Raw genomic sequence first — 115343 nt, 5'->3', positions numbered from 1 at the left:
GTCGGCGTACGGTTCGAGCAGTGGGAGGCCACCCAGCCGATCGCCCCCGGCGCCTCGCAGGACGAGGTCATCGCCGCCTATCGTGCCGACATCGACCGCCTGATGGCGGAGAATGGCTACCGCTCGGTCGATGTGATCAGCCTCAAGCCCGACCATCCGGACCGTGCCACCTTCCGGCAGAAGTTCCTGAACGAGCACACCCATAGCGAGGACGAAGTACGCTTCTTCGTGGCCGGCGCCGGGCAGTTCACCCTGCATATCGACGGCAGGGTCTACGAGGTGCTTTGCGAGAAGGGCGACCTGATCGGGGTGCCCGACGGCACGCCGCACTGGTTCGACATGAGCGAATCGCCCTATTTCGTGGCAATCCGCCTGTTCACCAACACCGAGGGCTGGGTCGCCGATTTCACCGGCACCGACATCGCCGAGCGGTTTCCCCGCATGACACCGCACGCCTCGGCCAAGCAGACCGGCCCGGCCTGACCGTTCCGCGGACGGGCCCGGTCGTTTATCCTGCGGAGTCTCCCCGGCCCACAGGCGTTCCCCGCATGTCCGATATCCGTGCCGTCCTCACCGACATCGAGGGCACCACCAGCTCGATCGACTTCGTCAAGGACGTGCTGTTTCCTTACGCCCGGCAGCACCTGCCCGCCTACGTGGAAACGCACACCGACGAGCCCGAGGTGCAGCACTGGCTGCACGAGGCCGCCAAGGAAGCCGGCATCGTCGAAGCCACGCGCGGCGAGATCATCGACCTGCTGATCCGCTGGATAGACGAAGATCGCAAATCCACGGCGTTGAAGGCCCTGCAGGGAATGATCTGGCGCGAAGGCTACGAGTCGGGCGTGTACACTTCGCACATGTACCCCGAGGTAGCGGCGCGGCTGCGTGCCTGGCATGCGCAGGGCCTGCAGCTCTACGTCTACTCGTCCGGCTCGGTGCCTGCGCAGAAGCTTCTGTTCGGTTTCACGGAATACGGTGACCTCACGCCGCTGTTCAGCGGTTATTTCGACACCCAGACCGGCCCCAAGCGCGAGACGGCCTCGTACCGCGACATCGCCGGGGCGATCGGCCTGCCGCCGGCACAGGTGCTGTTCCTGTCCGATATCCGCGAGGAACTGGACGCCGCCCGCGAGGCCGGCATGCGCACCATCCAGCTCGTGCGCCCGCCGACGACGCTGGTGGACGCCGGACATCCCGCTGTCGCCGATTTCGATGCCATTGCGCCTTGACCCGCGTCGCCGCACGGCGATCTACGCCCTGGCGGCCTTTGTCGCCGGCGCGCTGGGCACCGTAGGCATTCTGCAGCTCGGGCCGGCACGGCCCGTCACGCAGCCTGTGTCCGTGGCGGGACACGCCCTGCCCGCCGGTGGCTCGACAGCACAAACCGTCCGCGAGACGGGCACCCACCCTGCGGCCGCGTCCTCCACGACGGCCGTGACCGACCCCGCGGCGGAGCCGGACGCGGATGCCCCGACGCTCCTGGACGACAGCGCCTGGCCCGACGATGCACCCACGCCGGAGCAGGTCTTCGCCGCGCAACCGGCGCAGATGAAGACGTCGCTGTCGCGACTGGCACGCCGCACGCCCGGCAAGACCAACGTGTATGCCATCGCGTTTGCCGGCGACGGTTCGGAAAGCGTGTTCCGCAACGAGGCGGAATACCTCGATCGCCTGATGACCACGCGCTTCGGCAGCCCCGGCCACACCCTGGTGCTGGAGAATCACCCCGCCACGCTGTCGAGCCACCCGCTGGCTAGCTGGACCAACCTGGAGGCAGCGCTGGACGGCGTGGCCCGGGTGATGGACCCCAGGGAAGACGTGTTGTTGCTCTATGTCGCTACGCACGGCGGCAGCGACCACTCGCTGCTGGTCGACATGGACCCGATCCCCCTGGACCAGCTGGACGCCGACGGCCTGGCCGATATCTTCGCCAGCCATCCGTTCCGCTGGAAGGTGCTGGTCGTCAACGCCTGCTATTCCGGCGGCTTCGTGCCTAAGCTGCGCGGCCCCGGCACCCTGGTGATGACCTCGGCACGCGCCGACCGGACGTCGTTCGGCTGCGGCAGCGATTCGGACATCACGTATTTCGGACGCGCCTGGCTCGCCGACGGTCTCAATGCCACACCCGATTTCATCGACGCCTTCGGCAAGGCCAGGGCCGAGATCGCCGGCTGGGAGACCAGGGATTCGCTGGAGCCTTCGGAGCCGCAGATCGATATCGGCGAAGGTATCCGGGACAAACTCGGCGCATGGCGCAAGACGACGCCGGCCGGCCCGGTGGTTCCGTTCGCGCCTGCAAAATAAGGCGCGTGCCGGCAAACGCCGACACCAGGTCTGGGAACGCCGACGCCACGCCTTGGTAGGAGCGCGCGCTCGCGCGCGACATCTTTTGGGGCCGTGCCTGCAAGCTGGCGCGCAGAATCCATGGGTATCGCGAGAAGATGTCGTGCGCGAACGCGCGCTCCTACAGGTCGGTCACGTGCCCCCGGCGTGAGGGTCAGGGGCTCAGCGAAAACGCGTCGGCGTCCATCCAGGCGGGGAAGCGTTCGCGGTGTGCCTGCAGGGGTGCCGGGTCGAGCACGGTGGTGACCACCTGCTCCTGCGGGCCCAGTTCCAGCAGGGCTTCGCCGATCGGGTCGATGATGGCGCTGTCGCCCGCGTACGGGTGGTCGTTGCCGTCGATGCCGACACGGTTCACGCCGATCACGTAGGCAAGGTTCTCGATGGCGCGTGCGCGCAACAGCGTGCGCCATGGCTGCCGGCGCGGCGCGGGCCAGTTGGCGACGAACAGCGCCAGGTCGTAGTCCATGCCGCCCTCCGCCTCCACACGCCGGCCGTTGCGCAACCAGACGGGAAAGCGCAGGTCGTAGCAGACCTGCGGCAGGATGCGCCAACCCTTCAACGTGACGATCAGGCGCTGGTTGCCGCCGCCGTAGCGCGTGTGTTCGCCGGCCATGCGGAACAGGTGGCGCTTGTCGTAATACGCCAGCGAGCCATCCGGCGACGCCCAGATGAGCCGGTTATAGACGGTATCGCCCTCGCGGATCACCAGGCTGCCGGCGAGCGTGGCATTTACCTCGCCGGCCAGGTCACGCATCCAGGCGACGCTGGTGCCGTCCATCGTCTCCGCCTGGCCCAGCGCGTCGTTGGTGAAGCCGGACAGGAAGGTTTCCGGCAGCACGATCAAGTCGCTGGCGACGGCGGAGCGCACCAGGGCACCGTAATAGTCGCGGTTGGCCGCGGCGTCGTGCCAGCGCGTGGCGCCCTGGACAAGGCTGACGGTCAGAGTTTGCACAGCAGCTCCGCGGCGGCTTCCATCGTGGCATCGTTCTTGGCGAAGCACAGGCGGACCAGGCGGGTGCCCGGCGCCGTCTCGTAGAACGGACTGAGCGGGATGGCGGCCACGCCTCCCTCGCGCACCAGCCATTCGCTGAAGTCGATGTCGTCGACGTCGCGGATCGCGCTGTAGTCGACCAGCTGGAAATACCCACCCGGCACGTCGAGCAGGGTCAGCCGCGACGGCGCCAGCAGTTCGCGAAAGCGATTTCGCTTCGCCTCGTAGAAGGCCGGCAGTTCGAGGTAGTGCTCCGGGCTGGACTCCAGGAAGTCGGCAAACGCCCACTGCGCCGGATTGAACGTGCAGAAGGTGATGTACTGGTGCACCTTGCGGAATTCGGCCGTCAGCGCCTTGGGTGCGATGGCGTAACCGACCTTCCACCCCGTGCAGTGGAACGTCTTGCCGAACGAGGACACCACGATGCTGCGCGCGGCCAGTTCCGGATGGCGCAATACGCTCTGGTGCTCCGCTCCGTCGAAGACGATGTGTTCGTAGACCTCGTCGGACAGCACGACGATGCCGGTGTCACGCACGATCTCGGCCAGGTGGTCGAGATCGGCGCGGCTGAGCACCGCACCGGACGGGTTGTGCGGCGAATTGACGAGGATCATCCGGGTACGCGGCGTGATCGCCTCGCGCACGCGTTGCCAGTCGATGCCGAACGCGGGCAGCGTCAGCGGGATATGCACGGCGACGGCGCCCTGCAGCTCGACGGCGGGCTCGTAGCTGTCGTAGCAGGGGTCGAAGAGGATCACCTCGTCGCCCGCGCGTACCACGGCGGCGATGGCACAGAACAGGGCCTCGGTGGCGCCGGAGGTCACGGTGACCTCGGTATCCGGGCTGACCCGGTGACCGTAGAGGCGCTCGGTTTTTGCCGCGATCTGCTCGCGGAGTTTCGGGATGCCGATACCGGGCGCGTACTGGTTGCGGCCCTCGGCCATGGCACGGGTGACCGCGTCGCGCAGGGCCTGCGGCGGCTCGAAGTCCGGAAAACCCTGCCCCAGGTTCACCGCCTTGTGCTCCAGCGCCAGCTGGCTCATGACACTGAAGATCGTGGTGCCGACCTTGGGTAGCTTGGTTTCGAGCTGCATCGAACGCCCTTATTCGTTTGGACGGCCAAATGCCGCCGGTTGCTCCGATCCTACCATGCGGGCGATCTGCAATGCCCCCGCCAGGCCGGGATCGACGGCCACCTTCTCGCACTCGCGGCGGAAATCCGAGCGCGCCTTGGGCAGCCGCTCGGCCAGGAAGTCGACGAAGCTGCGGATCGCCGGCAGCAGGCCGCGGCGGCTGGGATAGACGAAGTGCAGGGTGCCCTGCGCCGTGGTGTATTCCGGAAGCACCCACTCCAGCTGGCCCGCGGCGATCATCGGCCCGCAGTATTCCTCCGGCAGCAGCGCCACGCCGCAACATTGCAAGGCCGCCGAGATCAGCACCGAGAAGTCGCCGCTGATCAGGCTCGGCCTGACCTCCACCGCGGCCTTCTTGCCCTGCGCGTCCAGCAGCTCCCAGATCTGGGCGCCCTCGTGCTCGAACATCGACAGCGCCGGCAACCTGGACAACGCTTCCAGCGTGGTGGGCCTGCCGTGGGTGTCGAGGAATTTCGGGCTGGCCACGAGCAGGCTGCGTGCGTAGCCGAAGCTGCGCAGCACCAGCGTGGCGTCGGTGTCGAGTTTTTCGCGCACGCGTATGGCCACGTCGAAACCCTCGCCGATGAGATCGACGCGGCGGTTGGTGGCCGTGATTCGCACCTGCACCTTGGGATGCTCGAGCAGGAACGCCGGCAGCATCGGCCCCAGCACGTTCTGGGCCAGCGAGATGGGACAGCTTACCCGCACCACGCCGCGCGGCTCGGTACGCAATTCTTCCACGGCATCCTGGGCCGCACGGGCTTCTTCCAGCACCGCCCGGCAGTGCTGGAAGAATCGCTCGCCGATCTCCGTGACTACGAAACGACGGGTAGTGCGCTGCAGGAGCCGCACGCCCAGGCGCTCCTCCAACTGCGCGATGCGCTTGCTCAGGCGCGACTTGGGGATGCCCAGCGCCCGCCCGGCCGCGGAAAACCCGCCGTGCTCCACCACCGAGGCGAAGAAATAGAGATCGTTCAGGTCTTGCAGCGCGCCTTCCATCGGTAGCCCGTCGTTTCTCGTTTAGAACAATGAGTCTACGACAAGCCGCCTAATCGGCGCAGCGTCCCCGGCGTATCGTCGTGGCCATGTCGCCACGGCGGCCCCTTCGAGGAACACCATGAAACTCCTGCATATCGATTCGAGCGCCCTGGGCGCCTATTCGGTCTCACGCGGCCTGACCGCCGCCGTGGTCGCGGAATTCGTCGCCAGCCACCCCCAGGTGGAAGTGACCTACCGCGATCTGCACGCCGACGCCCTGCCCCACTGGACGCCGCCGGCAGGCGAAGACGACCCCCAGGCTGCCGCCAACGCCGCGATACTGGAGGAATTCCTGGCGGCGGACATCGTCGTACTCGGCGCGCCCATGTACAACTTCGGCATCGCCAGCACGCTGAAAGCCTGGATCGACCGCATCAGCGTGGCTGGCAAGACGTTCCGCTATACGAGTGCCGGCCCCGAAGGCCTGGCAGGCGGCAAACGGATCATCATCGCATCGTCCCGCGGTGGCGTTTACGCCAATGGCGCACCGGCGGAGGCCATGGATTTCCAGGAACCCTACCTGCGCACCCTGCTCGGTTTTCTCGGCGTCACCGATATCGAGATCGTGCGCGCGGAGGGTATCGCCCTGGGCGACGAGCACCGTGCCCAGTCCATCGACGGGGCAATGGCCGGTATCGACAACGTCGTACGCAAGGCTGCCTGATACCCACGTGGCCCGGGCGGGCCGCGCTGCCCGGGCGTCTTTCCGTCAGGAGCCTTGCTTGCCCGGCTTTTCCTTGGGCATGTTCTGCGATTCGCCGGGGTGCCCTTCGCCGGGCACCTTGGATGGCGAACCAGACGGCTTGGGGTTGTCTTCGCGATAGCCCGGCGTGGGCTGTTTGGGATCGTTACTCACGGGATGGATCTCCTGATCGGTGATGCTGCTGGCACGCGGCATGCGTGCATTCGCATCCGGCGCCACCCATCTGGCTCTCCGAAGCCATGCGGCAGCTTTCGCTGCAAAAGTCCCTCGATACCGGCACCCGGCAATTACAGCCGTCGTGATCGCAGGTCTTCATGGCTTCGCTCATGGGGAACAACTCCGCGCCGCGTGGGTAGTCGCGTGGCCAGCCTGCGCGGGCCGGCGTCTATTTTTCGTCATCGGTCGGCGAAACCGCCAAGGCATCCCGCGCCGCCCATCCATGCGCTTGAACGAGCAGTCCGCTGAGGCTGCGCACGTCCTGCAGGTTGTGCTCGGCCACACGAACGAGGTTGGTGGACGCGCCGCCGCGCAGGTAGGTCAGCCAGGCGCGCGGCGCCTCCGAGCCAGGCAGGTCGTCTTCGCGCACGATGCTCAGCAGGCGACGTTCCGCCGTCTGCATCTTGCAGTTTTCCCAGTCGAGGCGGTAGCGCCGGCGCATGGGATGCAACAGGTCGACATGGCGCAGGCCGGCGAGTGGATTGGCCAGGCGCGCAAGGCGATACCGCGTGGCGAGCAACGGCGCGTCGTACGACTTGCCGTTATAGCTGACCAGCACCGTGTCCCGACCGATCCATGTGGCGAAGGTTTTCAGCATCGCCGTTTCCGCGGACAGGGCGGTGATGTACAGCTGGCGCACACGCAGGCGGTCCTCGTACCAATCCGCGGCGCCGATCATGAAAGCGCGGGTGCCGGTGCCTCCGGCCAGGCCCGTGGTCTCGGTATCGAAGTGCAGCAGGTGTTCCTTCGATGCGCCGTCCAGCCGGGCAAAAGCGAGGTCGTAGGTATCGGGCGGCTCGTACCCGCCGAAGCGTTGTTCGAGGTAACGCAGGCCCGGCGAGAGTTCGTCGCCGGGCACCTCGCGCGTGTAAGAGCGCAGTGGGGCTCGCGGCTGGGCGATGCGCTCGCGTACGCCGGCCATGCGGCGCAGGGCGGCAAGGTCGACGGACGGCCGGGACGCCGACGGCACGGCTTCCGTGGTCGATGTCGCGGAACGGACGCGCAGGGCATCGCTGCCCGGCGAATGCGTGGGCGGCACGCCGTCACGAATGCCCGCTTGCTGGCGGAGCGCCCGCAGGCGCGCGGCCAGGTCGCTCACGCGTCCGCCCCGAGCAGGCGCAGCACGCGCCCGGCCAGTGCCCGCGGCGTATGCTCCGCGCGCGCCTCGTCCGCAGCCAGCACCGGGCCGACGCAGGCAGGACAACCCGCCTTGCACTCGCAGCCCTCGATCGTGGCCAGCGCATGGCGAAGCAGTTCCGGCGCACGGCGGAACAGCGGCTCGCTCAGGCCCACGCCACCGGGGAAGTTGTCGTAGAGATACACCGTGGGCAGGAAACGCTCCAGGGCATCCGGCAGGGCGATGCCGCCGTCGGGGGCGTGGATCTGCCCACGCCCACCGGCGTCCACCTGGGCGGACCAGCCACCGTCGCCGGAGCCCACCGCCTTCTGCAGGTCGCGCGGCTCGGCCATCACGGCGACGATGGCGGAGGTGTGCAGTGCATAGGCCGCCCCGAGGAAACCATCCAGTGCGTGTTGTCGCGAGCGGAACGCCTCGTCCAGCACCGTCTGCGGCAATTGCCACCACACGGCGGTGGAATGCAGTTCCTGGTCGGGCAGGTTGACCGGGCCATAGCCGATGTTCTCGTGCGTGTAGTAGCGGATCTTCTTGTAGCCGGACACCTGGCGCACCACGTGCACCTCGCCGTGCCGCGCACTGCCCTGCCCCGCGTTCGTGCCGTCGAAGCACTCCAGTTCTTTCAGCTTGGTGTAGTCGATGGCGTCAGTGTAGTAATCGACCCGGGTGCGCGTGCAATAGGCCTTGCGTCCTTCCCAGTCGAGTTTTTCGACCTGGTAGGGCACCGACTGGATCATGTGGATGGCACCTTCGTAGAGGGTGAGCGCCGCCGCGGAATAATCCACCTCCGCAAGGATGGTCTGCCGGCCTTCCGTACGGTCGACCACGACGAAGTTGCCGTCGGCGACCGAGCGCAGGCTCACGGCGTTGGCCGGGTAACTGTCGGCAATCCACTCCCAGCGATCGCCCTCGCGATGCAGCACCTCCGACTCGGCCAGCACCTGCAGGAACGGCTCCGCGTCGTCCGGGCCGAAGGTGTCTCCGGTGAGGAACGGCAGCTCGAAGGCGGCGCAACGGATGTGGTCGAGGAGGATAAGCGGCTGGTCGGGCTGGATGCGCGCGTGCTCGGGGGTGGCTTCGGTGAGGAAGGACGGATGGCGCATCAGGTACTGGTCCAGTGGCGCACTGGTGGCCACCAGCACCCCCAGCGAAGGCTGCTGGCGTCGTCCCGCACGGCCGAAACGTTGCCACGTGGCCGCGATGGAACCGGGATAGCCGTTGAGCACCACCGCATCCAGGCTGCCGATGTCGACGCCCAGTTCCAGCGCCGAGGTGGACACGATGCCATCCACGTCGCCTGCCCGCATCGCGCGTTCCACCTCGCGCCGTTCCGTGGGCAGGTAACCGCCGCGATAGGCGCGGATGCGCGCCGGCTTCCGCGTGTCGTGGTCGAACACGTCCTTGAGGTACTTGGTGAGCACCTCGACCATCAGGCGCGACTGCGCGAACACCAGGGTTTTCATGCCGGCCTTGATCGCCACGCGGGCGATCAGGTTGGTCTGCGAGCGCGCGGATGCGCGCAGGCCGAGGTCGGGGTTGACCACCGGCGGATTCCACAGCAACACGTGCTTGTCGCCGCTGGGCGCACCGCTGGCGGCGATCGTGACGACGTCGTCCTCGATCAGCGCCTGGGCATGCTCGGTGGCGTTGCCGATGGTCGCCGAGCAAAGCACGAACTGGGGCGTGACGCCGTAGAACGCGCAGATCCGCTTCAGGCGACGGAGCACGTTGGCCAGGTGCGAGCCGAACACACCCCGGTAGGTGTGGATCTCGTCGATCACCACATAGCGGAGGTTTTCGAAGAACTGCGCCCACTTGGTGTGATGCGGCAGGATGGCCTGGTGCAGCATGTCGGGATTGCTGACCACCACATCGCCGTGCAGCCGGATGGCCTGGCGCGCATCGCCCGGGGTGTCGCCATCGAAGGTGAACGCCTTGACGCCAAGGTCGCCCGCGCGGTTGAGTTCGAGCAGTTCCGCCACCTGGTCCTGGGCCAGCGCCTTGGTCGGGAACAGGTAGAGCGCCTTCGCGCCAGCTTCCAGCACGGAAGACACCACGGGCAAGGTGTAGCAGAGCGTCTTGCCGGAGGCCGTGGGCGTGGCCACCAGCACATGCCGCCCCGCCCGGGCAGCGTCCCAGGCCTCCTGCTGGTGGCTGTAAAGCTGCTCGATGCCACGCGACGCCAGCGCCCGAGCTACGCCCTCGGGAAGGTCGGGTGGCAACGGCACCAGCGTACCCTCGCGGCCGAACACGGTGAACGCCGTGGCCACGCGATCGCCGTATTTGTCCGTCAGGCGGCTGGCCAGGGTCCGGCCGTCCAGGCTCTTGGCCAGTACGGCATCCGCTTCGTCGTGGCGGCGGGCTTGGAGGTAGGCGGCCATGGGCGCATCCGAAAAGGAGGGCCCCTTTTATCCCGCGTGGCTATCTCACATCCTGAGACTGGGCGTCACCGACTCAGTCGGGGACGCCGGCCTCCTTGGCCTCGCCCGTCTTTGCCGCCGACCAGTGGCCCGCTTCGTCCTCCACCTTGATATCGACCACGTGGCCGGATTGCGCGCGCAGCGTGGCCGTCAGGCTGACCGCGTGGCGCAGTGCCTCCTCACGCGTGGCGTACTGGCCCACGAGTTCGGCGTTGCGCCGCAAGATCCAGGGACTGCGGGTGGACGCGTTGAACGGAACGTACAGGGTGGTCTGCTGCAAGGTACTGGCTCCGCCTCAAGGGGCCGGTGGCCCATGGCGGCGAAGCTAGTCGGCGGGTCGTCGCGAGCGCGTTATGGCTGGGTCGGTGCGGCAGTCACGTCGGCGACGGCGAGGGACTCGTCAAGCCATAGCGCATGGCGAGCGCCCCGCTCCATGGCAGTGTCCACGGCCTGGCGCTCGTCCACGAACTCGTCCAGAAGGGTAATCATGACGAAGTCGCGCGGACCGGCATGCACGGCCAGTTCGACGATATAAGCCGACTTCCATACGCCCGACGGCGCACGAAGGGTGCGGACTTCCACGGAATACTTGCCCACGAGCCGTCGATGCACGAAACAATCCCCCTTGGGCCGATGTCGCGGCGACGCCTGATTCTTGCGCTACCGCGATGGCCTTGGCAAGGCCTCAGGCCTCAGGCCTTGGGCGGCGCCTGCGTCGTCAGGCCCAGGCCGCTGGCGGGGATGGCGAAGGCGCGCGATTCGCCCTGACCCACCGTGGCATCGACGTCCATACGGTCGGCGGAACACGCGCCATGGGGCATCACGCCGAGCTTGCGCGTGCCCGAGGGTACACGCAGCACCAGCTGCTCGCCGATCTCCATGTCCGCGACCATCTTGTCGTCGAGGTAGATGGCGCTCGAACAGCCCGCACCCCACAGGCCCTGGCTGCGCACGATGCTCAGCGTGGCGTCACCGTCCGAAGGGGCCTGGTTACCCAGCACCGTGCTGGACGGCACGTCGTGGATGCCGACATGGCGTTCGTTCTGGGTGGCACAACCGGCAAGCAGGACGGTACCGGCAAGGCCGGCAAGAACCAGATAGCGCATGGGATCAGCCTCGGTAAGGAATGTGAAGAGCATTGGCCGGGCACCGTGGACGACCGGTGAAAGGGCGCCCGCCGCTGACGAACCGTGCACACGATACACCGAACAATCGCGCCCCACTCCCGACGAGAACCTCCCCATGGCCAGCAGAGACTGGATCGACATCGACACCTTCGAAGCGGTGGACGATACGGAGCAGTTCGACCGGCCGGACATCCCCCGGGTCGAGGCCGTGCTTTCCGGAGCACCGGACCGTGACTGGCAGCAGTTCTTCCTGGTCAGGGCCCGTGCGCTGGAGCAGACCCATCCGGGCCTGCGCATGGAAATCCTGGCCGATCGCCTGGGTTTTCACACGCGGGCCGCGTCCGCCGAGGAAACCTGCCGGCTGGTCAACGAGGCCGTTCAAGGCACCAACGAGGATTTCGCGGCACAGAAGGCGGCTGAGGAGAAGCGCATCGCGGACCGCAATGAGGAAATTCGCGAGCTGATGGCCAGGATGAAGGCGATCAACGCGGCGTGGCCACCCGCCTCCACGTAAGATCGCTCTGCCAAAGCGGCGCGCGCAGCGATAGAATCGCGCCATGAACGACTTCGCCAGTCCCCCCGCCCTCGTCTACGATCGCGCCGCCATGGTCGCCGAGACGGTGGCGATGGTGCTGTCGGATGCGGGGTTCGACGCCCGTGGGGTCATGACATACCGGGAGGCCAAGGCGGCGTTCAACGCCATGGACGACCTCGCCCTGCTGGTCATCCATGCGGACACCCCCGGCGAACGGCGCGGCAGCGTGATCCTGCAGGCCACGTTGCGCGAGCGCCCCTCGACGGCCATCGTGGTCATTTCCAGTCGGCTTCCGCAGGATCTGGCGCCGTTCCCGCGCACCGCCGTGTTCCTGGAGAAACCGTTCGATCGGGCCCAGTTGCTGGAAGCCGTCGAGCGAGCGCGAAGCGCCCGCCCCGTCGCCTGATCGCTACTCTTCCATGCCGATGAGTTTTTCGATGTCGTCGATGGCGAACTGGCGCGCGGCGCGCTTGCGTTCGCGCCGCCCCATCGCCTGACAGGCCGCACCGAGCGGCTTGGCCCGACGCAACCGGCCATCGCGGCTGATGCGATAACCGTCGGGATCGTATTCCACCAGATATTCGGCCTGCAGCCCGCGTGTGCGCCGATAACGAACCGACTCCATGCACCCTCCCTTCGACGACCCGTGCGCCCTGTCGCGGCATGGTCGCGCCGATGCGTCGGGTGAAGTGCGACGGCAATCACGTTTCGGACCGAGGTGCCGCCCCCGCATATTCTCGGGGGGGGCACGGAAACGCCGGCAGGATGCCGTGCATGGCTTCAGTCGCGGTAGATGCCGTGACGGTTCGCGGACATCGTCCGCTCCTACGGGGTTGACGAAGGCGTGGGCGAAGGCATCGACGGCGGCGTAGACGGCGACAACGGCGTCGACGGTGCGGCGGCCGGTGTCGGGGCCGGTGCTGGCGAGACCGATGCCGGGGACGACGAATCGCCGAGGCAGGCGATGGCTTCGTCGCGGAAGCGGCTGTCGTAGTCGCCGCTCTTGGCCTTCTGGATTTCGTACATGACGACCTGGGCGCCGCTGCCGTTGGCGGTCACGTCGAGGCGCTCGTGCTTGCCGTCGGCGTTGGCGGTCACGCGGCCTTCGTCGTCCTTGGCGTTGCCCTTGGCGTCCTTGGCCAGTGCCTGCCACTTGGGCTCCACGCACTGCACGTAGGCCGTGACGCTCTTGCTCGTCTTGCTGCTGAGCTTGGGCAGGGTATCGGTCATGCCGCTGGTGGCGCAGCCGGCCAGGACGACACAGGCAGCGATCGCAAGAACGTATTTCATGCTCGATTCCACGGTAAGGGTCCGGGAATTCTAGCGCGAGCCGGGGCCGAGGATCAGATTCCGGCGCGGGTGGCGGTATTTGCTTCCGCCTTCGCCAGCTGTCCGCCCGTGCACTTGAGGTACTGCGACGATGCCAGCCAGCGGCGATCCGGGTAGTAGGAGAACACCATCTGGCCACCCTTCAGGGCGTCGATGAGCTTGTGCGCAACGGCGGTACGCACGGCGGGGCACCCCCAGCTGCGTCCGATGCGACCGGCCACCTTCGCCATCGCCTCGTTCACGTAGGCGGCGCCGTGGATCACGATCGCGCGGGCCAGGGCCTGGTCGTTCACGCCCTGCTCCAGGCCGGTCATCCGTAGGGAATACCCGTTCTTGCCCATGTAGGTATCCGACGTACGGAAGAGGCCGATGCTGGAAGCCAGACTTTCCGGCGCGTTGGAGAATCGGATGGCGTTGGCGTCCCCACTGTTCTTGCCGTGTGCTACCAGTTCCTGGAACAGCAGTTTGCGCTTCACCGTGTCGAACACCCACAGGCGCGGCTGCGACGACGGCCGGGAGTAATCGATCACCGCCAACCGGTCCGAGGGCACCCCACCCTGGGTCTGCGCGCATTCGGAGGCTTTCACGGCCAGGTCGATCACCCGCGGGTCAGCCGACGGCGCCAGCCGGGACAGCGCCTCACCCAGCGAGTCGGTCGCCCGGGCGGGCGTCACGAACAGACACAGGGCGCCAAGCAGGGGAACACAGGCGAGGTACGAGCGAAACGATCGAATCATGCGGCCAGCCGGATGGAGTGCGACGGGGCATGCTAACGCGCTGATCATTTATTGACCACAAAGTCGTCACATCTGTGCCATTCATATATGTGAAAGGCTTAGATGTTCTGCTAGCGAATTCAGGAAGCGATAGATAATGACTATGGAAGCAAGGCGCCATGCCCTCGCATGGGCGCTTCTCACCGCCACGATCGCTGCCGGGGCCAGTGCGCAGACGGCCCCGACCACGGCGGCGTCGGCTGCTTCACCGCCACCGATCGTCGCGCCCGATCCTGCTACCACGGCTTCCGTTCCTGCCCCGCCGGTACTGGACGATCCGCTCGCCCAGGCCATCTACGCGCGCCTGCAGCAGATGGCGCCCCTGCAGGGCGGCATGCTGCCGCGCCAGGACGCGGCCCTGGGCAAGGCCCTGACCGACTTCTACATGCAGCGTCGCTACACACCGGCCTGGTCCGACGATGCCAACGTCCACCAGCTGCTGGCAGGCCTGTCCTCCGTCGAGGCCGACGGCCTGCTGCCCGAGGATTACCACCTTGCCGAACTGAAGGCCCTGGCCGACGCACCCGACCGGGCCAACGCCTCGCCGCAGCAGAAGGCGGATTTCGAGATCGCCGCCACGGGCGCCTACATCACCGCACTGGTGCAGCTGGCCCGCGGCAAGGTCGATCCGGTCCGGCTCGACCCCACCTGGAACTTCGACGCCGCGGCGATCGATCCCCAGCAGGGCATGTCGATGCTGCAGACCGCCATCGACGAACGCAGCGTCGACCAGGCCTTCGCCATGGCCCGACCGCAGAATCCGCTCTACGCGAAACTCCGCGATGCACTCGCCCAGCTCCGCACCACGGCGGCGCAGGGTGGCTGGCCGATCGTCCCGGAGGGTCCGACGCTCAAGCCCGGCATGAAGGATGTCCGCGTGGAAACGCTGCGGGCCCGGATGGTTGCCGGTGGCTACCTCGACCCGACCCTCGCGCACGGGCACCATTTCGATAACCCGCTGGCCGACGCGGTCAAACGCTTCCAGGCCGACCAGTACCTCGACGCCGATGGCAGCGTGGGTGCCGGCACGCTGGCGGCGCTGAACGTCCCCGTCCAGGACCGGATCGGCCAGGTGCGGGCCAACCTCGAACGGGCGCGCTGGCTCCTGCATTCCCTGCAGGGCACGTTCGTGGTGGTCGACGTGGCGGGCTACAAGATCACCTTCTACCGCGACGGCAACCCGGTATGGAAATCGCGCGTACAGGTCGGCAAGCCCTACCGCAGTACCCCGATCTTCCGCTCGCAGATCACCTACGTCACTTTCAACCCGACCTGGACGGTGCCCCCCACCATCCTCAAGAACGACATGCTCCCCAAGGTCCGCAGCAATCCGGCCTACCTGGCGAACAACCGCATCCGCGTGCTCGACAGCGCCGGCAACACCGTGTCGCCCGCCAGCGTCGACTGGAAGAACCCCCGCGGCATCACGCTGCGCCAGGATGCCGGCCCGGGCAATTCGCTGGGCCAGGTGGTGATCCGCTTCCCCAATTCCTTCGCGGTCTACCTGCACGACACCCCGCACCAGGAGCTTTTCGCCAAGGCCAAGCGCGATACCAGTTCCGGCTGCATCCGCGTCGAGCACCCGCTGGAGCTGGTCGAACTGCTGTTCAACGATCCGGAGAAGTTCAGCCGGCAGGCCATCGACGAGCGCCTGGCCTCGAAGAAAACGCAGAACGTGACCCTGCCCACCGCGGTTCCGGTGCTGCTGGCCTACTGGACGGTGGACATCGCCGACGACGGCAAGCTGAGCTACAAGCCCGATGTCTACGACCGCGATGGTCCTTTGCTGGTCGCGCTGGACAAGCCGCAGCCGTTGCGCGTGCCCTGAGCGCAACGGTCCGGCGAGGCCGTTTGCCGCAGCGCAGCGTGGAGTGCCGGCCGTATACTGAGGCCATGAACGCTCCTCTCGCCGTCTCCGAATCGACCCTCCACGACCAGGTGCGCGACGAAGGTTTCGCCTTCGTGCAGGGCGATGCGATGCGCGGCCTGGTGTCGCACATCGCGCCCTTGACCGACTGGGACACCTTCGCTGCGAGCTGGAACGCACTGGAGCCCGACACCTACCTGGCCGCCACCGGCCGGTTCCGCCGTCGTCGCCATGCCGTGTTCACTGCCTCCCGGTTCGGCCATGTCGAGCCGCGTCCGCATCAGGCGCATTTCCAGACCCTGGCCTACAACACGTTGCAAGGCGACATCGCGCGGTGGTTCGCTCCGGTGCTGCCCGAGATCGCCGGCGGTGCCACGATGAGCGCGATCCTCGACTTCTGCCGCGATATCTTCGGCGGCCTCTCGCCCACCGTGGAAACCTGGCACGTCGAGGTTCACCAGTTCCGCATCGAGGCCACTGCCGGCGTGGCCGGCGAGCCCACGCCCGAGGGCAGCCACCGGGACGGTGTGGACTACGTGCTGGTGCTACTGGTCGATCGTGAAAACATCGCCAGCGGCACCACCACCATCCATACGCCGGACGGGCGCCCGCTGGGCGAATTCACCCTCACCCGTCCGCTCGATGCCGCCCTCATCCACGATCCCCGCGTCTTCCACGGCGTCACGCCCGTCACGCCGCTGGACGCCTCGAAAGCCTCCCATCGCGATGTGCTGGTCGTCACCTTCCGCGCCGCCTGATGACGGGGAAGCGAGGGGCCGGCGTGCGATAATGATTCGACCCACGATCAAAGCATGAGCATGAACTGGTCCGGAAAGTACGATTTCAAGCAATTCCAGGAGGAACTGGCGGCGCTGGAACGGCAATCGAAAAAGCCGTCGGCCGACACCCCTGCTGTCGTTACGCCGCCGCCGGCTCCCGAGCCTGCGGCGCCGCCCAAGCGCCGTGGGCGTCCGCCGAAGGTCGATCCACTGGCACCCGCACGCGCCGAGTTCGAGGCCCTGCGGTTGCGTTACACGCTCAGCGTGGCAGACGTGGTGGCCTGGTTTCCGCCCGAGGAAGGCATCGCCTACCTGCAGTCGCTGATCGCCAGCGCGGAGCCCAAACCGCGCAAGCCACGCAAGAAGGCATCGCCGGAATCCTGACCTGACGGCACCCCGGCTGCGTTCAGAACACGTGGCGCAGCAGCCAGAACAGGCCCGCGGCCAGTACGATCGACACCGGCAGGGTCAGCACCCAGGCCATCAGCATGCTGCGCACGGTCGACCATTGCAGGCCCGAACCGTTGGCGACCATCGAACCCGCCACACCCGACGACAGCACGTGGGTGGTACTCACCGGCAGGCCGAAGCGATCCGCCGCACCGATGGTGAGCATCGCGACCACCTCGGCCGACGCGCCCTGCGCATAGGTCAGGTGCTGTTTGCCGATGCGCTCGCCCACCGTGCGGACGATGCGTCGCCAGCCGACCATGGTGCCCAGGCCCAGCGCGATCGCCACGGCCACCTTCACCCATGTGGGGATGAACTTGGTGGCCTTGTCCAGCAGCGCGTGGTAGTTGCCGAGCACGGCGCTGTCGTCCGCCGTGAACGCCGGCTTCTTGTCCTTCTCCATGAGGCGCAGCGCTTCGGATGTGAGGTACATGTCGTTGCGCACGTTGTTGACCTCGTGCTGTGGCACGTCGGCCAGCGTCGGGCGATGAGCCACCTGCGCACCGATCGCGTCGGAAAGGCTGACCAGCGCCGCCATCGTCGCCGGCGTGGCCTGACGCGACTGGATGTAGCGCTCGATCTCGCCGCGCGGTGACGCCACCGGTGCCGCGCCGACCGCGTACCGGGCGAAGGTTTCGCTCGCGTGGTGGGCCACCGAGGCGAAGCTTTGCGTCTCGCCTTGGGTCACCGCCTTGTTCAGGGCATACGCGCCCGGCACCGTGCCGATCAGGATCAGCATGATCAGGCCCATGCCCTTCTGGCCATCGTTGGAGCCGTGCGCGAACGACACACCGGTGCAGGTAAGGATGAGCAGGCAGCGCACCCAGAACGGCGGTGGCTTGTCACCCTTGGGTTCGGCGTAGAGCTCCGGCGCCTTGACGAACGTCTTCAGCAGCATCAGCAGGGCGAAGGCCAGGCCGAAGCCGATCAACGGTGAAAACAGCAGCGCCTTGCCGACGCTGAGCGCCTGGCTCCAGTCGACGGCGGCATTGGCATTGCCCGCGTTCATCATCTGGTTCATGAGGCCGACGCCGATGATCGAGCCGATCAGTGTGTGCGAACTGGACGACGGCAGGCCGAGGTACCACGTGCCCAGGTTCCATACGATCGCTGCCAGCAACAGCGCAAACACCATCGCAAAACCGGTCGACGTACCCACGTTCAACACCAGGCCGATGGGCAGCAGTTGCAGCACCGCATACGCCACGGCGCCGCTGGAGACGAGCACGCCGACGAAGTTCCAGCTGCCGGACCACACCACGGCGAAACTGGCGGGCAGCGATCGCGTGTAGATCACGGTGGCTACCGCGTTGGCGGTGTCGTGGAAACCGTTGACGAACTCGAAGGCCAGGGCGATGGTCAGCGCCACGCCGAGCAGCACGTATTCGAACACGGGACTGGTGGGCGCCACATGCAGGTCATGGCCGAGCTGGACGCCGACATAGATCGCCGCGGCGACCAGTACCACGGCGAAGACGCCAAGGCTGATCAGGCGTGTCTGGCGCGACCCCGCAGCGTGTTCGGTCAGGACGGTGCTGTTCATGGCGCGCCTCCGGTCGTGGGCCCCCAGAGGTAGCAACGGCACATGACACAACCGTGTCAACACGGGCGGCAGCATGTGAAGGCCCCCGGCCGTGGTATGAATGCGCCCATGCAAACGCCCTCCCCGCTTGCCACGACCCTCGCCGACGCCGCGTCCCGCGAATGCCGCCGCGCGTTGCGTGCGCTGGGCGACACGCAGCACCGCCATCGCGGCATCCATGAGGCCCGCAAATCCCTGCGGCGACTGAAGAGCCTGCTGCGGCTGGGTACCACGACATTCGCCGATGCACTGCCGTCGCTGGAAAAGGCGATCGACCGTCTCGCCGTCGGATTGTCGCCCTTGCGCGACGCCCATGTGGCCGTGGAAACCGCGACGTCGTTGGCCGGCTCCCTGGCCGTCGATGTAGAGGCCTGTGCAGGAGCCGGTCCCGAATCCTGGGGCCGTGCCATCGACCTGCTGACGCTGCGCTGCGAAGGCCGCCTGACCGCCGCTTTGACCAAGGACCCTGGCTTCGAACGCCGCCGCAGCGAGGTCCGGATGTTGGCCCGCCAGGTGCATGCGCTTCCGTGGCAGGCGATGACCACGGAAGAGATCGACCACGCGCTGGCGCACTCCGAACGACGCGTGGCAAAGGCACGCAAGCGCATGCGTAAGTCCGCCTCGGTGGCCAACCTCCACCGTTGGCGCCGCCGGGCCCGCCGCCTGCGCATGCAACTCGAGCTGGTGCGCAAGGCACGCAAGGCTGCCGGCCTGCCGGCGCCCCATCACGCCGATCGGGAAAAGGCACTGGCGAAGGATATGTCCCTGCTGTCCGATGCCATTGGCGCTCGCCAGGACCTGCGCCTGCTTCGCGACATCCTGCGCACCCTCGTGGACGCGGATACCGCGCCCGCCCTGGTCGCCGCCACCACACGCGCCCTGAAGTTGCGCCGGATACCGGTCGGTACACCGACGCTCGTGGTCACACCACCAGCCTAAAGCGGTTTTTCGGCAAGTGACCGCGCGGCACGCGGGCGCACGCCCCACGTTCGATTGACCGTCGTTGTCATAATGAGCCAACTACCGACATGACAGCCCGTGCCGACGCTGGCGCGGCGCAGCACGAACGCCATACCTCCCCGCAACGATTGCACCGTAAAAATGCCGTGCATCGCGGCAACCCCCTCGGACCCACCCCGCGTCCACACGGCTGCGATTTGTCAAAAAGCGGATAGACAACGTTGTCATTCCGGACTAGACCGGAGTTGCCCAACCACGGTTGGGCCTGTCGCGCAGGGACGCGGTCGGGGGACGAAGGCTACGGCACGGTGCCGCGGGCTGGTGCGCCCCTTCCTTTGGCAACACCATCGATCTGGAGGCGCTCCATGTTCCTTACGTCATCACTCCTGCGTTCGCGCACGGCCCTGGGCGGCTGTACCGGCAGCCTCGGCCTCGCCATCGCATTTGCCCTTTCCCCCGTCGTTCCCTTGCAATCCGCGCATGCCGCCACCGCATGCGCCGCCGCCTGGCAGGCGGGTACGGTCTACAACGGCGGCAACACGGCCAGCGAAAACGGCTCGAACTACGTCGCCAACTGGTGGACCCAGGGCGACGATCCGGCCACCCACAGCGGCGCGGCGGGGTCCGGCCAGCCGTGGACCTCCCAGGGGTCATGCAGCGGTGGCGGCAGCACGCCACCGACCAACCCGCCGCCCACCGACCCGCCGCCGAGCAACCCACCCCCGGCCGCGGGCAGCCTGCTGTTCAGTCCCTACAAGGACATCACGATCAACCTCGACTGGAACACCAACATCATGTCGACGCTGGTCACCGGCACACGTATTCCCGTGGTCGGCAGCGGCAGCCTGGTGTCCACGCAGGTTCCCAACCTGGGGGCGATCACCCTTGCCTTCGCCACCGGCGAATGCGGCAGCGAGAACTGGGGCGGCGTGCCCGCCGCGGCGTTTGCCAGCGCGAACATCGCTCGCCTGAACAGCGCCGGGGTGAACTACGTCGTCTCCACCGGCGGACAGGCCGGCACGTTCACCTGCGGCAGCAGCGCGGGCATGGCCAAGTTCATCCAGACCTACCAGTCCTCGCACCTGGTCGGCATCGACTTCGACATCGAGGCGGGGCAGACCCCGGCGCAACTCAGTGCGCTGATCGCCAATGCCAAATACGCCGAGGGCCTGTACCCCAACCTGCGTTTCTCGTTCACGCTGGCTACGCTGGCCGCCTCCGACGGCAGCTACGGCGGCCTGAACAACACCGGCGATACCGTGGTCCGTGCCGTGCTGGCCTCGGGCCTGCAGCACTACACCATCAACCTCATGACCATGGATTACGGCGCCGCCGGCCCGGCCATCTGCGTGGTGAGCGGCGGCAGCTGCGACATGGGCCTTTCGGCCATCCAGGCGGCCAAGAACCTTCAGCACACCTACGGCATCCCGCTGACGAAGATCGAGCTGACACCCATGATCGGGGTCAACGACGTGTCCAGCGAGACCTTCACGCTGCAGGATATCGACGAAGTGACGGCCTACGCGGCGACCAACAAGCTGGCCGGCGTGCACTTCTGGTCGCTGGACCGCGATACCCCGTGCGCCAACGGCAACAACAGCGGCTACGCCTCGCCCACCTGCAACTCGGTGTCGGGCACCAGCGCGCTGCAATACACGCGGCGTTTCCTGAGTGACCTAGGCCGCTGAGGGACGGGGCCACCGCGCCGGGCGCATGACCGGCACGGTGGCCCAGGGCCAGGGACGGCCCTTTGCGGGGTCTCGCCACTGGCGGGTGGTACGCGGATCGATCATAATACGAGCGATTCGCATTTCCATTCGCCTTTGTCGTACGCCCTCGCTCCGGGATCTTCATGCTCGCCATCGCTTCTCAGGCGCCTCGCCGCCTTACCGTGTCCATTCGCGCCGCCCTCGTCGGCGCCCTCCTCCTCGCGGGGACCGCCCATGCGACGGACGAAGCAGCCACGGCCGACCAGACGCGCCACGCCGACAACGCGACCACCCTCTCCGGCGTGCAGGTCAAGGCCAATGTCGCCCCGCCCACCGCCGCCTATGCCGGTGGCCAGGTCGCCCAGGGTGGCCGTTTCGGCGTGCTCGGCAACCAGGACCTGATGAACGTCCCGTTCAACATGACCAGCTATACCGACACGCTGATCCGCAACCAGCAGGCCCGGTCGCTGGGCGATGTGGTCGCCAACGATCCATCCGTCCGCACCGGTTTCGGCTACGGCAACTTCTCGCAGACGTTCGTCATCCGAGGCTTCCAGGTGGCCAGCGACGACATCGGCTTCGATGGCCTGTACGGCATGCTGCCGCGTCAGTTGCTGGCCCCCGAGCTGGTCAACCGCGTCGAGGTGTTCAAGGGCGCCAGCGCCTTCCTCAACGGCATCAGCCCGGGCGGCTCGGCGGTTGGCGGCAACATCAACATCGCGCCCAAGCGGGCGGAAGCCACCCCGATCACCCGCATCGGCCTGGACTGGGGCAGCGACAGCCAGACCGGCGGCAGCGTGGACATCGGCCGCCGCTTCGGCAGCAACGACGCGTTCGGCCTGCGCGTGAACGCGGTGCACCGCGACGGCAACACTGCGATCGACGGCGAGCAACGCCGCGTCACCGCGCTGGGCGTCGCGTTCGATTTCCAGGGCGACAACCTGCGCATCACCACCGACCTGGGTTACCAGAAGCAGGTCATCACGGGTGGCCGCGCGGTGGTCTACACCAGCGGCCTTACCTATGTGCCGCGCGCGCCCTCGGCGAAGACCAACTACGCCCAGCCGTGGTCCAACTCGTCCCTGGAAGACACCTTCGGCGTGGTGCGTGCGGAATACGACTTCACGCCGTGGCTGACGGGTTACGTCGCCGCGGGCGCGCATCACGGCAACGAGTACGGCGACTACGTGAGCCCCACGCTGCTGGACGGCAGCGGGCGCGCCACGGAGACACGCTTCACCGTGCCTTACATCGCCGATACCGCCACGGGCGAGGCGGGCCTCAACGCCTCCTTCGACGGCGACGTCAGCCAGCGCGTCAACGTCAGCGTCTCAGCGTTGAACTTCCGCAAGAAGGCCGCCTACGCCGGCTCGCTCGACCCGATCCAGACCAACATCTACGCCCCGACCTACGTGCCCGTGCCGAACTTCGTCTACGACATCGGCCCCATCAGCGATCCAGGCATCACCGGGCGCACCATCCTGCGCAGCCTGGCCGTGTCCGATACGTTCGGCTTCATGGACGACCGCCTCCAGGTCACCCTCGGCGCGCGCCGCCAGAAGCTGGAAGTGATCGGCTACGCCTACGCCACCGAGGTGAAGAACTCGCAGTACAGCCAGTTCGCCAACAGCCCGGTCGTCGGCGTGAACTTCCGCCTGGCCGATCATTGGTCGGTGTATGCCAACCACATCGAGGCCCTGACCCAGGGTGGCCAGGCCCCGGACGAGTTCGCTGGTAAGAAGGTCACCAATGCAGGCCAGGTGTTCGCCCCGTACAAGTCCAAGCAGAACGAACTGGGCGTGAAGTGGGACGCCGGTGAATTCGGCAGCACGCTGGCCCTGTTCCAGATCAAGCAGCCCAATGCCTATGTGGAGCCGTCCACCAACACGTACGTGGTGAACGGCGAGCAGCGCAACCGCGGCGTCGAATGGAGCTTCTTCGGTGAACCGGTGGCGGGACTGCGCCTGCTGGGCGGCGCGAACTACATCCAGCCCGAACAGACCGACACGCAGGACGGCATCAACGAAGGCAAGGATTCCATCGGTACGCCGCGCTTCCAGGCCAACCTCGGCGCGGAGTGGGATATCCCCAACACGCCGGACGTGACGCTGAGCGCACGCGCCGTGCGCACCGGCAAGCAATACCTGGACAACGCCAACACGCTGACGCTACCGGCCTGGACCACCTACGACATCGGCGCACGGACCACCACGCACCTGGAGGGTGTGCCGGTCACCTTCCGGCTGACCGTGCAGAACGTGGCCAACAAGGGGTACTGGGCAACGTCCAACGGCGGCTATCTCACCCAGGGCGCGCCGCGCACGTTCCTGGTATCCGCGTCGTTCGACCTGTAACCGTTCCGGAGCACACCGCTTCTCCACCCTCGCGTACGATGCGACCATCGTCACAGATCGGCCGTCCGCCCGGGCCGCGTCGGCAGGATCGACATCCCGCCGACGCCCGCGCCGTTATGCTGCGGACCGAGCCACCGGGAGAGGGAAGATGCAGCAGGATCAGGACACGGCGACCAACTACACCATGGGCGACATCATCGTCGATGCCGTCACCATGAACGAAGCCGCGGTGTGCGGCGACCTCGACGAGAGTCGCCGTCGCGCACGCCGCATCGCCTTCCTCGCGGCACCCGAAGGCCTTACCGGCATCGCCGAGGCGGCGAACGTATTGCTCTGCCTGCTCGGGCCCGCGGGCACCGAGCCGCAGCCGGGGTTCGGTGCGGCGATGGTCGCGGTGTCCACGGAGATAGACCGCGCTTTCGGCGAAGGTTGAGTCGGGGCGACGTCCTTCCGCGCATAAACGTGCGGTCGTAATTATTTGAGTAATTTCTAGGAATGATTCGTAGGAAAAACGCCCGATTTGAGTGAAATGAAGGTCAAACAGGCCATTTCACGCGTTATTCGTGCGCAAGTGCCCATACCCATGCGGATTTTCCGACGCTGCCTGGCTTGACCCTTTTCAATTGTTACGCCAATGTTGCGTCAAGCCGCTCAGTGACGCGGTGCAACATTGCCATGCTGTCGATGCCGCACGTTCGGGGGAATGTGCGGCACCACATCGCAGTCATGGTGGTTTCGGCCATCGGCCGATTTTCCGGTCCGTCACGGACCCATCTGGGGAAGCTTCGTCCATGACTTCACGCTACATCACCTCGTCGCGCATGCTGCGCCACACCGCCCTGGCCATGGCGCTGGCCGTGGGTTTCGGCAGCACGGGCACGGTCTTCGCGCAGTCGACCACGGGGTCGATCTTCGGCCAGGCCACGCCGGGCAGCACCGTGCAGGCGGCCGGCAGTACCGGTGTCACCCGCGAGGTCACCGTGGGCCAGGATGGCCGCTACCGCATCGGCAGCCTGCCGCTGGGCAGCTACACGGTCAACGTGATGCAGGATGGCAAGGTCGTCGATTCCCGCAAGGATGTGGGCCTCACCGTCGGTGCCGGCTCGGAGGTGTCCTTCGCCGGTGCCGCCGCGGCCAGCAACGCCCAGGCCCTGGATTCGGTCACGGTATCGGCCAATGCGCTGCCGGCGATCGACGTCTCGTCGGTGGATTCGCGCACCGTCATCACCTCCGAGCAGCTGGCGCGCCTGCCGCTGGGCCGCAGTGCCGAAGCCATCGCGCTGCTGGCACCCGGGGTCGTCACGGGCTCGGGCGATTTCGGCCGCGTGGTTTCGTTCGGCGGTGCCGGCGTGTCGGAGAACGCTTATTACATCAACGGCTTCAGCACCTCCGACCCGCTGAAGAACCTGGGTGGCGTGTCGCTGCCGTACGGCGCGATCGACCAGCAGGAGGTCTATACCGGCGGCTACAGCGCCATGTACGGCCGCTCCGATGGCGGCGTCATCAGCCAGGTCGGCAAGCGCGGTACCAACGAGTGGCACTTCGGCGCGCAGGTGCTGTGGGAGCCGAAGTTCGCCCGCTCCACCCTCGGCAGCCAGTATTTTCCCGACGGCGCATTGCCCGAAGGCTACAGCTACACCGATCCGTCGCTGGCCGGTTCGATCTACCGCAACCGCCAGGGCAATACGCAGTGGACCCGAACCGTCAGCGGTTACGTCGGTGGTCCGCTGATCAAGGACAAGCTGTATCTCTTCGTGGCCGCGGAAACGGAGAAGACCGAGGGCACGTCCAGCAACACCGCGATCGCCAACCCGATCGCCAACAACCACTACACCTATAACCTGCCCAAGTACTACGCCAAGCTCGACTGGAACATCAACGACGCCAACATCCTCGAGCTGACCGGCATACGTTCCAATGACGAGCGCAGCGGTGCGTACTACAACTACGACTACGCCACGCGCAAGGCAGGGCCATTCACCGGCACCTACCCCAACAGCACCAAGGACGCGTCGAAGTACGCGATCGCCAAGTACACCAGCTACATCACCGACGACCTCACGTTCTCGGCGACCTACGGCAAGAGCCGCACCGACGACCTGGTGAACAACCCCGGCGATGACGGCATCACGCCATTCATCAATCGCCCCGACCTGCAGGATCCGGCGGCGAACGGCGGCACGCCGATCTCGAACAGCGCCACCACCACCACGAAGAACGCACCCGACGCGAACAGCAAGACGCACGGCCTGCGTGCGGACCTGGAATGGCAGGTCGGCGACCACCGGCTTACCGGCGGTATCGACAACATGAAGTTCAACGGCCACAACGAAGGCCAGACGACGACCGGCCCGGGTTACTACTATCGCTATCGCCAGACCAGTGCACCGGATCAGGCCATTTCGGAAAGCCTGGGCGTGGGCGCGCCGGGTGGCGACGGTTATTTCGTCGACAAGCAGATCTTCAGCACCATCACCAGCATGGCGGTCGACCAGAAAGCGTATTACCTGGAAGACAAATGGCAGGTCTCGGACCGGTTCCTCTTCACGTTCGGCCTGCGTAACGACAAGTTCAAGAACTACAACAACAACCACAAGGTGTACGTCGATAGCGGCAACCAGTGGGCGCCTCGCCTGGGTGCGTCGTGGGATGTCTTCGGCGACTCGTCGCTGAAGGTGTACGGCAACCTCGGCCGTTACTACCTGGCACTGCCCAACAGCGTGGCCATCCGCGGCGCGTCTTCGTCGACCTATACGGATGAGTACTTCACCTATACCGGTATCGATCCGGTCGGCAACCCGACGGGCCTCACCGCCCTGGGCCCCGGCCCGGTGTCGTCCGGCGGCGAATACGGCCAGGCCAACGATCCGAAGTCGATCACGGCGACCGACCTGAAGTCGCAGTACCAGGACGAGGCCATCCTCGGCTTCGACAAGACGCTGGGCGACCAGTGGGTGGGCGGCATGAAGCTGACCTATCGCAAGCTGCAGACCGCCATCGACGACGTGTGCGACACCGGCAGGATTGCCGACAAGCTTCAGACCGAGGGCGTGGACCCGGCCAGCGTGACGATCCCCGGCTGCGTCATCTTCAACCCGGGCGAGACCAACACCTTCAGCCTGGCCAATGCCGACGGCAACGGCCGCACGCGCGTGCGCATGTCCACCGACGACTGGGGCTTCACCTCCGGCGCCAAGCGCAAGTACTACGCGCTGGACATGTACATGGAGCACCCGTTCGACGGCAAGTGGGCGTTCCGCGCCGACTACACGTTCTCCCGGAGCTTCGGCAACACCGAAGGCCAGGTCAAGTCGGATATCGGCCAGGACGACATCTCCAAGACCCAGGACTGGGACTCCAGGGAGCTGATGATCCACAGCAACGGCCTGCTCGCCAACGATCGTACGCACCAGTTCAAGGCCTACGGTTCCTACCAGCTGACCCCGGAATGGATGTTCTCCGGCTCCATGCGGATCACCTCCGGCGCGCCACGCTCGTGCCTGGGCTATTTCGGCCCGGACAACGACGATCCGATCGGTTATGGCTCGGCCTACCACTCGTGCGCCGGCAAGTTGTTCGCCCCGGGCGACACGCGCCTGCCCTGGGTGAAGCAGCTGGACCTGGCGGTCGAGTACCGTCCGTCGTTCGCGGACCACAAGCTGGCCTTCGGCCTGTCGGTGTTCAACGTGACCAACGAGCGCAAGCCGCTGCTCGTGGACTCCACGTACGAGGACGACAAGTTCACCGTGTCCAACACGTACGGTGCCGGCATCTACTACCAGTCGCCCCGCTACGCGCGCCTCACGGCCACGTACGACTTCTGACGCCATACCACGCATAACAAGAAACCAAAGGCCATGGACGGCCGCCATTGCAGTCTCCCCTCGCCGCCGTGCCGAACGGTGGCGCTTTTTTGCGTCAGTCGCCCGCGTTGCTTCCCGGGGACAACAGCCGCATGAAGGACGCCTGCTGGTAGCGGCTCATGCGCAGCTTCTGCCCGGTGTCCATGGTGACCACGTGGTACCCGTTGAACCACGGCTGGATGGTGCTGACCCGGGCGACGTTGATGATGGCCGACCGATGGATGCGGGCGAACCGTCGTGGATCCAGGCGCTCGGCCAGGGTAGCCATCGTCTCGCGCATCTCGTACTCGCACGAGGCCAGGTGCAGCCGCACCGTGTTGCGTGAGGCCTTGATCCAGACGATGTCGTCGACATCGACCAGGGTGATGTGCTCGTCCACGCGGACCGGAAGACGCTGCAGGTAATCCTTGCGTTCGCGTAGCGCGTCCAGCACCTCCTGCATTTGAGGCACCACCGCAGCGCCCCCGCGCGCGTGCAAGCGGGCCTTCGCGCGACGCAGCGTCTCGGCAAAGCGGTCGCGACTGAACGGCTTCACCAGGTAATCGACGGCGTGCGCCTCGAACGCGCGCACGGCGTAGTGCTCGAACGCGGTGACGAAGACGGTGGCGGGCATGCGCGATGCACCGATGGTTCCCACCACGTCCATGCCCGTCATGCCCGGCATCTGGATGTCGAGGAACACCAGGTCCGGCGACTGCTCCCGGATGGCACGCGCGGCGGACAGGCCATCGCCGTACTCGCCGACGATCTCGATGTCGGCATCCTCGCGAAGCAACCTCACGATCGCATGCCGGGCCAGCGGCTCGTCGTCCACCACCAGGGTCGCGAGGCTCATGCGGGCATGATCTCCGGCATGTCGTCGGCGTCGTCCAGCTCGCGATAAGGCAGGTGGATGCGGCAGGCCACGCCTCGGGGCCAGATCATGTCCAGGCGCAGCCCGGCGTCGTCGCCGTACAACTCGCGCAGCCGAAGGGCGGTGTTGCGCAGGCCGATGCCGTGGCCGGATGGCGTCGCTTCCGGTCCGGCCCGCTCCAGGGTGCTGTTGTGGTTGCGCACCTCGATGACCAGGCTGTCGCCTTCGTGCCGGACATCGACCTCGACCCGGTCGTCGCCCACCTGCTCACCGATGCCGTAGCGGATCGCATTCTCGACGATGGGCTGCAGGATCAGGCTGGGCACCGCGCATTCCACCGTGTCGGGCTGCACGTAGATCCGCGTGGACAACCGGTCCTTGAAGCGCATCTGCTGGATGCCCAGATACAGGTCCAGCAGGACAAGTTCGCGCCGCAGCGTGATTTCCTGGCCGTCCTGGTCTTCGAGCAACGCCCGCAACAGGTCGCTCAGGCGGATCAGCATGTCCTCGGCGGACAGCGCATCCTCGCGCAACAGCGTGGCGATCGCGTGCAGCGTGTTGAACAGGAAATGCGGCTGCAGCTGCGATTTCAGCGCGTGCAGTCGCGACTGCGCCAGTTCGCTGGCGAGGCGGCTGGCCTCGATCTCGCGCCGGGTCTTTTCCTCATGCAGCTGCACGCTCTGCTGGATCGCCAGCAAGGCCCAGTAGGTGAACAACCCCGTGCCCATGTGCCGGGTGAACTGGTGCAGCTGCTCGCCCAGGCCGCTGGGCTCGAAGAAGGTGGACACCACTGCGCCGATCAGCATGGACAGGAAGGTGACGACGATGCTGGCCAGCGCATGGATGCCGACCCCGCGCATGCGAAACGCGGGATCGAAGCGGTAGCGCGCGGCAAGACGAAAGACCAGCGGCGCCAGCGCCGCCCAGCTGTACCACTGGATCAGCGACCAGCGCAGGTAGGTGACGGCATCGAACCCGTGGCTGTCCAGGTCGTCGTGGATGGAACGCTGCACCGCGAACACCACCGCAACCACGGTCCATACGCCCAGATAGCGGCCCAGGCCGATGTCGAGGGTTCCAAGCCGGACCTTCATGGCGATATCCACGGAAAAGAGAGCCCAGTCTTGGGCGCCTCGCGACGCGCGTCAACGCCGGTGTGCGCCGGCTACGATTCGTCCGCGCACCGCGACGATTCGTCCCGCGGCGCTACGCAAACGACCGCGCAAGCGCTCTGCTTCGGACCAACATCACGCCGGAGCTGCCCCATGTCGTCCATCCGTATCGCCCTTGTCTGCGTCATCGTCCTCGTCGCCCTGCCCGCGGCCGCCGTCGAATCGCCCGCCCGCGTCTCCGCGTCGCGCCTGTTCACCGTGATAAACGCCACCTTCGACACCGCGACCGCGCTGGGCGTCGCACCGGCCGGTAGCGGTGCCTTCGCCGAGCTGCCGCTGGATCCGCCCCTCCAGGGCGGACGCACCGACGCCACGGTGCGGCTACCCGCCGGCGACTGCCTGCGCGACTTCCGGGTGACCTTTCGCAACAGGGCCGCCTTGACGTTCCCCGGTATCGATGTATGCCGGGGCAGCGGCCTGCGCCTGGATTCAGGACGGCGTAGCTGACCGCGGCCCCTGGGCCACCACGACGGAAACGCCTGCCTGGGCCAGTGCCCGGCGCAGCGTATCCGGCGCGGCATCATCGACCACCACGCTCTGGGCCATGTCGATACCGCCGATGACATAGGGCGACGCCGCGCCGAGCTTTTCGGTGGACGCCAGCACGACCACGTCGGCGGCCCGGGCGGCAAGCGCACGCTTCATGTGCGCTTCCTCGAGGTCGCCCGTGCTGAACCCCTCGGTGGGATGCACGCCGGTGACGCCCATGAAATACGTATCCGCACGGATGCGCGACAGCGCCTCCACGGCGGCGGCCCCGACGGTGACCACGGAATGCTTGAACAGCCGTCCGCCGATCAGCACCACCTCGATGCGGGGGTGCGCAGCCAGTGCCACGGCGACGCTGGGACTATGCGTCACCACGGTGGCCTCCAGCGCGGGTGGAAGACAGCGCGCCATCTCGACGCAGGTCGTGCCGCCATCGAGGATCACCACCTGTCCAGGCAGGATCATGCTGGCGGCACGGGCGGCGATGGCCCGCTTCACGCCCATGTGGATGTCCTGCCGCTGCACGAAGTCGCCCATGGCTGCCGAGGCCGGCAGCGCGCCGCCATGCACGCGCTGGAGCAGCCCTTCCGCCGCCAGTTCGCGCAGGTCGCGACGCACCGTGTCCTCGGACACGCCGAAGGCGTCGCTCAGGGTCTTGGCAATCACCTGCCCGTCCCGCTGGAGGGCGGCGAGGATGGCCTGCTTGCGGTGGGTGGTCAGCATGGTTGCACGAACTTCATTGACATTGCACGAAACTGCACGTTACCGTGCAACCCCCTCGTTGTCGAGTCCCCAGGTGCCCCCATGCCCCCACTTGCCGACCGTGTACGCATCGTCGAAAGCCACGTGCTCTCGCACGACTGGTACCTGCTGAAGAAGACCGTGTTCGATTTCCGTCGCTCCGACGGCAGCTGGCAGCGCCAGCAACGCGAAACCTACGACCGCGGCAACGGCGCCGTGGTGCTGCTGTACAACGAGCGGATGCGCACCGTCGTGCTGACCCGGCAGTTCCGCTTCCCCGCGTTCGTCAACGGCTATGCGGACCTGCTGATCGAAGCACCCGCCGGGCTGCTCGACCATGCCACGCCGGAGGAACGCATCCGTCTGGAGGTGGAGGAAGAAACCGGCTATCGCATCCACGACGTGCGCAAGGTGTTCGAGGCGTTCATGAGCCCCGGGTCGGTGACCGAGAAACTGCACTTCTTCGTCGCCACGTACGAGGCATCGGCCAAGGTCGGCAGCGGCGGTGGCATCGCCGCCGAAGGTGAAGACATCGAGGTGATCGAAACGCCATTCGACGAGGCGTTGGCCATGGTCGCCCGCGGCACGATCGTGGATGCCAAGACGATCATGCTGTTGCAGCACGCCGCCCTGCATATCTTCGGCACCACGCCGCCCTAGGGCAACGCGAGCTCGGCCAGTTCGGCATCCGACCATTCGCCGCGCGCTTCCTTCGCCAGCACGCGATCGGCGCATCCGGTTTCGGCCAGGTCGAGCACGAACGGGTCCACCCGGCGGCCTTCGACGATCGAGTAGAAGACGCGGACCAGCGGCTGGGTGAGCGCTTCGCGCGAGCCATCCAGCACCACGGCCAGGCGTCCCGATTCCAGCCGTACCAGGGCGCCGGTCGGATAGACACCCACCGTGCGCACGAACGCGCGGAACAGGCGTGGGTCGAAATGGCCCTTCCAGCTCGCCATGCGCTGGACGGCATGCGCCGGGTCCCAGGCTTTCTTGTACGGCCGTTCCGATGTGATCGCGTCGTACACGTCGCAGATCGCGGTCATGCGTGCCAGCCGGGTGATCTGCTCGCCGACCAGCCCGTGCGGGTAGCCGGTGCCGTCGAACTTCTCATGATGGTGCAGGCACGCGTCCAGTGCCTCCGGATCCATGCCGCCGCGGCTCACCAGCAAGCGATGGCCCAGTTGCGGATGCCGGCGCACCTGCGAGGTTTCCGTCGCGCTGAGTTCGGCCGGCTTGTTCAGCACATCCAGCGGAACCTGCGACTTGCCGACGTCGTGCAACAAGCCCGCCATGCCCGCCGCGCGCACGCGCAGCGCATCCAGGTTCATGTGGCGGGCAAAGCTGAGCATCAACGCCGCCACGGCCACCGAATGCATATAGGTGTAATCGTCCGCCGTCTTCAGGCGCACCAGGCTGAGCAGGGCCGAGGGATGCGATTCGATCGAGCGCGACATGTCGTCGACCAGTTCGCGCGCCGCCGTGGGATCGATGCCGCCGCCGAGGCGCGCCTGCTGGAACATGCGTACCACCACACCCCGTGCGCGTTCGCACAGCGCCTGGGCGGTGAGGACAGGATCGGGTACGGCAGCCGCCGGGGGGCACCGCGGCTCCACGGCCATCGCGTCGTTGGTTGTCGACGACGCGGCGCTGTCGGCGACGTCCGCCCTGGCGACAGCGGGAAGTTCACCCAGCCCCTTGGCCGTATCGATCCAGACGGTGGCGACATCCAGCGAACGCAGCGTGGCCAGGTCGTCGGCGGTCTCCAGCAGGAACTTCGTGCGCCAGAACGGATGCGATACCCAGGACACGCCGACGTCGTGGACGAACATGCCAAGCCGGAGCTTCCCGGTCGGAATCTCTCTCAGCGACGACCCACGCGTCCCCATCGCCCTGCCCCCTCGACTGTGACCCCCGTCACATTTGCAGGCTATCGGCATCTCGCCGGGCGGCCTGAATAGGCCAAAAGTCATGGGTCGACACCCCGAACCGTTCGCAAGACCACGCGACTGTCATCTGGAATCCTTAGGATGGGCTCAGGTTCTTGCTGGCTGCGAGGCGTCCCATGTCCCACATGATGCTGTTGAGCGTCGCCGCCGCGGTCGGGGTCGTGATTGCCCTCGTCGCGACACGGGCACCGTTGGCCTCGCGCACGGCGACCTGGGCGGCGGCCGCGATCGGTCCGGCCCTTGCCTGGATGGCCTGGCGCCTGTTCGATGTCTTGCCGCCCCTGGGAGCCTCACCGGAAGCACGTGATCTCATCGAAAGCCTCGACCTGTGGCTGCTGGCAGCCGCGATCGTGCTCGGCCTGGCCGCGCTCGGCTGCGCGCTGCGCCTTGGACGCGTAGGGGTTGCACGCGCGACACGGCACGGTCCCGCGGGGTATCCCGCGCGCTGACACGCGGGGGCAAGAACCGGGCGCTACACTGCGCCTTTCCTGTCAAGGCAAGCACGTGAATCCCAACGAGCCGGCCGTCGCCGATGGCGAACTCACGGCATTGCGCCTGATCGACATCGCCTACAGCATCGATCTTGCCCACGCCGAGCGGCTATGGGCCGAACGCTCGGGCCAGGCCTTCAATCGCTCGCACCTCTCGACGCCGCCCAAGGCCGTGTCCTTCGGTGTCGCGCCGCTGTGGTTGGCGCTGGGCGAGATCGCCTTTCCGCTCGCCGACCGCGATGCCACCGCCCTGCTGTCCGTACGACTCTACGATTTCGGCGTGGCGGCGCTGTCGTTACGCATCGCGGTGAAGAACCAGCCGTGGGAGGTGTTCGCGCGCGACGTGGAATCACTCGACGCACGCGTCGGTGCCGGGGCCGACCCCGCCTTCTGGACCGACCTGCTCGCCCGCGTGCGCGACGTCATCCTGCCCTCGCTGGACCGGCCGGCCACCAGCGCCATCGACGAGGACTACCTCATCGCGACGGTGCATGCCTTCGACACGCCCCTGGATGCGGAGTCGCTGCGCAGCCGGATCGACCTGACCCAGGTACTTTCCGGCGAAAGCCGCCCCCTTTCACGGGCAGCGCGCAACGAACTGCTGTCGCGCAGTTTCTCGTATTACGCCGACGACCTGGTCGTGCTGAACTGGGATCGCGCCTTCATCTACGAACCGCGCCGCGACACCGACGTGGCCGACGTGATCGAGGTGGCCAATGCGCAGCTGGTGGAGCTGCGCTACTACGACACGTTGCTTGACGACGAGCTGCCGCTGATGTACGACCAGGTGGAAAACGCACGCACTGCGGCCTCGCTGCTCGCATCGCGCCGCTTCGCCTACCTCGCACGGCGCCTCTACACGCTGGTGGCGGAGGTGACCGAGCTGACCGAGCGCGTGGACAATGCCCTGCAAGTCACCGAGGACGTCTACCTGGCTCGCGTGTACAGCAGCGCACTGTCGCTGTTTCGCGTGCCGACGCTCAGTGCCTCGGTGGACCGCAAACTGGCGATCGTGCGCGATACCTACGCAGCGCTGTACGAAGAAGCGTCGAGCCGGCGCTCCGAACTGCTGGAAATCGCGATCGTCGTCCTCATCGTGGTCGAGATCGCGATTTCCCTGTTGCGACTCTAGCCCGCTGTGTGACGAACCTTTTCTTCAAGGGTCGATGCCGTGCTTCTCCCCTTCCAGGAAGTGGCCGAAGGCGGCAAGCGGGCGAATGCGATCGCAGACGATCTTGGTGATGGCCAGCATGGGCACGGCCAGGATGGCGCCCGGGACACCCCACATCCAGTCCCAGAACAGCAGCGCCACGATGACCAGCACCGGATTGAGGGTGAAGCGCCGGGCCAGCAGCATCGGGGTGACCGTCTCGCCTTCGATGATGTGGATGGCACCGTACAGGACCATCGGCATGAACGCCTTCCAGAGCGGATCGAGGCTGAGCATGCCCACCCCGAGGAAGGTCACCACGCCCACCAGCGGCCCGAGGATCGGGACGTAGTTGAGCAGGAAGGCAACCGCCCCCCACAGGGCGGCGTCAGGCAGTCCGAGCGCCCACATGGCCAGGCCCGTGGCCACGCCCACCGCCGCGTTCATGACCGTGATCGTCACCAGGTAGGACGACACATCGGACTCGACCTGCTGGGAGATGTCGATCACCTGACGCTTGTCCTTGAAGCGCGGCATCACTTCCACCAGCCGGCGCAGGAAGGTGTCGCCGGAATTGAGCAGGAAGAACAGCACCAGGAACGTGGTCAGGAACTCCGAAGCGAACGTCTGCACGCCGGAAAGGATGGTCGACTGGATATCCGACGAGCCCGTGGCGATGGGCGCCGCCTGTTTCTCGTCCGCCGCGCCGGCACCGGCGCTGGCCGGGGAGCCACCACCCACCATCCCCTTGGCGTGGTCGAGCATGCCCTTGAGGCTGTCGAGCGGGCCGCTGATCACCTGCACACGCTGCTGCAGGCGCGGCAGGCCTTCGGGCAGGCGCTTGGCCCAGTTGCTCGCCGGGCCGCTCAGCGCGCTGCCCAGACCGGCCAGGATGCCGAACAGCGCCAGGATCATCAGCAGCGACGCCAGCACCCGGGGCACCTTGATCCGCGCCAGCAACCGCATTACCGGCTGGAGCAGGAGCTTGAGGATGAAGGCGAGCACCACGGGAAGGATGACTTCCTTGGCGACGAAGGCGCCTGCCAGCACGGCGAGGATGAACAGACCACCGAGGAACACCGTCTTCGGATCGCTCGGCAAGGGCATCTCGGCGTCGTCGACGGCGGAGTCCAGCACTTTGGAAACCTCCGGCTCGACCGTCGGCTTCGTCTGTGGCGTGCTGCTGTTCATGGGTTCCCCTGAGACCTTGGTTGATTTCGGTGCGGAGTGAAGCACCTCGTGTGAGGGCGCCGTGTGAAAGCCGTCAAGGCGCTGCGGTGGCGTAGCGCCGGCAATGTTCCAGGTAGCCTCCTTCGTGCGCCTGTACCAGCTCGACCACGCTGCGCCACAGCCACGACGGCGCATCGATGTTCGCCGGCCGGTTGCGCGCGAGTTCGCCCAGCCAGGTGCGGCGTTGTTCGCGGGTGAGTTGCGCCGCGTGGGCACGACCGACCACGTTGCCGAGGTAACGCGCCACATTCATGGCCTGGTCGCCGTCCATGCGCTCGATATCGACCTTCAGGTCCTGCGGGCGCAGTTCGCGCACGAAGACCGACCTTCCCTGTACCCGGCCACCCAGCATGCGCTGGCCGAGATTGGGCGCGAGGTGCAGCGCTCCCTCCCTGACCCGCGACGCGTGGTCGCGTGGCATGACGGCATCGGTGCTGCGGGGCGCGGCCGCGCGCAGGGCTTCCTTCACGTCGACCAGGCACAGCTCGCCCTTGCCCTGCCCGACGCGAACCAGCAAGGCATAGCGCAGGCGCCCAAGCGAACTGCATCCCTTGACCCAGTACTTGGCATCGACCAGTTCGATCGCGGCATCGTCGGCACGATGCACGATCTGCGTCACCAGTGAGCGCATGCCCTCCGTGGAAACCAGCGCATGCAGTTCCTCGCGCTCCTCGGCCGTGACCGGCCAGAAGCGACGCCCCTCGGGAATGACGGGGTGGCTGCCCTCGATGCGCTCGCGCGCCAGATCCTTCCAGCGACGCTTGAGCGCCGTCTTCATCACCAGCTTGATCGCGTCCGGTCGTTCGACCACGCGGTAAACCTTGCGGCCGCTGCCCATCGCGCGTTCGTAGCCGTCGATCAACTGCTCCACCATGTGCGCCGTGACCACCCCCGGCAGGTCGGAGCCGCGCGCCGCGGTGGCGAGCGACACCGCCAGCCGGACGATGTCGTGCGCGGGATTGCCGATCACGGACTGGTCGAGGTCGCGGATCTGGATATCGATTCCGCCTTCCATGTCGGCCACGGGACCGATGTTGCTGACATGGCAGTCGCCACAGATCCACATGTCCGGCCCCTTGGGCAACGCGCGCCCGGACTTCTCCAGCCATTCGTAGAACTGCACCGTATTCCCACGGACGAACGCGTGCGCCGACTTCGCCATCTTCAGGTTGCGCAATGAGGCCAGCCGGGGAGCCCGCTCCTCCGGTGTGCGTGGAATCGTCTTCACCATGCTTGCCTCGTAAGTTCTTGCGCCCCATCGTGACGCGCATGCAGCCGCTCAGATTGACTATGCAACGGTGAAGCCTTCGAGACGGCTATACGGCTCGCATTGACCAGAGACTGCTGGGAATGCTTGCGGTCATTGGCGGGCGACGGCAAGGAGGCGTCGGGGGGTCACCCTCTGCGCTCGGGCAGCGGCCGCAAGCGGCCGAACTCGCTCAGAGGATGCCCCCCCGACACCTCCCTCACGACTGAGGTAACGGGTCGGGAAAACAACGCTCGCGACATCGCGCGCGGCCGATTCTCCAGGGCTCAGCGCCCTAGGTTGCCAACACTTTGCTCTCCACCCAGATGGCCTCTGGTGTCGCAGAGGCGGCGGGTGGTTACGCTCTGAGCGAGTTCGGCCACTTGTGGCCGCTGCCCGAGCGCAGAGTGTGACCACCCGGCGCCTCGTCGCCGCACCCTGCGAGTGACGGCAGCTCCGGCATCGACGTCGCAACAAGCCGCGACCATGCACGGATAGCCGCAAATATTCGCGGCTGTTTCATGCCCCAGGCTCCATGCTGCATCCATGGGCTATCTGGGTTGGATCATCTTCTTCGGCGGGTTGCTGGTCGCCACCTCGGCCAGTGCGGGATTTATCCGGCGAAGCCCGATCACCACGTTCGCCATCTATCTCGTCGCCGGTGCCGTCGTGGGCCCGGCCGTCCTCTCGCTCACCGCACTCGCCTTCGACGGTCGCAGCACCGGTTGGCTTCGTCCGGCGACCGAGATGGGCATGATCGTATCGTTGTTCATCACGGGGCTGAAACTGCGCCTGCCGTTCACCGATCCGGGCTGGCGCATGGCGGTGCGCCTGGCGCTGCCGGCCATGGTGCTCACCGTTGGCGGCGTATGCGTCGTAGGGCATGTGGTGTTCGGCTGGCCGTGGCCGCTGTCGCTTGCCCTCGCCGCCATCCTGTCACCCACCGATCCGGTGCTGGCCAGCCTGGTGTCGGTCGACGATGCACGCGACGACGATGCGCTGCGGGTGGGATTGTCCGGCGAGGCGGGCCTCAACGATGGCACGGCCCTGCCCTTCCTTGTCCTTGCGCTGGCCTGGATGACAGGAGAGGCAACAGGCGATCCGGGCTTCTGGCCGCACTGGTTCACCGTGGAACTGGGCTGGGACTGGGTCGGGGGTATCGGCATCGGTTTCCTGATCGGCTGGGGCCTGGGCCACATCGGCACCCGTTTTCGCCATGCGGCACAGGGCGTCGCGCCGAGCGACCTGCTCGCGCTGGGCACCATGGCCCTTGCCTACGGCGCAGCAGAGGCGCTGCATGGCTCTGGCTTCCTCGCCGCGTTCGCCGCGGGCGTGGGCTTGCGCCGCGTGGAGATGGATGTCACCCATGGCCATCCGCCGGTGGACGACAACGCCGAGGCACACGACGAAGACGGCATTCGCGCACCGGCGGAATTCCTGGTCAATCCCAACGAGCGCACGACGGCGGAAGCGGAGCATCCGGCGCAGGCGGTCGGCTGGGTCGTGTCCGATGCCATGTCCTTCGGCGAGACCATGGAACGGCTGATCGGCGCGGCGATGGTGTTCATGGTGGGCATCGGCGTGCTGCCGCTGTTCACCCTCGACGGGGTGTTGCTGGCGGCCGCCTTGTTCTTCGTGATCCGGCCGCTGGCCGTGTGGATCGCCACCATGCGTTCGGGTGCGCCATGGCAGCGTCGGTTGTTGTTCGGCTGGTTCGGCATCCGCGGGCTGGGTAGCCTGAACTATCTGGCGTACGCCCTCGTCCACGGCCTGGCGGGACCGCAGGCACGCACTGCGGCCGCCGCCGTCCTGACCGTCGTCGCGCTCAGCATCGTCGCGCATGGCGCCAGCACCACGCCGCTGATGAATTGGCGCAGCCGGGCACTCGCCCGGCACGAAGGTGAGAAAGGCGAAGCTAGAGGCTGACTTTGCCGCCGTAGCCCACCAGTTCCAGGTAGCCGCGCCCACCCTCGGTCTGCACGGCTCCCTCCCAGTACACCGGGCCGCCCGTGCGACGCGTATCCAGTTCCTGGTCGTCGAACAGGGGACGCAGCGTGAAGCGACGCGGTCCCGACGGCAGCGTCACCGTGATCTCGGTCTCGACCGGATACGCCGCGGCGGTGCGCGGCGAGCGCCAGCGACGACGCGGAGCAAACACGACATCCGCGGGACCGAGCACCGTCACCTTGCCGTCCGCGGCCCGCAGGCTGCCGCCGGCCCACACGGCGTGGCCCTGCGCATCGCGCACACGGAAGACGGTGAGGGCACTGCCGTCATCCATGTTCAGGCCCGCCCAGTCCCAGCCGACCGACCTCGGGTCCAGCAGGCTGGACGACCATTCGCGATCGAGCCACGCCTCACCGCGTACCGTTTCCTTGTCGCCGCCGCGCGAAAGACTGCCCGAAACCGCGAGGTGCGGCAGGCTGAAATACGCGCTGGCTTGACCGGTCGCCGGTCCCTTGCGGCTGTAGCCCGCATCGCCCTGCAACAGGGCCGGCTGGGTCGGCGTGAGCGTCAGGTCCAGCGCGAAAGTCTCGCCATGCACCTGCGTAGTGAATCGGCCGTCCGCCTCGCGATGCAGGCGCCAGTCGCCCAGCGTCAGGTCGGCGGCTTCCGTCGACGCGCCGGCCAGGCCGAATCCTTCGCGCGCCAGCCGCTGTGCGTCCAGGATATGGCCGGTGGCGGGATCGGACAGCGCCACGTGCCCGATGATCGCCTGACGGGGTGCAAAGCGGCTGGGGTTGCCATCGTCGAACGGCAAGCGGGAGCGGAAGAAGGTGACCTGGAAGCCAACCGGACCGCCGCGCGTCTGCAGCCATCCGGTGACGTACCACCATTCGGTCTTGTAACCCGGATGCGCCGCGTGGTCGCGCGGGAGCACCACGGTCGACACCGGCGAGACGGGCGTGTACGCCACACGATCGCCCGCCGGGCACGAGCCGACGGTCAAGCCCGCGCCGACAACCATCCACAGCGCCAGCCGGCGCGGCCATATCACCCGCATCACCAGTCCTCCCGCACGGCACGCACGGCATCGGTGGACAGCACGCGGCGTCCGACCAGCAACGCCGTGCCTCCCGTCGCGACGGCCAGTGCAACGACGACACCGCCGAGCAACGGCCACGGCAGCAGGGTATCCATCGTCCAGTGGAACGATTGCGGGTTCACCACGCGGATCAGCACCTGGCTCATGGCCAGGCCCAGTACGACACCGGCCACGCCGCCGACCAGTCCCAGCAGCGTGCCTTCGATCAGCAGCATGCGCGCGAGGTCGCCGCGCAGCGCCCCGACGTGACGCAACATGCCGAACTCGCGGATGCGCGACAGTACCTGCGCGCCGATGGTGGCCGCCACGCCGGCCAGGCCGACGCACACCGCGATGCCCTCGAGCAGGTAGGTAATGAGGAAACTGCGGTCGAACGCTTGCAGCGCCGTGCCGCGAATGTCCGCCGGTCGGCTGATGGTCGCCGCCGTGCCGCCTGCCTGCGCGACCACGCGCAATGCGTCCGCCACGGCATCGACAGGCGTACCCGGCATCACGCCGATGGATACGCCACTGCGCGAACGGTCGCCCGTCAGTCGCGTATACATGCGCTCATCGATGACGATGGCACCCTGCTGGCGGGCGTAGTCGCGCCACACACCGGCCACGGTTGCCCGCGGCGATCCCGGCAGCGGCAAGGTCAGCGTATCGCCGGGCAACCAGTGATAGATGCGCGAGGCGGGCTCGGACACCCAGACCGGCAGGCTGCCGGACGGAGGCGACCGCTGTGGGCCGATCAGCGCCAGGCGAGCGCCCGGCCCGTCGAGCGTCCTGACCACCAGCGTGACCGCGGGTCGCCGGGCATCGAACTGCAACGGCACCTCTTTAAGGGTGCCCAGCCAAGCGACGCCTGGCACGGCGCGCATGCGTGCCTGGGTCGCGGCATCGAAGCTGCCGCCCGCGCCCGTCCCCGCCACGACGTAGAGGTCGGCCTGCAGCACATCGCCCAGCCAGCGTTCCACGGAACCGCGGAAGCTGGTGACCATGACCGCCATCGCCACCGTGAGCGCGGTGGAGGCGAGCACGCCCGCCAGGGCGACCGATGCCTGCGACGGCGCACCCCACAAGCGTGCCGCCGCCAGCCGGAACGCCACGGAGCGTACGGGGAGGTGGCGTAGCGGTGCCACCAGCCAGCGCGACAACCAGGGCATCAGCATCACGCCGCCGGCCAGCAGCAGGGCCATCGCGATGTATCCGAACAACGCTATGCCGCCGACGGCGGGCAGCAACGAGGCACCGAGTGCCGCGGTCAGGAGCACAAGCGCCGGCAGCACCCGCGCGGGCATACATGGATCGACGGCATCGCCGGCGTTCTTGATCGCGATGCCCGGCGCGATGCGCGATGCCGCCAGTGCGGGCACCATGCTGCCCAGCACGGCCGCGCCGACGCCGAGCGCGCCAAAGACGAGCGCTGGCCAGGGCGCGAACACCAGCCGGGGCGCCTGGCCATGGAAGTATCCGCCGCCCAGGTCGCCGCCGAGCAGCGTCAGCGCCAGCTGGGCCAGGCCCAGACCCAGACCGATGCCTGCCGCCGCACCGAGCAGGCCCAGTGCCAGCGCCTCGCCCAGGATCTGGGCGAGCAGGCTACCCTTCGCCATGCCCAGTACCCGCAGCAGGGCCAGTTGCGACCGTCGGCGGGCCACCGAGAGGGATTGCGCGGAATAGACCAGGAAGCCGCCCGTGAGCAGGGCGATCAGCGCCAGCATGTCGAGGTTGACCCGATACGCCGCGGACAGGCCGTCGTTACGGGCGACATCGCTGGCGGTATCGGCGATCACCACATCGGCAGGAAGCACCGCGCGGATGGCCCGCCGCACGGAGGCGGCATCGGCCGATGCCGCCAGATGGACGTCCAGGCGCTGCAGCCTGCCCAGGGCGGCAAAACGCCACTGCGCCGCAGCGATATCCATGACCGCCCGTGGCTGCGCGCCATCGGGAAGGCTGCCGGCAAGGCGCACGCGGCGGCTGCGTCCATTGGCCGAAAGCGTCACGACATCGCCCGGCGCACGGCCGACGAGCTTCTGGGCGCCCTGGGAGAGGTAGATCGCGTCACCGGCAAGCAGGCCGCCCATGGCACCTGCATCGATCGGCCCGGCGCCCTGTCCGGCGGGTGCCGGGCGCAGCAGGTCGACGCCCTCCAGCAATACCGGCGTCGTGCCGTCGAGGGTGGCCGGCAACACCACCACGGGCGATACGTCGATGTCGGCCAGGCGCGCCACCCGCGGATAAAGCATCTCGTCGAAACCCAGCGGACTGGCCGAGCGCAGGGTGAGATCCGCCGCTCCGCTGACCGAATGCACGGCCTTGTCGAACTCGCCCAGCGCCGACGCGTTGATCAGGTGCACCGCGAAGCCGAGCGAGACGCCCAGCGCGATGGCCAGCACCGCGGATAACGCGCGTCCCGGATAGGCGCGCCACTCGCTGCCGAGCAGCCAGCGGCCAGCCAGGGGCAGCAGCCGGCGCTCAGCCACGCGGCACGAGACCCTGCTGCGACAGCACGAGCGTGCGATCCGCCGCGGCCGCCGCCACGGCGGAATGGGTCACCAGCAGCACCGCGGCGCCGGCCTCGCGCACGCGCTCGACGAACAACGCGAGCGTGCGCGCTGCGGTCTCGGGATCGAGGTTGCCCGTGGGTTCGTCGGCCAGGATCAGCCCGGGTCGGTGGACCAGGGCCCGCGCGACCGCCACGCGCTGCAATTCGCCACCCGACAGTTCCCGCGGATAGGCGCCACCGCGACCACCCAGGCCCACCGCCACGAGCATGGCTTCCGCGGCGAGCAGCGATTCGCCCGCTTCGCGTCCCTGCAGGGCCAGCGGCAACGCCACGTTGTGCGCCAGGTCCAGGTGCGGCAGCACATGGAACGCCTGGAACACGAAGCCGATGCTGTCGCGACGCAGCGCGGTGCGGCCATCGTCGTCCAGGCCGGCGATGTCGGTGCCGCCGATACGCACCTGCCCCGCATCGGGGGTATCCAGACCCGCGATGAGGTTCAGCAGGGTGGACTTGCCCGCACCGGATTCGCCGGTGACGGCGACGAATTCACCGGGGGCCAGCGCCAGATCGAGGCCATCGAACAGCGTGCGCCCTCCGGGTACCGTCTTGACCAGTCCATCGACCCTGAGCATCCGGTATGACCTGCGGAAAACCCCAGTGTATCAATGACGCGCTTCGCGCCGTGAATGCGTCCGCCCGGCATACAGCGCGCGGTCGGCCTCGGCGATCACGTCATCGACGGACGCGCCCGCCTCGCGCAGCGCGACGCCCATGCTCAGCGACACGCCTGTCCCGGCCTGCGCGCGGGCGACGTGGGCAAGTGCCTCGTCGACGCGCCGCGGATCGCGCAGGATCACGATGAACTCGTCCCCACCCATGCGCACCACCACGTCGCCCGGGACACAGGCGCCGCGCAGGATATCGGCGACGGCCAGCAGCAATTCGTCGCCACGCTGGTGGCCGTGCGTGTCGTTGACCTGCTTGAAGTGGTCGATATCCACGGCGACGCAGGCCCAGCGCATGTCGTCGGTCTGCTCGGCCTCGAACCCGGCCAGGTACCTCCGGTTCATCGCATGCGTCAGCGCGTCACGCGTGGACCAGTCCAGCAGGGTTTTCTCGTAGCTTTTCTGGGCCGTGACATCCTGGGCGTGGCCCAGCACGTAGGGATCTTCCGCGTCGGTATCCAGCACGTTCTGGTAGCGCCAGTAGCGTAGGGAGCCGTCCGGCGCCACCAGCTCGAACATCCCCGCGTCGATCCGCTGGGACCGTATGCGCTCGAGGTACAGGGCCAGGTAGGGCCGACGTTCCGGCCGCATGAAGTCGCCCAGGCTGCGGCCGAGGATGTCGCCTATGCCGTAACCGATCGACGCGGCGGCGGCGGGGTTGACCGCCAGCACGATGCCCTCGAGATCGTGCGTGCAGATCAGGCCCAGCGAATACTGGAACAGCTTGCGAAAACGGCGCTCGCTCGTTTCCAGCGCTTGCATGGCGCGGCGGCGGTCGGTGATGTCCTGCAGGGCGCCGGACAGCTTCACGGGCACATCGCCCTCCCGCTCCAGCGCACCCACGGCGCGAACCCAGATCGGTCGCCCACGGGCCGTCACCATGGGCAGTTCCATGTCCCATGGCAGGTTCTTCTCCACCGCGGCGCCGATCGCCTCGGCAAGGAGCTGTCGCGCCTCCGGCGCGTAATAGCTGACCGCCTCGTCCAGTGACGGCTGGTAACCCGCCGCCACCTCGTGGATGCGGCAGATCTGTTCCGACCAGCGCACCGTGCTGCTTTCCAGGTCGAGTTCCCAGCCACCCACGCCGGCTACCCGGCCCGTGCGATGCAGGAACGCCTCGCTGGCGCGCAGTTCCTTTTCCAGGTGGCGTGCGTGGGCGGACTCGCTTTCGGCGGCCTCGCGCTGGCGGACCAGTTCGGCGCGCTGGGCGATGGCCAGGCCGGCGGCATGCCCCAGGTGCTGCAGGATGCCCACCTGTTCCGCCGACAGGCTGCCGGGCTCGCTGGCCATGACGCACAGCGCACCCAGCACGGTACCGTCATCGAGGTCGATGGGAACGCCCGTGTAGGCACGGATGTTGGGTTGGCCGGTGACCAGGGGATTGGCGGCGAACCGCGGGTCTTCCCGTGTGTCGGCCACCTCGAACACCCGCCCGCTGTTGACCACGTGCTGGCAGAACGCGTATTCCCGCGGCGCCTCGGTCGCGCCGTCCAGGCCGACGTTGGCCTTGAACCATGTCCGCGAGGCATCGACCAGGCTGAGCAGGGAAATCGGTCGCCGGGCAACCAGCGCCGCGGCGCGCACCAGCGCGTCGAAAACAGGCTCGGACGGCGTGTCGAGTATCCGCAGGGCGTGCAGGGTGGCGAGGCGCTCGCTTTCCGTGATGCAGGGGTCACTCGGGGTCATGCGCGGTCACACTCCGCCAGGGACTCAGGTCCGGTAGGGCGCCCGCGACGGCAATAGCGCGTCACGGCGGGCGTCGTTCACGGCTGCGACGTAAGGAGGATGCCCTGGCCGGTCAGCGAGCGGACCAGATGAACCGAGGCATGACAGACAGCCACCGCGCCGCACGCGTCGTGCGACACCAGGGCGATCTCCAGGGCCTCGGCATGGACGGCCACGTCCGCGAGGCCGCGCCGGCGACTGGCGCGCTGCAGGCGATGGGCGCGGAAGGCCGCCTCGTGGATGTCGTCGCGATGCAGCGCGGCGAACAGTGCAGAGGCCTCGGTGGCGGCATCGTGACGGCCCCACCATGCGCCCTCGCTGATCCACGGCGCGGCGCGGCTTGCCAGCGACACGCCGCCCGGCAAGGCAAAGACTTCACCGAGACGGCGCTGGAGCGTCACCCGCCAGACCAGCCGTTCCACCAACTCACGCAGCACCACCATGTCGCCTCTCCCGATCCGAAGGCCGGCAAGGGGGCCGACAGGAGGTGTAAAGCAAGAGCCGTGCCGCACCAACCTCTCGTCAATTCAACATGTTAGATCGCCCAGTTCCCGATGCCGGGTCAATCCCTGGCCACTTTTGTCACTTTTTATCCACGGCAGGCACGTCGCACCGGTGATGAGCGGCGATCTGGCGGTACCACCGACATCGGAGCCCCGCCAGGAAGCCCGGGCTCAGCCCAGCGGAACGCAGCGAACCCGCCGGAAAGCGCCGGCCACGTTGACATTCGCAGGATAGTGCACGAGCATGGATTTTCATTCGGCCTTCCAGACGTCCATAAGCCAAGACGCTTCCGGGGAACACACCATCGTGATCACGCAGCAGCCCATCCACACGCCTTCCCCGATCGCCCTGCCGATCGTGGCGTGTCGCTGTTGTCGTAGCTGATGTTTCCCGCCGGCGCGCGTCGCCGGCGCGGCTCCCTTCCCCGTTCACCCGGCGGCCCGGCGCCTTCGCGTCGGCACGCGGCCGATCCTGAAAAACCAAGGAAACCGCCCAATGAAGCATGCCCTGCCCGTGCGCCTGTCGCTGTCCGTCGTGGTCGCGGCCCAAACCTTCGTTTCCGCCGCGCATGCCCAGGACGACGCCACGAAACTGCAGACCGTGGTGGTCACCGGCACACGCTCGGTCGATCGCAGCCAGAGCAGTTCGCTCTCGCCCATCGATGTGGTGTCGGCCCAGGACCTGCAATCCTTCGGCGATACGCAGCTGGGCGCGATCCTGTCCCGGCTTGCACCGTCGCTCAACTTTCCCCGCGCGCCGGGCAACGACGGTTCCGGCATCGTTCGTCCGGCCGCCCTGCGCGGCCTGTCGCCGGACCAGACGCTGGTGCTGGTGAACGGCAAGCGCTGGCACACCAGTGCCCTGCTCAACCTGCAGGGTGCGCTCGGGCGGGGTTCGGCCCCGGCCGACCTCAACGCGATTCCGGTCTCGGCGATCGACCATATCGAGATCCTGCGTGACGGTGCCTCCGCGCAATACGGCTCCGACGCCATCGCGGGGGTCATCAACGTGGTGCTCAAGGGCGCGGCGGGCGCGGGTACCAACACCGCCAGCATCACCGCGGGGCGCTACAGCGCGGGCGACGGCCGGCAGTGGCAGGGCGAGGCCAGCCTGGGCGTGCCACTGGGCGGTGACAAGGGCTGGGCACGCCTGAGCCTGGTCCAGGGCCATGCGGATGCGACCAACCGCGGCGGCCGCGACTATCGCGACCCGTCGTCACCGGTTTACGGCCAACGCACGCAGCGCATCGGCGAGCCCGATATCCGCAACCACCAGGCGCTTCTGAATGTGCAGTACGCGCTGTCGGCCGGCGTGGACGCCTACGCGTTCGCCAGCACCAGCAGCCGCGAAGGCACGTCCCCTGCCCTGTTCCGCACCTACGACAGCGCGCGCAACGTGCCGTCGATCTATCCTGACGGCTACCTGCCCCTGAACGACGTGCGCTCGATCGACAGCGCGCTCGTGGCCGGCGTGCGAGGCACCACCACCCACGGGTGGCGCTGGGACATCAGCGGCAACTACGGCCGCGACAGGGTCGGCATCGACCCGATCCACACGCTCAACGTCGATCTTGGCGACGCCAGTCCGACACGATTCAACGCGGGGCGGCTGATCGCGACGCAGAAAGCCTTCGATGTGGACGTGGCGCGCGACCTGGAGGTCGGCTGGCTGCGCAATCCGCTGACGCTGGCCTTCGGGCTGGAATACCTGCACCAGCAGTACACCATCGACGCGGGCGATCCGTCCTCGTACGTCGGCACCGGCGCGCAAGGCTTCCCGGGTTTCCAGCCAGGCGACGCCGGCAGCCACGCCCGCCACGATGTCGCGGGCTACCTGAGCCTGGAAAACCAGATCACCGATAAACTCAGCGGCTCGCTGGCCGTGCGTCACGAGCACTACAGCGACTTCGGCAACACGACGTCGGGCACGCTCTCGGCCCGCTACGACTTCACCGATGCCTTTGCGCTGCGCGGCACGGCCGCCACGGGATTCCGCGCACCGTCCTTGCCGCAGCAGTTCTACACCACCACCTCGACCAACGTCATCGGCGGCGTCCCGACGCAGATCCGCAACTTCGCGGTGAGCGACCCCGTCGCGCGTGCCCTGGGCGCCGAGCCGCTGAAGCCCGAGAAGTCGCACAACTACACGTTGGGCGCGGTCTATGCGCCGGGCGCATGGACACTATCGCTCGACCTGTACCAGATCACCATCGGCAACCGCGTCGTGCCATCCGAAAACCTGGTGGGCGATGCCGTGCGGGCTTACCTGGACAGTCAGGGCTTCGCCAATATCCAGGGCGGCAGCTATTTCACCAACGCGCTGAAGACGCGTACGCGCGGCGTCGACCTCAGCAGCGGCTACCGCCTCGACCTGGGCGACGCCGGCAAACTGCAGTTCACCGCGGCTTACAACCGCAACCACACATCGATCCTCTCGGTCGCGCCGAACCCGGCGTCACTGGCGCAGAACGGACTGGAACTGGTGCGCGTCGGGCACATCGCCCAGGGCTACATCACGCGTGGCGCGCCGCGTGACAAGATCGCGCTGGGCACCGATTACGGGCGGGGCCCATGGAACCTGCACGGCGCCCTGACCCGCTACGGCGAATTCACCGTGAACCAGGACCCGGTCGGCAACCCGGGTTTCGACCAGGTGTTTCCGGCACGCTGGCTGCTCGACCTGTCCGCCAGCTACGCGACCCATGGCTGGACATTCACGGCCGGCGTGGACAACCTCACCAACGTCTATCCGCAGAAATACAAGGCCGGCAGCGATGGCGCGGTCGGCGGCACGTGGCCGTACCCCGACTACTCGCCGTTCGGCTACAGCGGTCGCTACCTGTACACGCGGGTGGCCTATCGCTGGTGATCGGCCCGGGCCGCCACACGGGTCACGCCATCGAGCGCCTCCGCCAGCTCAGCCGCACCGACCGGCTTGACCAGGTGCCGGTCGAAACCGGCGCCCGTACTGGCCAGCTTGTCGGATGCCTGGCCCCAGCCGGTCTGCGCGATGATCGGCAGGTGGCCCAGATCGGCATCCTGGCGAAACGCCCGGCACAGGTCGTAGCCGCTCATCGCAGGCATGCCGACGTCCAGGAGCACCACATCCGGCCGGAACGTCCGCGCCGCCGCGACGGCCTCGCGCGGGTCGAGCACCACCTGGTGACGGTGTCCCATGTCGTTCAACAGCCAGCCGAGCGTCTGTGCGACATCGGCGTTGTCGTCGACCACCAGTACGCTCAGTGACTGGCCGTGCGCCTCATCAGGCGCGTGCGCCGAGGCCTCGTCGACCTGCTCCAGCGGCAACAACGGCAGGCGGACCGTGAAGCGACTGCCCTGGCCCTCGCCGCCACTGCTGACCGCGATGCTGCCCCGGTGCATGCCTACCAGCTGCCTGACCAGGGCCAGGCCGATCCCCAGCCCACCCTGCGACCGGGTGAGGTGCTCACCGACCTGGGTGAACAACTCGAAGATGTTGGCCTGCATGGACGCCGGTATGCCCATGCCGTTGTCGGACACCACGATGACCACCTCGTCGCCTTCGCGGAAGGCCTCGACGCCGAGCTGGCCCTCGGTCGGCGTGTACTTGGCGGCGTTGTTCACCAGGTTGCCGACGACCTGGACCAGGCGCGTCTTGTCGCCCTCCAGCCACATCGGCTGCGGCGATACGTCCACGCGCAGCGCGTGCCTGCCACCGTCGATGAACGGCTGGCTCGCTTCCAGGGCCGCCTGCACGATCTCGGCCACCGTGACCTTCTGCCGCTGCAAGGTGATCTTGCCCTGGCTGACCCGCGACACATCCAGCAGGTCGTCCACCAGTCGCACCAGGTGCACCAGCTGACGATCCATCACGCCGTGGATCTGCTCGACACGCTCGGGCGACGGGTGGCCGCGCAAGACATCCAGGCCCATGCGCAACGGGGTCAGCGGGTTGCGCAGTTCGTGCGCCAGGATGGCCAGGAACTGGTCCTTGTAGCGATCCGAGCGGGTCAGCGTTTCCGCGTAGGCTTCCAGGCGGTCGCGCTGGTCGGCGATCTGCTGCTTCTGGCGGTAAAGGTCGAAGAAGACGTTGGCCTTGCTGCGCAGGATGTCCCATTCGATGGGCTTCTGGATGAAGTCGACCGCGCCGGCTTCGTAGCCGCGGAATTTGCGCTGGTTGTCCGTCGTGCTGGCGGTGAGGAAGATGATCGGCACATGGCGCGTGCGCTCGTTGCCGCGCATCAGTTCGGCCAGCTCGAAGCCGTCCATGCCGGGCATCTGCACGTCCAGCAGCCCCAGGGCCACGTCGTGCACCAGCAACAGTTCCAGGGCTTCCTCGCCCGATCTCGCCTTCAGCAGCACCAGGTCGTCGCGTCGCAGCAGCGCCTCGAGCGACAGCAGGTTGTCGTCGAGGTCGTCCACCAGCAGGACATACACCGGGCTCAGGGTGGCATCGGCTTCTTTAAGCATCGTCTGACGTCTTCTGGTAGATCCTTTCACCCGGCACGAAATCCTGGAAGGCGGTGGCCTGGCTGGAGAAGCGGATGCTCTCCTTGGAACCCAGCCCGAGGAAGCCCTTGCGGATGAGAGAATCGTTGAACAGTTTCAGGGTACGGTCCTGCAGCGTGTTGTCGAAATAGATGAGCACGTTGCGACAGGAAATGAGGTGCATCTCGCCGAACACGGCATCGGTGACCAGGCTGTGGTCGGAGAACACCACCCGCTCGCGCAGGCGGCGGTCGAACGTGGCCTTGCCGTAACCGGTGGTGTAGTAGTCCGATAGCGAGGAGCGCCCGCCCGACTGCTGGTGGTTCTCGGTGAAACCACGGATACGGTCGAGGTTGTAGACGCCCGAGGCGGCCGCTTCCAGCGCGCTGGGGTTGATGTCGGTGGCGTAGAACAGCGTGCGCTGTTCGAGCCCTTCCTCGCGGAACAGGATGGCCAGCGAATACAGTTCCTCCCCGCTGCTGCACCCGGCCACCCATACCTTCAACGAGGGATAGGTACGCAGGTGCGGCACCACGTGCTCGCGCAGCGCGCGGAAATACGACGGGTCACGGAACATCTCGCTGACCTGCACGGTGAGATAGGCGATCACCTGCGGCACCACGGCCGGATCGTGCAGCAGGCCCTCGAGCAGTGCGGAGTAGGTGCGGTAGCCCAGCCGCTCACGCAGCTGCCTGAGGCGCCGCTTCACCGACGCCCGGGAATACCCGCGGAAGTCGTAGTGGAACCGCTGGTACATCGCCTCGAGCAGCAGCTCGATCTCGATGGCCTCGACGCGGTCGGCCTGGGCGGCGGGTGAGGTCATCGGGCCAGCCATACGCGCACCAGGGACAACAGTTTATCGACGTCCAGCGGCTTGGCCATGTAGTCGCTGGCACCGGCGGCCAGGCAGGTGTCCTGGTCGTCGGGCATGGCTTTCGCGGTCAGCGCGATGATCGGCAGCTTCCGCCAGCGGTGGTCCTCGCGGATGTGCCGCGTCGCCGTCAGCCCATCCATGACCGGCATCATCACGTCCATCAGCACCAGGTCGATCGGCTGGCCGTCGGGCCCGGCGGCACGCGCCAGCGCATCCAGGGCTTCCTGGCCGTTGCGGGCCACGGTGAGCGTGCACCCGCGCGGTTCCAGGATGTTGATGAGCGCATAGACGTTGCGCACATCGTCTTCCACCACCAGGATACGGCGGCCTTCCAGCAAGGCGTCGCGATGCTGGGCCTGCTCGATCATGCGCTGCTGTTCCGCCGGCAGGTCGGTCACCACCTGGTGCAGGAACAACGACACCTCGTCCAGCAGGCGTTCCGGCGACTTGGCACCCTTGATGATGATCGAGCGAGAGTAAACGCGCAGCCGCGATTCCTCCTCGCTCGTGAGGTCGCGCCCGGTATAGACGATCACGGGCGGGAACGCATGGATGCCTTCCGCGCTGAGGTTTTCCAGCAGCGTGAAACCCGATGCATCGGGCAGCGACAAATCCAGCACCATGCAGTCGAAGGTCTCATCCTTCAACAGGCTCAGGCACTGCGCCGCGGTGCCCGCTTCCACGGTCTCCACGTCCACCGAGGCCAGCAGGCTGCGGATGGCGTCGCGCTGCACGGCATCGTCCTCGACCACCAGCACGCGCCGGACATGCGTGGAGAGCCGCGCGTCGAGCTTGTCCAGCACCTCGACCAGTTCCGTTCGCTGCACCGGCTTGACCAGGTAGCCGATGGCGCCCATCGACAACGCCGCGTGGGAATGATCCTCGGCGGACACCACGTGGATGGGGATATGCCGTGTCCGCACGTCGCGCTTGAGGATATCCAGCACCGACAGGCCGGACTGGTCCGGCAGGCCGATGTCCAGCACGATGGCATGCGGCAGGAACTGCCGGGCCAGTGCCAGGGCTTCCTGTGCACTGGTGGCGACCAGGCAGCGGAAGCGCATTTCGCGGGTCAGGTCGAGCAGGATGCGGGCGAACGCCTCGTCATCCTCGATCACCAGGATGACGCGCCGCGCGTCGTCGTCGGCGTCGCGATCGTCGGGAATGCGCTGGGCGAGCGCCGGGGCGGCGGGCGGGAGCGACGTGGCGGGTGACGCGGTAGCCGAGGGCGTCCGGGCCGGCCGGCCGGCGTCGCCGGCGCCACCCATCGGCGACGCGTCGTCGGCGCTATCGCCGACCGGTGCCGTGGCCGGCAACGTGAGCGTGAAGGTGCTGCCCTTGCCGGCCTCGCTGTGCACGGCGATGCTGCCGCCCAGCAGACGTGCCAGCTCGAGCGAGATCGAAAGCCCCAGGCCGGTGCCGCCGTATTTGCGGCTGATGGTGCCGTCCGCCTGCTGGAACGCCTCGAAGACGCGCTGTTGCTGCTCGGCCGGGATACCGATGCCGGTGTCGCTCACCGCGAACACCACCTCGCCCTGCGCACCCGCGGCAACGTCGAGCTTCACGCCGCCCTGCTCAGTGAACTTGAACGCGTTCGACAGGAGGTTGCGCAGCACCTGCTCCACGCGCTGGCGGTCGCTGTTCAGCACGGCGGGACATGCCGGCGACACGGTGACCTCGAACGACAACGCACGCTGCTGGGCAACCGGCTGGAAGCCGGGCACCAGGCCCTTGACCATCGCGTCGATGGTGAACGGCTCCGGACGGATGGCGATGTGCCCGGCCTCGATCTTGGAGAGGTCGAGGATGTCGTTGATCAGCGTGAGCAGGTCGTTACCGGACGAATGGATGGTGCGCGCGAACTTGACCTGTTCCTCCGTGAGGTTGCCCCGCGGGTTGTCGGCGAGCAGCTTGGAGAGGATAAGCGCCGAATTGAGCGGCGTGCGCAGCTCGTGCGACATGTTGGCCAGGAAATCCGACTTGTAGCGGCTGGCGCGCAACACTTCCTCGGCCTTGGCCTCGACCTGGAGGTTGGCACGCGCCAGGTCGTCGCGCTGCACCTCCAGCTGGCTGGCCTGTTCCTCGAGATGGGCGTTGGTCTGCTCCAGTTCGGCCTGCTGCTGTTCCAGTTCGTGCTGGGACTGCTTCAGGGCCTGGCTCTGTTCTTCCAGTTCCTCGTTGGACGCGCGCAGCTCTTCACTCTGCTGCTGCAGGGAATCCGACTGGCGGCGCGTCTCCTCGAGGAGGCGGTTGAGCTCGGCACGGTAGGTGGCCGAGCGCAGTGCGACGCCGATGTCCGCGGCCATCTCGCCGAGCAGGGCCAGGGTATCCTCGTCCACGGGCCGGAAAAAACCGAGTTCCAGCACGCCGTTGACCTCGCCATCCACCACGCTGGGCAGCATCAGCAGCTGGCGCGGTTTCTCGCTGCCCAGCGCGGAGCCGACCGACAGGTAGCCATCGGGTACGTCGTCCACGGTGAGAAGACGGCGCTCGGCCACCGCCTGGCCAAGCAGGCCCTCCGGCGGCACGAAGCGCTTCACCGTATCGTTGCCCGGCGCCAGGCCGTACTCGCCGATGCGCTCGTAGAAGGCGCCGGCATCGACGAACATGGCACCCGCCTGCGCATGCAGGAAACGGGCGAGGAAGGCGAGGATATTGCCGCCCAGCTCCTGCGTGCCCTGGTCGCCCTGCATCGCCGCGGCCAGGCCGATCTGCCCTTCCTGCAGCCACTCGTTGCGCTGGCGCGATCGCGATGCGCTGCGGATCAGCACGCCAACCAACACCGTCAGCGCGACGCCCAGCAAGGCGCTGAGGATGCCGCCGGTGAGCGCACTGCTGTAGGCGGTGGCCATCTCCGCGACCCGCGCGTCGCGCTGGGCCAGCTCTTCGACCTGCATGGCGGCCAATTGGGATCGGATGGCATCCATGGCCGCCTTGCCGCGGTCGCTGTTGACCACGGCCACGGCAGCGTCCATGCCCTGCGTTCGGCGCAGGTCGATGGTTTCCTTCAATTCGGCCAGCTTGTCGTTGAAGCGGACGGTCAGCACCTTGAGGCGCGCCTGCTGCGCGGCGTTGTCCTTCACGTCCTCGCGCACGGCGTCCAGACGCGACGCGGCACTGGCCAGGGCCGCACGATAGGGCTCGAGGTAACGCTCGTTGCCGGTGAGCAGGAAGCCACGCTGGCCGGTCTCGGCATCCTGCGCCGTCGAGAGGACCTCGCTCAGCCCCGTCACGGTATGTTGCGAATGGATGACCTGCTGGTTGTTCTCGCGGATGCTGCGGACGTTCTGGTACGCCAGGCACCCGGTGATCACGAAAAACACGACGACCACGCCTAGCGCCAGCGACGTTCGCCGATCCATCTTCCGGGACCGCGCCGCGCCGGAAACCTTAGAAGTCATACCGCCCCTGTCCAGAACCGTGATGATAGCTGCCTAAGATATCATGACGAACCGCTGGGTCGAACCGATAAAGGCCGTGTTCCACACCGCGCGCACCGTGGCGCTCGCCCGTTTTTCACCGGGATTTCACGTCGGACGACACGCCTGCGCCGCGCGGCGACCGCCACGTGTCCCGCAGCATCAGCGCGTCGTCAACGTTTGAACACCGATCGTTCAACTCCACGCGTCGAGACTCGGGACTACCCTCCCCTGCGGACGACTTCATGAAAGCACTCACCTATCACGGCTCCAAGGACGTTCGCGTCGAGACAATGCCCGACCCGTCGATCATCGACGCCGACGACATCGTGCTGCGCGTCACGGCCACGGCCATTTGCGGCTCGGACCTGCACCTCTATCACGGCAAGATTCCGGAAACGCAGCACGGCGACATCTTCGGCCACGAATTCATGGGTATCGTGGAAGAGGCTGGCCCTGGAGTGACCAACGTCGCGAAAGGCGACCGCGTGGTCATCCCCTTCGTGATCGCCTGCGGCAAATGCTTCTTCTGCGACAACGATCAGTTCGCCGCCTGCGAGACGACCAATCCCGACCAGGGTGCCAGCCTGCGCAAACGCGCGAAGATGACGCCGCCGGCCGCCCTGTTCGGCTATTCCCACCTCTATGGTGGCGTGCCCGGCGGCCAGGCCGAGTTCGTGCGCGTGCCCAAGGCCAACGTCGGGCCGTTCAAGGTGCCGGGCAGCCTGTCCGACGAGCGCGTGCTGTTTCTTTCCGACATCCTGCCGACCGGTTACCAGGCGGTGCTCAACGCGAAGATCGAGCGGGGCTCCACCGTGGCCATCTTCGGTGCCGGCCCCGTCGGCCTCATGGCCGCCGCGTGCGCGAGGATGCTGGGCGCGGAACGTATCTACATGGTTGATTCCGAGCGCTATCGCCTGGATTTCGCCGTGACGGCATATGACGTGATCCCTGTGGACTTCAGTGAAGTGGATGCGTCCGAATTCATCCTCGAACAAACCGCAGGCCGCGGGGTCGATGCATCCATCGATGCCGTGGGCTTCGAAGCCAAGGGCAGCACCACGGAAACCGTGCTCAGTGCACTGAAGCTGGAAACCAGTTCGGGCGAAGTACTGCGCCAGTGCATCGGCGCCACGCGACGCGGTGGCGTGGTCAGCATTCCGGGTGTGTATGCCGGCTTCATCCATGCCTTCCTGATCGGCGATGCCTTCGACAAGGGTCTGACCCTGGCCATGGGCCAGACGCACGTGCAGAAATTCCTGCCCGAACTGCTCGAATTCGTCGAGGCTGGCAAGCTGGAGCCGGACATCATCATCTCGCACCGCATGAAGCTCGCGGACGCGGCGCGTGGCTACGAGATCTTCGACAAGAAGGAAGAGGACTGCCGCAAGGTCGTGCTCACACCCTGAGTGCACCCCTTCCCTGCCGCGTCGGACTCAGTCGTCGATGCGGTAGTGGATGGGCTTGAAGGCGAAGTTGTTGGACATGCCCGCAGAGCATGCGGTCAGGCCGATGACTAGGTCCATGCGTGCGAGGAACACCGTGGTGTCGCCGGCCTTGCTCAGCGGTGGCTCTACCGTCAGCGCGCCTGTTTCCCCGTTGACCGGCACGTTCATGAAGACGTTGAAGGCGGTGGGAATGCGGTCTGCCTTGACGCCGTAGGGAGCCAAGGCATCGCGCAGGTTGCCGAAGCAGCCCTTGTGCGGTTCCGTGTGTCCATAAAGCTTGCGAAACATCTCAGCGGAACATGGCGCCAGCAGGAAATCGTGCCGACCGACCTCGTCCGCCACGATCTCGAGCATTTCGCTGCTGCGATTGGAATAAAGGATATCCCCGGTCGACAGGTAGATCTTGCTGGCATAGTCCAGCGTCCGTCCTGACGAGATGGCTTCCTCGACGTCGTCGGCACTGAATGCAAGCAGGTCAGCAACCTGCTGGCCCATCGGGTCGATCACCGTCAGGCGCTGGCCGGCTTTCAACGTGAAGGCCACGCCGCTCTGTGGCGGAATCGTATGGATCGCCGCCCCCGTCATTGGCGCGTTCCCTTCGGCTTGAAGGGACACTCCCACGGCCCTTCGATGTGGCGACCGCTGTATTGCAGGGCCTCCGAACTGTGCCCATGAACGGCCAGCATCGGATTGGCGGAACCATTGAGAGCCACGTCGCGCTCGATGATGGCCTCGCGCAACCGGTCGTAACGACCCTGCTCGCGCAGGTATTCAAACTGCGCGTGCAGGTTGAACACCATGGCCGGGTGCGCCAGTCGCCGTGCGGCGCGGCTGGCGCCGGGATGCAGGCCGATCACGTAGAAGCTCTGTCCGCCCACGCTCATGCTGAACTGGTCCGAGCCCGGATCGGCGCTCACGGTCGGATCCCAAACGAACGACTGGCGGTCCACCTCATGGATGCCTTGCAGCCGCGCGAACAGGGCCGTCTCGAACGCGACCTCGTCCTGTGCGGGAGAGTCCGGAAAATGGATGACCAGGCTATGGAACACATGCTCGGGCTTGCGCCGTGCGGCGAAGGCCTGGATGGCTTCGGCGACGGCGGCATCGCTTCGGCCGCAGCGGATGTCGCCGGCCTCGACATGCGTGACCTGATCGCGCGCATGGGCCGTTTTGGCCGCCAGGCAGGGAAAGTTGGCACCCGCCAGGTGATCCGAAAAAGCAGCGACGATATCGTGACGTTCAGCCATGGGTGGGCCTCGGGGGAACAGACCGACACTATGGAAATGACCGTGTGAACTTGCGGGGCAGCGTTCGTGAACGCGCTGTCTTACGACGGGAAATGCGTGAGCGGAATCCGACCGACCTCGGGCCGCGCGAACAGGAAACCTTGCTGCAGACGCACACCCAGATCGGTCAGCGCAGCGGATTCCTCCGCCCTTTCGACACCTTCGGCGATGACCTGCACACCGATTTCATCACACAGTCGCAGCATGTGATGGATGGTCCGCTGCCGCACGCGATCGGTGTCCACGTGGCGAATCAGGCCGATATCAAGCTTGAGCAGATCGGGCTGGAAGTCGGCGAGCAGGTTCAGCCCGGCGTAGCCGGCACCGAAATCGTCGATAGCCGTCTTGAATCCGCGCTGCCGGTAGGTGGTAAGGATGGACAGCAGGTGCTGGTGATCGGTGATGGCCTCGTGCTCGGTCACCTCGAAAATAACGTCCGTCACGGGCCAGCCGACCCGCTGCGCGGCGGCGAGGGTCGCCCGCAGGCAGTGCTCGGGGTTGTACACGGCGTTGGGCAGGAAGTTGATCGAGACCATGGCCGGGATCCCGACGTCCACGGCACACTCGAGGGCCCGGATGCGGCACGCCTGGTCGAAGGCGTATCGGTTATCCGAGTCCACGGCCGCAAGCACCTGCGTCGCGGAGGAACCGTCCTCGCCGCGCACCAGGGCTTCGTAGGCGAACACGGTCCTGTCACGCACATCGACGATCGGCTGGAAGGCCATCGTGATCGCCTGCGCGAATCCGTGGCCGTCGCGGCAGGCACTGCAGCTGTTTTGTCGTGACATCCGCGCTCCCTTATCGTCCCACCGGTATCGGCAGGATGGGCACCGCCTGAAGTCATCGACCGCGGCGGCGCGGGGCAAGAGTAAGCGAAAGGCCTGCGAACGCCCCGTGACGCGCGCAGGCGCGTGACTTCAGAAGAACCGGTACGTGAAGGCCACATTCCAGCTGGCGCCGGGTGCGTAATAGAGGTTACTGAAGTCGTCCAGCACGAAATACTTACGGTTCAGCAGGTTGTCCGCGTTGAACTGCAGCGAGCTGCGTTCGTTGAAGGCATAGCGCGCCATGGCGCTCACCAGCGTCACCGACGACTGCGTCAGCCGCTGGGCACCGGACGGACCATCCACCTGGGCCTTCGACGGCCCCTGCCAGTTCACGCCGCCGCCCACGGTGACGCGATGCCACGGGTCGGGCAACGTGTAGGTGCTGAACAGCCTGACCAGCGTGCGGGGCAGTGAGGGACGCAACGCACCGCCATCGGGCGACTTCACGTTGAAGTGCGACCAGCCCAGGGTAGCGTTCCAGTCCGCCGAGAGCGCACCCGAGGCGTCGAACTCGTAGCCCCGCGAGGTGGTGCCGTCGACCGACCGGTACGCCTGGGTCAGGCCGTCGGCCAGGTAGACCCCCGGCAACGCGTCCGCCACGTGGTCCTGTTTCGTTTCGAAGACGACCAGCGAGGTGTTCAGGGCGCCGTCGAAATGCCGACCCTTGATACCGGCCTCGCGACTGGTGCCCAGAACCGGCTCCAGATAACTGCCGTCCTGCCGCCGGTTGTTCTGCGGATCGAAGATCTGCGTGTAGCTGACGAACGCCGAATAGATGGGGCTCAGGTCGTAGATGAGCCCCGCATACGGGATGGTCTTGCTGGCCTGCTCGCGATAGAGACCAGCGGTGCTGTCGTCGGTATCGTTCTTCCAACGGGCATAGCGGGCACCGATCACCAGTTTCAGCGGGTCGGCCAGCGAGAGGCGCGCCGCGGCATAGGCGCCGCTCTGCCGGGTGCGGGCGATCGAGACCCGCTCGCTGCTCGACGCGAAGTCCGGATAGGGATACTGCCCGTTCCAGTCGAAGTAGTTGCCTACGTCGGGCAGGTCGCCGTGCGGGTCATCGAAATAATCGGTGCGGTATTGCGAGCCGGTCAGCCCGACCACCCATTCGTGGTCACGGCCGAACGCGCTGAAGGGGCCGGACAGGTAGAGATCCAGGTTGTTCTGGCTGCCGCGCTGGAAGCTCTTGTAGGCATACGGGGTGATGCCCTCCCCCGTGGCACGGTTGGGCCAGCCGTAGACGTAGAACAGCGCCGAGTCGGCATCCGTCTGCCGGTGACTGGCCATGGCATGCAGCTGCCAGCCGTTGGCGAAGGCATGGGTAAGGTCGACGAACGCCGTCTGCGTGGTGTTGTTCCAGTGGCTCCAGTCGGCTGCCGGCGAGAAGCTGCGCGGCCAGGTGATGAAGCCGCCGGCATCGTCGAAGACGGGGTACGAGCCCCAGGTCACGCCTGTGGGCCGTGTCTTCTGCCAGTCGTAGCCGACGCTGAGCGTCGTGTCCTCGCCCAGGTCGGCATCGATGACCCCATAGGCCACGTTCTTCTGCTGATGGTAGCGGTCGAGGTAGCTGTCGCCTTCCTCGTGCGCCGCCACGAAACGCCCGCGTACGCTGCCACTATCGTTGAGCGGCGCCGAGGCATCCAGCGTTTCCCGCTGGGTGTGCCACTTGCCGTAGCTGAGCGTCACGTTGGCCTGCGCCGTGCGGCTGTCGGCATGCTTGCGCACGAAATTGATGTTGGCCGACGGACTGCCCGAGCCGCTGAGCAACCCGGTGGCGCCGCGGATCACTTCGATCCGTTCGTAGATCGACGTATCCAGCGAGGCATCGGCGGAGCCGATGTTGAGACTGGACGCCACCGGCACGCCGTCGTACGACATGTTCTCGATCTGGAAGCCGCGCGACCAGAACACGACGCGCTCGGAGTCGTACGCCGTGGAAGAGACGCCGGTGGTGTTGTCCAGCACGTCGCGCAGGTTGGTGAGGTTCTGGTCTGCGATCCGCTGCTCGGTGATCACGCTGATGGACTGGGGCGTGTCCTGCAGGGTGAGCGGGAGGCGAGTGGTGGAGGCGCTATGGCCGGCGGTATACGGCGATGCGGCCTGGCCCCTCACCTTCACGGTATCCAGGGTGGTGGCACCCGTAGCGGCGGGTGGCGTGTCCTGGGCGTGCAGTGCGGCGGACGATGCCGCGGCCAGGGCGATGCTGAGCAAGGATCGACGGAACGACCCTCCGTGACGATGAGACATGACGATAAACCCCCAGGCAGGAAAACACCGGGTACAGCCATCGGGCCGCCCGATCGTTGGGACGACTGGGGCTTGCCGTCAGCTGGCTCATCGTTTCACCGCGAACTTTAACGTAAATGGAATGAGGCGAACAAGGCGCGATATCGGCAATCCGACTGCAGGGTTCCGCCAGTCGGCCGTTACATCCGTATAGTCCCGGTCTACGTATATCTTTTCATGCCCATCCAAATCGCCCGCCATGCCCAGCTCGCCCGCATCCTGCAGTGGATGACCGATGGCGACATCGTCACGTGGGAGGCCCGCGTGGACTACCTCGGCAATCCCGTGACGGCGAAGCGACTGGAGATCATGGCGCAGGGCGGCGAGATTCCCGTCCTGGTGGCGCGCCATATCGAGGTCGTCCTCGGGCTGCCGCGCGAGTGGCTGGACGATACGCAGGCGGATGCGGGCTGGCTCGGTGAGGCACCGCGACGGCGATCGACCCATCACCGCGTCTTCGAGGAAGACCCCGACGCCGCCAGCGCCTGACGCAACTCACCCGCCCGCCGATGTCCGGCCGGGGCCGGATGAGCCGATCCAGCGTCGCCGACGGCTCTATTTCACGCCCGTCGTGATTGCGTCACCCGCTTGCTCCGCGCCCTAGACACCCGTGCGCCGACTCTGGCCGCTCAGCCAGCCAAGAGTAACGCCAGCATGTTCAGCCACAACAAGCGACTCCAGTACACCGTCCGGGTGAGCGAAGGAAACCCGGCGCTCGCCAACCTGCTTCTGGAACAGTTCGGCGGGCCGCAAGGCGAACTCGCCGCCGCCATGCGTTACTTCACCCAGGCACTGGCCGAGGAAGACGCAGGCCGCAAGGACATGCTGCTGGACATCGCCACGGAAGAATTGAGCCATCTGGAGGTGATCGGTTCGCTGGTCGCCATGCTCAATCGCGGCGCCAAGGGGCGTCTCGCGGAAGCGGTGGACGAAGAGGCCGTGTTGTTCCGATCGCTTCAGGGTGCCGGCAACGACAGCCACGTCACTCAGGTGTTGTTCGGCGGCGGCCCGGCCCTGATCAATTCGGCCGGGGTGCCGTTCAGTGGTGCCTACGTGGACAGCATCGGCGAGCCCACGGCGGACCTGCGTTCGAACATCGCGGCCGAAGCCCGCGCGAAGATCGTCTACGAGCGCCTCATCAACGTCACCGCGGATACCGGGGTGAAAGATGCGCTGACCTTCCTGATGACGCGCGAGATCGCCCACCAGAAGTCTTTCGAGAAGGCGCTGTACGCGATGGACAAGAGCTTCCCGCCGGGCAAGCTCCCGGGCGACCCGCGCTTCACCAATATGTACGTCAATACGTCGCAGGGCGAAGGCGAGATGGCTGGACCGTGGAACCGGGGCGAGCAGTGGGAAGTCATGGTGCCCTCCGATGACACGATTCCGGTCGATGGTGGCGACGGCAGCGCGTCGGTGCAGCTGACGGGCGAGGAAGAGGCCGCAGTGGGCTTGTTCGCCACGCGCGGCGCGTCCGACCCGTCACGCGATCCCGTGACCGGTGCGGACCTGGGTGTCCTCAAGCAGGAGCCGAAGGACGCGAAGGCCTGATCGACGCATGGTCGTACGGGAGCATCGCGCTCCCGTACGACATTCGCCTGCGCTTGACGCGCGGGCTGTTGGACTCGTCCTTTCGGTGCACCAGGGGCAAGGGATGCGTCACCTCGTTATCGTCTTCGGTGACCAGCTGAACATGGATTCGGCGGTCTTCGACGATTTCGACCCGGGCCAGGACCGGGTCTGGATGGCCGAGCGCCGGGGTGAATCCGAGCATGTGTGGTCGCACAAGGCACGCACCGTGCTTTTCCTGGCCGCCATGCGCCATTTCGCGGCCGGCGTGCGCGAACGTGGCTATCCGCTCGACTACACCGCGATCGACGCGCCGGGTCCCGACGCGTTGCTCGACCTGCTTGCCCAGGCGATCGCCTCGGCGCGCCCACAGCGCCTGCTGGCGGTGCGTCCCGGAGAGCACCGGCTTCGCGCCGGCCTGCGCGCGTTGGCCGATGCCCATGGCCTGCCCTACGTGGAGCGACCCGACCGGCACTTCCTCGTATCCGCAGACGACTTTTCCCGCTGGGCCAGGGGCAAGGCCCAGCTCCGGATGGAGCATTTCTACCGCTGGATGCGTCGGCGCCACGACATCCTGCTGGACGACGGCGAGCCACTCGGCGGCCAGTGGAACTACGACACGCAGAACCGGAAGAGCTTCGGACGGCAGGGGCCGGGTTGGCTGCCGGCACCGATGCCGTTCGCACCGGATGCCATCACGCGATCCGCCGTGGACGATGTGGAGGCGATGTTTCCCGATCATCCCGGCGAAACCGGCGCTTTCGACTGGCCGGTGACCCGGGACGATGCCCTGCAGGCGCTGACCGACTTCCTCGACCATCGGCTGGCCGCCTTCGGGCCGTGGCAGGATGCGATGTGGACGGGTGAGCCGTGGCTTTATCACGCGCGCCTGTCGACCAGCCTCAACCTGCGCCTGGTATCGCCGGCGGAGGTGATCGAGGCCGCCCTGTCACGCTACCGCCAGGGCCAGGCCGACCTGGCTTCCGTTGAAGGCTTCGTGCGACAAGTGCTCGGCTGGCGCGAATTCGTGCGCGGGGTGTACTGGCTGGCACCCGAGCGGCTGCTCGCCTCCAATGCGCTCGGCGCGCGGCAGGCGCTACCGGCGTTCTACTGGACCGGCCAGACCGATATGCGGTGCTTGCGCGAGGTGATTACGCAGACCCTGCGCACGGGCTACGCCCATCACATCCAGCGGCTGATGGTCACCGGCAACTTCGCCCTGCTGCTGGGGGTCGAACCGGCGCAGGTCCACGCCTGGTACCTGGCGATCTACGTGGATGCCGTGGAGTGGGTGGAGGCGCCGAACACGCTTGGCATGAGCCAGTTCGCCGACGGCGGGCGCATGGTCTCGAAGCCCTACGCGGCCTCCGGGCGATACATCGAGCGCATGAGCGACTACTGTGAGGGCTGCCGCTACCAGCCGGGCAAGGCCACGGGCGACGAGGCCTGCCCCTTCACCACGCTCTACTGGGATTTCCTCGACCGCCATCGGGACCGATTCCGGCACCACCCACGTGCCGCGCTGCAGTGGCGCTCCCTGGACCGCCTGAGCGAACCGCAGCTGGCGGCCATCCGGGAACGCGCCGGGCGGCTGAGGGAGAGTTGGAACGCTTAAAGGGATGCCGGCCCCTCAAGCAGACGACGACGCCGGCCGATAACTTCCCTGGAGGAAGTCCGGATGCCACTACCGCTCGTCTACGTGCATGGCTTCATCGGCCATCTCAGGTTCCCGCAACTGCTCACCGGCATGGACCCGGCGTGGGTGCTCAGTCCCGACCTGATCGGTTACGGAGCCTATGCAGGACAACGCCCGCCCTCGGTCGCCGAGCAGGTGACCCACCTGGACGGCTTGATCCGCCAGGCCTTCGGCGAGCAGCCGGTGGTGCTCGCCGGCCATTCGGGCGGTGCACCCCTGTGCATCCGTTTCGCGGAGCGTTGGCCCGACCGCGTGACCGGCCTGATCAGTGCCGAAGGCAATCTCGCCCCCAGCGATGCTTTCCTGTCCTCGCGCCTCGCCCCCATGGGTCCCGCACAGATCCAGGCATGGCTGGACCGCGCACAGGCCGACCCTGGCGTCTTCCTGGCTCCCGAACACCTGCGGGGCGATCCTGTGCATGTGGATCGTGTACGTGAATGGCTGAACCACCAGTCCGCCACCGCGGTCCACGCGATGGCCCGGGCGCTGCTGGTGGAAACCGTGCACCCCGGTTACGCCACGGCGGTATCGCGGGTCATGGCGCAGACGCCCACCTACCTGATCCAGGGCGAACTCTCGTCCAGCGCCCTCGGCGTGCCCACGCGGCTGGCCGCCATGGCAGTGGAAACCTACGTGATGCCCGGCGTCGGTCACCTGATGGTGCTGGAAGATCCGGAAGCCTTCGCCCGGATCGTCGCATCGATCGTCCGTGCCCTGGATACGCCGGTGGCCCGCGACTTCGCCATCGCGCGCGACTGACGCATTCGCGGCCCCTATCGCGTCCATAGCAACGAACGATTGGATCGCACGCGGGCAAGCGCGCAAGCTTTTACCCGAAGAACAGGGCGCCCCGCCCTGGCGCAGGACCTTGCATGAACACCTCCGTCTCCGCCCGCCCCGCTGCCCACGCGTTTCCGCTCGCATTGATCGTGCTCGCCCTCGGCGTCATGGCCACCGCGCCGCAGTGGCATCGCCTCGTCGCTTCGGAGCAAAGGTCTTCGGCGTATTCGGCGGATACCGCAGCCACCGCACCGGTCCGCGCTTCCGCAGCGGGTACGATGCTTCCCTATGGCGTCTTCCCCGGCACCGCCGTGACGTCTTCCGAGCACACCCTGCCCTACGGCACGCCCTGATCGGCGCACGGCGGCGATCAGGGTGACGTGCGCCGATCAAAGCATCGCCCACATCGTGGGCTCCTACATCCGAACGTATGTAGGAGCCCACGATGTGGGCGACCCAAGTACACAGGTGTAGGAGCCCACGATGTGGGCGACCCAGGTACACAGGTGTAGCAGCCCACGATGTGCGCGATCCATGTACACAGGTGTAGGAGCGCACGATGTGCGCGATCCAAGTACGCGATCCACGTACGCTCCCCCGCCAAATCCCAAGATTTCCCCGCAAAAAAAGAGCCCCGCAAACGCAGGGCTCCCGATACACATGTCACGAAACGCACATCACGATGCCGCCTGGTCCAGCAGGTGTCGCACGCTTTCCTTCGGATGCGGCTGCGACGCGATGTCGATACGCCGCGGCTTCATCGCCTCGGGCACTTCACGCTTCAGCTCGATGGAGAGCAGCCCGTCACGGAGCGTCGCGCCGGTGACATGCACGTGCTCCGCCAGTTCGAAGCGTCGCTGGAACGGACGTGTCGCGATGCCGCGGTGCAGGTATTCGCCCTCGGTTTCGGCCTGGCGTTCACCGCTGACCAGCAGCCAGTTCGCCTGGGTAGAAATCTCCAGTTCGTCCTCGCGAAAACCGGCGACGGCCATAGTGATACGGTACTGGTCGTCGGCGAGCTTCACCGAATCGAACGGCGGGTAGTTGTCGGCCGACTGGCCGCGCACGGTGGCCGCCTCCAGCAGGTCGAAGACGCGATCGAAGCCGACGCTCGAACGATGGAGCGGAGCCACATTAAGAAGAGTTCGCATAGCCATATCCTCGCAACATGGTAATGAGTTCTCGGCGCCACGCCCGGGATGGGCCGTGGCGAGGCTGGCCCCGAAGCGGCCAGCGGTCGTAATTTATGAACTTCCGAAAAAAGTTCAAGGGGCCCGATTCAGGAAACATTTAGCCGTCCATACCGGTCAGCTGACGCCCGTGTGCCCCTCCAGGACGATACGAATTTTCCTTGCCAGTTCCGCGCGCCCGTACGGCTTGTGGATGATGTCGAACTCCTTGCCGCCGGCGTCCTGGCGTTCGATCGAGGAATCGGCGTAGCCCGTCGTCAGCAGGATGCGCACGCGCGGCAACCGCTCCCTCACCTTCCGGGCCAGCATCACGCCGTTCATGCCGCCGGGCATGATGAGGTCCGTGAACAACAGGTCGAACTTTCGCCCCTCGTCCAGGTAGGCGAGTGCCTCCTGTGCGTGCGCCGCCACGTGAACGGCATAGCCGTTCTCCTCGAGGATATCGCGCGCCAGTTCGGCCACGTCCTCGCGGTCCTCGACGACGAGGATGCGTTCGTGACCACGGCGTTCCACCGTGGGGTCGATGCGTTTCTCGATCGGGTGATGGATATCCGCGCTGGCCGCCGGGAAGAACAGGCGCACCGTGGTACCCACGCCTTCTTCCGAATAGATGTGCACCCCGCCGCCGGACTGGCGTGCGAAGCCGTACACCATGGACAGGCCCAGGCCGGTGCCCCGGCCTTCTTCCTTGGTGGTGAAGAAGGGCTCCATGACCCGCTGGATCACCTCCGGCGGCATGCCGTTGCCGGTGTCCGTCACGGAAATCTCGACGTAGCCGCCTGGGCGCAGGTCTCTGAAGGAACGTTCGTCCGAGGGTCCGATGCTGACGTTCCGCGTTCCGATGGTGATGACCTGCCCGGTACGGCCGGCCATGGCGTCACGCGCGTTGATGACGATATTGAGCAGCGCCACCTCGCCCTGTGTGGGGTCGATGCGGCACAGGTGCAGGTCGTCGTCGAACTGGAGCCGGATGTCGGCGGCCTCGCCAAGCACGCGCAACATCATGTCGTGCATGCCCTCGATCAACGCGTTGGCGTTCACGGTACGTCCGTCCAGCCGTTGCTTGCGGGCGAACGAGAGCAACTGCTGGGTGAGCGTGGCGGCACGCTTCACGGCCTTCTGTGCCGAATCCACCTGACGCTGGATGCGCTCGACATCGGGCTCCGGGCGCGCGGCGGTCATGCCGATGCCTTCGAGGTAACCGGTGATGACCTGCAACAGGTTGTTAAAGTCGTGGGCGATGCCGCCGGTGAGCTGTCCCAGCGCTTCCATTTTCTGCGCCTGGCGCAGGGCATCTTCCGCATCGCGCCGCCGGCTGATATCCAGCTGTGACGCGAAGAAATAGATCAGCTTGCCCGCGCGGTCGTAGACAGGGGAAATGAACAGCGCATTCCAGAACGTCGCGCCGTCCTTGCGGTAGTTGAGGATCTCGGTGGCGATCTCGCGCCGCTCCTCAACCGCCTTGCGGATCTCGGCCACGGTGTCCATGTCCGTGTCCTTGCCCTGCAGGAAGCGGCAGTTCTGGCCTATGAGTTCGGCCGACGAATAGCCGGTCATGCGGATGAAGGCTTCGTTGGCGAAGACAATGGGATTGTCCGGCAGGCTGGGATTGGTCACGATCATCGGCATGCGGGTGGTCTGCACCGCGGCGAAAAAGATGTCGTGCTCGGGATGGTCCATTCCCGTGTAACCCAACGCCACGCGGTTACCGCTGCCTGCCGTGTCGGCAGGCCACTGGGGTTCGTCGCTCATTCGGATCTCGTACTTTGACCTGCCGGGCCTGCCAGGCAGCGTGCATGGATAAATGTCGATCGGATGCCGTGAAACGCGCAGACCCCGGGCGAAGCTACGGCATCTATCGTAGCGGGCCCGGGGTCGGGCGTGAATACCTGGTCAGGAGCGCGGCTTACTTGCCCGCGGGCAGCTGTTTCGCCATCTCCAGGTGATGCTGCAGCGTGGGCAGGGTCTTGGTTGCGAAGGCCTTCAGGTCGGGATCCTTGCCGCCTTTCGATTCCTTCGTGAACAGCATCACCGCCTTTTCGTGGTCGGCCACCATCTTTTTCTTGAAGGCCGCGTCGAATGCCGCACCTTGCTTCTTGGCGATCATGGTCGCGGCCTTTGCGTCCTGGGCCATCGGCGCCGTGGACACGGGGATGGACTTGCCGGCGGCGATGGTCTTGAGTTCATCGTTGGCCTTGGTGTGATCGTCCACCATCTGCTGGCCGAAGGCCTTCACGTCCTGCGACTGGCCCTGCTGCGCGCCCAGCTTGCCCAGCGACACTTCCGCAAGGCCCGCGGCGCTGGCGGCTTCGACGAACTTGGCGTCCGGCGCGTTGGTCATCGTCGCCGGATTAGGGGCCGCACGGTCGGCCTGGGCTTCATTGGTCTGTGCAAAAGCCATACCGGTGGTGCCAACGGCCAAGGCGAGGGCAAGGGCGAGGTAACGCGGGGCGAGACGGGTCATGGCGGTTCCAGCGGGATGAGGTACCCGGTGGTGTCTCACGCGTGTCATGAAAAGGCTGTGCAGGGATCGTCGTTGACGGCGGGGATTGGCGTCGGGGGGAACGGGGATCGCGCACATCGTGCGCCTACCCAGGGGTGATGGCCTGCAGGAGGGCTACGGCATCTTCAAGGCGTTGCGTTTGCGCGCTAGCGAGGGCGACTTCGGCGTTGCGCAGTGTCTGCTCTGCGGCAAGTAGCGTAAGCGTGCTGATGTCACCGGCGGCGGACTGCGCCTGCGCCACCTGGTAGCTCTGAGCCGCCGCGTCACGTGCGGTCAGCGCCAGCTGGTATCCCCGTTCGTCGGCCTCGCGCGCATGCAGGGCATCGGCGACGTTGGCGAAGGCATTGATCACCGTGCTGCGATACGTCGCGGCGGCCTGACGGTCGGTCGCTTCCGCGGCCCGCTGTTTGTGCCGCAGTGCCCCGCCGTCGAAGATCGGCGCGGCCAGGTCACCGGCGAGGTTCCAGAACGCCGTGCCTGGCCCGAACAGCCTGCCGAAGCTGGCCGCGGAGCTTCCGCCCCCGGCCGTGAGCGTCAGCGACGGCAACCGCATCGCCGTCGCCACGCCGACCTGGGCCCGCGCGGCATGCCACTGCGCTTCGGCCATGCGGATGTCCGGCCGGTCTTCCAGCCATGCCGAGGGCACGCTCGCAGGCAGGTCGGCGGGCATCCGGATCGATGCCAGCGTGGCGGGATCGGCATCCGGAGCCGCCGCGCCAAGGCCCTCGAGAACGGCATTGCGATCGCGCTGCTGGGCCAGCTGCTTCTCCAGCGCGGGACGCTGCGCCTGCACGGCGGCCAGGGCCGCGGTCTGCAACAGCACGTCGCCGCGCGATGCGTCACCCAGCGCGAGGCGTTTCTGCACGATCTCCAGGGAATGCTGCTGCGTCTGCACCGCGGCATCGACCGCGTGCAACTGCGCGGCCAGCCCGGCCTCCTGGATGAAGCCGACGGCCACGTTGGCAATCAGGGTCAGCCGCGTGGCCTGCCATTGGGCTTCCTGCGCATCGGCCTGCGAGACCAGCGCCTCGACGCTCCGGCGGTTGCCGCCGAAAAGGTCGGGCGTATAGGCCATCGTCAGGCTGGCGGTGTGCAGGCTGTACACGTAACTGCCGTCGGCAGGCACGCTGGAAAGAGCGCCGGAGGTCTTCTGCCGCGTGGGGTTCACCTCGGCACTCACGGCAGGGAAGAAGCTGCCGCGCTGCGCCTCGGCCGTTTCACGCGCCGCCATCAACGCCGCCTGCGCGGCCTGCACGTCGGGGTTGTTGCGCAGGGCGCGCGCCACGCGCGCATCCAGCTGCGCGTTGCCGAAACCGGACCACCAGTCGGCACGCAGGTCCCGTACCGGCGCGGCCGGGGCATCCGGCGACGGGTAGTCCCGAGCCAGGTCGGGGTGCCGGAAGTCGGGCCCGACGGCGCAGCCCGCAGCCAACAGCGGCCAGGCCAGGATCGCCATGCGGCGTACGTACGAATGCAAAGGCATCATGCGTCGTTCCTCCGGCGGGCGGCACGGCGCTCCGCGCGCGCTTCGATCAGGCAATACAGCGCAGGCAGCACGAACAGCGTCAGCAGCGTGGCGATGCCCAGCCCTCCCACCACCACCGTGGCCAGCCCACGCTGCACGTCGGTACCGATGCCCGTGGCCAGCGCGGCGGGCAGCATGCCGGCGGTGGCGACCGTCGCGGTCATCAGCACGGGTCGGAAACGTTGCGTCGCGCCGGCCATCACGGCATCGACGATACCCACGCCTTTCTCGCGCACCCGGTTGAAGTTGGACACCATGATGACCCCGTTCTGTACCGCCACGCCGAACAGCGCGATGAAGCCCACCGCCGTGGCGATGTTCAGCGTCTCCCCGCGCAGCACGATGGCCAGCATGCCGCCCAACGCGGCCAGCGGCACCACGCCGAGGACCAGCGCGGCCTGGCGCAGCTTGCCGAACTCGGCGAACAGGAAGATCGTCATCACCGCCACCACCATGCACAGCGCCAGCGCCAGGCGCGATTGCGCGCGTTGCTGGTTCTCGAACTGGCCGCCCCACTCCAGCCGGTAACGACTGCGGTCGAAATGCACATCGGACTGGATCTTCCGGTTGGCCTCGGCGAGGTAATCGGACAGGGCCCGCCCTTCGTTGTCCACGCGCACGATGAGGTTGCGCCGGCCCATCTCGTGCGCCACCGTGGCTTCGCCGGATTGCTCGCGGATATGCGTCACCATCGACAGCGGCACCTGCACGCCATCGGCGCTGCGCAGCGTCAACGTGCCCAGCCGGTCGCGGTCGGCGGCCACGTCGCGCGGCACCTTGGCGGTCATGTTGTAGACGCGGTCGTCCACGTACACCTGCGACACGGGCGCACCGCCCAGGCCGGTCTGGATGAGGGCATCGATGTCCGCCACGTTGATGCCGTAGCGCGCCGCCGCTTCGCGGTCCACCTCGATGGCGATCTGCGGCACGGGCGACTCCTGGAAGATGGACGCGTCCGCGGTGCCGTCGATGCCCTTGAGCACATCGACCACACCGTTGCCGATCCGTCGCAGTTCCTTGAAGTCGTCACCGTAGATGCGCAGCACCAGCGGGCTGTGCGCCCCGCCGATCTTGTCGTTCTCGCCGTCCACGATGGGCTGGCTGATACCGACGCTGATACCCGGCATGGCGCTCAGCCGTCGGTTCAGCCGGGCGACGAAGCTGGCCTTGGTCTCGCCGGCGGGCCAGGTGTCGTAAGGGGTCAGGCCCACGCCGGATTCGATGTGCGAGGGCGTCCACGGATCGGTGCCGTCGTCGTTGCGACCCAGCTGCGTGACCACGTACGACACTTCGGGGAAGGCACGCACGGCCGCCCGATAATCGGAGGCCATGGCGCTGGCCTTCTCCAGCGACAGGCCGGAGGGCAGCTGCACCTGTACCCACAGGGCCCCCTCGTCGAGATCCGGCAGGAATTCCCGCCCCACGTTGCTGCCCATGACGGCGACACACGCCAGGGTGACCAGCACGGCCACCGCCGCGATCCATGGCCTGACCAGCAACCGGCCGAGCGCACCCGCATAACGGTTCTGCAGCCACTCCAGCGGCTTGTTGTGGAACAGCTTGTGCGGCTTGCGAAACGCGAGGTACGCCAGGCCGGGAATCAGCACCAGCGTGGTCAGCAGCGCGCCGATCAGCGCGAAGCCCACCGTATAGGCCATCGGCGCGAACAGCTTGCCTTCCGCGTGCTCGAACGCCAGCAGCGGCAGGTAGGCGGTGATGATGATGAGCGTGGCGAAGAAGATCGGCCGGGCCACCTTGGCCGTCGCCTCGAGCACTTCCTCCGGCGACAGCGTGGTGGTCGGATGCGCCTCGCGACGTCGCAGGATCGTCTCGGTGACCACGATGGCGCCGTCGACGATCACGCCGAAATCGATCGCGCCGAGCGAGAACAGGTTCGCCGGCGTTTTCGTCAGGTGCATCAGGATGAACACCACCACCAGGGAAAACGGGATGGTGACGGCCGCGATCAGCGCGCTGCGCGGGCTGCCGAGAAACAGGATGAGCACCAGGCAGACCAGGCCGACGCCTTCCACTACCGTGTGCTGCACCTTGTGCACGGTGGCCTGGACCAGGTCGTCGCGATCGATGTAGGGCACGATCCGCACGTCTTCCGCGGCCAGCTTCCGGTTCAGTGCCGACACCGTCGCGTGGATGCCCTGCAGCACGCGCGAGGCGTTCTCGTGCAGCAGCATGTCGACGATGCCCTCGACCGCATCGGGGTTGCCGTCCTTGCCGAGGATGCCCTCGCGGGTCTGGTGGCCGTACGACAGCCGACCGACGTCGCGCAGCATCACGGGCACGCCGTGGTTGTGCGCGACCACGATGGCGCCCATGTCGTCCAGCGACCGGACCAGCCCGATGCCGCGCACCACGTAGGACTGCTCGCCGCGCGAGATACGCCCGCCGCCCGCGTTGGCATTGTTGGCGGCCATCGCGGCGATGACGTCGTTCATGCCGACGCCCAGTCGTTGCAGGGCGGCCGGGTCCACGGTGAGCTGGAACTCCTTGGTGAAGCCGCCGAAGTTGTCCACCTCGGCCACCCCGGGTACCTGCTTGAGGGCCGGGATCACCACCCAGCGTTGCAGCTCGGACAACTGCATCAGGTTCTTCGACGGCGATTCCAGCGTGTAGCGGTAGATCTCGCCGGCAGGTCCGGAGACGGCATCCAACCCGGCGGACACGCCGGACGGCAACGACACGTCGGCCAGCTTCTCGCGGATGCGCGAGCGTACCCAGTAGTCCTCGCTGCCTTCCTTGAAGGTCAGCGTGATCAGCGACAGGCCGAACGAGCTGCTCGACCGCATCGTGGCCAGGCCCGGCACACCGGCCAGCGCGCGTTCGATCGGCGTGGTGATCTGCTGCTCGATCTCCTCGGCGGCCAGGCCGGGCGCCTGCGTGGTGACCTGCGCGGTCACGTCGCTCAGCTCCGGGTAGGCCTCGATGGCGATCTGGGTGGCGGCGTAATAGCCGTAGCCCAGCGTGAGCAACATCACCGCGGCCACCACGCCCAGGCGATGGAAGCAGAACGTCATCAGGCGCGCGATCATTGCAGCAGCACTCCGCCACGCGTGACCACGGCATCGCCGGCCTTCAGGCCCTGCACGATCTCCACGTCGGCACCCACCTCGCGGCCGGCCTCCACCGTGTGTCGTTCGAAACACCAGGGCGCGCGTTCGAGGAAGACGCTCAGCCGGTCGTTGTCCATGACCAGTGCGCTTTGCGGCACCAGTACGTGGGGGCTATCGGGCGCGTCGAAGGTGGCCTGCCCGAACATGTTGGGACGCAGGCGATCCTCCTGTCCGGCCACGACGAAGTGCGCCTTCAGCCGGCGCGTGTCGCCGTCCAGTGCCGGATCGATCGCCTCCACGCGACCCTGCAGCACCACGCCCGGCAGGCCGATGAAGGTCAGTGCCGCCGTGCTGCCGCGATGGACCCAGCCGGCCTGGTCTTCGGGCACGTAGGCCGTTACCCAGGCATGGCCGGTGTCGCTGATCGTCAGCAGCGCCGTGGTCGCATCGGCGACCAGCGCACCCGGCGCGACGCCGAGTGCGGTGACGACGCCGGCCAGCGGCGCCCTGACCGCGACGCTGCCGTCTTTCGCTACGGCATCCGCCCCGCCGGCCAGGGCGGCCAGGCGTGCCCGTGCGCGGACTTCCTCGGCAGTCGCCTGGGCCGAGGCGCTGCGCGCGGCTTCCAGGTCGCGGGTGGACGCGCCACCGGCGTCGCTGACTTTCTGCGCACGATCCAGGGCCTCACGAGCCAGGGCCAGCGCGTCGACCGCCTTGCGTTCGTCCGCGCGGGCATCGGCGATGTCGACCGACGCCAGCGTGAGCAGCACCTGGCCTTTTTCGACACGATCGCCCAGGCCCACCCGGATCTGTGCGATCCGGCCGGTGCCGGGCGAGACGATGGCAACGGTGTGCACCGGATCGGCTTCCACCGTGGTCGGCCAGGTGACATGCGCGGCGGCGGCATCCACCCGCACCGGCGCGATGGTGAGGGCCCGACGCAACGGCGATCCGGCCCCGACCTTCAACACGCCGTGTTCCACGGTGAAAGCGGGCACCGGCGCGGCAGCCGACGGCGGGTGCGAACAACCGGCGAGAGCGCCGGCGAGGGCGACCAGGGCGAACGGGACGAGGGCAAGGCGAAGGGCAAGGGATGTCATGGCGCGATCTCGAGCGCACACGCAGACGTGCACCGCCCGATGCGGAGGCTCGGGCGTGCGACGCGATACGTGTCATGGAAAACGAAGGGCACCCGCGACAGCGGGCCACCCGTGGCATGGCCGTGCGGTCAGGCCGATGGTGGCGGTTGCATGCCCCTGCGTTTATAGCTCGTTGGATACATCGCGCCGCTCCAGGGATGGTCGCTGCACTGCAGCAGCGCGATTAACGCCGAGCCGTCTTTCGGTCGTCTTTCCGAAGGGCGTTTTTTACGAATTATTTTCGCGCGACAGTGACCAGCCCGGGAACGGATCGGGCAACGATCGCCAGGCGACGGTACCCAGGGCCATTTCCTCGTCGGTGAGCAGGCAGGCATCCAGTGCCTCGCGCACCGCCGCCTCAGGCAGGTCGACACCGATCATCACCAGTTCCTGCCGCCGGTCGCCGTAACGGGCGTCCCACAGCGCCAGCACCGCCCGGCGCTGGTCGTCGCCCGGCAGCTCGTCGGCATCCGGCGGGGCCACCCCGAGATCGCCTTCACCGAAGGGCGCGCGAAGGCCGGCGCGCACGCGATGACGACTGGCCCACCAATGACCGGCGGCGGCGACCTCGGTGGCGCCGCCGGCCACGGCCAGGCTGCCTACCCAGTCCATGCGCGAGGCCAGCCAGAAATAGCCCTTGGCGCGCAGCACGCCGCGGATGCCCTCGTCGAACAGCCGTTGCAGACGTGCCGGATGGAACGGCCGCGTGGCGCGATAGACGAAGCTGGTGATGCCATAGGCCTCGGTCTCGGGGGTGTGCGCGCCCATCAGCTCCTTGACCCAGCCCGGCGCCGTCTGTGCCTTGTCGTAATCGAACAGGCCGGTATCCAGCACCAGCGCGAGGTCCACCTCGCCGAACGCCGCCTCCACGATCCGCGCGTCACGGTTGAGCGCACGCAGCACGGCCCGCACCTGCCGCCGTGCCACGCTGTCCAGCCGATCGCACTTGTTCACCACGATGACGTCGGCGAATTCCACCTGCTCCGTGAGCAGGGTGACCAGCGAGCGATCGTCGTCGTCGCCGTTGGACTGGCCACGCGAGGCGATGGAATCGGTGGAACAGAAATCGGCGAGGAAGCTGGGGCCGTCGACCACCGTGACCATCGTATCCAGCCTCGCCAGGTCCGACAGCGAGAAACCGTCCTCGTCGCGCACGTGGAAGGTGGCTGCCACGGGCATGGGCTCGCCGATGCCCGTGGATTCGATCAGCAGGTAGTCGAAGCGTCCTTCGTCGGCCAGCCGGCGCACCTCCTGCATCAGGTCGTCGCGCAGCGTGCAGCAGATGCAGCCGTTGGAAAACTCGACCAGTTTTTCCTCGGTGCGACTGAGATCGGCACCGCCGTCGCGGATCAGCGACGCATCGATGTTCACCTCGCTCATGTCGTTGACGATCACCGCCACCCGTCGTCCGTCGCGGTTATGCAGCACGTGGTTCAACAACGTGGTCTTGCCCGCACCGAGGAAACCCGACAACACGGTGACGGGCAACCGGTTCGCGCGCGTGGCGGCGAAGGGCGCGCTCATGGCTGCAGGTCCACGTGGCTGGCGGTGCCCTGCAGGGTCTGCTGGTTGCTGCCCGAGCCACCGATGGTGTCGACCACGATCTTCTGCAGCCCCGGGAACGCCGCCGCCAGACGGACATCGACGTGATCCAGCCGCGCCGCGGTGTGGCAGGTGTAGTGATATGCCGCGTCGATATCGGCATGGCCGCCGGGCTCGGTCGCGCCGCCGAACCCGTGCGGCGACACCGTCGCGGACACGAGCGTGCAGCTGGCCGCCGCGGCGGGCACGAACCAGGTTCCCGCCTTCAGCGTGGCAAGGGCCTTGTCCAGCGCCGCGTGCTCCTGCGCCGAGCCCGGCGGGTGCTCGAAGCCGACGGCGTCATGGCCGGGCAGGCTCAACTGCACGTCGAGCGCGTCGGCTTCCATCGACACGCCGACGCTGGCCTGGCCATGCACATGGGGCCCCAGGTGACGTTCCTCGGCGCTGGCGGCGGCGGGCAGCAGCGCGAGCAGGAACGGAAAGACCATCATCGACATATTCATGGATTCGTCTCCGGGTGAGTATTGTTATAATATAACACTCGAAGCGAGCGATGGCGTCATGTTTCGTTGAATTTGAGCAGTCTTCCTGCATTCGCGATGACGATGAACGCGCCGAGGTTTTGCAGCATCGCGGCGGCGAGCGCGCCGTTGCCGGCCCATCCGCCGCCGAGCGCCATGCCGACCAGGGCCAGTGTCCAGGCCGCGCTGAGCCCCAGGTTGACCCGCAGCGTGCGACGGGTGCGACGCGCCAGGCGCACCGCCGTGGCGATACGCGAGAAGTCGTCGCCCGCCAGCACGATATCCGCCGAGGCCAGGGCGATGTCGCTGCCCTGCCCGCCCATCGCCATGCCGACCAGGCCCGCGCGTAACGCCAGGGCATCGTTGATGCCGTCGCCCACGACCAGCGGCTTGCCACCCGCGGCGACCACCGCCTGGACGAAGGCCAGCTTGTCCGGTGGCAACGCCCCGGCGACGACATCTCCCAGGCCCGCGATGGCGGCGACCCGGGCGGCTTCCGACGGACGATCGCCGGTGAGCAAGGCTTGCCGGCGGATGCCCAGCCCGCGCAGCGCGAGCAAGGTATCGGCCACACCCTCGCGCACTTCGTCGGCCAGGCAGACCCAGCCCAACAGACGACCCGCCTCGGCCACGGCGGCCACCGGCCCGTCATGATCCGGCGGCGCGGACACCGACACGCCATGCTGTCCGAGCAGGCTTTCGCGACCCAGGAACACGGGTCCCGAGGGGCCCTGCCCGCGCATGCCGAAGCCGGCTTCCTCCCGGATATCGTCGAGCGCGGCCGGCGTGCCCGGCCATTGCGCGATGGCACGCCCGACCGGATGGGTGCTGGCCGCGCCGAGCGCCATGGCGACCGACGCCAGCCTGGCGCGATCGTCCTCGCGCGATGGCGCCAGCCGGACCACACGCAGGCGGCCGGTGGTGACCGTGCCGGTCTTGTCCACCACCAGCGCATCGGCTTCGGCCAGGCGTTCGAACACGATGCTGCTCTTGACCAGGATGCCGTGGCGCGCGGCCACGCTCACCGCGGCCAGCGCGGTGGATGGCGCGGCCAACACCATGGCGGACGGGCACGCGGCCACCAGCAGCGCGAGCACGGCGCCCATGCTCTGCGTGGTGAACCAGAGGATCAGGGCGACGAGCAACACCAGCACGAGGTAGCGTCCCGCATAGCGCTCGAGCAGCCGGGTGATCGGCGGCTTGCTCCGCTCGGCATCCTGCATCAGCGCCACCACGCGACCGAGCGCGGATTGCGCGCCGACGCGCGACACGCGTACGTGCAGCAGGCCGTTGAGGCTGAGCGAACTGCCCAGCACGGTGTCGCCCACCGCCACTTCCACGGGCAGCGATTCGCCGGTGAGCGATGCGGTGTCCACGCTGGCCGTTCCCGTCACCACCACGCCATCGGCGGGTATGCGATCGCCAGGCCGCACCTCGATCAGGTCGCCGGCCACCAGCCGCTCGGCAGGCACCGTGTCCACCTGGCCTTCGCGCACCACGCGCGCCGTGCTGGCCGTGAGGGCGGTCAGGGCTTCCACCGCTTCGCGCGTGCCGAGCAACGAGCGGTCTTCCAGCATCTGCCCGACCAGCATGATGACCGGCAACAGCGTGGCGGTGACGAAGTTGGCGGACACCAGGCAGGCCAGGATCGCCAGCGCCACCAGCTGGTCGACCACGCCATGCAGGTCGGGCTGGTGCAGGCTGCGCAGGGCCGAGGCGAACGCGGGCCCCGCCACGAGCACGGCGGCGATGGCCTGGAGCAGGCCCACCTCGACCGTGCGCTCGGGAAACAGTGCGGCCAGCACGAACGAAAAGGCGATGAGGCCCGCGGCCAGCAACACCGCAACGATGCGCAGGCGCCAGCGGCGACGCTCGCTGCCGGTCAGCAGCATCGCGCCCGGCGAGGCGACAGTGGTGGTGGCGTTCATGGGCTCGCTCCGGAAATCAGGACATGCGTACGATCGCCCGCCGGTACCGTATCGACCCGGCCGACAATGTCGAAGATCGACCTGACCCGCTCGCGATAGATCTGATCGACCACGGTGCGCCGGTCCAGCGAGGGGTCGCGGCCCAGCGAGAGCACCACGGCCGAACGCTCCTCGGCCTTGTGCACCGTCTCCTGCGCGCGGGCATGCGCCTCGTCGAGGGCACGCGCGCGATTCTGCTCGGCCATCTGGCGCCGGTTCTCGGCAGTGGTCCGCGCATCGGCCAGCGAGCGCTCCACCTGCTGGCCGACGGTCAGCACACTGTCGAACGACTCCTTGGCCCCGGCGGGGATCGACGGCACCACGTCGATGCGCGCCACGCGGATGCCCATGCCGCCATGGGTATCGGCCGCGGCGGCCAGGCGCCGGTTGACCTCGCTCACCAGGTCGAGTGCGAAATGTTCGCGCTGCATGGCGAGTCGTGGCGTGCCCGCCGCCTCCGGCCGTGCCACCAGGATGCCGTCGAGGGAGCGGCTGGCGCACAGGTGTACGGCGGCGGCGATGAGCGCACGCCGCAGCAGGGGCTCGATATGGTCGCCCGCTGTCACGAAGGCCACCGGATCGTCGATCTGGTAGAACAGCATGGTGCGCAGGTGCACCAGCGCCCCGTCGCCGGTCATGAAGAACCACGTGTTGTCGCGCGCGTTCGGCGACGTGGCGGCACCCTGCCCCGGCACGTCCTGCATGCCTTCGTCCATGGGCGATCGCGTCTCGAGCACGTCGGGCGCGAACTGCACTTGGCGCCCCTGCGAAGGCAGCAGGATCACGGCATCGATCGGCGCGGGCCAGGTCAGCAGCAGGCCGGGGCCCGCCGTGCGGACCACCTGGCCGAAGCGCATGACCACCGCGCGGCTGTCCGCCGGCACGCGCTGCACGCCGTGCAGCAACCAGGCGCCCGCCAGCAGGGCGACCAGCGCGAACAGCAACCGGAACGACCAGGTCAGCGTGTCGGCAAGGACGGGTGCGCGCACGGCCCTCATGGCTTCTTCGCGCCCTGCCCGGCCGCCGGACCGTCCACCAGCATGCGGAACGGCGCGGCATCCGTGCGCAGGATGATCCGGGTGCCCGGCCCGACCGCGGCATCCATCGTGTCGAACGATCGCAGCATCGTGTAGAGCTTCGGATCGGTGGTGTACGCCTTCTGGTAGATCGCGGTGGACTGCGTCTGCGCGTCCGCCTCGATACCTGCCGCCTCGGCCTTGGCCCCGGCCACGGCGATGCGTGCGTCGCGCTCGGCTTCGGACACGATCTGCGCCGCCTGCCGCTGGCCCTCGGCGGAACGTTGCGCGGCCGCCGTGTCACGCTCGGATTTCATCCGGTCGATCGTCGCCTGCAAGGCTTCGCTGGAGAGTGTCAGGCGCTCGATACCCACCTGGCGGATGTCGACGCCGTAGACACGCCGGGCCTGCTCACCCACGCGCTCGCGCAGCCGCGCCTCGAACGCATCGATGCGGATGCGTCCTGGATCGGTGTTGACCATCTGGGCCAGGTCGAAGCTGCTGGCCGTCATTTCCAGCGACGACGCCATCAGGCTGCGCAACTGCGACGCGGCCACGTCCGGATCGTTCTGCACGGCACGCAGGAACAGCTGCACGTCGTCGGCGCGATGCGGCACCGACCAGACCACATAGGCCTGCACCAGGACACGCAGGCCGTCGCGCGTGCCCACGTCCTGCAGGCCGCTCGAGGTAGTGCGCAGCCGGAGATCCACCAGCGTGGTGGCCTCCACCGGCGCCGGCCATTTGAAGGCCGCGCCCGGTGCCAGCAGGACGCGGTCCGGACGGCCGAACCGGGTGACCACCACGCCCTCGCCCGGGCTGACGATGACGATGCACGCGCAGACCGCGGCCAGCAGCACGATGGCCGCCGCCACGGACCAGCGGACGGCACGGGCGCGTGGCGACGAGGTGGCCGATGCTTCGGTAATGCTCACAAGGTGTCCCCTGGTCCGGCCGCGACGGGTCGAAGGTCGAGCGTGGCCTTCTCGCTGTCGAGGCGGTGATCGATGATGGTGAGGTGGGCACGGTTGAGCGCGTCGCCCACGTGCGTCAGCCAGGATTCGAAAACGAACACGTCCGGCCCGGCATGCAGGCTTCTCGTGCTGGCCTGGAAGGTGGCGAAGGTGGCCTGCGCGCCGCCGATCTTCTCGCTGGCCTCGGCGCGGGCCTGGTTGACCGTTCGTGATGCGTCCTGGGCGGCACTGCCGCGCAGGGCGAACGCGCGTGCCTCGCTCTGGAAACGCATCGCGTCGCTGCGGATGCCCGCCGCCTGCACGTTGTGGTATGCCGAGGCGGCGCCGCTGGGCGGATGGATCGCCTCCACCACCACGTTGACCACCGCGATGCCCGCATGGAAAGCGGCCACGCGCCGTTGTAGGTCGTCGCGAAAGCGCTCGACGAAACCGGCGCGGTTTTCGCCCAGCAGTTCGTCCAGCGTGGACGACGAGAAATGGGTCACCAGCATGCGCCCTGCCTCCGCCCGGATGAGCGCGGCCGGATCGGTGGCGCCGTACACCGAGGCCATCGCGCCCTCGTCATCGTCGGCCACGCGAAACACCACGCGCAGGTCGACGTTGACCACCTGGAAGCCCTGCCGGTCACCGGAGCGGCTGGCGATGAGGTAGCTGGCCTCGCCCGGGTGCGAGCCATCCCACAGCCGGTCCGCCGTCGCGGCCGGAATCGCCTCCGCGCCCATGGCGCCCTCGGCATCGGCGGCACCCGCGCTGGCCAGTTCGGCCATGAGGCGACCGCCCGGCTTGCCGGAAAACACGATGGGCAACGGATGGATCACCCCGAACTCCACCGTGCGTGCGCGCCCCAGCGGCCATGGCAGGTGCACGTGCAGGCCCGGTCCGACGACGGCGACCGGCACGCCGAAGCGCTCGACGACCGCGCGCTGCGACACGCCCAGGACGGTCACGGCGCTGGACAGCCACGCCAGCAGCAGCACGAAGAGGCCGGTCGGCAGCGCGGCACGGGCAAGGAAAGCCAGTACCCAGCTGCGCGCGAGATCGATCCCGTAGGCATCGCGCAACCAGCGTGCCGCATGGCCCGGACGCGGCCACGCCATGCGCAGCACGGACGTCAGCCATGGCAGAGCCGGATTGCGCCGCGTGGACGTGGCACCCAGCGGCATGAACAGTTGCAGCGCCGCGCGCAGGATGGACTCGACCGCACAGGCGCCGATGACGCCACCGACGACGTAAAGCACGCCGTTGGCCCACAGGTAGCCCTGCGCGGCGAACAGGCTGGCGACGCCGCCCGCGGCCAGTGCCAGCAGCGGCGCGCGCAGCAGATCGCCGACGCCGGGCTCGTCGCCGGGCGACCAGGTTGCCGCCAGCCGTTGCAGGAACACGGCGGGAAGCGTGGCCACCAGCAGGACCACCGCGGTCCACAGCGGCGGCGACGTATCCATCCAGCCCGGCACGCGGATGAACCCGACGACGCCCGCGAGCACGACGAGGTTGCCGGCGGCCGCCACGATCCCCGGCAACCAGTCGCCGGTCCAGTCGATGGCGTCGAACCGTGCGCGAATCCGGCGTACGGCAAGGGTGGCCTGCGCGAGCCACGGCGACGACGGCAGCTTCGGGTAGGCCATGGCGCGGGCCGGGCCGACCCAGCGCTCCGGCCGCGCACGCACGCGTGCCACCAGGCCCTCGGCGAACCACCCCGTGGCCGCGGCCAGCAAGGACAGGCCGGCCAGGCGTAGCGCCAATGCGTCAGCCGACAGGGCGACCAGAGAGAGGATAAAGGCGAGCGTGCCGGCCACCGGCATGATCCAGGGGACCGGTGGCGACGGACGTCGGTCACCAGCGTGCGAATACGGGAGCATGGGCGACGCCTGGAAACGAAAAGGGCCGGACCCCGCGAGAGGTCCGGCCGAGACGTTATGTTATAACGTCTATCGCAATCAAGTCCCAGGCGTCGATTCCCCAGGAACTTGCGAACGCGCGATCAGGCATCGACGACCGGGGCGCTCCGACGACCGAAGATACCCGCGACGAACGACGCGATGGCACCCAGCACCAGCATCGCCAGGGTCATCCAGGCGGCACGGGAGACACCGCGCGCGGCGACGTCGGCCGCTTCACGGGCCTTCTGCTCGGCGGTGGCCTTCAGCGCGTCGTAGCGCGCCACCGCCTGACGATACGTGGAGATGTAGTTGTCGGCGATCTGCGCGGCCTCGTCGTGGGACTTGCCGGTACGTGCGGCGATGATGTTCACCAGCGCATCGCGGTCGGCGGCCTCGATCGCCGGCTTGCCCTCGCTGCGCAAGCGATCGAACCAGGCGGCCAGGTCGTCGGTAGCACCCTGCGGAGTCTGCGCGGCGTTGCCCGCGGCCTGTTTGCCCGCATCGGCCGTATCGGCGGCCTTGTCCTTGAGCGTCTCCGGATTCAGTTCCGGCTTGTCGGTCTGGCGAAGCGTGGTCTCCAGCTGACCTTGCAGGTCTTTCCAGTCCATATGGATGCCCTGCTTGTCGAGCTGGTCCTTCAGGCCATCGGCCACACCCGGCGCGGCGGCGGCGATGCCCGCGCCCGTCAGCGACAGCCCCTTGCCGACCACCGCACCCGCGGCACCCGCGGCGCTACCGGCCAGGCTGGCCAGCAGCCAGGTGGTGATCAACGAGGTCAGCGCCCAGGTCAGCAGACCATGCATGCCGCCGCCGACCGACGCCAGGCGACCGGCCACGAACGCGCCGACGATGACGGAAACCAGGGACGTGACGACTACCCAGATGCCGGCGCCGGTCGCCAGCCCGCTGACCGGATTGGCCTCGCGCAGCGGGTCGATCGTCGACGCACCGATGGCGGTGCCCAGCACGCCCAGCGCCAGATAGGTCACCAGTGAAAACACGCAGCCGGCGATTGCCGCACCCCAGGACATCCTGGGAACCAGCCTGTCACGCATGACCAGAGCCATGACCGTTACCTCGTTGTGGGGAAAGGTTGGCAAGTCTGAGGATGCCCTCGCTTTGACGCCTGATCCGGATGCATCATGCGGCCTAGTGCATTCGCCTGACGCTCCTGAGGAAACCTTCGATGTCGGTCGTTGAACCCAGCGAGGCACCGCCCGCCCCGCCCCGATCCACCAACCGTCGCCAGTTGCAGCAGATCATCACCGGGCTGACCGAGGGCGTGATCCTGGTCGAGCCCGACCAGTCCATCACCTGGGCGAACGAAGCCGCCCTCGCCATGCACGGCGCTGGCGACGTGGCCGACCTGGGCGCCACGGTCAGTGAGTACCGCGACCGTTACCGGCTGCGCTATCGCAACAATCACCGGCTGACCGAAGGCAACTACCCGATCGACCGGGTGATCGCCGGCGAGGTCTTCGACGACGTGGTCGTCGAAGTGGTGCTGGCCAGCGACGAGGAACGCCGATGGGTGCATCGCGTGCGCAGCCTGGTGCTGACGGACGCGGACGGCGCGCCGGACTGCCTCGCCCTGATCGTCGCCGATGCCAGCGACTGGGCCAGCGCCGAGCAACGCTTCGAGCGCACGTTCAACGCCAACCCGGCGCCCGCCGTGATCTGCCGGCTGGAGGACAAGCGCTACATCAAGGTCAACCAGGGCTTCCAGGAGATGACCGGCTACACGCGCGAGGACGTGATCGGCAAGACCGTCGCCGACGTGGACGTGCTGGAGTTGGCCGACCGGCGCGAACTGGGCCTGCAGCGCCTCAACGAGGGCGCCACCGTGCCGCAGATGCAGGCGCAGCTCAGCCTTCCCGACGGTTCGACCAAGTGCGTGGTGGTGGCGGGCCAGCCGATCGAGATCGGCGAGGAAGCCTGCATGCTGTTCACCTTCATGGACCTGGAACCTCGGCGGCGCGCCGAGGAAGCCCTGCGCCAGAGCGAGGAACGTTTCGCCAAGGCGTTCCGCATCGCGCCGGTGCCCACCCTGATCTGCAATGCCGACAACCTGCAGGTGGTGGAGATCAACGACGCGGTCACGCAGACCACCGGGTATGCCGCCGAGGACATCATGGGCCGGTCGCTCAAGGAGATCGGCCTGTTCGCCACGCACCAGGCCTATAACCAGTTCTGCCGGGCGCTGGAAGAAAGCGGCAGCCTGCTCAACGTCGAATACGCGGTGGAGCGCAAGGATGGCGACGCGCTCGATTGCCTGGTCTCGGCGGACACCGTGAGCATCCACGGCGTGCGCTGCTACCTGGTCTCGCTGATGGACATCACCGATCGCAAGCGCACCGAGATGGAGCTGGTGGCGGCCATCGAGGCCGTCATGCAGGACGCCTCGTGGTTCAGCCAGACGCTGCTGGAGAAACTCGCCAACGTGAAACGGGGCAACCGCCCGCTGCAGGCCGAAAGCCTGGGCATCGCCGAACTCACCGCACGCGAGCGCGACGTGCTGGGCCTTCTCGCCGAAGGCCGCGCGGACAAGGACATCGCGCTCGAGCTGGGCGTGTCGCACAACACCGTGCGCAACCACGTGGCGGCGCTGTATTCCAAGATCGACGTGCACAGCCGTGGCGAGGCCATCGTCTGGGCACGCGAGCGCGGCGTACACGGGCGAGACGCCAGGCGCGAGCCACGCAAGCGCTGACCCGTGCCGCCGATGCGAATGCACCAGGTCGCCTGATGCATCCGCACGTGGCCTGCACATCCGCTCCGGTAGACGATGGCCCTACACCCACAACGAGGCATCAGCGCATGGACAAGAACCGCGTCGAAGGCGGCATCAAGCAGGCCAAGGGCTCGATCAAGGAAGCGATCGGCAAGGTCACCGGCAACAAGCAGGCCGAAGTCGAAGGCGCCGCCGAGAAGAACGTCGGTAAGGTGCAGCGCAAGGCGGGCGAAGTGGCCGACAAGGTTCGTGACGCCACGAAGTAAGCACAATTGAGTTTAGCGGGCCGGGCGGTCACTATCCGGGGTATTCCCGTCAGGTTCCCTACGCGCCCGCCATGCCGCCCAAGAAAAGCACGCCGAAGAAGACCGCTCCAGCAAAGGCAAGACAGAAGATGCAGATGGCGGACATCGCCCGCCTGAGCGGCGTGTCCAAGTCCACCGTATCGCGCGCACTGGCCGGCAGCGCGCTCATCAGCGAGGAAACCCGGGAGCGCGTCCGCGAGGTCGCCTCCCGTTTCAAGTACACGATCAACCGGATGGCGGTGGAGTTGCGCTCCGGCACCAACCGCACCATCGCCGTCGTGGTGCCCTACGAGGACCACTGCCGGCAGACCTTCGCCGACCCCTTCTTCCACGCCATGATCGGCAGCCTGGCCGACGCGCTGACCGAGCGCGGGCTGGAAATGCTGCTCACGCGCGTGCCCGCCGACCACATCGATTCAATCGCCGCCATCGTCGACGGCGGCCGCGCCGCGGGCGTCATCCTCATCGGCCAGTGGCGCCAGCACGAGGCGCTGAACGAACTGGCCGCCCGGTCCGTACCGTTCGTGGTCTGGGGTGCCCACCTTCCCGGGCAGCAATACTGCAGCATCGGTGGCGACAACCGGCTGGGCGGCCGCCTGGCCGGCGAGCACCTGGTAGCGAAGGGCCGCACGCAGGCCATCTTCCTGGGCGACCGCGAGCTACCGGAAGTGGCCCTGCGCCTCAAGGGCTTCACCGAGGCCCTCAAGGCCGGCGGCGCATCCCTCGGCGCACGCCGGATCAAGGCGACGTCGTTCCTGCCGGACTCGGGGCGCGAGGTCATGCAGGCGGTGATGAAGGAAGGCCATGCCATCGATGCCATCTTCGCCAGCAGCGACCTCCTGGCCATGACGGCCGTGGGCGTCCTGCACGAGCACGGCATCTCTGTACCCGGCGACGTATCCGTCGTCGGCTACGACGACGTGGGCATCTCGGCGCACTTCAATCCGCCGCTGACCACGGTGCGACAGCCCATCCATGCCGGCGGCGTGGCGCTGGTCGATGCACTGACCCGGCTCATCGCCGGCGAAGCCGTGGCGGACGAGCCCATGCTGCCGACGGAACTGGTCGCGCGCGCCAGCAGTTGAAGCGGCCGCCGCGACCTCAGTAACCCTGGCCCGTCGCGGTCCTCGACTCGAGCGCCAACGTGGGCGCCCCACCGGCCGACGACACCACCACCCGGTTGCGCCCGCCCCGCTTGGCCGCGTACAGGGCGCTATCGGCCGTCATGACCATGTCGTTCCAGGCCTCGCCCGGCTGCGCCACGTGCAGCCCCACGCTGACCGTGCAGGCCAGGCTGTCGCGCGCGTTGAGCAGGATGGGTTCGCCCTCCACCGCCTGGCGCAGTCGCTCGGCGACCAGTCCCGCCGCCCACTCGTCGGCATCCAGCAGCAACACCATGAATTCCTCGCCACCCACGCGGCCCAGCCGGTGCGGTGGCGGCACATGCAAGCGCAGCCGTTCGGCGATCGCGACCAGGGCCTCGTCGCCGCCGACATGGCCCCAGCGATCGTTGATCCCCTTGAAATGGTCGACGTCGATCATCACCACGGCGATCCGCTGGCGCCGTCGGGCTGCATCCACGGCGGCGCGCTGGCCCAGCTCCCAGATCACACGGCGATTGGACAACCCGGTCAGCGCATCCTGGCTGGCATACCGGACCAGTTCGGCATCGAACTGCCGGGTCAGCATCCACAGGAAGCCCGGCGTGATGACCCAGGTCAGGAGCAGCCGGGTCAGCAGGCCGAAGTTCGCGGTGGGATCGACCCGGAAAGCCATGTCGGCATGGGCCAGCCACCACAGGCAGCGGGCCAGCAGCGCCAGCGCCCAGAGGAAATGGAACGCGGCGCCCACCCGGGCCGCGACGCGCCGGGATTCGTCACGGCATTGCCACAGCATGACGCCGGCCGTCACGGTGAGGATGCCCCGCAGCGTGGTGCCCGCCGGAATCATGAACTGGTAGTACTGGCCCACCACGCCCACGTAGATCACTTCCAGCAGCCCCATCAGCGAGACCAGGACGATCAGCGGCCAGATCCGGAACGGGCGATCGAGATACAGCCAGAACGAAACGAGCGAGAACGTCGTGCCCAGGTCGATCAGGAGGTTGCCCACCACGCTCGACCCGATCACGACGACACGGAACGCGGGCACGATCAACACGATGAAGCCGGCGGCTATACCGGCATGACTGGCCGCCATCCACAGCATGCCCTGGATGTAGCGACGCTTGCGCAGCGCGACGTGCAGGGCCGCGAACATGATGGCGGACAGCGTCGCGAACAACGCATTGATGATGAGCAAGGTGCCGGCATGCGCCTGCGCCGCGAGCCATTCCACTTAGATCACCAACCCTGACGAGTGACGGGCGTTCGCCCGGCGCGAAGTATAGAGCGAGCCCTTTTTACCAAGGCTACACCCCGTGTATCGGCCGCCGTACCCGTTTCTGGATGGTTTTCGTCATCAGGCGATGTAGAAGCGCCGCCGGAAGGCGTACATGTCGCTGAAGGTGCAGAACTCCGGTGCGCCCAGGTTCCATATCGGCACCTTGCGTGCCAGGTCGGCATGCCAGCGCCGGCGGGCCGCCTCGAACGCCTTGCGCTCGTCGGCGGTCAGGTCCGCCACCAGGTAGCCGAGCGATAGGTGAAAGGTAAAGCTGTCGTGGTCGGGCGCGCGGATGCCGGTGGCCTCCGACAACCGGTCGCGTAGCCGGCGCAGCTTCGCCTCCTCCGCCGCATCCACGGGCACCATCTCGATGCGCAGGCCCTCGGTGGGCCCGGCCCGCTGCGTGTCCACCCGCATCCGCAGCGGCAAGGCGCAGCCCAGGTCGAACAGCGCGAGCTTGCCGGCCAGCGCCGCGTCGCACTGCGCCATGGTGGCGTCCGTCGGCACGTCCCGGGGCCAGACCCCGGCCGTGCGGTGCTCGTCGTCCGCGCAGCCCAGCACGGTCATGTGGTAGCTCGACGGCGGTAGGACCGCCACCTTTTCCATGAAGGCCTGGGCAGGAAACTCGCGGTAGATATCCAGCAACGCGTCGAACGCGGCAAAGCCGGCATCCTGCTGCGGTACATGGCAGATGACGGTATTGCCGGCGAAGGCATGCACCTGGCGGTTGGCCAGGAACTTGTGACCTACCGTGCGCGGCGTGGCCCGCACCGGTGCCATCGGCGCCAGCAACGACAACCCGGCCAGAGCCGAGCCGCCGAGGGCTATCCAGTTCCGGCGCGTCGCATCCGGCAGGTCGTCCGCCGTGGCCGCCGGGGTGTCAGCCTGCATGGGCCGCGCCCTCCAGGCCATCGCGGTAGCGCAGCACGGCCTCGGGCTCGTCGGTCTGGATGATGCTGACGCCTTCGCGGAACAGGCGTCCCCACACGGCATCCGGATTCGCCAGGGCATCGGCATCGCCACCGTAGCCGGCCACGAAGCCCTGCCACAGCGTGTTGACGAACAACCGCACGTGCAGGCGGCGCGCGGCGGCCACCACGGGTGCGAGCTGCGCGGCCTGCATGCGCGGCAGCTCGAACGCCACCGGTCGAGCGCCGCCTTCGCCCTGCTTCGTCGCGATCGCGGCCAGGTCGGCATCGCCGTGGGCATTCATGAGGATGGGCATGAAGTTGACGTGGTCGAACGGCGACATCGCCGCCACCGGGCTGCTGTCCACGCCCACTTCCGTCTTCACCACCACCTGCCGCTCCATGCCCGCGCGGCGCACCGCGTCCACCGTCTCGACATAGACGGCCGCCTTCACGTCGAGGTTGAGCATGATGCGCCCCTTCGCCGCGGCCAGGATCTGCGCCAGCGACAACGGATGCAGGTCGGTCAGGGCCATGTCCGGCTGGCCCTCGTCGTCCTTCAGGCGCAGCTTCGAGAGGTCGGCCCAGGTCAGGTCGGCCACCTTGCCATGGCCATCCGTGGTCCGGTCCACCGTGTCGTCGTGGAACATCAGCAGGGTGCCGTCGGCCGCCTTGCGCACGTCCGTTTCCATCATGTCCGCACCGATGGCGATGCAGCGCTGCAACCCCGCCAGCGAGTTCTCGGGCGCATGGCCGGCAAACCCGTGCCCGGGCGCGGGGTTGTGGCAACCCCGGTGGGCCACGACGATAAGACCGCCGTCCGGGCGTGCCAGCCGCGCCTGGGTCGCCTGCATGGACGTGGGGGTGGCCTGCAGCGGCAGGGCCATCGCCAACAGGGCGATGCCCAGGGCCGGAAACATGGGATGCATGGGTGTCTTTCCTCGGGATCAGAGCTTGGGCGTGTAACGCACGCCGAACCAGTATGTCGTGGGAACCGAGTAGCTGTCTTTCAGCAGGTTCTCGCGGGGGCCGACGAAGCTGGTGATGCGGGTATGCGTCACGTTGCTCACCTGCGCCAGGACGCTCAGCGACGGGGTGATCGCATAGGTGGCCGACAGGTCGAGCTGCGAACGCGGCGCCCAGTACAGGTCCTGCCAGGCGATGTTGCTGACCACGGAGCGCAGCGCCTTGCCCTGCCGGTTGAAGGCCGCGCGCAGTTCCAGGCCGTCATGGGTGTAGAACACCGACGCGTTGGCCGTGTAGTTGGGCTGCCCGACCAGGCGGTCGATATGCCGGCTCTGCTGCGCGATGGTCGTCGTACCGGTGCTGTACGGCACCTCAAGGCCACCGTCCAGCATGGCGACGTTGCCGCTGACGCCGAACGACGACAGCCACGGCACGATCGGTTCGAGCGAGTTGAGCACACCGGACAGTTCCAGCCCGCGGATGTGCGCCTTCGACGCATTGGACGGCGTGCTGATGAACACGTTGTTGTACGTGGTGCCGTTGTACGAGAACGTGCCCAGGTTGGACAGCGTGAATATCTCATTCTGGATGCGCTTGTTGAACACCGCCGCCGACAGCATGCCGTCGTAGTCGCCCGGTAGCTGCCAGTCCAGCGCCAGGTCGAGGTTGGTCGACACGCGCGGCTTGATCTGGGGATTGCCGATGGTGACCGTGATGCCCTGGGCGTTCGGGTTGCCGACATCGCCCGTGTTGACGAAACCGATCGAGGTGCGCGCCGCGTACGCATCGTACGGCGGGCGACCGAGCGTGCGGCTGGCCGCTGCACGCAGGTCCAGGTTGTCGTTGATGTGGTAGGTCATGATCGCGGACGGCAGCAGGTAGCTGTATCGCGATTGGGTCGGCGCATCCACGTAGCCGTACAGGCCCGTGGTCGGGTCGAGCTGGCGCTGGCGACCCACCGTGGACTGGCGCGTGCCGTCGTAGTGCAGGCCGGCCAGGATATCCAGGTCGTCCGAGCGGTAGCCCACGTCACCGTAGGCCCCGAAGATCTTCTCCTGGTGCGAGAAGTTGTCCTGGTTGCTGAAGGACGACTGGTCGGTCGCGTTGAACGCGCTGAGCGGCACTGCACGCAACGCGACATTGGCCTTCTTCGGATCGATCGTGATCAGGTTGAGCCCGAGGTAACGCATGGGCGCGTTGGACGGTGCCAGGACATCGGCGATGTTCAGCGCGGGCGCCGTGGCGTTCGGCTGGAACTCGTCGCGGTACACGCTGTAGCCCGGCTTGTCCGTCGTATACGCCACGCCGGCGCCGAAACCGAACCCGCGATCGGATTCGTCGCGGTTGAAGGCATAGTCCAGCCGCCCGGTCAGGATCTTGTCCTCCGCGGTGCGCTTGTAGTCCGGACGCCAGTACAAAAGGCTGTAGTTGCCGTAGTTGTAGAACGACTGCGGCGACACCGGAAACCGCTGGTTGAACTGCGAGGTGTCGTAGGTGAAGCCATAGGCCGACGTCGGGTTGACGGTCACGCCGGGGCCGGTGGTGCCGGTGGGCACGGCGGCAGGACGCACGGCACCGGTGATGTACTTGTACATCTGGATCGGCTCGTCGTAGGTCGCATCCGACCACGACGCCTTCGCGCTCAGCACCTGGCGATCGTCCACATGCCAGTCCAGGCCGGTCTGGAACAGCTTGGTACGCGTGGTGGTCACCTGGTGGGAATAGCCCACCTCGACATCGCCCACCGGATAGGTGCCCGAGGTCGGGGTCTGGTTGTACACCATGTTGCGATTGCGTGGATCGATGAGCAGCTCGTTGCGCTGCATGTCGTCCTTGAACGAGTAGAAGCCCGCCGTGGCATAGCCCTGCACGTCGTCGCTGAACTTCGCCTCGAACTTGCCGGTAAGGCCGTAGCGGTCGCGCTTGTCGTCAACATACCAGTACTTGTCCTGCTGCGGCACCGCGTAGCCGTTGCCCAGGTTGGTTCCCGAGAGCAGATGACCGCCGTTGTCGTAGTAGCTCTCGTGGATCGTGTCGGTGGTCATGTGCGTTTCGGTGTAGCTGCTCAGCGTCTGGTAGTTGCCGGACAGCGTGAAGCCGTACTGGTGCTCGTCACCGAACGTGGTGCTCCCCGTGGCGTTGAAGCGGTAGCCCGGATCGCTCTGGTCGCTCGGGCGGCCGTTCTCGCTCGCATGTCCCGCCGAGGTCTCCATGGTGAAGAACGGCTTGCCGCCGTTTTCGAATGCACTGCGGGTCTTCAGGTTGATCGCGCCGCCGGTCGCGTTCGGGTCCAGCTCGGGGGTGAAGGTCTTCACCACCTGCAACTCGCTCACCATGGAGGACGGCAGGATATCCAGGCGCACGCCGCGCGTGATGGAGCCGAGGTTGCCGTTGGGCGTACCCGGCGACGCGATGGTCAGGCCGTCGATGGTCACGTTGTTGTAGGACGGACCCAGGCCGCGGATGACCGGGGTGGCCGCTTCGTCACGCGGGTGCTCGTTGTCCGTGGCTGGCAACACCGAGATGCCGGGCACGCGGCGCAGCGCCTCCACGATGGTGGCATCGGGCAGCGCACGCACGTCCGTGGCACTGACCACATCGGAAATGTTGGTGCTGGCGCGCTTGCTGTCGATGGCCGCATCGTTCGCACGACGGATACCGGTCACCACCATGCCGTCCAGCTTCTGCGCATCCCCGGCCTGGGCCTTGTCGTCGCCCGGTGCTACCGGGGTAGGCGGCACCGCAGCGGGCGGCACGGGTGCCGACTGCGCGGCGATGCCCTGGCACCAGGCAGCCACCAGGCAGGCCAGCACGGTCTTGCGGAGGATACGAGTGTCGTTCACGGAAAAGCCCCTGGATGAAATGTAATGCAACCGATTGCATCAAGATTATCGAGGGGATGTTGCGGAATTATTTCCGTACTCGTTGCGCCCGGGGGATGATTAGGCCCAGCGGATGTAGGAGCGCACGCACGTGCGCGACATGTTTTCGCGTCGATCTACAGGCTCACGCGCCAGGATGGGGGCATGGCCTCAACACATGTCGCGCACGTACGTGCGCTCCTACACGCCCCGCCGACCCATCATGCGCCGGCGGCCCGCTTCACCGGATCACGCACCAGAGCGTCAGCACCAGCGCCGGCAGCATCACCACGCTGCCGGTTTTCAGGAACTGCCAGAAGCCCACCGCCTCCCCTTCCCGCCGGATCGCCTGCAACCAGAGGATGGTGGCGAGGGAGCCGGTGATCGACAGGTTCGGGCCCAGGTCCACGCCCACCAGCGTGGCGTCCACGACCTGGCGTGCGGCGTCCGCCTGGGCCAGCGTGGCGCTGGCTAGCAGGCCCACCGGCAGGTTGTTGGCCAGGTTGCCGCCCAGCCCCGTGGCCGCGCCGGCGGCCCAGGCGGCGAGCGTGGCGCTGCGCGAGGCGAGGTCTTGCAGGCTGTGCGCCAGCAGGCCGACCACGCCGGTGGCGACCAGCACCTCGACCAGCACGAACAGGCCGGCCACCAGCGGCAGCACGCCCCACGACACGCCGGCTATCGTGGCGCGCGGGCTTTCCCGCTTCCGCCATGACACCGCTACCAGGGCCAGCACGCCCATGATCGCGGTCGGCAGGCCCAGGCTGCCGTCCCATGCCGATACGGCCATCAGCACGACGGCCGTGGCCGCGATGGCGACGAGCGTGAGCTTGCCGTGGCCCGACAGGCGCGGCACGTCCACCTGCGCCTCGCACGATCCGCGCAGCTTGTCGCGCTGGGTCAGGTACAGCGCGGCGAAGGTCACCGCGATGGAGACCAGCGAAGCCAGGCCGAACCGTGCCAGCCACGCGCCGAGCGACGGTACATGGCCCGCGTACAGTACGAGGTTGGCCGGGTTGGAAATCGGCAGCACGAAGCTGGCGGCGTTGGCGATGAACGCGCAGATGAACAGCAGCGGCAGCGGCTCCGCCTTCGCCCGCCGTGCGATGGCGAACACCGCCGGCGTCAGCACCACCGCCGTCGCGTCGTTGGACAGGAACGTGGTGGTGACGATGCCGGTGAGGTACACCAGCACGAACAGGCGCACGGGCGACCCGTGCGCGTGGTTGACCGCGACGGCGGCGATCCAGTCGAACAGGCCTTCGCGCCGACCCAGTTCGGACAGCAGCATCATGCCGGTCAGGAACAGGTAGACATCCATCCCCTTCATGACCGCCGAGCCGGCCGCGGCAGGCGAGAGGCAGCCGAAGACGACCACGGCCACCGCGCCGCCCACGGCCCAGATGGCTTCGGGCCACTTGAACGGACGGCCGACCACGCCGGCGGTCGCGATGCCGACGATCGCCCAGGCGAGCCACGGCGCGCTCATGCCGCACCCCCGGCGGGTACCGTCCGCGGATCGCTTTTTCCGCTACCTGGATGACCGCAGGCCTCGTGCAGCTGGTGGCGGTTGAGGAACCACAATGCGAGGGAACCGATCGAGATGGCACCCAGGACGAGGAACGCGCCGCGGTAGCCTATCGACTGGGCCATCATGCCGCCCAGCAACGGGCTGAGTGCCGCGCCCAGGCCCTGCATGGTCATGACCGCGCCCTGTGCGACGTTGACGCGACCGGTGCCCTGCATCAGGCGCGCGATGAGCGCCGGTACCGCGACGCTCTGCAGGCCGGCACCGATGCCGTCCAGCATCTGCACCGGGTATACGCCCCAGTGACCGATGAACAACGCGGCCACGAGGCCACGCACCGGCAACGCCAGGAAGGTGATGAGGATCACCCACCAGTAACCCGTGGTCCGGATCATCCGCATCGCCACCAGCGAAGCCACCACCATGACCAGCTGGGCGATGATGATGGTCAGCGCGGTGAAGGCGCTGGGATCGGCCTGCCCGCCCGCGACCACGGCCAGGCCGTAGAGGGGCAGCATCGCCGCGTTACCCAGATGGAACAACGCCAGTGCCGCGGCCAACAGCAGCAAGGGCCGGCAGGTCAGCAGGATGGAGAAGCCCGACGGCGCATGGTCGTGGTCGGTATCGGTCTCCAGGCCGCGCGCGGCACGGTGGTCGATCGCCTTGGCGGGGATCAGCAGCACCGCGCCGATGGACAGCGCGGCGAACACGCCGGCCACGACGAATACCCCGCCGAAGCCGAACTTCCAGCCGATGAAGCCGGACAAGGCCGCACCGATGACGTTACCCGCGTGATTGGCCACCTGGTTGCGGCCGAATTGCCGGTCGAAACCGCGCGCACGCGCCATGCCCAGAGTGATGCCGGCGATAGCGGGGCCGATCAACGCACCGGCGATCGCCGTAGCCACCTGCGAGACCGCCACCATCGTAAAGGAGTGCGTGAACCAGACGATGCTCGAGGCAAGCACGGTGCACAGGCTGGAGAGCACCACGGCCATGCGCTTGGCACGCGTGGCGTCGATGACCGCGCCCGCGGGTGCCGTCACCAGCAATCCTGCGACGCCGCCCATCGTCATGACGCTGCCGATCGCCCCGGTGGTCCAGCCCAGCGACTGCAGGAACACGCCGAGGAACGGGCCGATGCCGGCCTGCACATCGGCAATGAAGAAGTTCAGCGCCTCGAGGGGACGCTGACCGGGTATGCGCGCCGCGGGCGCGTTGGCTGCGGCGCTCACCAGTGCCGCCCGTGCTTGTTCGGGCCCAGCTGGCTACCCAGGATGCCGTGCGCGGGCCACGCCTCCACGGCATGGGCATCGCTGCCCGGGGCCGCGTCCTGCCGCTCGCGCCGGGCGGCTTCCGTCGGGGTCACGGCGAGGATGGCATCGTCACCCACGACGCCGTGCCGGTCGGTCGCCACCACGGTGACGGCGACCTGCGTATCGATCGCCGGCCCATGCACCCGCGCCTCCCACACGCAGGCCTCCCCGGCCACCGGCGACATCGCCACCGTCGGGCCGCCGGCCACGCTGGCCGTCACCGAACGGATGTCTTCGCCGAACACCTTGGCGCGCACGCGCACCACACCGGACGGATCGACGACCTGCGGCGAGGCCGGATCGGTCACCAGCCGGACATCCGCCGGCTGCGTGATCATCACGAACGGGCGTGGGTCACGCAGGCGACAGAAGCGCCAGCTCACCACGCCTTCGTCGACGTTCACCACCGTATACCCCGGCGTACCTTCGTCTTCCTCGATCTGCCCGGTGGACCGCGTGGCGCCATATAGCACGGTGCCGTCGTTGAGCAGTTCGTTGTAATGGGTGTGTCCGGTATCGACGAATGCCACGCCCGCCTCGGCGAACATGCGCCCCAGCGCCTCGCCCTCGTCGGCCAGGTCGCCTGGGTAGGCATGCATGAAGACCAGCGGCGCCACACCGGTGCTTCGTGCCTGCGTCAGTTCGTTCGCCAGCCAGGCCTGCTGGGCCTCGCCGAGCCGGAAATCGGGACCACCCGTGCCATGGGACACGACATCCAGGAACAGGCAGGCCCGCCCGTTCACGGTGACGCGACGGGGCAACGTCTCGCCACCCAGACCCTCGTAGAACGCCACCAGGTCGCCATCCTCGAAATCGTGGTCGCCCGGAATGGCGTGCAACGGCAACGGCATGCCTTCGAGCACCTCGCGGATGCGCGCGTATTGCTCGGCCGTGGCGTGGTTGGCGTTGTCGCCGGGCAGGAAGGCGAAGTCGACGCCGTGCCTCATCCGTACGTTGACATCGTCCACCACGGCGGAAAGGTGGGAGAGGCTCTCGTAACCGTCTTCGTCGGACGCATGCAGGTCGCCTACATGAATCCAGGTCAGCATTCGCATGAACTTGCTCCGTTGGGACGCGGTGGGGATCCGCTGCGGATTGCTCTGCAGCAAACGTGCCAAGCGCTGCGGCACGGATCTCGGGCTTGTGCGGCCCCGGCACCCCGGCCGTGGTGTCCCCCCGTGAGACAAACCGTTGTCCCCAAAGCGGACACCAGGACCTGCGATCGTCGCAGGCCTGGGACGGGGCGGGCAAAACGGTAAGAATTAAGTAACTTCCGGCGCCCGCTCCGCCGGCACAGGCTGCGGAAAGCAGCACATCGCTGGACGCCGTGCAGGTGACCGCAAATCGTTGTCGCTGCAGAAGGCCGTAGCCGAGAAACGCTCCCTGCCGGTGATCTCCGACGGCATCTCTTCCGACGAGATCGGTTCCATCGCAGCAGGTCAGCATCTACAAGTCGGTGACCCCGGATGTTCCTGCCGACGCCATCGGTGGCATCACCAACCTGCGCACCCGAAGTGCCTTCGACGTGCCCGGGCTGTTCGCCTCCACCCGTGCCAATCTTTCGCGTTGGGACAATCAGCGTGTCGTCGGCAGTTCGAAGCCCTCGGGCCAGGCAGAGGCCACTGTGACCGATCGCTTCGGTCCGGACAAGCACTTCGGTTTCGTGCTGTCGTCTAGCTACTTCCGGCGGGATTCGTCGGCTCGGCCACACTGACCTCGCCGACCACCGACAGCCTTGCGCGCGGTGCCGCCCAGGCGGATTACGACCACTACGACCAGGTCCGTCGCATCAAGTACGCGGAGCTGGCTGCGCGCGGTGGCATGCAACCATCGCGCATGCTTCCGGCGATGTTCATCGTCTCGGCGGGAACCTCCCTGTTTAGCCGTCTCGAAGTCTATTACGTTGCATCGTCCGACCACGTACACGTGCCTACCTGCTGCTGGCCATCGCGGCCGGCACGGTCATCGCGCAACCGGCGTGGGTCTGGGTATCCAGCGCACCACGCTGCCCGGCATGCTGCGTATCGCTGCCGGCGCCATGCTGGCGACCTTCCTGGTCTTCCGTGGGGTCGCCGACCAGGGCGGCGACGTACTGCTGCTGGCCGGCTTCGTTTACGGATCGGCGTGCGGCGGCGTGCTGCTGGGGTTGTGGCTGACCTTCAGCGCCAAGCTCGGCCTGGCGGCCTCCGCACTGGCCAGCGGCTGGGTGCTACATGGATCGGATTACCACGCCGCGAACAGTCACGGTGTCTTGCAGGCGATGGCCGGCGCTGTCATTGTCGGCGCCCTCGCCTGCCTGACCGTGAAGACACGCCGTTACGCCATTGCGATTTAGACGGCTGTTAGCGCAAGAAACGACGATTTTCCGCAATTTTCCAACGATCACATCGGATAGATCATGACTCGCCACCGTTCCAACGGTTTCCGTAGCGACGCCCCGCGATACTTGGCCTCCCTTACCGCCGTGTTGCTGGCCTGCGCCGCCGGCACCGCGCAGGCCCAGGCCGCGGCTACCTTCGTCCACCCGGGCGTCATGCACACCGCGAGCGACATCGCGCGGATCAAATCGCATCTTTCGCAGGAACCATGGGCCAGCGGCTATGCGGTGTTGCGCGACGACAAGCTTTCGTCGCCGACCTATCGTGCGCGGGGCGGCCATTGTCCACATGTGGTGCGGGACGTGCCGGCGAAGGCGATGTGCATGATCGAGTTCGACGACGATGCCAATGCGGCCTATCAGCAAGCGGTGATGTGGGTGCTCAGCGACGATCCGCGCTACGCCACCAACGCCATCAACATCCTGAACGCGTGGTCAGGCAACCTGGCCTCGATCGAAGGTGCCGATGCGCCGCTGGCGGCCGGCCTGGACGGTTTCAAGTTCGTCGCCGCCGCGGAACTGATTCGCCACAGCGACGCCCACTGGTCGGCCGCCGACGTCAAGGCGTCGGAAGACATGTTCCGCCGCGTTTTCTATCCGGTCATCGGCAACTTCGCCCCCTATGCCAACGGCAACTGGGATTCGAGCTGCATGAAGACCATGATGGCCATCGGTGTATATACCAACGACTGGCAGATGTTCAACCGCGCGCTGGACTATTACTACAACGGACCGTCCAACGGATCGCTGACGCATTACGTCATCGACACCAAGGGCGAGACCCAGGAGAGCGGGCGTGACCAGGCGCATACCCAGCTGGGCATCGGCAATCTCGCCGAGGTGGCCGAAGTGGCCTGGGCCCAGGGCTTCGACCTGTATGCCGCGCACGGGAACCGACTGCTCGCCGGCTTCGAATACGTCGCGTCGTACAACCTCTTCAACGAGGTGATCTTCACCCCGATGGTGGATACCACGGGCAAATACCGGCACGACAGTATCTCGAACATCGACCGGGGCGACCTGCGTCCCGTGTACGAAATGGTATCCAACCATTACCTCCACCGAAGCGACTTGGCCGCACCGTACACGCAGAAGGCCGCGCTCAAGCTTCGCCCGGAGGGACGCACGCCGAATGCCGACAACAACGGATTCGGCACCTTGATGTTCTCCCAGGATGTCACGCGAAAGATGGCGCCGAGAGGCACGGGCGACGTGCCGCAGGGCTTTGCCGCCTGCGCCTCGGAGGGCGCGGTCTGCCACGTCGCCGAGGGAACGGGTCTGGTAGCGTATGGGGCCCGGGGAATGTGGCACTACCGCGAGGTGGGCGTCGGGCAGGCCGTCGACTGCTCCGCCGCGTCCTTCGGTCCGGCTCCCGCGACTGCCGGCGCCACGTGCTCCGTGCAGCGCTGATCGACCCGCACCGTTACCGGAAGACCGCATGCGCATCGAGAACAAGGCGATAGGAATGGTACTGGCGGCGGTGCTGATCGACACGATCGGCTTCGGCATCGTCATCCCGGTGTTCCCTGCCCTGCTCACGAGCCTCGGCCACACGGATATCGAGCACGCGACGCGACTCGCCGGCTACATGCTTGTCGCCTACGCGGGAGCGCAGTTCATCGCCGGTCCCATACTGGGAAACCTGTCGGACCGGTTCGGACGGCGGACGGTACTGATCGCCTCGATGCTGAGCTTCGGTATCGACTATGCGGTGATGGCGCTGGCGCCGAGCATCGCATGGCTTTTCCTGGGGCGCGTGATCGCCGGCGCCGCAGGTGCGGTGTACGGTCCGGCAGGATCGGTGGTCGCGGACGTGATGCCGGCGGAAAAACGTGGCGGCGCCTTTGCGCTCATCGGCGCGATGTTCGGCCTGGGCTTCATCATCGGTCCGGCCATCGGAGGCTTGCTTTCGGTATGGGGGCCGCGCGCGCCCTTCTATGCCGCCGCGACGCTGGCACTGGTCAACGCGCTGGTCATGCTCGTGGCGATGCCGGAAACGCTGGCCCGCGAGCATCGCCGTCCCTTCCGCCTGCGCGACGCCCATGTCATCGGAGCGTTCCGGCCGCTCTTCCATGCGGGCCATGCGGCACCCCTGCTGGTGGCCGTTTTCCTCTGGCAACTGGCGCAGATGGTTTACCCGGCCACGTGGAGCTTCTGGGCGACGGCACGCTTCGGCTGGGATGCCACGGCCATCGGCTGGAGCCTGGCATTCGTCGGCCTGACGGCCACCATCGTGCAAGGCGGGTTGACCGGGCCGGCGATCGCACGCTTCGGCGAACGCAAGGCGGTGCTGATCGGCGTGGTTGCCGGCGGCCTGTCGTTCCTGGCGTTTTCCGTGGTCACGGCCAGCTGGCAGGTCTATGTACTGTTTTGCACCAGCGCTCTGTCCGGACTGGCCATGGCCGCGATGCAGGCCATGCTGTCGGGCATGGTCGATGCGACGCGGCAAGGGCAACTCCAGGGTGGCCTGGGCGCGATGGGCAGCGTGACGGAAATCATCGGCCCGCTGCTGCTGACACAGGTGCTCGCCTGGGGTATCGACCATCGGTTCCCGGGCGTGTCGTTCCTCATCGCCGGCGTGCTCGCGCTGGCCTGTGCCGTGATCGTGATGACGCGCGTGCGCGTTACTGCCATACCCCCGGAGCCCACGCATGACACCGCTTGATCGACGCCGCTTCATCACCACCGCGCTGCGGGCCCTGGCAGTCGCGCCACTGCTGCGTGTGGGTCCCGCCGTCGCGGACGACGCTTTCCGTCCGTTGCGCACCGTGGCCGCGGAGCACGGGCTGTCGTTCGGCTTCGCGGTGGACCCTGCCCCGCTCGCGAACGACCCGGCCTACCAGGACATCGTGGCGAAACAAGCCGGCATCGTGGTCCCGGAAAACGCGTTGAAATGGGCCCAGGTCCATCCGGCGCAGGACCGCTACGACTTTGCACCGGCCGACCGCATCGCCGCGTTCGCCGCCGCCCACCATCAAGGCATGCGCGGTCACACGTTGTGCTGGCATCGCGCCTTGCCCGACTGGGTCGAGCGCAGCGTCACGCCCGCCAACGCGGAAAGCGTGTTGACGCAACACATCGCCGCGGTGGTCGGTCGCTACCGGGGCAGGATCGTGTCGTGGGACGTCGTCAACGAGGCGATCCAGGTGGACGACAGCCAGCCCGGCGGTTTGCGCAACGCGTTCTGGTACCGGATGCTCGGCCCCGGCTACCTCGACGTGGCCTTCAGGGCCGCGCATCGCGCCGATCCGGACGCCGTACTCTGCTACAACGATTACGGCCTGGAAAGCGACTCCCCGTCGGGCATGCGCAAGCGCGCCGCCGTGCTCACCCTGCTGCGGGAAATGAAGCGACGCGGCGTGCCGGTGCATGCGCTGGGTATCCAGTCCCACCTGCGTGCCGCGGACGCCCAAAGCTTCGGCCCCGGCCTCGCCGCGTTCCTGCGGCAGGTGCGCGACCTCGGTCTTCGCGTCTACGTCACCGAACTGGACGTGGACGACAGCCACCTGACCGGCACCGTCACCGAACGCGATGCCATCGTCGCCGGTACCTACAAGCGCTACCTGGACCTGGTGCTCGGCACGGGCACCGTGTCAGCCGTGCTGACCTGGGGCGTGTGGGACACCGCACACCGTACCGGTGCCACGCCCGCCGCAGGTCCGGCCGCGCAACGGCCGCTGGTGTTCGGGCCGCAAGGACAGATCAAGCCGGCAAGCTGGGTCGTGGCGCATTGCCTGGCACGACGGACCGCTTAGCCGGAAAGGTAAACCCTTACCCCCACTGCGCCATCCCCAGCACGGGCGTGGACGGTGTGGCCATGTCGCGTGCTTCCATGGGCCCGGCCCGCCACGCGGCGCGGCCCGCGGTGATCGCATGGGCGAAGGCCCCGGCCATGCCGACGGGATCGCCGGCTTTGGCCACGGCCGTATTGAGCAGCACCGCGTCGTAACCCATCTCCATGGCGGCGGCCGCCTGCGACGGCAGCCCGATGCCGGCATCGACGATCAGGGGTACGCCGGGATAGTGGCTGCGCAGGGTGCGCAGGGCGTAGGGATGGCTGAGCCCGCGCCCGCTGCCGATCGGCGCCGCCCACGGCATCAGCACGCGGCATCCGGCATCGAGAAGACGCTCGGCCACGCCCAGGTCGTCGGTGGTGTACGGAAACACCTCGAAGCCTTCGGCCGCGAGGATGCGTGCCGCTTCCACCAGGCCGAAGACGTCGGGGCGCAGCGTATCGCTGTCGCCGATCACCTCCAGCTTGATCCACGGCGTGTCGAACAGCTCGCGTGCCATGCGCGCCGTGGTAACCGCCTCCTTCACCGAATGGCAGCCTGCCGTATTCGGCAGTACCCGGCAGCCGAGTTCGCGCACAAGCTGCCAGAACTGCTGACCGCTCTGCGCGCTGGCCGATTCGCGGCGAAGCGACACCGTGACGACCTCGCTGCCGGCGGCACGCACCGCCTCGGCCAGGCACGCGGGCGACGGGTATTGCGCCGTGCCCAGCAGCAGCCGCGAGTGCAGTTCGTGCCCGTAGAGCACAAGGGTATCCATGCTCAGCCTCCCTGCATCGGCGCAAGGACCTCGACGTGGTCCCCCGCGCGTAACAGCGTTGAGCCGCGCTGCGCCGCCGGCACGAACGTGCCGTTCAACGCCGTGGCGACGACCGCCTCGCGCAGGCCCATCCGCGCGAGCAGCGCAAGCAGGTCGGCGGCATCGTCCTGTGTTTCTCCATTGACCGTGATGCTCATGCCGCCTCCGCATAGTGATCGGCCAGGCCGTCCGCCATGTGTTCCGCATACCACGGCGACAGCAGGAAACCGTGCCGGTACAGGCCGTTGAAACGCAGCACCTGGCCGTCGCGCACCACCGCCGGCAGGTTGTCGGGAAACGCTGGCCGAAGGCCGACGCCGAGCTCGACGATCTCGGCGTCGGCCAGGGCCGGGTGCAAAAGGTAAGCGGCGTTGAGCAGTTCCATGGCCGAACGCGCGCTCACCGGGCCTGCGTGCTCGCTCTCGATCGAGGTGGCGCCGAGCATCAACAGCCCGTCCGCGCGGGGAATGACATAGACCGGCGTACGGGGATGCAACAAGCGAACGGGTCGATGCAGGCGGATATCCCTGCTGCGCAGCAGGATCATCTCGCCGCGGACGGCACGCAGGCTGGGCAGCGCGTCGCGCGCACCCAGCCCACGGCAGTCGATCACCGGCCGGTCGGCGAAGTCGTCGCAACGCACGTCAGCGTCCATTTCGAGGCGGCCACCGAGGCGGCGCAGGGCAAGAGCCAGTGCCTCCAAGGCGTGCCGCGGATCGAGATGGGCTTCATCGGCAAACCACAGGGCCTGTCCGAAGCGGCCGGCCAGGTCGGGTTCGAGCGCAGCAAGGGCGTCGGCATCCAGCGCCTCGTGGCGTTCGGTGCGCGCGGCGAAGCGCGCCAGGTCCGCACGATCGCGCGGCGCCACCACCACCAGCGAACCGCCGCGCGTCACGCCCGGCACATGCCGTGGCCACCAGTCCAGCGCCGCCATGCCACGCTCGCTCACGCGCGGCTCGCTGCCATCACGCTCGCAATACGGCGCCAGCATGCCACCTGCCATCCACGAGCAGGCGTGCGCACCCAACGTCGCCGATCGCTCGTACAGCACCACCCTCGCGCCACGTTCGGCCAGCGCCAGAGAGGCCGTCAGTCCGGCCACGCCCGCACCGATCACCGCGACCTCCCTGCCCTCAAGCGGCCGGGACATACAAGGCGCCCCCGCCGGCCAGGAATTCCTCCGACTTCTGTGCCATGCCCTCCATGGCTTCCGCTTCGCGACGCAGGTCCTGCGAGATCTTCATCGAGCAGAACTTCGGGCCACACATGGAGCAAAAATGCGCCACCTTGTGCGCGTCCTTGGGCAGCGTGGCATCGTGGTGAGCGCGCGCGGTGTCCGGGTCCAGCGCCAGGTTGAACTGGTCCTCCCAGCGGAAATCGAAGCGCGCGCGCGACAGCGCATCGTCGCGCAGCTTCGCGGCCGGATGGCCCTTGGCCAGGTCCGCGGCATGCGCGGCGATGCGGTAGGTGATGACACCCACCTTGACGTCGTCGCGATCGGGCAGCCCGAGGTGTTCCTTCGGCGTGACATAGCAGAGCATGGCGGTGCCGAACCAGCCGATCATCGCCGCGCCGATGCCGGAGGTGATGTGGTCGTAACCGGGTGCCACGTCCGTGGTCAACGGCCCCAGCGTGTAGAACGGTGCCTCGCCGCACAGCGCCAGCTGCTTGTCCATGTTCACCTTGATCTTGTGCATCGGTACATGGCCCGGCCCTTCGATCATCACCTGGCAGCCGTGGTCCCACGCGATGCGGGTCAGCTCGCCCAGCGTTTCCAGCTCGGCGAACTGCGCCGCGTCGTTAGCATCGGCGATGGACCCCGGACGCAGGCCGTCGCCCAGCGACAGCGACACGTCGTACTGCCGGCAGATGGCGCAGATCTCCTCGAATTTCTCGTAGAGGAAGCTCTCGCGATGGCCGGCCAGGCACCAGCGCGCCATGATCGAGCCACCGCGACTGACGATACCGGTGACACGCCGTGCCGCCAGCGGCACATGGGCCAGGCGCACACCCGCGTGGATGGTGAAGTAATCCACGCCCTGCTCCGCCTGCTCGATCAGCGTGTCGCGGAACACCTCCCAGGTGAGCTTCAGCGGATCGCCGCCGACCTTCTCCAGGGCCTGGTAGATCGGCACGGTACCGATGGGCACCGGCGCGTTGCGCATGATCCACGAACGGATGTTGTGGATGTTGCGGCCCGTGGAAAGATCCATGACGGTGTCGGCGCCCCAGCGGGTGGACCACACCAGCTTCTCGACTTCCTCGGCCACGCCGGAGCTGACCGCGGAATTGCCGATGTTGGCGTTGACCTTCACCAGGAAGTTGCGCCCGATGACCATCGGCTCGAGTTCCGGATGGTTGACGTTGGCGGGCAGGATCGCCCGCCCCCGCGCGATCTCGTCACGGACGAACTCGGGGGTGACGACGTCGGGAATCTCGGCACCGAAGCTCTCGCCGTCCGCGCGCCGTTCCGCGGCATCGCTCAAGGCCTGTTCCCGGCCGAGGTTTTCGCGGAAAGCCGCGTACACCATCTCTTCGGTGACGATGCCGGCTTTGGCGAATTCGTATTGCGTCACCAGGCGCCCGGGCAGGCCACGACGCAACGCAACCGGGGCGGGACAGGCTGGCACCACGGCGTCGGCGCTGAGGTTGCCGTTGTCTTCGGGCCGCACGTCGCGACCGTCGATGCGGACCAGGTCACGGGCCGCCAGCCAGGCTTCACGCACGGGCGGCAAGCCACGAGCGAGATCGATGCCCGCTTCGGCATCGGTGTAGGGGCCCGAGGCGTCGTACAGGTTGAGCGGCGCTTCGCGGGGGTCGCTCAGCGTGACCTGGCGAAAGGGAACGCGCAGGTGGGGATGACCGGGCGGGGAAAGATAGACCTTGCGCGAGCCCCGTATCGGGCCGGTGGTCACGGTCGCGGGCGCATCCGCGTTGACAGGCGTGTTCGAAAGCATGGATCTCTTCTCCTGGAGGATGGGAGACCCGGGGCGACGATAAACAGGGGTGCACGCCCCATGGCGTGCCTGGCATTCCCGTCCCTTCGCCGGCATGACCCGGATCAGGTTCGAAGGGTCCGGCCGCTGCCATCTCAGCCCTGCCATCGCAGGACACCCCTCGGAACGGGTCAGAGCCTACCCAGTTTCGATGGAAGGGAACAAGTGCTTGCCGCGGCGGCGTAAGCACCGCCGACCTGCAGGTAAATACGGCACGTCGTCACAAGAACCAGCCCTCCGCGGCGCGCGCGGCATGGTGCTTGCTCGTCGTTCCGGGCGGAATCACCGCCCGACCAAGGAAATGCCAATGCTTGCCCGTCTACTGCTGTCCCTTGCCGCCGCCGCGCTTTTCGCCACGTCCGCGCTGGCCCAGCAGGCCGTTCCCCAACAGGCGCGACCTTCCTCCTATCACCGCGCCGCACCGGGTGCCGCGTTGGTCGAGGACGGCTATTACACGAACCGGGACGGCATCCAGGTGCACCGCCCCACCCACACCACGAACGACCAGCCGCCCGCTGGTGCATCCGCACAATGCGGCGACGGCTCCTTCAGCTTCAGTCTGAACCGCCGCGGCACCTGCTCCCATCATGGCGGTGTGACGCGCTGGCTCTGATCGCGGCCTTGCAATCGGTTGCACCTAGCGGCACGATCGAGGGCTACGGCACGGGCCTCGCCTGAATCGACAGGCGCCCGGGGCCGACGGAGTAGCGATGAGCATGTTGTGCGACGCCGCGGAAGCCGGTGCGGATGCGTTTCACGAAGCGTTGGGCGGGACGCCCCGGCAAGGTCGGCAGGCAAGCGCGGAGGTGATTCGCCGTCTTTATCGGCTGCTGGAGGCACTCTACGGCCGTAGCGAAGGGTTCGCGGACCACTTCGCCGATTTTTGCGATCGCCTCGGCCACCTCGCCAACGCGCGCCCCGCGGCCCTGCGTGCCCGTGACGAACGACGCGCCGTGCGGCCCGACGGGTTCCTGGAGGAACGCCCCGTGGCCTATATGGCCTACGTGGACCGCTTCGCCGGGGATCTGAACGGCGTGCGCTCACGCATACCGCACCTGCAGAAGCTGGGCGTGACCTACCTGCACCTGCTTCCGTTCCTGCGCGGGCGCAATGGCGAGAACGATGGCGGCTTTGCCGTGCGCGCGTTCGACGAGATCGAACCGCGGCTGGGCACGATGGCCGACCTGGAAGCGCTGTGCACCGACCTGCATGCGGCGGACATCATGCTGTGCTCGGACCTTGTGTTGAACCATGTCGCGGACGACCATGCATGGGCACGCGCCGCCGCTGCGGGCGACGCGCAGTACCGGGACTATTTCCACATCCTGCCCGACCGGCAGGCATGCGACGCCTACGAGGTCGGGCTGGACCAGGTGTTCCCCGAAGCCGCGCCGGGCAACTTCACCCACGTGCCGGCCATGGGCGGTTGGGTCTGGACCACGTTCTATCCTTACCAGTGGGACCTCAACTACGCCCACTTCCCCGTGTTCGCCTCCATGGCGGAAACGATGCTGGGCCTGGCCAATCGCGGCATCGACGTGTTTCGCCTGGACTCCGCGCCGTTCCTGTGGAAACGCGCCGGCACCGCGTGCACCAACCAGCCGGAAGTGCACGTCATCCTGCAGGCGTTGCGCGCGGTGATCGAACTGGTGGCACCGGGCGTGCTGCTGAAGGCCGAGGCGGTGATGCCGCCGGCCGACGTGTCGCGCTACCTGGGCGACGCGCAGCATCCCGAATGTCATCTGGCCTACCACAGCGGCCTCATGGCCGCCTCGTGGACGGCGCTGGTGGAACAGCGCGCGGACATGGTGGAAACGGTCATGAAGGCCACCCCGCCACCGCCGCCCGGCACCGGCTGGATGACCTATGTGCGTTGCCACGACGACATCGTGTGGAGCGTGCTGAAGCAGGACGTGGCAGCCGGTGGCCGGCGCTTTCGCGAACGCATCGGTTTCGTCGCGGATTTCCTCGAAGGTTGCGTGCCGGGCAGCTATGCACGCGGCGTCGCGTTCCAGCGCGGACGTGAGCGCACCCTGCACGGCACCAACGGCATGACCGCCGCGCTCGTGGGCCTGCCCGGCAACGATCCCGCGGCGCAGCGCCTGGCCCTCGCCCGGTTCCAGCTGCTTTACGGGCTGGCCTGCTGGGCAGGCGCCGTCCCGATGATCTTCATGGGCGACGAACTGGCCCAGGGCAACAACGAGGATGCGCGCGATGTCGCCTCCATCATGGCGGACAGCCGATGGACCGGGCGTCCCCGTTTCGACGAAACCCGTCTGCGTGACATGGAGATCGGTGATGGCCTGCCGGCATCCAGCTTCGCCGCGATGCGCGCCCTCCTCGATGCACGCGCCGACACACGACTGGACCCACTGGCACCGGTCACGGTGATCGACAGCGGTCACCCCGCCGTTCTCGCCTTGCAGCGTGGCCCGGATGCCTGGGCGGTGTTCAACTTCAGCGCATCGCGTATCCCGCTGGACGATCTGCCGGTTCGGCTGAAGGCGCGCGACGAAGTGCTGCACGGCCAGCGAGGGGCGGGATTGATGCCTTACGGCATGCTATGGGTCGTAAGGGGTAGCTAGAGCCGGCGTCAGGGCATCGCGCCGGCCAGCGCATCCGTGGTCTGCCAGATGCCCGAATCGTCCTCCACCCGCATGCGCACCGGCACGTTGCGGCTGCGGTGCAGGGTCAGGGCGAGCGCCAGTGCGAATTGAACCGACTCGGCACGGCTGGCGAAGCCGCCTATGCGCTCGCGTTCCTGCAGCACTGCGTACGCTTCCGCTCCCGTGCCGCCCTGGGGCAGGTACAGGGTAATGGTGTTCCCTAAATCGCGCGCTTCCATCCTGGTCTACCTCGTCTTGGCTGTGCTGCCGACCGGAGTGGGCCACAACCCGCGTCAAGGGAAATGCTACGTGGGGTGCAGCGCGGGGATTACGATAGCCCGATCAGCCTCGACGCGAGACGGCCGGCATGCGACTTCCCACCTACTTCCTCTCCCACGGCGGCGGCCCCTGGCCCTGGCTCAAGGACGACCAACGCGGTGCCTACGACGCCCTGGAAGCCTCGCTGCTCGCCGTTCGCGGCGAACTGGGCGACGCGCCCCGCGCCATCCTGATGGTCTCCGGCCACTGGGAAGCCAGCCGGTTCCTGGTGTCTTCGGGCACCCAGCCGCCGATGATCTTCGACTACCACGGCTTTCCCGAGCATACCTACCGCATCCGCTACGACGCGCCGGGCGATCCGGTACTGGCCGAACGCGTGTATCGACTGCTGGCGGATGGCGGTGTGCCCTCGGGTCTCGATCCCCACCGTGGCTTCGACCACGGCACGTTTTCCCTGATGCACACGCTGTATCCGGAAGCGGCGCTGCCCGTGGTTCAATTGTCGCTACGGGCGGACTTCGACCCGGCGATGCATCTGCGCGTGGGCGAGCTGCTTGCCCCGCTGCGTGACGAGGGCGTGCTGATCGTCGGCAGTGGCCTCAGCTTCCATGACTTGCGCAACTTCATGAACGGCAGGGGCGGTACCGCGTCGGCCCTGTTCGACCGATGGTTGAACGATGTTCTGGTGGATGCGCCGCCCGCCATGCGACATGCACAACTGCTGCGCTGGGCGGATGCACCGGCGGCACGCGCGGCCCACCCACGCGAAGACCACCTGCTGCCGCTCATGGTCGCCCTCGGCGCCGCCGGCGACGATTCCGGCACACGCATCTATCACGAGCGCGACTTCATGGGTGCGATCACCGTGTCCAGTTTCCGCTTCGGCGAGCCGCCCCGGTAACTCTGCGGTCGCTTGGATGTCATATCGCTCTGGCTTACTATGCAAACGATTGCATAAGGGCTTTTGGCGCGATCCGGCATCCACGACCGACATCCGCCGCCACGCATCCTGCGGTGCTTCCGCATGGATACACCCGTGCCGGCGCATGCCCCACGGTCTTCGTTCTGCCTTTTAGGACACACACACATGAGTCGTTTCAGCAGATCGCTACGCCGCTCCACCCTTCCCCTCTGCGTCGCCCTCTCGGTCGCCGCACTGGTCGCCCCCATCACGGCCATGGCCGCCAACAACTGGAACCCCAGCCGCATCCTCGCAGCGTTCGAGAATCCCTACGTCGGCAACACCAAGGATGTCGGGGTCATTTCCCACCGCGGCATCGTCGACAACGGCTGCCCCGAAAACTCGTCGTGCTCCATCCTGAACACGTACAACCACAACGTCGAAGCCATCGAACTGGACGTGAAGGAAGACGCCGACGGTGCGCTCTGGTTGTTCCACGACCAGAATGCCGGCCGCATGCTCTTCCACCTGCCCAACTTCGACATCTTCCAGCCCGCGCAGAACCCGAAGGGCTGGGACCCGGACATCCGCACCCTGTCATCGCAGGAGCTGCTCGGCTCCTTCCTCCGTGACCGCAACTTCTCCAAGACCGGGTACCACCCGGTCACGGTGGCGCGCGCGTTGGCGACGGTGAAGACCGAGGCCAACCACATGCTGGTCGTGCTCGACATCAAGACCGTGACCGCGGTGAATCAGGCGGCCAACCTCGCCAAGCAGCTGGGCATGCAGAACCAGGTCGTGCTGAAGTTCAGCTCGTCGCTGTTCGCCAGCAATCCCAACGCCATGCTCGGCGCGACCAAGGGCGTCGCCTTCGCCCCCACGGTCTACGCGGGTGACGAAGACAACATCGCGACGCATTACAACGGGCTGTGCGGTGCGATCTCACCGGAATCGGCGCAGTGCCGCGTGAACGCATGGGTCAACGAGGCCAAGGGCATCGGTGCCTCCTGGGTCGAGATCGGCAACAAGCAGCCCGTCTCGGGTGACCCGACCTTCGGGCTACTGCGTGCCGAGGCTGGCCTGAAGCGGCCCGTGGGTGCGTTCTCGCCCGTCATCGAGTACCGCGTCAACATGCACGACGGGTACCACTTCGTCCGTAGCAACGGTACCTGCTGCGCGGCGCTGAACGACTACCTGAGCCGCACCCGCTACTTCGGCAACGAAACGCGGGACGACCGTCCCAACTTCACGGCGCAGGTGTTCGCCGGCGCCACCAACGTCATCACGGACGATCCGCTGAGCGTCATCCCGGCGGTTCACCGCGATACGTCGCGTTACCAGTAAGCGTTACCGGTGGCCGGGAACACGTGCTCCCGGCCACCCCCCACCGGATGCCCCCTCATGCGCTATTCGTTCATGGCCGCCGGACTGCTGTCCGCGCTGATCATCACCGGTCTTATCGTCTTCCATCACCCGTCGGCTGCCGTTGCCGCCGAAGCCGGCCCCGCGTCGAAGCAAAGCCCGCAAGCGACACAGACCCCGCCCGCCTGGGATGCCTCGCCAGCCCGGCCCGTGGCAGGCATCGCGGCCGATCGCCTGGGCGCCTGGACCGACGATCTCGCCGCGCGGGCCCGCCAGTTGCCCCCCGGCCTCGAAGCCGATGTGCTGCTTCGCCTCGCCGCCGCCTTGCCCGGTGGCGACACCGTGCGTATCGACCGCCTGCTCGACCGCGCGGGAATCGCCGCGGCCCATGCGCAGCGCCGCCTGCCCGGGCTGGCCACGCTGGCTTATGTGAACGACGAAACCGCGGACCCACTGCACCGCCCGTTCACGGCCGGCCTGGACACCACCCACCTGATGCTGCGCAACGCGCACCAGCGTGGACTGCAGGGCGCCGCACTCGCCGATGCGTGGCGCGCCCTGCCCCTTCCCGACGCCACCACCTGCACGGCCTACTACGCCGACGACCCACAACCCGCCTTCGAGGCAATCACGGCGGGCGCATCCCCGGGCGACCCGCTGCAGCAGGCATGGGATGCACGCCTCGCCGCCGCGCGGCGCGAAACGGAAGCCGCGGCCGCCCTGCACGTGCTGACCAAGGTGCCCGAAGCCGCCGTGCCGCGCATGGTGCCCGCCCTCGTCGCGCTGATGGATCGTGCCCGCAGCGACGATGCCTCGTTCTCCCTGACGTCGCTCAGCATGGCCGGTGACCTTCCCCTGGTCGTCGCCCGGCTCGACGCCACACCCGAGCTGCAGAAGCGGCTCAACGACGCGTACATCCGCTATGTCACCGATCACCTCGCATCGTCGCGTTGCGAATCCAGCACGAAGGGCGAGCACTGGCTGCTCGAGCAACGTTTCATGGCCGGCGTGGAAGGCACGCCGGATGCCGACACCGCGATTCCCGCACCGGATGCACACGATCGTGACGCCAGCGAACTGCGCAAGGCCGGATTTGTCGTGCGCCAGGCGCTCGTTTCCACGGACGGCACGCCGCCCATAAGCACCGCGGCGACGACGTCGGCCATCGTGGCGCTGCTGGATCGCAGCGAGGCGGCGCTAGCCCAGGCCGACGAACACGATGCCGAAGCGCGCATGCCGCGGACCGTGCTGCACGAACTGGCGCCGGCGTTGGAATCGATGCCTGCCGGTGCGTTACGCGACCGCGCCTTCGGGCTCGTACGAAAGGCCATCGTCAGCCCCGCCATCGAACAGGACGACGACCTGTGGTGGGGGGAGACCCTGGGCCTCCTGCGCGGCATGGGCGCGTGGCCCGACGGTGCCCAACGCCTCGCCAGTCTGGCACGCGATCCCGACCTGCGGCTGTCCGTCTACGCGCAACTGGGGGCGGCGGGGCTGCTCGCGCAGTGATCGCAAGAACCATGCCGACATCCGCAATTTCGTAAGGAGCGCGAAAGCGACGACGCCATATCGTGATCCCGCTCACGGAGAAGGCGTTACTTCTCCTCAACGGGAAGGTGTTACATGTCTGGCTTGCTGGGATGCTGGAAGTCGCTCGGGTCGTCCGCACAAGACGCCGACGGCATCCTTGCAAGGACGCATGCCGATGCGTCGACGACACGCGAACCCCAGGTCCTGTCCCGTTGCGGATCGCTGTCGCTGTCGTCGTTCTCGTCGTCTCGCCGGGCCGACGGGGGAACGCTGCGCTCCCCCAGTGGACGGTACCTGTTTACCCTTTCCGGCGATATCTACGGCCGGCGCGGGCACCCGGCCGACGGTGGCGTAGTGCCCTATCGCTGCCGCCTGAAGACCTTCGCCGAGGCACTGGATCGCCTTGGCATCGTCGATGCCGTGCGGGGCATGGACGCCGGCGGTGTCGGCTGCCTGTGGGATGAAGACGAACGCTGCCTGTGGCTGTTCCGCGATCGCGCCGGCGAGCGAAGCCTCTACTACAGGCCCGGCCTGGGGCATTTCACCGTGTCGTCCTGCCTGCGCTCCATCGCCGAATGCCCGGGCGACATGGCGACGATTTCACCGGATGCGGTATGCGCTTATCTGCGTTTCGGCTACGTTCCCGCGCCGTTGTCCATCTACCGTGACGTCTACAAACTCGAGCCGGGGACGCTGAAACGGTTCGAGCCGACCGGTGCGCCGGGGCATGCGTACCTGGCGCAGGTCGACGAGATCCCCTACTGGGATACGCGAGAGCACATCGCCCGCTCCGAGCAGGAAGGCCGGCAGCTCACCTTCGACGAAAGCGTCGGTGCCACGCACCGCGCCATCGACCAGTCCGTCGCGCGGCGGTCGTTCGGGGCAGGCACGTTCCTGTCCGGCGGCGTGGATTCCAGCATCGTCACCGCTGTCCTGCAATCGCACAGCGCCACGCCGGTGGACACCTTCACGGTGGGCTTCGACGATCCCGGCCACGACGAGAGCGCCTGGGCGGCCAAGGTGGTGGCCGCCCTGGGCGTGCGCAACACACATGCCACGCTGGCGGGGCACCAGGTACTGGACCTGCTGGGCAAGGTGCCCGCGGCGTTCTGCGAACCCTTTGCCGACTCCTCGCAGATTCCCTCCCTACTGGCCTGCCAGCTCGCGTCGTCCGACGTCGGCGCGGTCCTGACCGGCGACGGTGGCGACGAGCTGTTCTTCGGCCATTCGTCCTACAGCCGCGCCATGCGCAACGCGCGGATGGCGCAACGCATACCGGGTCCGCTACGGCGTGCCGCCGGGCGGTATACCTCGGCGCGCGGCGAACGCTCGCGGCTGGGTGGCGTGCCGGCGGTGATCGCGGAAGCGTCGCTGTCCACGCTGGAGCAGTGCTACATGCAGCGTGTGTCGAAATGGCGCCATCCCGAGCAGGTCGTGCGCAACAGCACGGAGCCCGGCACCGTGTTCACCGATCCCGTCCGGCAGTTCGCCGGCGGCAGCGACATGCAGCGGGTGATGTACCTCGACCTGAAGATGGACCTCGCCGAAGGGCTGATGACCAAGGTGGACCGCTGCGCGGCCGCCTACGGCATCGTCGCGCGCCACCCCTTCCTGGATGCGGACGTGATGCAGGCGGCATGGCGCATCCCGGCCCGGCACCTCTTCGCCGGCGGCGAACACAAGGCCGTGCTCAAGGCGGTGCTGGAAAACTACCTGCCGCGCGAACTGGTCTACCGCCCGAAGGTGGGCTTCGGCGCCCCGGTGTCGCGATGGCTGCGTGGCCCGCTGCGCGACTGGGCGGAACATCATCTCGATCCGGTGACGCTGGAAAGCCAGGGCATCTTCGATGCGGGAAAGGTCACCGCGCTGTGGCGCGACTTCCAGTCCGGCTGCAACAAATGGCACACCCACCTGTGGCCCATCCTGATGTTTCAGGCCTGGATGACGACCCGGCTCAGCTGAACAGGCGCACCGCCACGATGATCCCCAGGACCAGCAGGACCATGAGCACGCCGTAGATCGCCCAGAAGATGCCCTTGGGCGCGTCCTCGATCACGCCGGTCTGCTGCCAGCGGGCGATGCGCGACATCTGCCCCTGCAGGTACCAGGTGGTGAAGAAGAACAGGGTGACCCCGCCGATCTCCATGGGCAGGCCGCGCTCGGCGCCGAAGCGCTTCAGCGAGGCGGACATGGAGTAATAGCCCATGTAGATGAAGACGATGTCGACCACCTGCAGAAGGAACGCGATCGGCGAGCGGTCGCCGATGAAACCGGCGGCGAACCCGCATACGAGCGCGACGATGAAGTAGACGGTGACCTTGCTGCGCGGATCGATCTTCTTCACCCACACCGACTGCACGAACATCCACACCAGCGCGAAGATGCCCAGCGTGACGACGGTAAGCACCGCGACCCAGCCCCAGTGGAGGCTCGGTGCGATGGGGTCGGCGTTGCGGGGCGAGGCTGCCGCCACGGTAGTGGCGCGGGGCGTCAGGCCCGGCGGCGGCATCTCCAGCGAGGGCGGTTCGGCATAGGCGGCGTCAGGTGCGGGATGCTCGCTCAGGAAGGTGTCCAGCGGCAGCCACTCGCTCATGCCCTCGCGCCAGCACAGCGCGGCACTGTCGAGCGTGCCCTGCCGGTGCCAGCGCCGGACGGTGTCCATCGCGTACGGCCCGAAACGCTGGCCATTCAGGCCAAGCCAGATCTGTGCGTCTTCCAATGCGTTCCCCCTAGTCCGTGTGATGCGTCACACCGCGCCGACACTATACAGAGGCGTCCAGTGAAAAACGCCGCCTGTAGACCAGCGGACTGACCCCCATCCGGCGCCGGAAGTGATGGCGCAGCGTGATCGCGCTGCCGAAGCCGCTCCGGGCCGCAACGACCTCCACCGGCAACGTACTGCCTTCGAGCAGCACCCTGGCCCGCTCCACGCGGGCACGCACCAGCCAGTCGGCGGGCGAGACGCCGGTGAACTCGCGGAAGCGGCGCAGGAAGCTCCGTTCGCTCATGGCGACCGAGGCGGCCATGTCGCTCACCGTCGTAGGCCGGTCCAGTTGCGTCATCAGCCGGTCCAGCAGCGAGGGCAAGCGGTGGTCCGCCTCGCGCCGGACCACGGGCTGCGGAATGAACTGCGCCTGCCCGCCGTCCCGGTGGGGCGAGATGACGAGTCGCCGGGCCACCTCGTTGGCCCGGTCGGGACCGAAATCGCTGCGTACCACATGCAGCAGGAGGTCCAGCCCTGCCGCACTGCCGGCCGAGGTCAGGATCCTGCCCTCGTCGACGTAGAGTACGTCAGGCTTCACGTCGATCCGCGGATAGCGCCCGGCAAGCCGTTCCGCGTAGCGCCAGTGCGTCGTCGCCGACGTGTCGTCCAGCAGACCGGTGGCCGCGAGCACGAAGACCCCGGAACAGATCGAGACGAGCCTCGCGCCACGGGCGTGCGCACGCCTCAGCGCCCTGACCAGCGCAGGCGGTACCTCGACATCGATCCCCTGCCAGCCCGGCACCACGATGGTGTGGGCCCGTCGAAGCAATGCGAGGCCACCCTCGGCGGTGACCGTCAGCCCACCCAGCGCGCGCAGCGGACCGGGCGAGACCGCGCACGTGGCGAAGCGATACCAGTCGGGGCCACATTCGGGACGTGGCAACCCGAACACCTCGGCGACACAGCCGAACTCGAACGTGCACAGCCCGTCGTAGACCAGGGCCACGACGAGCGGGCCGGCAGGGGAGCTGGGAACGAGCGTCGTGGTCGAGGGGCTTGCCTGCTTTGGCGTGATCTGATCGATGGCTGGCATATCCGCCAATTGTGGCAACCCCGCCACGCGTAAACAATACGGCCACACCCAAGGAGCAGGCCATGTCCAACGCCGTCACCGCCCTACCCGCCGCCGCTTCCGCCGAGGCGCTTCGCCACTTTTCCGTCGAACTGACCTTCCAGACCGACTGCTGGGATGTCCACGAGGCGATCGCATCGGGCCAGCCGGGCTTCGTACTCGTCGACGCGCGCAGCCCCACGTTGTACGCCAGGAGCCACCTGCCCGGTGCCGTCAACATGCCCCACGGAAAAATCATCGCATCTCGCCTCGGCGCGTTTCCCGCGGACACGCTGTTCGTCACCTATTGCGCCGGACCGCACTGCAACGGGGCGACACGCGCCGCCATCCGCTTTGCCGGACTCGGCCGGCCGGTGAAGCTGCTCGCGGGCGGCGTGACGGGCTGGCTGGACGAAGGGTTCGCCCTGGTCACCGCCGAAATGGACCGGGCTCAATCGATCTAATCGGCTCATGACCGATTCATCTGCGGGGGTTTAAATTTACTCCCAAGGTTGCCGAGAGGCACCGGTCCCACGCATATCTGGCAGTTCCCCTGCTGCCTTTGCATCGATGGATGTCCCTGAGCCCGCGGTCCCCTCCGCGGGCTTTTTAATGGGCGCTCGCCATGACCGGGCCTGCTCGCCTTAAGTCGAAGCCGAAGCCGAAGCAATCGTGGCTCGGATGGCACGGCGACGAGGCGCTGGGTGGTCACACTCTGCGCTCGAGCAGCGGCCGCAAGCGGCCGAACTCGCTCAGAGCGTAACCACCCAGCACCTCTGCGACGACAGA

The 115343-nt window shown here is 67.4% G+C and carries 99 protein-coding genes and 1 riboswitch (1 of these 100 running past the window's edge); of the genes, 41 read left to right on the top strand and 58 right to left on the bottom strand.

The features are described 5' to 3' along the window. The 3 genes from ACVKN3_RS00495 to ACVKN3_RS00485 form a co-directional block, all read left to right on the top strand. Window positions 1-483, top strand: partial view of a 1,2-dihydroxy-3-keto-5-methylthiopentene dioxygenase gene (locus ACVKN3_RS00495; protein ID WP_285404689.1) — the 3' portion only. It extends 93 nt beyond the left edge of the window; the window shows 483 of its 576 coding nt (coding positions 94-576); the start codon falls outside the window, past its left edge; its stop codon occupies window positions 481-483. Window positions 484-548: 65 nt separating this feature from the next. Further along, on the top strand, window positions 549-1232 hold the full coding sequence (gene mtnC, locus ACVKN3_RS00490; protein WP_354513243.1) for an acireductone synthase: 684 nt from the start codon (window positions 549-551) through the stop codon (window positions 1230-1232). Next, the gene (locus ACVKN3_RS00485) at window positions 1216-2307 is read left to right on the top strand and encodes a C13 family peptidase (protein WP_354513245.1); all 1092 of its coding nucleotides are present in this window, start codon (window positions 1216-1218) and stop codon (window positions 2305-2307) included. Before mtnC ends, ACVKN3_RS00485 begins: the two co-directional genes overlap by 17 nt. Before the next feature lie 193 nt (window positions 2308-2500). On the opposite strand, the gene ACVKN3_RS00480 is transcribed toward ACVKN3_RS00485, so the two are convergent. The 3 genes from ACVKN3_RS00480 to ACVKN3_RS00470 are packed head-to-tail and all read right to left on the bottom strand — an operon-like array spanning window position 2501 to window position 5469. Continuing rightward, the gene (locus ACVKN3_RS00480; protein ID WP_354513247.1) at window positions 2501-3298 is read right to left on the bottom strand and encodes an amidohydrolase; all 798 of its coding nucleotides are present in this window, start codon (window positions 3296-3298) and stop codon (window positions 2501-2503) included. Next, on the bottom strand, window positions 3286-4431 hold the full coding sequence (locus ACVKN3_RS00475) for a pyridoxal phosphate-dependent aminotransferase (protein WP_354513249.1): 1146 nt from the start codon (window positions 4429-4431) through the stop codon (window positions 3286-3288). Before ACVKN3_RS00475 ends, ACVKN3_RS00480 begins: the two co-directional genes overlap by 13 nt. A gap of 9 nt (window positions 4432-4440) precedes the next feature. Further along, window positions 4441-5469, bottom strand: coding sequence for a LysR substrate-binding domain-containing protein (locus ACVKN3_RS00470; protein ID WP_285404684.1), 1029 nt, complete (start codon window positions 5467-5469; stop codon window positions 4441-4443). Window positions 5470-5587: 118 nt separating this feature from the next. On the opposite strand from ACVKN3_RS00470, the gene ACVKN3_RS00465 reads away from it, so the two are divergent. Beyond that, entirely contained in the window at window positions 5588-6172 is a 585-nt protein-coding gene (locus ACVKN3_RS00465; RefSeq protein WP_354513251.1) for an FMN-dependent NADH-azoreductase, read from the top strand. A gap of 45 nt (window positions 6173-6217) precedes the next feature. On the opposite strand, the gene ACVKN3_RS00460 is transcribed toward ACVKN3_RS00465, so the two are convergent. The 6 genes from ACVKN3_RS00460 to ACVKN3_RS00435 form a co-directional block, all read right to left on the bottom strand. Then, the gene (locus ACVKN3_RS00460; protein WP_285404682.1) at window positions 6218-6406 is read right to left on the bottom strand and encodes a hypothetical protein; all 189 of its coding nucleotides are present in this window, start codon (window positions 6404-6406) and stop codon (window positions 6218-6220) included. Between the two features lie 190 nt (window positions 6407-6596). After that, window positions 6597-7526 carry a ribonuclease H-like domain-containing protein gene (locus ACVKN3_RS00455; RefSeq protein WP_354513253.1) on the bottom strand — a complete coding sequence of 310 codons (930 nt, stop codon included), beginning with the start codon at window positions 7524-7526 and terminating at the stop codon, window positions 6597-6599. Next, the gene (locus tag ACVKN3_RS00450) at window positions 7523-9943 is read right to left on the bottom strand and encodes a DEAD/DEAH box helicase (protein ID WP_354513255.1); all 2421 of its coding nucleotides are present in this window, start codon (window positions 9941-9943) and stop codon (window positions 7523-7525) included. The genes ACVKN3_RS00455 and ACVKN3_RS00450 overlap by 4 nt, the downstream gene beginning before the upstream one ends. A 73-nt stretch (window positions 9944-10016) precedes the next feature. After that, on the bottom strand, window positions 10017-10262 hold the full coding sequence (locus ACVKN3_RS00445) for a hypothetical protein (protein WP_285404679.1): 246 nt from the start codon (window positions 10260-10262) through the stop codon (window positions 10017-10019). A 71-nt stretch (window positions 10263-10333) separates the two neighbouring features. Next, a complete protein-coding gene (locus tag ACVKN3_RS00440) occupies window positions 10334-10594 on the bottom strand; it encodes a hypothetical protein (RefSeq protein ID WP_285404678.1) in 261 nt (86 codons plus the stop codon). 80 nt (window positions 10595-10674) lie between these two features. Next, window positions 10675-11088: a hypothetical protein gene (locus tag ACVKN3_RS00435; protein WP_354513257.1), complete on the bottom strand. Its 414-nt coding sequence runs from the start codon at window positions 11086-11088 to the stop codon at window positions 10675-10677. Window positions 11089-11224: 136 nt separating this feature from the next. Here ACVKN3_RS00435 and ACVKN3_RS00430 point away from each other — a divergent pair, with 136 nt between their 5' ends. Both ACVKN3_RS00430 and ACVKN3_RS00425 read left to right on the top strand, forming a co-directional pair. Next, window positions 11225-11623: a hypothetical protein gene (locus tag ACVKN3_RS00430; RefSeq protein ID WP_036141633.1), complete on the top strand. Its 399-nt coding sequence runs from the start codon at window positions 11225-11227 to the stop codon at window positions 11621-11623. A 43-nt stretch (window positions 11624-11666) separates the two neighbouring features. After that, window positions 11667-12050: a DNA-binding transcriptional response regulator gene (locus ACVKN3_RS00425; RefSeq protein ID WP_285404676.1), complete on the top strand. Its 384-nt coding sequence runs from the start codon at window positions 11667-11669 to the stop codon at window positions 12048-12050. A 3-nt stretch (window positions 12051-12053) separates the two neighbouring features. Here ACVKN3_RS00425 and ACVKN3_RS00420 read toward each other — a convergent pair whose 3' ends face one another. The 3 genes from ACVKN3_RS00420 to ACVKN3_RS00410 all read right to left on the bottom strand — a co-directional run bounded on the left by ACVKN3_RS00420 (window position 12054) and on the right by ACVKN3_RS00410 (window position 13710). Then, window positions 12054-12269, bottom strand: coding sequence for a hypothetical protein (locus ACVKN3_RS00420; RefSeq protein ID WP_036141637.1), 216 nt, complete (start codon window positions 12267-12269; stop codon window positions 12054-12056). 200 nt (window positions 12270-12469) lie between these two features. Further along, on the bottom strand, window positions 12470-12934 hold the full coding sequence (locus ACVKN3_RS00415) for a hypothetical protein (protein WP_285404675.1): 465 nt from the start codon (window positions 12932-12934) through the stop codon (window positions 12470-12472). A gap of 53 nt (window positions 12935-12987) precedes the next feature. Beyond that, window positions 12988-13710 (bottom strand): murein L,D-transpeptidase catalytic domain family protein, encoded by a 723-nt coding sequence (locus ACVKN3_RS00410; protein WP_354513260.1) that lies wholly within the window; start codon window positions 13708-13710, stop codon window positions 12988-12990. Between the two features lie 136 nt (window positions 13711-13846). Here ACVKN3_RS00410 and ACVKN3_RS00405 point away from each other — a divergent pair, with 136 nt between their 5' ends. From ACVKN3_RS00405 to ACVKN3_RS00395, 3 genes are all read left to right on the top strand, one after another. After that, a complete protein-coding gene (locus ACVKN3_RS00405; RefSeq protein ID WP_354513262.1) occupies window positions 13847-15577 on the top strand; it encodes a L,D-transpeptidase family protein in 1731 nt (576 codons plus the stop codon). Between the two features lie 65 nt (window positions 15578-15642). Next, entirely contained in the window at window positions 15643-16374 is a 732-nt protein-coding gene (locus tag ACVKN3_RS00400) for a 2OG-Fe dioxygenase family protein (protein ID WP_354513264.1), read from the top strand. 54 nt (window positions 16375-16428) lie between these two features. Next, window positions 16429-16779, top strand: coding sequence for a 2-hydroxyacyl-CoA dehydratase (locus ACVKN3_RS00395; RefSeq protein ID WP_285404671.1), 351 nt, complete (start codon window positions 16429-16431; stop codon window positions 16777-16779). 22 nt (window positions 16780-16801) lie between these two features. Here the strand turns inward: ACVKN3_RS00395 and ACVKN3_RS00390 are convergent, their stop codons facing one another. Next, entirely contained in the window at window positions 16802-18388 is a 1587-nt protein-coding gene (locus ACVKN3_RS00390) for an inorganic phosphate transporter (RefSeq protein WP_354513266.1), read from the bottom strand. Between the two features lie 108 nt (window positions 18389-18496). Here ACVKN3_RS00390 and ACVKN3_RS00385 point away from each other — a divergent pair, with 108 nt between their 5' ends. The 5 genes from ACVKN3_RS00385 to ACVKN3_RS00365 all read left to right on the top strand — a co-directional run bounded on the left by ACVKN3_RS00385 (window position 18497) and on the right by ACVKN3_RS00365 (window position 27274). Continuing rightward, window positions 18497-19366, top strand: coding sequence for a CHAD domain-containing protein (locus tag ACVKN3_RS00385; protein WP_354513268.1), 870 nt, complete (start codon window positions 18497-18499; stop codon window positions 19364-19366). A 386-nt stretch (window positions 19367-19752) separates the two neighbouring features. Continuing rightward, entirely contained in the window at window positions 19753-21075 is a 1323-nt protein-coding gene (locus ACVKN3_RS00380) for a carbohydrate-binding protein (protein WP_285404668.1), read from the top strand. Between the two features lie 164 nt (window positions 21076-21239). Beyond that, window positions 21240-23450: a TonB-dependent receptor gene (locus ACVKN3_RS00375; RefSeq protein WP_354513269.1), complete on the top strand. Its 2211-nt coding sequence runs from the start codon at window positions 21240-21242 to the stop codon at window positions 23448-23450. A gap of 148 nt (window positions 23451-23598) precedes the next feature. Beyond that, window positions 23599-23883, top strand: a complete 285-nt coding sequence (locus tag ACVKN3_RS00370; protein WP_354513271.1) for a hypothetical protein — start codon at window positions 23599-23601, stop codon at window positions 23881-23883. Window positions 23884-24241: 358 nt separating this feature from the next. Further along, window positions 24242-27274, top strand: a complete 3033-nt coding sequence (locus ACVKN3_RS00365) for a TonB-dependent receptor (protein ID WP_285404665.1) — start codon at window positions 24242-24244, stop codon at window positions 27272-27274. Between the two features lie 94 nt (window positions 27275-27368). Here the strand turns inward: ACVKN3_RS00365 and ACVKN3_RS00360 are convergent, their stop codons facing one another. After that, window positions 27369-28148 (bottom strand): LytR/AlgR family response regulator transcription factor, encoded by a 780-nt coding sequence (locus ACVKN3_RS00360; protein WP_354513273.1) that lies wholly within the window; start codon window positions 28146-28148, stop codon window positions 27369-27371. Then, window positions 28145-29260: a sensor histidine kinase gene (locus ACVKN3_RS00355; RefSeq protein ID WP_354513275.1), complete on the bottom strand. Its 1116-nt coding sequence runs from the start codon at window positions 29258-29260 to the stop codon at window positions 28145-28147. The genes ACVKN3_RS00360 and ACVKN3_RS00355 overlap by 4 nt, the downstream gene beginning before the upstream one ends. Window positions 29261-29431: 171 nt before the next feature. Here ACVKN3_RS00355 and ACVKN3_RS00350 point away from each other — a divergent pair, with 171 nt between their 5' ends. Next, on the top strand, window positions 29432-29785 hold the full coding sequence (locus tag ACVKN3_RS00350) for a hypothetical protein (protein WP_354513277.1): 354 nt from the start codon (window positions 29432-29434) through the stop codon (window positions 29783-29785). Here ACVKN3_RS00350 and ACVKN3_RS00345 read toward each other — a convergent pair. Beyond that, window positions 29768-30550 (bottom strand): DeoR/GlpR family DNA-binding transcription regulator, encoded by a 783-nt coding sequence (locus ACVKN3_RS00345; RefSeq protein ID WP_285404661.1) that lies wholly within the window; start codon window positions 30548-30550, stop codon window positions 29768-29770. The genes ACVKN3_RS00350 and ACVKN3_RS00345 overlap by 18 nt on opposite strands. Before the next feature lie 81 nt (window positions 30551-30631). Here ACVKN3_RS00345 and ACVKN3_RS00340 point away from each other — a divergent pair, with 81 nt between their 5' ends. Continuing rightward, on the top strand, window positions 30632-31228 hold the full coding sequence (locus ACVKN3_RS00340) for an NUDIX domain-containing protein (protein ID WP_354513279.1): 597 nt from the start codon (window positions 30632-30634) through the stop codon (window positions 31226-31228). On the opposite strand, the gene ACVKN3_RS00335 is transcribed toward ACVKN3_RS00340, so the two are convergent. Then, on the bottom strand, window positions 31225-32457 hold the full coding sequence (locus ACVKN3_RS00335; protein WP_285404659.1) for an HD-GYP domain-containing protein: 1233 nt from the start codon (window positions 32455-32457) through the stop codon (window positions 31225-31227). The two genes, ACVKN3_RS00340 and ACVKN3_RS00335, sit on opposite strands and share 4 nt — an antisense overlap. 176 nt (window positions 32458-32633) lie before the next feature. On the opposite strand from ACVKN3_RS00335, the gene ACVKN3_RS00330 reads away from it, so the two are divergent. Together ACVKN3_RS00330 and ACVKN3_RS00325 are read left to right on the top strand one after the other, a co-directional pair. After that, window positions 32634-32966: a hypothetical protein gene (locus ACVKN3_RS00330; RefSeq protein WP_354513283.1), complete on the top strand. Its 333-nt coding sequence runs from the start codon at window positions 32634-32636 to the stop codon at window positions 32964-32966. Window positions 32967-33021: 55 nt separating this feature from the next. After that, the gene (locus tag ACVKN3_RS00325; protein WP_285404657.1) at window positions 33022-34140 is read left to right on the top strand and encodes a hypothetical protein; all 1119 of its coding nucleotides are present in this window, start codon (window positions 33022-33024) and stop codon (window positions 34138-34140) included. Between the two features lie 24 nt (window positions 34141-34164). Here the strand turns inward: ACVKN3_RS00325 and ACVKN3_RS00320 are convergent, their stop codons facing one another. Together ACVKN3_RS00320 and ACVKN3_RS00315 are read right to left on the bottom strand one after the other, a co-directional pair. After that, entirely contained in the window at window positions 34165-35349 is a 1185-nt protein-coding gene (locus tag ACVKN3_RS00320; protein ID WP_354513285.1) for an AI-2E family transporter, read from the bottom strand. Window positions 35350-35422: 73 nt separating this feature from the next. After that, complete coding sequence (locus ACVKN3_RS00315) at window positions 35423-36619, bottom strand: DUF2252 family protein (RefSeq protein ID WP_354513286.1); 1197 nt, start codon at window positions 36617-36619, stop codon at window positions 35423-35425. A gap of 561 nt (window positions 36620-37180) precedes the next feature. Between ACVKN3_RS00315 and ACVKN3_RS00310 the strand changes: the two genes are divergently transcribed. Further along, complete coding sequence (locus tag ACVKN3_RS00310; protein WP_354513288.1) at window positions 37181-38560, top strand: cation:proton antiporter; 1380 nt, start codon at window positions 37181-37183, stop codon at window positions 38558-38560. Here ACVKN3_RS00310 and ACVKN3_RS00305 read toward each other — a convergent pair. The 5 genes from ACVKN3_RS00305 to ACVKN3_RS00285 form a co-directional block, all read right to left on the bottom strand. Further along, window positions 38550-39638: a lipocalin-like domain-containing protein gene (locus ACVKN3_RS00305; protein WP_285404653.1), complete on the bottom strand. Its 1089-nt coding sequence runs from the start codon at window positions 39636-39638 to the stop codon at window positions 38550-38552. The genes ACVKN3_RS00310 and ACVKN3_RS00305 overlap by 11 nt on opposite strands. After that, window positions 39638-42148 carry an FtsX-like permease family protein gene (locus ACVKN3_RS00300; RefSeq protein ID WP_354513290.1) on the bottom strand — a complete coding sequence of 837 codons (2511 nt, stop codon included), beginning with the start codon at window positions 42146-42148 and terminating at the stop codon, window positions 39638-39640. Before ACVKN3_RS00300 ends, ACVKN3_RS00305 begins: the two co-directional genes overlap by 1 nt. Then, window positions 42141-42803 carry an ABC transporter ATP-binding protein gene (locus ACVKN3_RS00295; RefSeq protein ID WP_036141683.1) on the bottom strand — a complete coding sequence of 221 codons (663 nt, stop codon included), beginning with the start codon at window positions 42801-42803 and terminating at the stop codon, window positions 42141-42143. Before ACVKN3_RS00295 ends, ACVKN3_RS00300 begins: the two co-directional genes overlap by 8 nt. A 30-nt stretch (window positions 42804-42833) precedes the next feature. After that, window positions 42834-44582, bottom strand: a complete 1749-nt coding sequence (locus tag ACVKN3_RS00290) for a sensor domain-containing diguanylate cyclase (RefSeq protein WP_285404651.1) — start codon at window positions 44580-44582, stop codon at window positions 42834-42836. A gap of 77 nt (window positions 44583-44659) precedes the next feature. Continuing rightward, window positions 44660-45064, bottom strand: a complete 405-nt coding sequence (locus ACVKN3_RS00285; protein WP_285404650.1) for a hypothetical protein — start codon at window positions 45062-45064, stop codon at window positions 44660-44662. 556 nt (window positions 45065-45620) lie between these two features. Between ACVKN3_RS00285 and ACVKN3_RS00280 the strand changes: the two genes are divergently transcribed. Continuing rightward, window positions 45621-47993 (top strand): TonB-dependent receptor, encoded by a 2373-nt coding sequence (locus tag ACVKN3_RS00280; RefSeq protein ID WP_354513293.1) that lies wholly within the window; start codon window positions 45621-45623, stop codon window positions 47991-47993. On the opposite strand, the gene ACVKN3_RS00275 is transcribed toward ACVKN3_RS00280, so the two are convergent. Genes ACVKN3_RS00275 through ACVKN3_RS00265 form a run of 3 tightly spaced genes read right to left on the bottom strand, consistent with a single transcriptional unit; the run spans window position 47981 to window position 53827 of the window. Beyond that, a complete protein-coding gene (locus ACVKN3_RS00275; protein ID WP_354513295.1) occupies window positions 47981-49573 on the bottom strand; it encodes a response regulator in 1593 nt (530 codons plus the stop codon). The genes ACVKN3_RS00280 and ACVKN3_RS00275 overlap by 13 nt on opposite strands. After that, a complete protein-coding gene (locus tag ACVKN3_RS00270; protein WP_354513297.1) occupies window positions 49566-50414 on the bottom strand; it encodes a CheR family methyltransferase in 849 nt (282 codons plus the stop codon). The genes ACVKN3_RS00275 and ACVKN3_RS00270 overlap by 8 nt, the downstream gene beginning before the upstream one ends. Continuing rightward, on the bottom strand, window positions 50411-53827 hold the full coding sequence (locus tag ACVKN3_RS00265) for a response regulator (RefSeq protein ID WP_354513299.1): 3417 nt from the start codon (window positions 53825-53827) through the stop codon (window positions 50411-50413). The genes ACVKN3_RS00270 and ACVKN3_RS00265 overlap by 4 nt, the downstream gene beginning before the upstream one ends. A gap of 302 nt (window positions 53828-54129) precedes the next feature. Between ACVKN3_RS00265 and ACVKN3_RS00260 the strand changes: the two genes are divergently transcribed. Continuing rightward, the gene (locus ACVKN3_RS00260; protein WP_354513301.1) at window positions 54130-55293 is read left to right on the top strand and encodes a zinc-dependent alcohol dehydrogenase; all 1164 of its coding nucleotides are present in this window, start codon (window positions 54130-54132) and stop codon (window positions 55291-55293) included. Window positions 55294-55320: 27 nt separating this feature from the next. On the opposite strand, the gene ACVKN3_RS00255 is transcribed toward ACVKN3_RS00260, so the two are convergent. The 4 genes from ACVKN3_RS00255 to ACVKN3_RS00240 form a co-directional block, all read right to left on the bottom strand. Beyond that, a complete protein-coding gene (locus ACVKN3_RS00255; protein WP_285404644.1) occupies window positions 55321-55917 on the bottom strand; it encodes an urea carboxylase-associated family protein in 597 nt (198 codons plus the stop codon). Continuing rightward, window positions 55914-56579 (bottom strand): guanitoxin biosynthesis heme-dependent pre-guanitoxin N-hydroxylase GntA, encoded by a 666-nt coding sequence (gntA, locus tag ACVKN3_RS00250; RefSeq protein WP_285404643.1) that lies wholly within the window; start codon window positions 56577-56579, stop codon window positions 55914-55916. Before gntA ends, ACVKN3_RS00255 begins: the two co-directional genes overlap by 4 nt. A gap of 80 nt (window positions 56580-56659) precedes the next feature. Next, complete coding sequence (locus ACVKN3_RS00245; protein WP_354513303.1) at window positions 56660-57406, bottom strand: EAL domain-containing protein; 747 nt, start codon at window positions 57404-57406, stop codon at window positions 56660-56662. A 129-nt stretch (window positions 57407-57535) separates the two neighbouring features. Next, entirely contained in the window at window positions 57536-59695 is a 2160-nt protein-coding gene (locus ACVKN3_RS00240) for a TonB-dependent siderophore receptor (protein WP_354513305.1), read from the bottom strand. A 216-nt stretch (window positions 59696-59911) separates the two neighbouring features. Here ACVKN3_RS00240 and ACVKN3_RS00235 point away from each other — a divergent pair, with 216 nt between their 5' ends. The 5 genes from ACVKN3_RS00235 to ACVKN3_RS00215 all read left to right on the top strand — a co-directional run bounded on the left by ACVKN3_RS00235 (window position 59912) and on the right by ACVKN3_RS00215 (window position 64132). Next, a complete protein-coding gene (locus ACVKN3_RS00235) occupies window positions 59912-60223 on the top strand; it encodes a hypothetical protein (RefSeq protein WP_354513307.1) in 312 nt (103 codons plus the stop codon). A gap of 165 nt (window positions 60224-60388) precedes the next feature. Beyond that, window positions 60389-61285, top strand: coding sequence for a manganese catalase family protein (locus ACVKN3_RS00230; protein WP_354513308.1), 897 nt, complete (start codon window positions 60389-60391; stop codon window positions 61283-61285). Window positions 61286-61388: 103 nt separating this feature from the next. Beyond that, the gene (locus ACVKN3_RS00225) at window positions 61389-62918 is read left to right on the top strand and encodes a cryptochrome/photolyase family protein (protein ID WP_354513310.1); all 1530 of its coding nucleotides are present in this window, start codon (window positions 61389-61391) and stop codon (window positions 62916-62918) included. Window positions 62919-62981: 63 nt separating this feature from the next. Then, complete coding sequence (locus ACVKN3_RS00220) at window positions 62982-63758, top strand: alpha/beta fold hydrolase (RefSeq protein WP_354513312.1); 777 nt, start codon at window positions 62982-62984, stop codon at window positions 63756-63758. Window positions 63759-63871: 113 nt separating this feature from the next. Then, on the top strand, window positions 63872-64132 hold the full coding sequence (locus ACVKN3_RS00215) for a hypothetical protein (protein ID WP_354513314.1): 261 nt from the start codon (window positions 63872-63874) through the stop codon (window positions 64130-64132). A gap of 324 nt (window positions 64133-64456) precedes the next feature. On the opposite strand, the gene ACVKN3_RS00210 is transcribed toward ACVKN3_RS00215, so the two are convergent. The 13 genes from ACVKN3_RS00210 to ACVKN3_RS00150 all read right to left on the bottom strand — a co-directional run bounded on the left by ACVKN3_RS00210 (window position 64457) and on the right by ACVKN3_RS00150 (window position 82171). Further along, on the bottom strand, window positions 64457-64930 hold the full coding sequence (locus ACVKN3_RS00210; protein WP_285404636.1) for an Hsp20 family protein: 474 nt from the start codon (window positions 64928-64930) through the stop codon (window positions 64457-64459). A 156-nt stretch (window positions 64931-65086) separates the two neighbouring features. Further along, window positions 65087-66649: a histidine kinase famiy protein gene (locus ACVKN3_RS00205; RefSeq protein WP_354513403.1), complete on the bottom strand. Its 1563-nt coding sequence runs from the start codon at window positions 66647-66649 to the stop codon at window positions 65087-65089. A 226-nt stretch (window positions 66650-66875) separates the two neighbouring features. Further along, a complete protein-coding gene (locus tag ACVKN3_RS00200) occupies window positions 66876-67433 on the bottom strand; it encodes a DUF4142 domain-containing protein (protein WP_354513316.1) in 558 nt (185 codons plus the stop codon). 124 nt (window positions 67434-67557) lie between these two features. Further along, window positions 67558-68958 carry an efflux transporter outer membrane subunit gene (locus ACVKN3_RS00195; RefSeq protein ID WP_354513318.1) on the bottom strand — a complete coding sequence of 467 codons (1401 nt, stop codon included), beginning with the start codon at window positions 68956-68958 and terminating at the stop codon, window positions 67558-67560. Continuing rightward, window positions 68955-72044: an efflux RND transporter permease subunit gene (locus tag ACVKN3_RS00190; protein ID WP_354513320.1), complete on the bottom strand. Its 3090-nt coding sequence runs from the start codon at window positions 72042-72044 to the stop codon at window positions 68955-68957. Before ACVKN3_RS00190 ends, ACVKN3_RS00195 begins: the two co-directional genes overlap by 4 nt. Beyond that, window positions 72041-73165 carry an efflux RND transporter periplasmic adaptor subunit gene (locus ACVKN3_RS00185; RefSeq protein WP_354513322.1) on the bottom strand — a complete coding sequence of 375 codons (1125 nt, stop codon included), beginning with the start codon at window positions 73163-73165 and terminating at the stop codon, window positions 72041-72043. Before ACVKN3_RS00185 ends, ACVKN3_RS00190 begins: the two co-directional genes overlap by 4 nt. A gap of 267 nt (window positions 73166-73432) precedes the next feature. Then, entirely contained in the window at window positions 73433-74728 is a 1296-nt protein-coding gene (locus ACVKN3_RS00180; RefSeq protein ID WP_354513324.1) for a GTP-binding protein, read from the bottom strand. Next, window positions 74725-75249 carry a ZrgA family zinc uptake protein gene (locus ACVKN3_RS00175; protein WP_354513326.1) on the bottom strand — a complete coding sequence of 175 codons (525 nt, stop codon included), beginning with the start codon at window positions 75247-75249 and terminating at the stop codon, window positions 74725-74727. The genes ACVKN3_RS00180 and ACVKN3_RS00175 overlap by 4 nt, the downstream gene beginning before the upstream one ends. Before the next feature lie 56 nt (window positions 75250-75305). Beyond that, window positions 75306-77195, bottom strand: coding sequence for a heavy metal translocating P-type ATPase (locus tag ACVKN3_RS00170; protein WP_354513328.1), 1890 nt, complete (start codon window positions 77193-77195; stop codon window positions 75306-75308). Continuing rightward, window positions 77192-78223 (bottom strand): SPFH domain-containing protein, encoded by a 1032-nt coding sequence (locus ACVKN3_RS00165; RefSeq protein WP_354513329.1) that lies wholly within the window; start codon window positions 78221-78223, stop codon window positions 77192-77194. Before ACVKN3_RS00165 ends, ACVKN3_RS00170 begins: the two co-directional genes overlap by 4 nt. 5 nt (window positions 78224-78228) lie before the next feature. Continuing rightward, entirely contained in the window at window positions 78229-79185 is a 957-nt protein-coding gene (locus ACVKN3_RS00160) for an SPFH domain-containing protein (protein WP_285404628.1), read from the bottom strand. Further along, entirely contained in the window at window positions 79182-81083 is a 1902-nt protein-coding gene (hflK, locus tag ACVKN3_RS00155) for a protease modulator HflK (protein ID WP_354513331.1), read from the bottom strand. The genes ACVKN3_RS00160 and hflK overlap by 4 nt, the downstream gene beginning before the upstream one ends. Before the next feature lie 122 nt (window positions 81084-81205). Beyond that, entirely contained in the window at window positions 81206-82171 is a 966-nt protein-coding gene (locus ACVKN3_RS00150; RefSeq protein ID WP_354513333.1) for a hypothetical protein, read from the bottom strand. 119 nt (window positions 82172-82290) lie between these two features. Between ACVKN3_RS00150 and ACVKN3_RS00145 the strand changes: the two genes are divergently transcribed. The 3 genes from ACVKN3_RS00145 to ACVKN3_RS00135 all read left to right on the top strand — a co-directional run bounded on the left by ACVKN3_RS00145 (window position 82291) and on the right by ACVKN3_RS00135 (window position 85225). Then, window positions 82291-83814 carry a helix-turn-helix transcriptional regulator gene (locus ACVKN3_RS00145; RefSeq protein WP_354513335.1) on the top strand — a complete coding sequence of 508 codons (1524 nt, stop codon included), beginning with the start codon at window positions 82291-82293 and terminating at the stop codon, window positions 83812-83814. A 107-nt stretch (window positions 83815-83921) separates the two neighbouring features. Then, window positions 83922-84101, top strand: a complete 180-nt coding sequence (locus ACVKN3_RS00140) for a CsbD family protein (RefSeq protein ID WP_285404624.1) — start codon at window positions 83922-83924, stop codon at window positions 84099-84101. A 71-nt stretch (window positions 84102-84172) separates the two neighbouring features. Then, window positions 84173-85225 (top strand): LacI family DNA-binding transcriptional regulator, encoded by a 1053-nt coding sequence (locus tag ACVKN3_RS00135; protein WP_354513337.1) that lies wholly within the window; start codon window positions 84173-84175, stop codon window positions 85223-85225. Window positions 85226-85241: 16 nt separating this feature from the next. On the opposite strand, the gene ACVKN3_RS00130 is transcribed toward ACVKN3_RS00135, so the two are convergent. From ACVKN3_RS00130 to ACVKN3_RS00100, 7 genes are all read right to left on the bottom strand, one after another. Next, window positions 85242-86477, bottom strand: a complete 1236-nt coding sequence (locus ACVKN3_RS00130) for a GGDEF domain-containing protein (RefSeq protein ID WP_354513339.1) — start codon at window positions 86475-86477, stop codon at window positions 85242-85244. Window positions 86478-86600: 123 nt separating this feature from the next. Then, window positions 86601-87413, bottom strand: coding sequence for a DUF1868 domain-containing protein (locus ACVKN3_RS00125; protein WP_354513340.1), 813 nt, complete (start codon window positions 87411-87413; stop codon window positions 86601-86603). Beyond that, complete coding sequence (locus ACVKN3_RS00120) at window positions 87403-88350, bottom strand: glycerophosphodiester phosphodiesterase family protein (protein WP_456991213.1); 948 nt, start codon at window positions 88348-88350, stop codon at window positions 87403-87405. Before ACVKN3_RS00120 ends, ACVKN3_RS00125 begins: the two co-directional genes overlap by 11 nt. 27 nt (window positions 88351-88377) lie before the next feature. Further along, a complete protein-coding gene (locus ACVKN3_RS00115) occupies window positions 88378-91068 on the bottom strand; it encodes a TonB-dependent receptor (protein WP_354513407.1) in 2691 nt (896 codons plus the stop codon). 430 nt (window positions 91069-91498) lie between these two features. Continuing rightward, a complete protein-coding gene (locus ACVKN3_RS00110) occupies window positions 91499-92743 on the bottom strand; it encodes an arsenic transporter (RefSeq protein WP_354513342.1) in 1245 nt (414 codons plus the stop codon). Next, complete coding sequence (locus ACVKN3_RS00105) at window positions 92740-94020, bottom strand: MFS transporter (protein WP_456991211.1); 1281 nt, start codon at window positions 94018-94020, stop codon at window positions 92740-92742. The genes ACVKN3_RS00110 and ACVKN3_RS00105 overlap by 4 nt, the downstream gene beginning before the upstream one ends. After that, a complete protein-coding gene (locus tag ACVKN3_RS00100; RefSeq protein WP_354513346.1) occupies window positions 94014-95153 on the bottom strand; it encodes a metallophosphoesterase family protein in 1140 nt (379 codons plus the stop codon). The genes ACVKN3_RS00105 and ACVKN3_RS00100 overlap by 7 nt, the downstream gene beginning before the upstream one ends. Before the next feature lie 401 nt (window positions 95154-95554). Between ACVKN3_RS00100 and ACVKN3_RS00095 the strand changes: the two genes are divergently transcribed. The 5 genes from ACVKN3_RS00095 to ACVKN3_RS00075 all read left to right on the top strand — a co-directional run bounded on the left by ACVKN3_RS00095 (window position 95555) and on the right by ACVKN3_RS00075 (window position 100230). Next, window positions 95555-95812 carry a hypothetical protein gene (locus tag ACVKN3_RS00095; RefSeq protein ID WP_354513348.1) on the top strand — a complete coding sequence of 86 codons (258 nt, stop codon included), beginning with the start codon at window positions 95555-95557 and terminating at the stop codon, window positions 95810-95812. Window positions 95813-96076: 264 nt separating this feature from the next. Further along, window positions 96077-96433 carry a hypothetical protein gene (locus tag ACVKN3_RS00090; protein ID WP_354513349.1) on the top strand — a complete coding sequence of 119 codons (357 nt, stop codon included), beginning with the start codon at window positions 96077-96079 and terminating at the stop codon, window positions 96431-96433. 63 nt (window positions 96434-96496) lie between these two features. Then, window positions 96497-97885 (top strand): alginate lyase family protein, encoded by a 1389-nt coding sequence (locus tag ACVKN3_RS00085; protein ID WP_354513351.1) that lies wholly within the window; start codon window positions 96497-96499, stop codon window positions 97883-97885. 28 nt (window positions 97886-97913) lie between these two features. Then, a complete protein-coding gene (locus ACVKN3_RS00080; RefSeq protein ID WP_354513353.1) occupies window positions 97914-99140 on the top strand; it encodes a TCR/Tet family MFS transporter in 1227 nt (408 codons plus the stop codon). After that, the gene (locus ACVKN3_RS00075) at window positions 99127-100230 is read left to right on the top strand and encodes an endo-1,4-beta-xylanase (protein ID WP_354513355.1); all 1104 of its coding nucleotides are present in this window, start codon (window positions 99127-99129) and stop codon (window positions 100228-100230) included. The genes ACVKN3_RS00080 and ACVKN3_RS00075 overlap by 14 nt, the downstream gene beginning before the upstream one ends. A gap of 16 nt (window positions 100231-100246) precedes the next feature. Here the strand turns inward: ACVKN3_RS00075 and ACVKN3_RS00070 are convergent, their stop codons facing one another. Genes ACVKN3_RS00070 through thiC form a run of 4 tightly spaced genes read right to left on the bottom strand, consistent with a single transcriptional unit; the run spans window position 100247 to window position 104022 of the window. Next, window positions 100247-101026: a thiazole synthase gene (locus ACVKN3_RS00070; RefSeq protein WP_285404608.1), complete on the bottom strand. Its 780-nt coding sequence runs from the start codon at window positions 101024-101026 to the stop codon at window positions 100247-100249. Window positions 101027-101028: 2 nt separating this feature from the next. Beyond that, window positions 101029-101223: a sulfur carrier protein ThiS gene (gene thiS, locus ACVKN3_RS00065; protein ID WP_285404607.1), complete on the bottom strand. Its 195-nt coding sequence runs from the start codon at window positions 101221-101223 to the stop codon at window positions 101029-101031. Further along, on the bottom strand, window positions 101220-102215 hold the full coding sequence (locus ACVKN3_RS00060; protein WP_354513358.1) for an FAD-dependent oxidoreductase: 996 nt from the start codon (window positions 102213-102215) through the stop codon (window positions 101220-101222). The genes thiS and ACVKN3_RS00060 overlap by 4 nt, the downstream gene beginning before the upstream one ends. After that, entirely contained in the window at window positions 102199-104022 is a 1824-nt protein-coding gene (gene thiC, locus ACVKN3_RS00055; RefSeq protein ID WP_354513360.1) for a phosphomethylpyrimidine synthase ThiC, read from the bottom strand. Before thiC ends, ACVKN3_RS00060 begins: the two co-directional genes overlap by 17 nt. A gap of 64 nt (window positions 104023-104086) precedes the next feature. Then, window positions 104087-104193, bottom strand: a riboswitch (TPP riboswitch). A 175-nt stretch (window positions 104194-104368) separates the two neighbouring features. On the opposite strand from thiC, the gene ACVKN3_RS00050 reads away from it, so the two are divergent. Then, the gene (locus ACVKN3_RS00050) at window positions 104369-104674 is read left to right on the top strand and encodes a DUF3761 domain-containing protein (RefSeq protein WP_354513362.1); all 306 of its coding nucleotides are present in this window, start codon (window positions 104369-104371) and stop codon (window positions 104672-104674) included. A gap of 97 nt (window positions 104675-104771) precedes the next feature. Beyond that, window positions 104772-106646 (top strand): alpha-amylase family glycosyl hydrolase, encoded by a 1875-nt coding sequence (locus ACVKN3_RS00045; RefSeq protein ID WP_354513364.1) that lies wholly within the window; start codon window positions 104772-104774, stop codon window positions 106644-106646. An 8-nt stretch (window positions 106647-106654) separates the two neighbouring features. Here the strand turns inward: ACVKN3_RS00045 and ACVKN3_RS00040 are convergent, their stop codons facing one another. Continuing rightward, entirely contained in the window at window positions 106655-106906 is a 252-nt protein-coding gene (locus tag ACVKN3_RS00040) for a hypothetical protein (RefSeq protein ID WP_285404602.1), read from the bottom strand. Window positions 106907-107034: 128 nt separating this feature from the next. Between ACVKN3_RS00040 and ACVKN3_RS00035 the strand changes: the two genes are divergently transcribed. From ACVKN3_RS00035 to ACVKN3_RS00020, 4 genes are all read left to right on the top strand, one after another. Beyond that, window positions 107035-107847: a DODA-type extradiol aromatic ring-opening family dioxygenase gene (locus ACVKN3_RS00035; protein WP_456990951.1), complete on the top strand. Its 813-nt coding sequence runs from the start codon at window positions 107035-107037 to the stop codon at window positions 107845-107847. Between the two features lie 186 nt (window positions 107848-108033). After that, window positions 108034-109191 (top strand): glycerophosphodiester phosphodiesterase family protein, encoded by a 1158-nt coding sequence (locus tag ACVKN3_RS00030; RefSeq protein ID WP_285404600.1) that lies wholly within the window; start codon window positions 108034-108036, stop codon window positions 109189-109191. A 57-nt stretch (window positions 109192-109248) separates the two neighbouring features. Then, on the top strand, window positions 109249-110718 hold the full coding sequence (locus ACVKN3_RS00025; RefSeq protein WP_354513366.1) for a hypothetical protein: 1470 nt from the start codon (window positions 109249-109251) through the stop codon (window positions 110716-110718). 114 nt (window positions 110719-110832) lie between these two features. Next, window positions 110833-112701 (top strand): asparagine synthetase B family protein, encoded by a 1869-nt coding sequence (locus ACVKN3_RS00020; protein WP_354513368.1) that lies wholly within the window; start codon window positions 110833-110835, stop codon window positions 112699-112701. On the opposite strand, the gene ACVKN3_RS00015 is transcribed toward ACVKN3_RS00020, so the two are convergent. Beyond that, entirely contained in the window at window positions 112694-113458 is a 765-nt protein-coding gene (locus tag ACVKN3_RS00015) for a DUF4339 domain-containing protein (RefSeq protein WP_354513369.1), read from the bottom strand. The two genes, ACVKN3_RS00020 and ACVKN3_RS00015, sit on opposite strands and share 8 nt — an antisense overlap. Window positions 113459-113501: 43 nt before the next feature. Continuing rightward, entirely contained in the window at window positions 113502-114536 is a 1035-nt protein-coding gene (gene ftrA, locus ACVKN3_RS00010; protein WP_354513371.1) for a transcriptional regulator FtrA, read from the bottom strand. Between the two features lie 62 nt (window positions 114537-114598). On the opposite strand from ftrA, the gene ACVKN3_RS00005 reads away from it, so the two are divergent. Continuing rightward, a complete protein-coding gene (locus ACVKN3_RS00005; protein ID WP_354513373.1) occupies window positions 114599-115018 on the top strand; it encodes a rhodanese-like domain-containing protein in 420 nt (139 codons plus the stop codon). Window positions 115019-115343 lie beyond the last annotated feature (325 nt).

The organism is Luteibacter sp. PvP120 (genome assembly GCF_054055715.1).
Note: the sequence above shows the minus strand (reverse complement) of the source record. Positions and strands in the feature narration are given on the sequence as shown.

Coding starts and splice junctions, on each gene's coding strand:
- ACVKN3_RS00305 (WP_285404653.1), bottom strand. CDS start 39,638: ATGCGGGTGATATGGCCGCGCCGGCTGGCGCTGTGGATGGTTGTCGGC.
- ACVKN3_RS00335 (WP_285404659.1), bottom strand. CDS start 32,457: ATGGGGACGCGTGGGTCGTCGCTGAGAGAGATTCCGACCGGGAAGCTC.
- ACVKN3_RS00395 (WP_285404671.1), top strand. CDS start 16,429: ATGAGCATGAACTGGTCCGGAAAGTACGATTTCAAGCAATTCCAGGAG.
- ACVKN3_RS00295 (WP_036141683.1), bottom strand. CDS start 42,803: ATGCTCAGGGTCGATGGACTGGTCAAGACGGTACCCGGAGGGCGCACG.
- ACVKN3_RS00030 (WP_285404600.1), top strand. CDS start 108,034: ATGAGTCGTTTCAGCAGATCGCTACGCCGCTCCACCCTTCCCCTCTGC.
- ACVKN3_RS00205 (WP_354513403.1), bottom strand. CDS start 66,649: ATGGACCATCCCGAGCACGACATCTTTTTCGCCGCGGTGCAGACCACC.
- ACVKN3_RS00145 (WP_354513335.1), top strand. CDS start 82,291: ATGTCGGTCGTTGAACCCAGCGAGGCACCGCCCGCCCCGCCCCGATCC.
- ACVKN3_RS00315 (WP_354513286.1), bottom strand. CDS start 36,619: ATGGTGAAGACGATTCCACGCACACCGGAGGAGCGGGCTCCCCGGCTG.
- ACVKN3_RS00460 (WP_285404682.1), bottom strand. CDS start 6,406: ATGCCGCGTGCCAGCAGCATCACCGATCAGGAGATCCATCCCGTGAGT.
- ACVKN3_RS00280 (WP_354513293.1), top strand. CDS start 45,621: ATGAAGCATGCCCTGCCCGTGCGCCTGTCGCTGTCCGTCGTGGTCGCG.
- ACVKN3_RS00005 (WP_354513373.1), top strand. CDS start 114,599: ATGTCCAACGCCGTCACCGCCCTACCCGCCGCCGCTTCCGCCGAGGCG.
- ACVKN3_RS00190 (WP_354513320.1), bottom strand. CDS start 72,044: ATGATCGCGCGCCTGATGACGTTCTGCTTCCATCGCCTGGGCGTGGTG.
- ACVKN3_RS00235 (WP_354513307.1), top strand. CDS start 59,912: ATGCCCATCCAAATCGCCCGCCATGCCCAGCTCGCCCGCATCCTGCAG.
- ACVKN3_RS00470 (WP_285404684.1), bottom strand. CDS start 5,469: ATGGAAGGCGCGCTGCAAGACCTGAACGATCTCTATTTCTTCGCCTCG.
- ACVKN3_RS00360 (WP_354513273.1), bottom strand. CDS start 28,148: ATGAGCCTCGCGACCCTGGTGGTGGACGACGAGCCGCTGGCCCGGCAT.
- ACVKN3_RS00140 (WP_285404624.1), top strand. CDS start 83,922: ATGGACAAGAACCGCGTCGAAGGCGGCATCAAGCAGGCCAAGGGCTCG.
- ACVKN3_RS00375 (WP_354513269.1), top strand. CDS start 21,240: ATGCTCGCCATCGCTTCTCAGGCGCCTCGCCGCCTTACCGTGTCCATT.
- ACVKN3_RS00340 (WP_354513279.1), top strand. CDS start 30,632: ATGCCCCCACTTGCCGACCGTGTACGCATCGTCGAAAGCCACGTGCTC.
- thiS (WP_285404607.1), bottom strand. CDS start 101,223: ATGAGCATCACGGTCAATGGAGAAACACAGGACGATGCCGCCGACCTG.
- ACVKN3_RS00060 (WP_354513358.1), bottom strand. CDS start 102,215: ATGTCCCGGCCGCTTGAGGGCAGGGAGGTCGCGGTGATCGGTGCGGGC.
- ACVKN3_RS00245 (WP_354513303.1), bottom strand. CDS start 57,406: ATGTCACGACAAAACAGCTGCAGTGCCTGCCGCGACGGCCACGGATTC.
- ACVKN3_RS00170 (WP_354513328.1), bottom strand. CDS start 77,195: ATGAACGCCACCACCACTGTCGCCTCGCCGGGCGCGATGCTGCTGACC.
- ACVKN3_RS00390 (WP_354513266.1), bottom strand. CDS start 18,388: ATGAACAGCACCGTCCTGACCGAACACGCTGCGGGGTCGCGCCAGACA.
- ACVKN3_RS00025 (WP_354513366.1), top strand. CDS start 109,249: ATGCGCTATTCGTTCATGGCCGCCGGACTGCTGTCCGCGCTGATCATC.
- ACVKN3_RS00365 (WP_285404665.1), top strand. CDS start 24,242: ATGACTTCACGCTACATCACCTCGTCGCGCATGCTGCGCCACACCGCC.
- ACVKN3_RS00370 (WP_354513271.1), top strand. CDS start 23,599: ATGCAGCAGGATCAGGACACGGCGACCAACTACACCATGGGCGACATC.
- ACVKN3_RS00080 (WP_354513353.1), top strand. CDS start 97,914: ATGCGCATCGAGAACAAGGCGATAGGAATGGTACTGGCGGCGGTGCTG.
- ACVKN3_RS00330 (WP_354513283.1), top strand. CDS start 32,634: ATGTCCCACATGATGCTGTTGAGCGTCGCCGCCGCGGTCGGGGTCGTG.
- ACVKN3_RS00135 (WP_354513337.1), top strand. CDS start 84,173: ATGCCGCCCAAGAAAAGCACGCCGAAGAAGACCGCTCCAGCAAAGGCA.
- ACVKN3_RS00180 (WP_354513324.1), bottom strand. CDS start 74,728: ATGAGCGCGCCCTTCGCCGCCACGCGCGCGAACCGGTTGCCCGTCACC.
- ACVKN3_RS00230 (WP_354513308.1), top strand. CDS start 60,389: ATGTTCAGCCACAACAAGCGACTCCAGTACACCGTCCGGGTGAGCGAA.
- ACVKN3_RS00290 (WP_285404651.1), bottom strand. CDS start 44,582: ATGACCCCGAGTGACCCCTGCATCACGGAAAGCGAGCGCCTCGCCACC.
- ACVKN3_RS00415 (WP_285404675.1), bottom strand. CDS start 12,934: ATGAAATACGTTCTTGCGATCGCTGCCTGTGTCGTCCTGGCCGGCTGC.
- thiC (WP_354513360.1), bottom strand. CDS start 104,022: ATGCTTTCGAACACGCCTGTCAACGCGGATGCGCCCGCGACCGTGACC.
- ACVKN3_RS00240 (WP_354513305.1), bottom strand. CDS start 59,695: ATGTCTCATCGTCACGGAGGGTCGTTCCGTCGATCCTTGCTCAGCATC.
- ACVKN3_RS00475 (WP_354513249.1), bottom strand. CDS start 4,431: ATGCAGCTCGAAACCAAGCTACCCAAGGTCGGCACCACGATCTTCAGT.
- ACVKN3_RS00125 (WP_354513340.1), bottom strand. CDS start 87,413: ATGCAGGCTGACACCCCGGCGGCCACGGCGGACGACCTGCCGGATGCG.
- ACVKN3_RS00265 (WP_354513299.1), bottom strand. CDS start 53,827: ATGGATCGGCGAACGTCGCTGGCGCTAGGCGTGGTCGTCGTGTTTTTC.
- ACVKN3_RS00200 (WP_354513316.1), bottom strand. CDS start 67,433: ATGACCCGTCTCGCCCCGCGTTACCTCGCCCTTGCCCTCGCCTTGGCC.
- hflK (WP_354513331.1), bottom strand. CDS start 81,083: ATGCTCCCGTATTCGCACGCTGGTGACCGACGTCCGTCGCCACCGGTC.
- mtnC (WP_354513243.1), top strand. CDS start 549: ATGTCCGATATCCGTGCCGTCCTCACCGACATCGAGGGCACCACCAGC.
- ACVKN3_RS00225 (WP_354513310.1), top strand. CDS start 61,389: ATGCGTCACCTCGTTATCGTCTTCGGTGACCAGCTGAACATGGATTCG.
- ACVKN3_RS00035 (WP_456990951.1), top strand. CDS start 107,035: ATGCGACTTCCCACCTACTTCCTCTCCCACGGCGGCGGCCCCTGGCCC.
- ACVKN3_RS00430 (WP_036141633.1), top strand. CDS start 11,225: ATGGCCAGCAGAGACTGGATCGACATCGACACCTTCGAAGCGGTGGAC.
- ACVKN3_RS00040 (WP_285404602.1), bottom strand. CDS start 106,906: ATGGAAGCGCGCGATTTAGGGAACACCATTACCCTGTACCTGCCCCAG.
- ACVKN3_RS00425 (WP_285404676.1), top strand. CDS start 11,667: ATGAACGACTTCGCCAGTCCCCCCGCCCTCGTCTACGATCGCGCCGCC.
- ACVKN3_RS00320 (WP_354513285.1), bottom strand. CDS start 35,349: ATGAACAGCAGCACGCCACAGACGAAGCCGACGGTCGAGCCGGAGGTT.
- ACVKN3_RS00345 (WP_285404661.1), bottom strand. CDS start 30,550: ATGCTGACCACCCACCGCAAGCAGGCCATCCTCGCCGCCCTCCAGCGG.
- ACVKN3_RS00465 (WP_354513251.1), top strand. CDS start 5,588: ATGAAACTCCTGCATATCGATTCGAGCGCCCTGGGCGCCTATTCGGTC.
- ACVKN3_RS00270 (WP_354513297.1), bottom strand. CDS start 50,414: ATGACCTCACCCGCCGCCCAGGCCGACCGCGTCGAGGCCATCGAGATC.
- ACVKN3_RS00210 (WP_285404636.1), bottom strand. CDS start 64,930: ATGCGAACTCTTCTTAATGTGGCTCCGCTCCATCGTTCGAGCGTCGGC.
- ACVKN3_RS00255 (WP_285404644.1), bottom strand. CDS start 55,917: ATGACGGGGGCGGCGATCCATACGATTCCGCCACAGAGCGGCGTGGCC.
- ACVKN3_RS00020 (WP_354513368.1), top strand. CDS start 110,833: ATGTCTGGCTTGCTGGGATGCTGGAAGTCGCTCGGGTCGTCCGCACAA.
- ACVKN3_RS00285 (WP_285404650.1), bottom strand. CDS start 45,064: ATGGTGGTGCTGCGTGAGTTGGTGGAACGGCTGGTCTGGCGGGTGACG.
- ACVKN3_RS00355 (WP_354513275.1), bottom strand. CDS start 29,260: ATGAAGGTCCGGCTTGGAACCCTCGACATCGGCCTGGGCCGCTATCTG.
- ACVKN3_RS00350 (WP_354513277.1), top strand. CDS start 29,432: ATGTCGTCCATCCGTATCGCCCTTGTCTGCGTCATCGTCCTCGTCGCC.
- ACVKN3_RS00260 (WP_354513301.1), top strand. CDS start 54,130: ATGAAAGCACTCACCTATCACGGCTCCAAGGACGTTCGCGTCGAGACA.
- ACVKN3_RS00410 (WP_354513260.1), bottom strand. CDS start 13,710: ATGATTCGATCGTTTCGCTCGTACCTCGCCTGTGTTCCCCTGCTTGGC.
- ACVKN3_RS00420 (WP_036141637.1), bottom strand. CDS start 12,269: ATGGAGTCGGTTCGTTATCGGCGCACACGCGGGCTGCAGGCCGAATAT.
- ACVKN3_RS00185 (WP_354513322.1), bottom strand. CDS start 73,165: ATGACATCCCTTGCCCTTCGCCTTGCCCTCGTCCCGTTCGCCCTGGTC.
- ACVKN3_RS00175 (WP_354513326.1), bottom strand. CDS start 75,249: ATGAATATGTCGATGATGGTCTTTCCGTTCCTGCTCGCGCTGCTGCCC.
- ACVKN3_RS00075 (WP_354513355.1), top strand. CDS start 99,127: ATGACACCGCTTGATCGACGCCGCTTCATCACCACCGCGCTGCGGGCC.
- ACVKN3_RS00220 (WP_354513312.1), top strand. CDS start 62,982: ATGCCACTACCGCTCGTCTACGTGCATGGCTTCATCGGCCATCTCAGG.
- ACVKN3_RS00310 (WP_354513288.1), top strand. CDS start 37,181: ATGGGCTATCTGGGTTGGATCATCTTCTTCGGCGGGTTGCTGGTCGCC.
- ACVKN3_RS00100 (WP_354513346.1), bottom strand. CDS start 95,153: ATGCGAATGCTGACCTGGATTCATGTAGGCGACCTGCATGCGTCCGAC.
- ACVKN3_RS00070 (WP_285404608.1), bottom strand. CDS start 101,026: ATGGATACCCTTGTGCTCTACGGGCACGAACTGCACTCGCGGCTGCTG.
- ftrA (WP_354513371.1), bottom strand. CDS start 114,536: ATGCCAGCCATCGATCAGATCACGCCAAAGCAGGCAAGCCCCTCGACC.
- ACVKN3_RS00120 (WP_456991213.1), bottom strand. CDS start 88,350: ATGTTTCCGGCCCTGGGCATCGCCCTGTTGGCGATGGCCCTGCCGCTG.
- ACVKN3_RS00050 (WP_354513362.1), top strand. CDS start 104,369: ATGCTTGCCCGTCTACTGCTGTCCCTTGCCGCCGCCGCGCTTTTCGCC.
- ACVKN3_RS00045 (WP_354513364.1), top strand. CDS start 104,772: ATGAGCATGTTGTGCGACGCCGCGGAAGCCGGTGCGGATGCGTTTCAC.
- ACVKN3_RS00195 (WP_354513318.1), bottom strand. CDS start 68,958: ATGATGCCTTTGCATTCGTACGTACGCCGCATGGCGATCCTGGCCTGG.
- gntA (WP_285404643.1), bottom strand. CDS start 56,579: ATGGCTGAACGTCACGATATCGTCGCTGCTTTTTCGGATCACCTGGCG.
- ACVKN3_RS00450 (WP_354513255.1), bottom strand. CDS start 9,943: ATGGCCGCCTACCTCCAAGCCCGCCGCCACGACGAAGCGGATGCCGTA.
- ACVKN3_RS00115 (WP_354513407.1), bottom strand. CDS start 91,068: ATGGTGGTGACCGGTATCCGTCGTGCGAACGATGCGGCCATCGACAGC.
- ACVKN3_RS00405 (WP_354513262.1), top strand. CDS start 13,847: ATGACTATGGAAGCAAGGCGCCATGCCCTCGCATGGGCGCTTCTCACC.
- ACVKN3_RS00150 (WP_354513333.1), bottom strand. CDS start 82,171: ATGGCTCTGGTCATGCGTGACAGGCTGGTTCCCAGGATGTCCTGGGGT.
- ACVKN3_RS00110 (WP_354513342.1), bottom strand. CDS start 92,743: ATGAGCGCGCCGTGGCTCGCCTGGGCGATCGTCGGCATCGCGACCGCC.
- ACVKN3_RS00435 (WP_354513257.1), bottom strand. CDS start 11,088: ATGCGCTATCTGGTTCTTGCCGGCCTTGCCGGTACCGTCCTGCTTGCC.
- ACVKN3_RS00400 (WP_354513264.1), top strand. CDS start 15,643: ATGAACGCTCCTCTCGCCGTCTCCGAATCGACCCTCCACGACCAGGTG.
- ACVKN3_RS00275 (WP_354513295.1), bottom strand. CDS start 49,573: ATGCTTAAAGAAGCCGATGCCACCCTGAGCCCGGTGTATGTCCTGCTG.
- ACVKN3_RS00085 (WP_354513351.1), top strand. CDS start 96,497: ATGACTCGCCACCGTTCCAACGGTTTCCGTAGCGACGCCCCGCGATAC.
- ACVKN3_RS00485 (WP_354513245.1), top strand. CDS start 1,216: ATGCCATTGCGCCTTGACCCGCGTCGCCGCACGGCGATCTACGCCCTG.
- ACVKN3_RS00385 (WP_354513268.1), top strand. CDS start 18,497: ATGCAAACGCCCTCCCCGCTTGCCACGACCCTCGCCGACGCCGCGTCC.
- ACVKN3_RS00215 (WP_354513314.1), top strand. CDS start 63,872: ATGAACACCTCCGTCTCCGCCCGCCCCGCTGCCCACGCGTTTCCGCTC.
- ACVKN3_RS00380 (WP_285404668.1), top strand. CDS start 19,753: ATGTTCCTTACGTCATCACTCCTGCGTTCGCGCACGGCCCTGGGCGGC.